The organism is Novibacillus thermophilus (assembly GCF_002005165.1).
GTDB classification, from domain to species: Bacteria; Bacillota; Bacilli; order Thermoactinomycetales; family Novibacillaceae; genus Novibacillus; species Novibacillus thermophilus.
Genome location: NZ_CP019699.1, coordinates 692,058 through 807,400 on the forward strand (window position 1 = coordinate 692,058; position 115,343 = coordinate 807,400).

At 50.5% G+C, this 115,343-nt stretch carries 97 protein-coding genes and 5 pseudogenes (2 of these 102 cut by a window edge); 77 read left to right on the plus strand and 25 right to left on the minus strand.

The annotated features are described in order from the left end of the window. The 3 genes from B0W44_RS03425 to B0W44_RS03435 form a co-directional block, all read left to right on the plus strand. Window positions 1-529: the 3' end of a 6-phospho-beta-glucosidase gene (locus tag B0W44_RS03425; protein ID WP_077718782.1), read on the plus strand. 812 nt of this gene lie to the left of the window's left edge; only the last 529 of its 1,341 coding nucleotides appear in the window; its start codon lies off the left edge, out of view; its stop codon occupies window positions 527-529. A 217-nt stretch (window positions 530-746) separates the two neighbouring features. Further along, window positions 747-1,823, plus strand: a complete 1,077-nt coding sequence (locus tag B0W44_RS03430; RefSeq protein WP_077718783.1) for a site-specific DNA-methyltransferase — start codon at window positions 747-749, stop codon at window positions 1,821-1,823. Then, window positions 1,796-2,707 (plus strand): DNA methyltransferase, encoded by a 912-nt coding sequence (locus B0W44_RS03435; protein WP_228441469.1) that lies wholly within the window; start codon window positions 1,796-1,798, stop codon window positions 2,705-2,707. Before B0W44_RS03430 ends, B0W44_RS03435 begins: the two co-directional genes overlap by 28 nt. A 7-nt stretch (window positions 2,708-2,714) precedes the next feature. Here B0W44_RS03435 and B0W44_RS03440 read toward each other — a convergent pair whose 3' ends face one another. Further along, a complete protein-coding gene (locus B0W44_RS03440; RefSeq protein WP_077718784.1) occupies window positions 2,715-4,052 on the minus strand; it encodes a sodium-dependent transporter in 1,338 nt (445 codons plus the stop codon). A 166-nt stretch (window positions 4,053-4,218) separates the two neighbouring features. Between B0W44_RS03440 and B0W44_RS03445 the strand changes: the two genes are divergently transcribed. Beyond that, window positions 4,219-5,166 (plus strand): dipeptidase, encoded by a 948-nt coding sequence (locus B0W44_RS03445; RefSeq protein WP_077718785.1) that lies wholly within the window; start codon window positions 4,219-4,221, stop codon window positions 5,164-5,166. A 124-nt stretch (window positions 5,167-5,290) separates the two neighbouring features. Here the strand turns inward: B0W44_RS03445 and B0W44_RS03450 are convergent, their stop codons facing one another. Then, window positions 5,291-6,607 carry an MATE family efflux transporter gene (locus tag B0W44_RS03450; protein WP_077718786.1) on the minus strand — a complete coding sequence of 439 codons (1,317 nt, stop codon included), beginning with the start codon at window positions 6,605-6,607 and terminating at the stop codon, window positions 5,291-5,293. A gap of 127 nt (window positions 6,608-6,734) precedes the next feature. Between B0W44_RS03450 and B0W44_RS03455 the strand changes: the two genes are divergently transcribed. The 3 genes from B0W44_RS03455 to B0W44_RS03465 all read left to right on the plus strand — a co-directional run bounded on the left by B0W44_RS03455 (window position 6,735) and on the right by B0W44_RS03465 (window position 12,580). Next, window positions 6,735-7,400: a hypothetical protein gene (locus B0W44_RS03455; protein WP_077718787.1), complete on the plus strand. Its 666-nt coding sequence runs from the start codon at window positions 6,735-6,737 to the stop codon at window positions 7,398-7,400. A gap of 79 nt (window positions 7,401-7,479) precedes the next feature. Continuing rightward, window positions 7,480-9,522, plus strand: a complete 2,043-nt coding sequence (locus tag B0W44_RS03460) for a site-specific DNA-methyltransferase (protein WP_077718788.1) — start codon at window positions 7,480-7,482, stop codon at window positions 9,520-9,522. Between the two features lie 13 nt (window positions 9,523-9,535). Next, complete coding sequence (locus B0W44_RS03465; protein WP_077718789.1) at window positions 9,536-12,580, plus strand: type III restriction-modification system endonuclease; 3,045 nt, start codon at window positions 9,536-9,538, stop codon at window positions 12,578-12,580. Window positions 12,581-12,888: 308 nt separating this feature from the next. On the opposite strand, the gene B0W44_RS03470 is transcribed toward B0W44_RS03465, so the two are convergent. From B0W44_RS03470 to B0W44_RS03480, 3 genes are all read right to left on the minus strand, one after another. Continuing rightward, window positions 12,889-13,614, minus strand: a complete 726-nt coding sequence (locus tag B0W44_RS03470) for an ABC transporter permease (protein WP_077718790.1) — start codon at window positions 13,612-13,614, stop codon at window positions 12,889-12,891. Next, window positions 13,611-14,459: an ABC transporter ATP-binding protein gene (locus B0W44_RS03475; RefSeq protein ID WP_077718791.1), complete on the minus strand. Its 849-nt coding sequence runs from the start codon at window positions 14,457-14,459 to the stop codon at window positions 13,611-13,613. The genes B0W44_RS03470 and B0W44_RS03475 overlap by 4 nt, the downstream gene beginning before the upstream one ends. 133 nt (window positions 14,460-14,592) lie before the next feature. Beyond that, the gene (locus tag B0W44_RS03480) at window positions 14,593-15,654 is read right to left on the minus strand and encodes a LytTR family transcriptional regulator DNA-binding domain-containing protein (RefSeq protein ID WP_077718792.1); all 1,062 of its coding nucleotides are present in this window, start codon (window positions 15,652-15,654) and stop codon (window positions 14,593-14,595) included. A gap of 189 nt (window positions 15,655-15,843) precedes the next feature. Between B0W44_RS03480 and B0W44_RS03485 the strand changes: the two genes are divergently transcribed. The 5 genes from B0W44_RS03485 (at window position 15,844) to B0W44_RS03505 (ending at window position 22,288) form a co-directional block, all read left to right on the plus strand. After that, window positions 15,844-17,337, plus strand: coding sequence for a sensor histidine kinase (locus B0W44_RS03485; RefSeq protein ID WP_077718793.1), 1,494 nt, complete (start codon window positions 15,844-15,846; stop codon window positions 17,335-17,337). Further along, window positions 17,312-18,901, plus strand: a complete 1,590-nt coding sequence (locus B0W44_RS03490) for a response regulator transcription factor (RefSeq protein ID WP_077718794.1) — start codon at window positions 17,312-17,314, stop codon at window positions 18,899-18,901. Before B0W44_RS03485 ends, B0W44_RS03490 begins: the two co-directional genes overlap by 26 nt. Window positions 18,902-19,056: 155 nt before the next feature. Then, window positions 19,057-20,394, plus strand: coding sequence for an ABC transporter substrate-binding protein (locus tag B0W44_RS03495; protein ID WP_077718795.1), 1,338 nt, complete (start codon window positions 19,057-19,059; stop codon window positions 20,392-20,394). 155 nt (window positions 20,395-20,549) lie between these two features. Beyond that, on the plus strand, window positions 20,550-21,467 hold the full coding sequence (locus tag B0W44_RS03500; protein WP_077721236.1) for a carbohydrate ABC transporter permease: 918 nt from the start codon (window positions 20,550-20,552) through the stop codon (window positions 21,465-21,467). After that, window positions 21,464-22,288: a carbohydrate ABC transporter permease gene (locus B0W44_RS03505; protein ID WP_228441471.1), complete on the plus strand. Its 825-nt coding sequence runs from the start codon at window positions 21,464-21,466 to the stop codon at window positions 22,286-22,288. Before B0W44_RS03500 ends, B0W44_RS03505 begins: the two co-directional genes overlap by 4 nt. Before the next feature lie 277 nt (window positions 22,289-22,565). On the opposite strand, the gene yjjX is transcribed toward B0W44_RS03505, so the two are convergent. After that, entirely contained in the window at window positions 22,566-23,102 is a 537-nt protein-coding gene (gene yjjX / locus B0W44_RS03510) for an inosine/xanthosine triphosphatase (RefSeq protein WP_077718796.1), read from the minus strand. 215 nt (window positions 23,103-23,317) lie between these two features. On the opposite strand from yjjX, the gene B0W44_RS03515 reads away from it, so the two are divergent. Continuing rightward, window positions 23,318-24,076 carry a C40 family peptidase gene (locus tag B0W44_RS03515; protein ID WP_149026916.1) on the plus strand — a complete coding sequence of 253 codons (759 nt, stop codon included), beginning with the start codon at window positions 23,318-23,320 and terminating at the stop codon, window positions 24,074-24,076. A 73-nt stretch (window positions 24,077-24,149) separates the two neighbouring features. On the opposite strand, the gene B0W44_RS03520 is transcribed toward B0W44_RS03515, so the two are convergent. The 11 genes and pseudogenes from B0W44_RS03520 to B0W44_RS03570 form a co-directional block, all read right to left on the minus strand. Then, entirely contained in the window at window positions 24,150-24,530 is a 381-nt protein-coding gene (locus tag B0W44_RS03520) for a hypothetical protein (protein WP_228441474.1), read from the minus strand. 78 nt (window positions 24,531-24,608) lie between these two features. After that, window positions 24,609-26,308 (minus strand): annotated as a pseudogene (locus B0W44_RS03525) (sodium:solute symporter family protein). Between the two features lie 33 nt (window positions 26,309-26,341). Further along, window positions 26,342-26,614, minus strand: a complete 273-nt coding sequence (locus B0W44_RS03530) for a DUF4212 domain-containing protein (protein ID WP_228441477.1) — start codon at window positions 26,612-26,614, stop codon at window positions 26,342-26,344. A gap of 181 nt (window positions 26,615-26,795) precedes the next feature. Then, complete coding sequence (locus tag B0W44_RS03535; RefSeq protein WP_077718799.1) at window positions 26,796-28,577, minus strand: LytS/YhcK type 5TM receptor domain-containing protein; 1,782 nt, start codon at window positions 28,575-28,577, stop codon at window positions 26,796-26,798. Window positions 28,578-28,579: 2 nt separating this feature from the next. Continuing rightward, window positions 28,580-30,106, minus strand: coding sequence for a solute symporter family protein (locus B0W44_RS03540; protein ID WP_077718800.1), 1,527 nt, complete (start codon window positions 30,104-30,106; stop codon window positions 28,580-28,582). Further along, the gene (locus B0W44_RS03545) at window positions 30,106-30,384 is read right to left on the minus strand and encodes a DUF485 domain-containing protein (RefSeq protein ID WP_077718801.1); all 279 of its coding nucleotides are present in this window, start codon (window positions 30,382-30,384) and stop codon (window positions 30,106-30,108) included. The genes B0W44_RS03540 and B0W44_RS03545 overlap by 1 nt, the downstream gene beginning before the upstream one ends. Window positions 30,385-30,475: 91 nt before the next feature. Beyond that, complete coding sequence (locus B0W44_RS03550; protein ID WP_077718802.1) at window positions 30,476-30,940, minus strand: GNAT family N-acetyltransferase; 465 nt, start codon at window positions 30,938-30,940, stop codon at window positions 30,476-30,478. Further along, window positions 30,927-32,228 carry a YheC/YheD family endospore coat-associated protein gene (locus B0W44_RS03555; protein ID WP_077718803.1) on the minus strand — a complete coding sequence of 434 codons (1,302 nt, stop codon included), beginning with the start codon at window positions 32,226-32,228 and terminating at the stop codon, window positions 30,927-30,929. The genes B0W44_RS03550 and B0W44_RS03555 overlap by 14 nt, the downstream gene beginning before the upstream one ends. 27 nt (window positions 32,229-32,255) lie before the next feature. Then, window positions 32,256-33,647, minus strand: a complete 1,392-nt coding sequence (locus B0W44_RS03560; RefSeq protein WP_169835400.1) for a YheC/YheD family endospore coat-associated protein — start codon at window positions 33,645-33,647, stop codon at window positions 32,256-32,258. Window positions 33,648-33,853: 206 nt separating this feature from the next. Then, window positions 33,854-34,807, minus strand: a complete 954-nt coding sequence (locus B0W44_RS03565) for a YheC/YheD family protein (RefSeq protein ID WP_169835401.1) — start codon at window positions 34,805-34,807, stop codon at window positions 33,854-33,856. Between the two features lie 219 nt (window positions 34,808-35,026). Then, window positions 35,027-36,427, minus strand: a complete 1,401-nt coding sequence (locus B0W44_RS03570; RefSeq protein WP_077718806.1) for a YheC/YheD family endospore coat-associated protein — start codon at window positions 36,425-36,427, stop codon at window positions 35,027-35,029. A gap of 93 nt (window positions 36,428-36,520) precedes the next feature. On the opposite strand from B0W44_RS03570, the gene B0W44_RS03575 reads away from it, so the two are divergent. From B0W44_RS03575 to B0W44_RS03605, 7 genes are all read left to right on the plus strand, one after another. Then, window positions 36,521-37,519 carry a DUF445 domain-containing protein gene (locus tag B0W44_RS03575; protein ID WP_077718807.1) on the plus strand — a complete coding sequence of 333 codons (999 nt, stop codon included), beginning with the start codon at window positions 36,521-36,523 and terminating at the stop codon, window positions 37,517-37,519. A 49-nt stretch (window positions 37,520-37,568) separates the two neighbouring features. Then, entirely contained in the window at window positions 37,569-38,258 is a 690-nt protein-coding gene (locus B0W44_RS03580) for a metal-dependent hydrolase (RefSeq protein WP_077718808.1), read from the plus strand. Between the two features lie 789 nt (window positions 38,259-39,047). Beyond that, complete coding sequence (locus B0W44_RS03585; RefSeq protein ID WP_077718809.1) at window positions 39,048-39,365, plus strand: hypothetical protein; 318 nt, start codon at window positions 39,048-39,050, stop codon at window positions 39,363-39,365. A 120-nt stretch (window positions 39,366-39,485) separates the two neighbouring features. Beyond that, window positions 39,486-40,793 (plus strand): DRTGG domain-containing protein, encoded by a 1,308-nt coding sequence (locus B0W44_RS03590; RefSeq protein ID WP_077718810.1) that lies wholly within the window; start codon window positions 39,486-39,488, stop codon window positions 40,791-40,793. Between the two features lie 288 nt (window positions 40,794-41,081). After that, window positions 41,082-42,275, plus strand: coding sequence for a quaternary amine ABC transporter ATP-binding protein (locus tag B0W44_RS03595; protein ID WP_077718811.1), 1,194 nt, complete (start codon window positions 41,082-41,084; stop codon window positions 42,273-42,275). Then, window positions 42,268-43,134 (plus strand): ABC transporter permease, encoded by an 867-nt coding sequence (locus B0W44_RS03600; RefSeq protein WP_228441480.1) that lies wholly within the window; start codon window positions 42,268-42,270, stop codon window positions 43,132-43,134. Before B0W44_RS03595 ends, B0W44_RS03600 begins: the two co-directional genes overlap by 8 nt. Window positions 43,135-43,226: 92 nt before the next feature. After that, window positions 43,227-44,129 (plus strand): glycine betaine ABC transporter substrate-binding protein, encoded by a 903-nt coding sequence (locus B0W44_RS03605; RefSeq protein WP_077721240.1) that lies wholly within the window; start codon window positions 43,227-43,229, stop codon window positions 44,127-44,129. A gap of 36 nt (window positions 44,130-44,165) precedes the next feature. On the opposite strand, the pseudogene plsY reads toward B0W44_RS03605, so the two are convergent. The 5 genes and pseudogenes from plsY to B0W44_RS03630 all read right to left on the minus strand — a co-directional run. Further along, window positions 44,166-44,810: pseudogene (gene plsY, locus B0W44_RS03610) on the minus strand (glycerol-3-phosphate 1-O-acyltransferase PlsY); the annotation flags it as partial. Window positions 44,811-45,182: 372 nt separating this feature from the next. Beyond that, a complete protein-coding gene (locus B0W44_RS03615; protein ID WP_077718813.1) occupies window positions 45,183-45,473 on the minus strand; it encodes a YtpI family protein in 291 nt (96 codons plus the stop codon). Window positions 45,474-45,601: 128 nt separating this feature from the next. Continuing rightward, window positions 45,602-45,820, minus strand: coding sequence for a YtzJ family protein (locus tag B0W44_RS03620; RefSeq protein ID WP_228441486.1), 219 nt, complete (start codon window positions 45,818-45,820; stop codon window positions 45,602-45,604). 122 nt (window positions 45,821-45,942) lie between these two features. Then, window positions 45,943-46,458 (minus strand): sporulation membrane protein YtrI, encoded by a 516-nt coding sequence (locus B0W44_RS03625; protein ID WP_472462588.1) that lies wholly within the window; start codon window positions 46,456-46,458, stop codon window positions 45,943-45,945. A gap of 5 nt (window positions 46,459-46,463) precedes the next feature. Then, window positions 46,464-46,796: a YtrH family sporulation protein gene (locus B0W44_RS03630; RefSeq protein WP_077718815.1), complete on the minus strand. Its 333-nt coding sequence runs from the start codon at window positions 46,794-46,796 to the stop codon at window positions 46,464-46,466. Window positions 46,797-46,918: 122 nt separating this feature from the next. On the opposite strand from B0W44_RS03630, the gene B0W44_RS03635 reads away from it, so the two are divergent. From B0W44_RS03635 to B0W44_RS19180, 6 genes are all read left to right on the plus strand, one after another. After that, on the plus strand, window positions 46,919-50,413 hold the full coding sequence (locus B0W44_RS03635) for a DNA polymerase III subunit alpha (RefSeq protein ID WP_228441489.1): 3,495 nt from the start codon (window positions 46,919-46,921) through the stop codon (window positions 50,411-50,413). Window positions 50,414-50,690: 277 nt separating this feature from the next. Further along, window positions 50,691-51,974: an IS110 family RNA-guided transposase gene (locus tag B0W44_RS03640; protein WP_077718817.1), complete on the plus strand. Its 1,284-nt coding sequence runs from the start codon at window positions 50,691-50,693 to the stop codon at window positions 51,972-51,974. Between the two features lie 426 nt (window positions 51,975-52,400). Continuing rightward, entirely contained in the window at window positions 52,401-53,630 is a 1,230-nt protein-coding gene (ystJ, locus tag B0W44_RS03645) for an NADP-dependent malic enzyme (RefSeq protein WP_077721242.1), read from the plus strand. A 125-nt stretch (window positions 53,631-53,755) separates the two neighbouring features. Further along, window positions 53,756-54,799 (plus strand): flagellin N-terminal helical domain-containing protein, encoded by a 1,044-nt coding sequence (locus B0W44_RS03650; protein ID WP_077718818.1) that lies wholly within the window; start codon window positions 53,756-53,758, stop codon window positions 54,797-54,799. 140 nt (window positions 54,800-54,939) lie between these two features. Beyond that, window positions 54,940-55,260, plus strand: a complete 321-nt coding sequence (locus B0W44_RS03655) for a hypothetical protein (RefSeq protein ID WP_169835402.1) — start codon at window positions 54,940-54,942, stop codon at window positions 55,258-55,260. After that, a complete protein-coding gene (locus B0W44_RS19180; RefSeq protein ID WP_077718820.1) occupies window positions 55,241-55,405 on the plus strand; it encodes a hypothetical protein in 165 nt (54 codons plus the stop codon). The genes B0W44_RS03655 and B0W44_RS19180 overlap by 20 nt, the downstream gene beginning before the upstream one ends. A 430-nt stretch (window positions 55,406-55,835) precedes the next feature. Here B0W44_RS19180 and B0W44_RS19185 read toward each other — a convergent pair. Then, window positions 55,836-57,220 (minus strand): annotated as a pseudogene (locus B0W44_RS19185) (ISLre2 family transposase). 227 nt (window positions 57,221-57,447) lie between these two features. Here B0W44_RS19185 and B0W44_RS03675 point away from each other — a divergent pair. From B0W44_RS03675 to B0W44_RS03815, 27 genes and pseudogenes are all read left to right on the plus strand, one after another. After that, window positions 57,448-58,740, plus strand: a complete 1,293-nt coding sequence (locus B0W44_RS03675) for a hypothetical protein (protein ID WP_169835404.1) — start codon at window positions 57,448-57,450, stop codon at window positions 58,738-58,740. Window positions 58,741-59,420: 680 nt separating this feature from the next. Beyond that, window positions 59,421-60,494 carry a glutamate 5-kinase gene (gene proB, locus B0W44_RS03680; protein WP_169835405.1) on the plus strand — a complete coding sequence of 358 codons (1,074 nt, stop codon included), beginning with the start codon at window positions 59,421-59,423 and terminating at the stop codon, window positions 60,492-60,494. Window positions 60,495-60,588: 94 nt separating this feature from the next. Then, window positions 60,589-61,854, plus strand: a complete 1,266-nt coding sequence (locus B0W44_RS03685) for a glutamate-5-semialdehyde dehydrogenase (protein WP_077718825.1) — start codon at window positions 60,589-60,591, stop codon at window positions 61,852-61,854. Next, on the plus strand, window positions 61,848-62,690 hold the full coding sequence (gene proC / locus B0W44_RS03690; protein ID WP_077718826.1) for a pyrroline-5-carboxylate reductase: 843 nt from the start codon (window positions 61,848-61,850) through the stop codon (window positions 62,688-62,690). Before B0W44_RS03685 ends, proC begins: the two co-directional genes overlap by 7 nt. A 347-nt stretch (window positions 62,691-63,037) precedes the next feature. Beyond that, complete coding sequence (lepB, locus tag B0W44_RS03700) at window positions 63,038-63,550, plus strand: signal peptidase I (protein WP_077718828.1); 513 nt, start codon at window positions 63,038-63,040, stop codon at window positions 63,548-63,550. 235 nt (window positions 63,551-63,785) lie between these two features. Further along, a pseudogene (gene codY, locus B0W44_RS03705) lies at window positions 63,786-64,564 on the plus strand (GTP-sensing pleiotropic transcriptional regulator CodY). A 96-nt stretch (window positions 64,565-64,660) separates the two neighbouring features. Further along, complete coding sequence (locus tag B0W44_RS03710; RefSeq protein WP_169835406.1) at window positions 64,661-65,728, plus strand: lactonase family protein; 1,068 nt, start codon at window positions 64,661-64,663, stop codon at window positions 65,726-65,728. Between the two features lie 215 nt (window positions 65,729-65,943). Then, window positions 65,944-66,927 carry an N-acetylglucosamine kinase gene (locus tag B0W44_RS03715; protein ID WP_077718830.1) on the plus strand — a complete coding sequence of 328 codons (984 nt, stop codon included), beginning with the start codon at window positions 65,944-65,946 and terminating at the stop codon, window positions 66,925-66,927. After that, window positions 66,923-68,236 (plus strand): 6-phospho-beta-glucosidase, encoded by a 1,314-nt coding sequence (locus B0W44_RS03720; RefSeq protein ID WP_228441636.1) that lies wholly within the window; start codon window positions 66,923-66,925, stop codon window positions 68,234-68,236. The genes B0W44_RS03715 and B0W44_RS03720 overlap by 5 nt, the downstream gene beginning before the upstream one ends. A 145-nt stretch (window positions 68,237-68,381) precedes the next feature. Next, window positions 68,382-68,849 carry a RidA family protein gene (locus tag B0W44_RS03725; protein ID WP_077718832.1) on the plus strand — a complete coding sequence of 156 codons (468 nt, stop codon included), beginning with the start codon at window positions 68,382-68,384 and terminating at the stop codon, window positions 68,847-68,849. Window positions 68,850-68,883: 34 nt separating this feature from the next. Beyond that, window positions 68,884-69,666, plus strand: coding sequence for an SDR family NAD(P)-dependent oxidoreductase (locus B0W44_RS03730; RefSeq protein WP_077718833.1), 783 nt, complete (start codon window positions 68,884-68,886; stop codon window positions 69,664-69,666). Window positions 69,667-69,682: 16 nt separating this feature from the next. Beyond that, window positions 69,683-70,798, plus strand: a complete 1,116-nt coding sequence (locus B0W44_RS03735; RefSeq protein ID WP_077718834.1) for an aminotransferase class V-fold PLP-dependent enzyme — start codon at window positions 69,683-69,685, stop codon at window positions 70,796-70,798. Beyond that, window positions 70,788-72,383: an N-acyl-D-amino-acid deacylase family protein gene (locus B0W44_RS03740; protein WP_077718835.1), complete on the plus strand. Its 1,596-nt coding sequence runs from the start codon at window positions 70,788-70,790 to the stop codon at window positions 72,381-72,383. The genes B0W44_RS03735 and B0W44_RS03740 overlap by 11 nt, the downstream gene beginning before the upstream one ends. A 17-nt stretch (window positions 72,384-72,400) precedes the next feature. Continuing rightward, complete coding sequence (locus B0W44_RS03745) at window positions 72,401-73,741, plus strand: extracellular solute-binding protein (RefSeq protein ID WP_077718836.1); 1,341 nt, start codon at window positions 72,401-72,403, stop codon at window positions 73,739-73,741. A 68-nt stretch (window positions 73,742-73,809) separates the two neighbouring features. Further along, window positions 73,810-74,685, plus strand: a complete 876-nt coding sequence (locus tag B0W44_RS03750; protein ID WP_077718837.1) for a carbohydrate ABC transporter permease — start codon at window positions 73,810-73,812, stop codon at window positions 74,683-74,685. A gap of 21 nt (window positions 74,686-74,706) precedes the next feature. After that, on the plus strand, window positions 74,707-75,543 hold the full coding sequence (locus B0W44_RS03755) for a carbohydrate ABC transporter permease (protein WP_077718838.1): 837 nt from the start codon (window positions 74,707-74,709) through the stop codon (window positions 75,541-75,543). Window positions 75,544-75,820: 277 nt separating this feature from the next. After that, entirely contained in the window at window positions 75,821-77,056 is a 1,236-nt protein-coding gene (locus B0W44_RS03760) for an ROK family transcriptional regulator (protein WP_077718839.1), read from the plus strand. A gap of 116 nt (window positions 77,057-77,172) precedes the next feature. Continuing rightward, a complete protein-coding gene (locus tag B0W44_RS03765; RefSeq protein ID WP_077718840.1) occupies window positions 77,173-78,123 on the plus strand; it encodes a sugar kinase in 951 nt (316 codons plus the stop codon). 14 nt (window positions 78,124-78,137) lie between these two features. Beyond that, on the plus strand, window positions 78,138-78,767 hold the full coding sequence (locus tag B0W44_RS03770; protein ID WP_077718841.1) for a bifunctional 4-hydroxy-2-oxoglutarate aldolase/2-dehydro-3-deoxy-phosphogluconate aldolase: 630 nt from the start codon (window positions 78,138-78,140) through the stop codon (window positions 78,765-78,767). Window positions 78,768-78,940: 173 nt separating this feature from the next. Further along, window positions 78,941-80,304, plus strand: a pseudogene (locus B0W44_RS18450) (ISLre2 family transposase). 765 nt (window positions 80,305-81,069) lie between these two features. Beyond that, entirely contained in the window at window positions 81,070-81,258 is a 189-nt protein-coding gene (locus B0W44_RS03785; protein ID WP_077718842.1) for a glutamate decarboxylase, read from the plus strand. A 30-nt stretch (window positions 81,259-81,288) separates the two neighbouring features. After that, complete coding sequence (gene accD, locus B0W44_RS03790) at window positions 81,289-82,161, plus strand: acetyl-CoA carboxylase, carboxyltransferase subunit beta (RefSeq protein ID WP_077718843.1); 873 nt, start codon at window positions 81,289-81,291, stop codon at window positions 82,159-82,161. After that, window positions 82,146-83,108, plus strand: a complete 963-nt coding sequence (locus B0W44_RS03795) for an acetyl-CoA carboxylase carboxyltransferase subunit alpha (protein ID WP_077718844.1) — start codon at window positions 82,146-82,148, stop codon at window positions 83,106-83,108. The genes accD and B0W44_RS03795 overlap by 16 nt, the downstream gene beginning before the upstream one ends. A 246-nt stretch (window positions 83,109-83,354) precedes the next feature. Further along, entirely contained in the window at window positions 83,355-84,314 is a 960-nt protein-coding gene (gene pfkA / locus B0W44_RS03800; RefSeq protein WP_077718845.1) for a 6-phosphofructokinase, read from the plus strand. A 102-nt stretch (window positions 84,315-84,416) separates the two neighbouring features. After that, a complete protein-coding gene (gene pyk / locus B0W44_RS03805) occupies window positions 84,417-86,168 on the plus strand; it encodes a pyruvate kinase (RefSeq protein WP_077718846.1) in 1,752 nt (583 codons plus the stop codon). A 238-nt stretch (window positions 86,169-86,406) separates the two neighbouring features. After that, window positions 86,407-86,841, plus strand: a complete 435-nt coding sequence (locus B0W44_RS03810; RefSeq protein ID WP_418304086.1) for an acyl-CoA thioesterase — start codon at window positions 86,407-86,409, stop codon at window positions 86,839-86,841. Window positions 86,842-86,988: 147 nt separating this feature from the next. Continuing rightward, the gene (locus B0W44_RS03815; RefSeq protein ID WP_335582650.1) at window positions 86,989-87,450 is read left to right on the plus strand and encodes an FxsA family protein; all 462 of its coding nucleotides are present in this window, start codon (window positions 86,989-86,991) and stop codon (window positions 87,448-87,450) included. 208 nt (window positions 87,451-87,658) lie between these two features. On the opposite strand, the gene ytvI is transcribed toward B0W44_RS03815, so the two are convergent. Further along, window positions 87,659-88,825 carry a sporulation integral membrane protein YtvI gene (ytvI, locus tag B0W44_RS03820; RefSeq protein WP_169835407.1) on the minus strand — a complete coding sequence of 389 codons (1,167 nt, stop codon included), beginning with the start codon at window positions 88,823-88,825 and terminating at the stop codon, window positions 87,659-87,661. 184 nt (window positions 88,826-89,009) lie between these two features. Here ytvI and citZ point away from each other — a divergent pair, with 184 nt between their 5' ends. The 13 genes from citZ to B0W44_RS03885 all read left to right on the plus strand — a co-directional run bounded on the left by citZ (window position 89,010) and on the right by B0W44_RS03885 (window position 101,947). Then, window positions 89,010-90,116 carry a citrate synthase gene (citZ, locus tag B0W44_RS03825; RefSeq protein ID WP_077718849.1) on the plus strand — a complete coding sequence of 369 codons (1,107 nt, stop codon included), beginning with the start codon at window positions 89,010-89,012 and terminating at the stop codon, window positions 90,114-90,116. 48 nt (window positions 90,117-90,164) lie between these two features. Further along, window positions 90,165-91,412 (plus strand): isocitrate dehydrogenase (NADP(+)), encoded by a 1,248-nt coding sequence (gene icd, locus B0W44_RS03830; protein WP_077718850.1) that lies wholly within the window; start codon window positions 90,165-90,167, stop codon window positions 91,410-91,412. A 14-nt stretch (window positions 91,413-91,426) separates the two neighbouring features. Next, on the plus strand, window positions 91,427-92,365 hold the full coding sequence (gene mdh, locus B0W44_RS03835; protein WP_077718851.1) for a malate dehydrogenase: 939 nt from the start codon (window positions 91,427-91,429) through the stop codon (window positions 92,363-92,365). 262 nt (window positions 92,366-92,627) lie between these two features. Then, a complete protein-coding gene (locus B0W44_RS03840) occupies window positions 92,628-93,341 on the plus strand; it encodes a response regulator transcription factor (RefSeq protein ID WP_077718852.1) in 714 nt (237 codons plus the stop codon). Further along, window positions 93,338-95,119: a two-component system histidine kinase PnpS gene (pnpS, locus tag B0W44_RS03845; protein WP_077718853.1), complete on the plus strand. Its 1,782-nt coding sequence runs from the start codon at window positions 93,338-93,340 to the stop codon at window positions 95,117-95,119. The genes B0W44_RS03840 and pnpS overlap by 4 nt, the downstream gene beginning before the upstream one ends. A 139-nt stretch (window positions 95,120-95,258) precedes the next feature. Further along, a complete protein-coding gene (locus B0W44_RS03850; RefSeq protein WP_077718854.1) occupies window positions 95,259-96,281 on the plus strand; it encodes a PstS family phosphate ABC transporter substrate-binding protein in 1,023 nt (340 codons plus the stop codon). Window positions 96,282-96,376: 95 nt separating this feature from the next. Further along, window positions 96,377-97,300, plus strand: coding sequence for a phosphate ABC transporter permease subunit PstC (gene pstC / locus B0W44_RS03855; protein WP_077718855.1), 924 nt, complete (start codon window positions 96,377-96,379; stop codon window positions 97,298-97,300). Further along, complete coding sequence (gene pstA, locus B0W44_RS03860) at window positions 97,300-98,175, plus strand: phosphate ABC transporter permease PstA (protein ID WP_077718856.1); 876 nt, start codon at window positions 97,300-97,302, stop codon at window positions 98,173-98,175. The genes pstC and pstA overlap by 1 nt, the downstream gene beginning before the upstream one ends. A 24-nt stretch (window positions 98,176-98,199) precedes the next feature. Further along, entirely contained in the window at window positions 98,200-98,964 is a 765-nt protein-coding gene (gene pstB / locus B0W44_RS03865) for a phosphate ABC transporter ATP-binding protein PstB (RefSeq protein WP_077718857.1), read from the plus strand. A gap of 193 nt (window positions 98,965-99,157) precedes the next feature. Then, window positions 99,158-99,826: a phosphate signaling complex protein PhoU gene (gene phoU / locus B0W44_RS03870; RefSeq protein ID WP_077721243.1), complete on the plus strand. Its 669-nt coding sequence runs from the start codon at window positions 99,158-99,160 to the stop codon at window positions 99,824-99,826. 177 nt (window positions 99,827-100,003) lie between these two features. Further along, window positions 100,004-100,447: a disulfide oxidoreductase gene (locus tag B0W44_RS03875; protein WP_179947366.1), complete on the plus strand. Its 444-nt coding sequence runs from the start codon at window positions 100,004-100,006 to the stop codon at window positions 100,445-100,447. A gap of 86 nt (window positions 100,448-100,533) precedes the next feature. Continuing rightward, window positions 100,534-100,719, plus strand: a complete 186-nt coding sequence (locus tag B0W44_RS03880; RefSeq protein ID WP_077718858.1) for a hypothetical protein — start codon at window positions 100,534-100,536, stop codon at window positions 100,717-100,719. A 148-nt stretch (window positions 100,720-100,867) separates the two neighbouring features. Beyond that, window positions 100,868-101,947: a M42 family metallopeptidase gene (locus tag B0W44_RS03885; RefSeq protein WP_077718859.1), complete on the plus strand. Its 1,080-nt coding sequence runs from the start codon at window positions 100,868-100,870 to the stop codon at window positions 101,945-101,947. 77 nt (window positions 101,948-102,024) lie between these two features. On the opposite strand, the gene B0W44_RS03890 is transcribed toward B0W44_RS03885, so the two are convergent. Further along, complete coding sequence (locus tag B0W44_RS03890) at window positions 102,025-103,413, minus strand: sigma-54 interaction domain-containing protein (protein ID WP_077718860.1); 1,389 nt, start codon at window positions 103,411-103,413, stop codon at window positions 102,025-102,027. A 255-nt stretch (window positions 103,414-103,668) separates the two neighbouring features. Here B0W44_RS03890 and B0W44_RS03895 point away from each other — a divergent pair, with 255 nt between their 5' ends. From B0W44_RS03895 to B0W44_RS03940, 11 genes are all read left to right on the plus strand, one after another. Then, complete coding sequence (locus B0W44_RS03895; protein WP_077718861.1) at window positions 103,669-104,586, plus strand: proline dehydrogenase family protein; 918 nt, start codon at window positions 103,669-103,671, stop codon at window positions 104,584-104,586. Window positions 104,587-104,615: 29 nt separating this feature from the next. After that, window positions 104,616-106,163 (plus strand): L-glutamate gamma-semialdehyde dehydrogenase, encoded by a 1,548-nt coding sequence (gene pruA, locus B0W44_RS03900; RefSeq protein WP_077718862.1) that lies wholly within the window; start codon window positions 104,616-104,618, stop codon window positions 106,161-106,163. A gap of 320 nt (window positions 106,164-106,483) precedes the next feature. Beyond that, complete coding sequence (locus B0W44_RS03905; RefSeq protein ID WP_228441495.1) at window positions 106,484-107,596, plus strand: sodium:solute symporter family protein; 1,113 nt, start codon at window positions 106,484-106,486, stop codon at window positions 107,594-107,596. Window positions 107,597-107,706: 110 nt separating this feature from the next. Then, entirely contained in the window at window positions 107,707-108,933 is a 1,227-nt protein-coding gene (locus tag B0W44_RS03910; RefSeq protein WP_077718863.1) for an IS256 family transposase, read from the plus strand. Window positions 108,934-109,014: 81 nt separating this feature from the next. After that, a complete protein-coding gene (locus B0W44_RS17685) occupies window positions 109,015-109,284 on the plus strand; it encodes a hypothetical protein (RefSeq protein WP_169835408.1) in 270 nt (89 codons plus the stop codon). 65 nt (window positions 109,285-109,349) lie between these two features. Then, complete coding sequence (locus B0W44_RS03915; protein ID WP_077718864.1) at window positions 109,350-110,486, plus strand: M24 family metallopeptidase; 1,137 nt, start codon at window positions 109,350-109,352, stop codon at window positions 110,484-110,486. A 42-nt stretch (window positions 110,487-110,528) separates the two neighbouring features. Beyond that, a complete protein-coding gene (locus B0W44_RS03920) occupies window positions 110,529-111,698 on the plus strand; it encodes a metal-dependent hydrolase family protein (RefSeq protein ID WP_077718865.1) in 1,170 nt (389 codons plus the stop codon). A 128-nt stretch (window positions 111,699-111,826) separates the two neighbouring features. Then, a complete protein-coding gene (locus tag B0W44_RS03925; RefSeq protein WP_077718866.1) occupies window positions 111,827-112,150 on the plus strand; it encodes a fluoride efflux transporter FluC in 324 nt (107 codons plus the stop codon). A gap of 206 nt (window positions 112,151-112,356) precedes the next feature. Next, entirely contained in the window at window positions 112,357-113,244 is an 888-nt protein-coding gene (locus tag B0W44_RS03930) for a hypothetical protein (RefSeq protein WP_077718867.1), read from the plus strand. A gap of 140 nt (window positions 113,245-113,384) precedes the next feature. Next, window positions 113,385-113,984 carry a TetR/AcrR family transcriptional regulator gene (locus B0W44_RS03935; RefSeq protein ID WP_228441637.1) on the plus strand — a complete coding sequence of 200 codons (600 nt, stop codon included), beginning with the start codon at window positions 113,385-113,387 and terminating at the stop codon, window positions 113,982-113,984. Window positions 113,985-114,028: 44 nt separating this feature from the next. Next, on the plus strand, window positions 114,029-115,343 hold the beginning of the coding sequence (locus tag B0W44_RS03940; protein ID WP_077718869.1) for an efflux RND transporter permease subunit. Its footprint extends 2,129 nt past the window's final position; only the first 1,315 of its 3,444 coding nucleotides appear in the window; the start codon lies at window positions 114,029-114,031; its stop codon lies beyond the right edge, outside the window.

Here is a 115,343-nt window from a genome sequence, read left to right on the forward strand (position 1 = left end):
AGCAGTAGTGAAAGAACAGGGGACACGGGCAGAAGTCGTCCAGAAGCTCGAAGAAGAACTGTTCGAACTGTACAAAAATCCCGATCTCGACACGAAGCCGCCCCAGCTGGAAAAGCGCGGCGGCGCCTACTACAGTGATGCGGCGTGCAGTCTCATCGATTCCATCTTTAATGACAGGCGGGATATTCAGGCCGTGAATGTGAGAAATAGCGGGGCGATTGCAAGCATCCCAGCCGAATCCGCCGTCGAAGTAAATTGTGTCATCACAAGGGACGGTCCTAAACCGATTGCTGTCGGAGACCTTCCGGTTCCCGTACGCGGTCTCGTGCAGCAAATTAAGTCATTCGAACGCGTTGCAGCAGAAGCGGCTGTCACAGGCGATTACCACACCGCGCTCTTGGCCATGACGATCAATCCCCTCGTTCCGTCTGATGCGATAGCTAAACGTATGCTCGATGAGATGTTGGAGGCGCATCAGGCATACTTGCCGCAGTTTCGTCAATCATCACATTCTGACATTTTAGATTAGGTTTCCTTCTTCAGTTGCTGTCAAACGTCAATTTCGTTTAAACACGCACCGCAACACAGCGGTGCTTTTCTGTTAGAATAAGAAATACACCTATTCGGACTGTCCGACATGCGCGTGATTGTGGGAAAAGCATGTCTCAGTCATAGCCCTTTTTCTGGTTCTTTAATGGGGCGTGGAGGTCAGTCATGGAAGAAGCAGGGACAAAAGGGGGACAGCGATGGACAAGCTCACCTTACAATCCAAGAATCGCACTCAGGAACATGTAGAAAAAATCGCCCAGCTGTTTCCGAACGTGGTCACGGAAGCTGTAGATGAACGCGGTCAACTCAAGCGAGCCATCGACTTTGAGCTTCTGAAACAAGAACTGTCGGACACAGTTGTCGGAGGGGAAAAAGAACGGTATCAATTGACATGGCCAGGAAAGAAAAAAGCGATTCTCCTTGCCAACACGCCGACGGACAAAACGTTAAGACCGGTGAAAGCGGACAGCGTGGACTGGGAACGCACACAAAACGTGTACATCGAAGGCGACAACTTGGAAGCGTTGAAGTTGTTGCAAGAGGCGTACTTGAACAAGGTCAAATGCATCTACATCGATCCCCCGTACAACACGGGCAAAGACTTTATCTATAAAGACGATTTTAAAAATTCATCCGACGAGTACCTGGAACAGTCGGGACAGGTGGATGAAGCGGGGAACAGGCTGTTCCAGAACAGTGAAGTGAGCGGCCGGTTTCACAGTGACTGGTTGAGCATGATGTACGCAAGGCTGAAGTTAGCAAGACTCCTGTTAAGGGAGGACGGAGTCATCTTTATCAGCATTGACGACAATGAAGCGGCCAACTTGAAGAAAATGTGTGACGAGATTTTCGGCGAAAACCACTATGTGGAAACGTTCTACATCCAGGTGAGGTATGCCAACAAATCTCTGACGGAAAAAGACGACTTTCAAAAACTCATCGAGCAAGTACTCGTCTACTCGAAGGGACAATTCAAGCCAAACAAACCTTACGAACCGTATGCGTTAGACAAATTCAAATACAAGGTCGTGGAAAAAGGGGAAGGGACCAAAACGCAAATCGGCGGGAAGAACGTCACGATTTTTAAAAAAGGCGAATACGACATTGTGGAAACCGAGCCGGGGCTCGACGGACTGAAAGAGACGTGGGCGAGCGGGACAGTTTTGACGGGCAATGCGTCCGGGAAGTTTTTTGACCAGTATTTGTCCCCAGAGCGGACATTGACGGACTGGGCACGCTGTACAAGGTGGAGGGGATTGGTGAAGACGGCCTAGGGTACCGGTATTTTACCGGTCCCAAACGGCCAGGCGCCACAAAAGGGAAATTTTACTCTGGCGTTCCCCTGGAGAGGCGCCAAGAGATCGAGGCGGGCAGAGCGAAAAAATACAAGCCGATCATCAATTTTTACGACTACAGTGCAAGTTTTGGCAACATCCGCCATGAAGGCGGCATCGACTTCAGGGGCGGCAAAAAACCGGTCAAAATGTTGAAAGAACTGATTAAGATGTCCACCGGCCGCGACGATATCGTCCTCGATTTTTTTGCCGGATCGTCTTCCACCGCCCATGCGGTCATGGAGGTGAACGCGGAGGATCAGGGAAACAGGAAATTCATCATGGTCCAGCTTCCGGAGCCGGTTGACGAGAATTCCGACTACTACAGGGCTGGTTTCACGACCATTAGCGAAATGGGGAAAGAGCGCATTCGGCGGGCGGCCCGAAAGATAAGGGAAGAGACAGGCGCCGAGATCGACTACGGCTTTAGAGTGTTTAAAGTCGACACTTCGAATATGAAAGACGTCTCCGATTCCCCCGGGGCGTTCAGCCAGGAACAGTTGTCTCTTTTCGCATCCAACATTAAAGAGGACCGCACGAGTGAAGACTTGCTCGTGCAAGCGATTCTAGCGTGCGGCCTGGAACTGTCGCTTCCGATAGAAACGAGAGACGTGGACGGCCGAAAAGTTCACTTTGTCGCAGAGAACGCGCTCGTGGCCTGTTTTGACGAACCCGTGACGGACGCCGTCGTGAGAGCGGTGGCGACCGTCAAACCGTCAAGAGCCGTGTTTCGGGACAGCTCCTTCGCCGACGACGCCGACCGCCTCAACGCCGAAGAGATGTTGAAACGGTTTTCGCCGGGAACCGAAGTGAACGTCATTTAGTTTCTTTTTAAATAAACCCTAACGTGCTTAAAAAGACAATGACGATCGTAAACGGTACGACCCAAGCCATGAGAAACTTCCAACTGGAAAACCAAACGGGCGACAGGGAGCTGCCGAGTGTGAACTCTTCCTTGACGAGTGCCCTATTCATCCGGAACGAAACGAACAGAGCAATAAACAGGCACCCTAGCGGAAGCATGATGTTGCTCACTAAGTAATCGGTCAGATCGAACACCGTTTTTTGGAACAAGGTCACATGTTGCAGTGTGCTGGACGACAAGGCCGCCGGAATGCCCGCCGCGAAAACTACGGCCCCCGCTGTCCACGTCACCGGCTTTCTGGCGGTTCCTTTTTCGGTAAACGCCGAAATCATAATTTCGAACAAGCTGAAGGAAGACGTCAGAGTCGCAAACAGAAACAACAGCAAGAACAAACTTAAAAACAGTCCGCCCAGGGGCATCTGTTCAAAAGCCGAGGGCAAGACGATAAACAGTAACCCCGGTCCTTCCGTCGGTTCCAATCCGTAAGCGAACACGACGGGAAAAATGGCGAGGCCGGCCAAAAACGAGACGAGGATGTTCATGAAGGCGACAGATCCCGCAGAAGACGGGATGCTCACCGTTTTGCCCAAATACGAACTGTACGTAACCATACAGGAAAACCCGACGGCCAGTGAAAAAAACGATTGGCCTAACGCGTACAATACGCCTTCTGCAGTTATGTCGGAAAAATCCGGTGCGAGGAAAAATCGCACGCCTTCCACAGCTCCGTCTAGAGTTACAGCGCGGATGACAAGGATGATGAAGAAGATAAAGAGGAGCGGCATCAAATACTTGTTCGCTTTCTCGATCCCCTTTCGAATGCCTGAGGCGATGACCAACACGTTTAACAGAAGGAATAAGGCAAGACCTGACAACGTAATCAGCGGCGACCCGATAATGTGTTCAAAGAGAGCCGGGTATTGGGCGCTTTCGTCGATGACATTCCCTGTGAGGGACAGAACGCTGTAAATGAGGACCCAGCCCCCGACGACGCTGTAGAACGACAACAACAAAAAACAGCCGACGACTCCCAGACGGCCGATCCACACCCATTGACTGTTGGGGGCCAGCTTTTGATAAGCACTGATGGCCTCCTTTCCCGCGCCTCGCCCGATGACAAATTCAGAGATCAACATCGGCAGGCCGATGAGTACGGTGAAGAAGACAAAGATCAGAAAGAAGGCGCCTCCGCCGTTCATGCCGGTGACGTACGGAAATTTCCAAATCGCCCCCAGCCCGATGGCAGCTCCGGCAGATGCTAAAATGAAACCGAGGTGTGACGACCACTGTTCCCTTTCCCTCATAAAGTTTCCCCCATTCTATTTGTTTCACAGTTAACTTTACACTATGGCGGTGGCGTCCCACAACTGTCAACACACTTTGCAGAAAGAACTCGTTTTGTGTGACGGTCGACGAACTGAAGCCGTTTAAGTCCACAGCGAAATCGGTTAAAAAGGAGAGAGGAAGACGTTGAAAGTAGTGGACACCCATTGTGATGCTTTGTATAAAATGTGGCAGCATGGGAGCGCGATGCGTTTCGAAAACGCGGATGACTTGCAAACGAATCTGACACGTCTCAAGGAAGGTCAAGTGGCGGTGCAGTGTTTTGCCGTGTTTGTCGATCCAGCCATACAAACTTCGCAACAATTTCAAGTCGCTTTAGACCAAATCGACCTGTTTCACACCGAAATCTTGCAGAAGCACCCGATGATCAAACAGATCACGTCGTGGGATGCACTCGATCGTTTACAGCCGGGGGAAATCGGCGCGCTTTTGACGCTGGAGGGAGTCGATGTCATCGGCAACGATCTGGCCAGATTGAGGACGCTGTACCGCCTGGGGATCAGGTCCGTCGGATTGACCTGGAACTTTGCTAATCTTTGCGCCGACGGCTGCTGGGAACAGAGGGGTGCGGGCCTCACCCGCTTAGGTGAGGAAGTGGTAAAACTCAATAACGACTACCGTATCTGGACGGACGTCTCCCATTTGAGTGAGCGGTCATTCTGGGACGTATTGGCACTAGCGGAATATCCGATTGCGAGCCACTCTAATGCGAAAGCAGTGTGTGACCATGCGCGAAACCTCTCCGACGAACAAGCGACGGCATTGTTTGAGAAAGGCGGTTTCATCGGGATTGTGTTTTATCCCCCTTTCGTCAAAAAGGCGGAAACCGTCACGGTGGACGATGTACTGTTTCACATCGAGCATTTTTGTGCCCTGGGCGGTGTGAAACACATAGGGTTTGGTTCAGATTTTGACGGGATTGACACTTTCGTGCACGGCTTAGAAGATGCGTCGAAATACCAGCGGTTCATCGAGACACTGCTAAAGTATTACAAGGAAGAAGACGTGAAAGGGTTTGCGTATGAAAACTTCCTCAACCACCGACCAGGTCGTACACCAAAGGAATCAACATAAGGACAGTGCGCTTCAGGAGGAAGCGCACTTTGTTTTATGCAATGGTGCACCTTTTTCTGACCTTTTGAATGTTGATTTTCTTTTCAAAGCTAGTTAACAGAGAGGCGCAAACCGTGCGCCTCTTTTAAAAATGCCGTCGGTGATACGCGTAAATGGTCGCCAACACGACAATTTCAGACAGCGGGATGGCAAGCCACACTCCGTTAATACCGAACAGCGGCGGGAGGATAAGGAGAAATGCGAGCATCACAACAATTTCCCGGGCTGCGGTGATCCACGTTGCCATCCCGACGTGTCCGATGGATTGATAGTACGTCATCATGACGAAGTTGACGCCCATAAACAGGTACGCAATAAAGAACAGCCGGACGCCCGTGACGGCTAAAGCCATAATGTCCTGGGGAAAGTCGCCAAAGATGGCGACGATCGGCCGGGCTGCCAACAAGCCGACGAGGAAAGACAGGGAACCAGCGGCGACGGCCGTCCAAATGGCGATCTTCATCGTTTGTTGTTCGCGGGCGCGGTTTTGCGCACCGTGGAAATAACTGATGAGAGGCTGGATGGCTGCCCCCAATCCGAGGAAGGCCATCAACATCACGCTGTGAACGTAGTTCAGGACAGAAAAGGCAGCGACTCCATCTGTTCCGGCAATGTATTTCAGTGTCACGTTGTGGGCGAGGGTGAACACCGAGATTCCGACTTCTGAGAGGAAACTCGGGAAACCGATCACGACTGACCGGACAAACAGCCTTTTGTCAAACGTTGACCGGACGAAGCGCAAGTGGTTGGTCTTTGTGAAAAAGTGAAGGCAAAGGACCAAAATTCCGAGCACGGCTGCCAAAATCGTGCTTAACGCCGCACCCGTCACACCCCAATTGAACACGTACAGAAAGACGTAATTGAGGGCGATATTGACGAGCGCTGTCGTCATTAAAGACACCATGGCGAGGTTCGGATTTCCGTCGTTGCGAACAAAGACGCTGAGGGCATTTTCAATTGTGAAAACAAAGCCGAACAGCAATAAAACATGCATATAACGCGACACATACGGATACGTGTCGGCGTTGGCACCGAGTGCATACGCGAGGGGCTCGCGGAAAAAGAGAGCTGTGACCCCGATAATCAGCGTCGAACCAAAAATAAGGAAGAGCGCCTGGGTAAAGATGTGTTGAGCCTGCTCATACAGCTTGGCCCCCATGTGTTGAGAATAAAGAGTGGCCGCTCCGACCCCAATCCAAATGGACATCGCCAGAAATACCGTATAAACCGGTTGCGCAATCCCGACCCCGGCCAGGGCAACCGGGCCGAGGCGGTTTCCGACCATGACACCATCAACGACGAAATTGACCGCCATCAACAGCATTCCGACGAGTGACGGAACGAGATAGCGGACAAACGTGCGCCACACGGATTCAGTTTCCAGTCGGTTCAATTGTGCCATGAGCCTCTTCCTTCTGACTTAAGTTGAAAGGGTTAATTCTTAGTATTATAACGGAATTCCTGATGAGCAGAATAAGAACTGAAAGAAACATTGTCAAGAAGGAATTCTTTGAAAAGGGCTGTTATGTGTGGATACCACTTTCTACTTTCTCTATGCTGTCGGTTATGTATGGCTGCTACTCCGCGGGCTCACATCCCTTCAGAGAGATCAAATTGGGTCCCTCACTTCCATCGCATACCTTATTATAATCGGATTAGCGCTGGACAATGTTGTGGCGGCGTCAGGGCGTTTCATCGGGGAAGGATCGTTGTTGCGACATCTGAACCTCATCTGCTACTGGCTCCACGCTTTTTTGACCCCGACACTCGTCCTGTTTTCGCTAGGTGTTTTAAGGTCCGCCGGCGTCAAAGGGATGCAGTCTAAACCGGCGCTGTACGGCGCCATCCTGCTGACAGGCGCCCTCATCGGTCTTGAAGTGGCGACCGTCACATGGGGGATGGAGCTGAAACCGAAGATGGAGTCTGGCGTTTTGCGCTACGTTCCAGCAGATTCCTCCGGTGGTTCGGGCATCATGGTTATGCTCGTGACGGTTGTGCTAGTGGTCGCCGGCGCCATTCTCTGGAAAAAAACGCAGTGGAGGTGGATGTTTATCGGGGCCGCGGCCATGGCTGTTGGCAGCCTCGTTCCGATCCCAGCTCACCGTTCTACCGTCATGAACGGACTTGAGTTCGTATTGCTGACGACACTGGTGGCGACAAAATGGCACCAAGACTCTCAAATTACAGCAAATTGAACGCCGATTCGTTTGATATAATCTGAACATGGGGCTTAAAAAACACCTGTGAGCTGCTTGAGGAATGGGGAGGACGCGTATGGACAAGCTGACCACGCAATCGGCTGACCTTGTTCAGGATCACGTGGAGAAGATCGGAGAGCTGTTTCCCCACGTCATCACGGAAGTGAGGGATGAAAGCGGACAGCTGAAAAAAGCAGTCGACTTCGAGCTCTTGAAACAGGAATTGTCTGATTCCATTGCAGAAGGCGATCAGGAGCGGTATCAGCTCACGTGGCCGGGGAAAAAAGAAGCGATCCTTCGCGCCAATACGCCGACAGATAAAACGTTTAGACCGGTCCAAGAGGACAGTGTCAACTGGGACCGTACGCAGAACGTGTACATCGAAGGCGACAACCTGGAAGTGTTGAAGTTGTTGCAGGAGGCGTACTTGAACAAAGTCGCGTGCATATACATTGACCCGCCCTATAACACAGGGAAGGATTTCATTTACAGGGATGACTTTAAAGCAGAGACCGGTGCGTACTTGGCAGAATCCGGGCAAGTGGATCAAGAGGGCAATCGTCTTTTTCAAAATAGTGAGTCCAACGGGCGCTTTCACAGTGACTGGTTGACCATGATGTACGCCCGGTTAAAGCTAGCCAGGAATCTGTTGAAAGAAGACGGAGTCATCATCGTCCACATCGATGAGCATGAGACGGCAAACCTCCAGAAAGTGTTAGATGAAATATTCGGGGCCCACAACAACTTGGGCGAAATCGTTTGGGACAAAGGAAACCCGAAGGGAGACGCGACAGGTGTCGCATCCCAACACGAATACATATTGGCGTACGCTAAAAATGCGAAAATTTTTACAGCCAACAACCCGCTGGTGCGGCCGAAAAAAAATGCCCAGAAAATATTAAAAAAAGCCAAGGAGCTGTACGCGGAAATCGGTCGAACAAAACTCCCCCGCGACCTTTCCCGCGTGGTGAAAAAATACGGCTTATCAGAAGAACCGTTTGAGTCTTGGAAATATACCGTGACGTTGGACACGGTGAATCAGGAGTTCGCTCAGTGGGTGAAAAGCCAGGGGTTTTCGGGTGGGGAGGCCGCATACGCCAACATCGATGAAAACGGAGATGTTTACCGGCCTGTGTCGATGGCGTGGCCGAATAAGAAAAAGGCTCCCGACGAATACTTTAGGCCGCTCATTCATCCGGTCACGAAAAAACCGTGTCCCATCCCTTCCCGGGGATGGCGGTACCCGGTGAAAACGATGCAAACCTTGCTCAAAAAAGGCTTAATTTTGTTTGGGAAAGACCACACGGTACAGCCGACGAGGAAGTACTTGCTCAAAGAGAACATGAATGAGAATGTGCCGTCTGTGATCTACTTTGCCGGCAGCGATGATGATTTCTTTAAAGAGATTGGCCTGAATTTTGACAATCCGAAACCGCACGAATTGTGCAAGGAGTTGTTACAATCGTTCGTTCACGACAAGGATGGGCTCGTGTTGGATTTTTTTTCCGGGTCTGCTACTACGGCCCACGCCGTGATGCAACTGAACGCAGAAGACGGGGGCAACCGCAAGTACATCATGGTTCAGCTTCCTGAAGCGACACCTGAGAACTCCCAAGCTTACAGGGCCGGGTACAAAACCATATGCGAAATCGGCAAAGAACGCATCCGGCGGACGGCCAGAAAAATTAAGGAAGAAACCGGCGCTGACATCGATGACGGCTTCAGAGTGTTCCGTGTCGATTCTTCCAACGTGAAGGATGTAGGCGGCTCTCTTGGCAAGCTGGAGCAGCGACAACTGGCCATGTTTGAAACGAACATCAAAGAAGACCGGACCGGAGAGGATTTGCTCATTCAAGTCATGCTGGAGTGTGGACTCGAACTGTCTCTGCCCGTGGAAACTAAAATCGTCGAGGGCGCGACGGTCCACTTCGTCGCAGGGGACACCCTTGTCGCCTGTTTTGACGAGGATGTACCGGAAGGAGTGGTAAAAGCCATCGCCGAGGCACAACCGCGCAAAGTTGTGTTTAGGGACAGCTCCTTTGTCCACGATGCGGCACGGATGAATGCGGAGGAGACGTTTAAACAACTTTCACCGCATACAGAAGTCAACGTGATGTAGGAGGGTGAGCGGATTGAAATTAAAATTTAAGCACCAACCGTTTCAGCTAGATGCGGTGAGCAGTGTAGTGGACTGTTTCACAGGTCAGCCAAACGCCAGAGCCGTGTTTACATTGAATACGGGCAGGAGGAACGAGCCTGAGCAGATCGATGTAGACTCGTATTTACAGCTGACGGCAGAAGGCATCGGTTTTAAAAATAGGCAGATTGAACTGGCGGAGCGAGACGTCTTGGCCAATATCCGGAACGTCCAGCGGCGAAACGGATTGAAACAGTCGGAAAAACTGGAAGGCCGGTACAACCTGACCGTCGAGATGGAAACGGGCACTGGAAAGACGTACACCTACATCAAAACGATGTTCGAACTGTACCGGACGTACGGCTGGAGCAAATTTATCGTCGTCGTGCCTTCCATTGCCATCCGCGAAGGCGTGCTGAAATCCTTCCAAATGACGGAAGATCACTTCATGGAAGACTACGGCACGAAAGCCCGTTACTTTGTGTACAACTCGAAATATTTGCACCACATCGAGACGTTCGCGAGCGACTCCGGCCTCAATGTGATGATCATTAATTCCCAGGCGTTCTCCGCCAGAGGGAAAGACGCACGGCGGATATACATGGAGCTGGACGACTTTCAGTCCCGGAAGCCGATCGACGTCATAGCCGGCACCCGCCCCATACTCGTCATAGACGAACCCCAGTCTGTGGAGGGGAAGAAGACGGCTGAAGCCCTGAAACTGTTCAATCCGCTCTTTACATTGCGCTACTCGGCCACCCACAAGAAAGAGTACAACAAAGTCTACCGCCTGGACGCCTTGGATGCGTACAACAAGAAACTCGTCAAAAAAATCCAGGTAAAAGGCATTTCCGTCAAAGGGTCGGGCGGATCGGACCGTTACCTGTACCTGGAAGGAATTGATTTAAGCCGGAAACGCGCCCCTGTCGCCCGCTTGGAGTTTGAAGTGAAGACGAAAAGCGGCCTGAAGAAGAAAATCCGAAAAGTGAAGTCAAATGACGACCTGCACCAGCTGTCGGGGCATCTCGAACAGTACAGGGGGTACGTCATCTCTGAAATCGACGGCTTGAGAAATGCCGTACACTTCACAAACGGCGTCACGTTGTACGCCGGGGACGTACAAGGCGACGTGGACGAACACCACTTTCGTCGCATCCAGATCCGGGAGACGATCAAATCCCACCTTGAAAAAGAGCGGAAGATGTATCACGAGGGGATTAAAGTGCTGTCCCTTTTCTTTATCGACGAGGTAGCCAAATACCGCCAGTACGATGCCGAAGGAAACGCATTAAACGGCGAATACGCCCGCATGTTCGAAGAAGAGTACGAAGCCGTCGTGAGCGACTATTTGGCAGAGTTTGCAGACGATCCGTACGCCGCCTATTTGCGCAGCATCCATGTGAGGCACACGCACAAAGGGTATTTCTCCATCGATAAAAAGAGCAACAAGCTGGTGAACCCGAAAGTCACAAAGCGGCAGACAGATTCTGACGATGCCTCCGCCTATGACGTGATCATGCGGGATAAGGAGCGGCTGCTGAGTTTTGCCGAGCCGACCCGGTTCATTTTTTCCCACTCTGCGTTGAAAGAAGGGTGGGACAATCCGAACGTGTTCCAGATCTGCACGTTAAAGCACAGCGATTCGACGATTCAAAAGCGGCAAGAAGTGGGCAGAGGGTTGCGTCTGTGTGTCAACCGCGACGGGGAGCGCATCGATGCCACCGTTCCGGGCATAGACGTGCACGACATTAATGTGTTGACTGTCGTGGCCAGCGAATCCTACGAGGATTTTGCCAGAAAGCTCCAGAGCGAAATGGCCGAAATGCTGTCCGGACGCCCGCGCAAAGCTGATGTCCGCTTTTTCCTGCACAAAGTCGTGGAGAACGAACGAGGCGAGGCCCTTTACATCGACGAGCAACTGGCAAACAAGATACACCGGTCCTTCATACACCACGGCTACATTGACGATGAAGATCAGTTGACAGACGCGTACTTTCAAGCGGTCGACAACCAGGACGTGGCACTTCCCGGGGAATTGGCCCGCCACAGAGAGCCTTTTTTGGAACTCGTGAACACGATCTACGCAGAAGGCAAGGTCCGTTTGGTGGAGAACGAGCGGGCCCACCACGTGACCCATTTGGCACCGAACGGCAATTTTGAGCTCGATGCGTTCCAAAAACTGTGGCGTCTCATCAACCGCAAAACGGTGTACACTGTTAATTTTGACTCAGATGAACTCGTCCGAAAGTGTGTCCAGGCCCTCGATCGGCAATTGACCGTTCCAGTTGTGCAGTACACGGTCAAACGCGGGGACATGATGCGCATCGATTCGGTCGAACAGCTGAACCAGGGAGAAGCTTTTCGCATTCAAGGGACCGTTGCGGCACAGACGTATGCGCCGTCTCCGTCCAGGCTCAAGTACGATCTCGTCGGCAAACTGGTAGAGGAAACGAAACTCACTAGAAAGACTGTCGTGAACATTTTGTTAGGTGTGAAGGAGAGCACATTTCACCTGTTCAGACAGAACCCTGAAGAATTCATCATTCGCTCGGCCCGGTTGATCAATGAACAAAAAGCGGCCGTCATCGTCGACGGTATCACCTATGACGTGACAGACCAGACATTTGACGACGAGGTGTTTACCCGGAGCCATGTGAAGGCTCATATCGGGCACAATGCCTACCCTTGTGAAAAGCACGTTTACGATTACGTCGTCACAGATTCCAAAGTTGAGAGGGATTTTGCCGCGGCGTTGGAGGCAAGCGAAGAGGTCCTCGTCTACGCCAAACTGCCAAAAGGCTTTTTCATTCCGACACCTGTCGGCGAGTACAATCCGGACTGGGCCATCGTGTTAAAGGATCGAGACGGTTACCGCTACGTTGTGGCTGAAACGAAGGGTTCTTCGAATGCGATGGAATGGCGGGAAGTGGAAAAGGCGAAAATTGCGTGCGCCCGGAAACACTTCGCGGCCTTAAACGTCAGCCAATTGACGTACGGTGTCGTAAACAGCTACGAGCAGTTGAGGGACATGGTGAAATAGCGGCTTGAATAAGCTGTAAGTCTTTTCCCGCCGACCCGATACTGGAGAAGTATAGACAGATCCTACGGGGGTCAGTTTTCTTGGCAAGTGTTGAGCGAACAAGGCCGATCTTTTAGATCAACGTGGGGAAATTTGACGGTAATGTGCCATGAGCTTTTCGGCCGGGATAAACCCCGTGCCGTACCAGCAGTGGAATCACATTCGTGTGATGGGGTGTCGAGGGGAATGTCTTAAGACACTCCCCTCTCCCGCTACGCACTATGTCAGCGTGGGCGGGTGCTACTAGCCACACGGACAGCATGTTTTGTCTAGTCGAAGCGTTTTTTTCGATACACTAAGAAGCTGACAATGACCGCTCCCACCATCCAGATTCCAATGTTGAGCATATGCGCTTTGACATCGTTGAAGCTCCCTCCCTGGAACAACTGTTCCGAGCCATTCATGAAGTGCTGTGTCGGGAAGATATTGAGGACCGTCGTTAACCAGTCGATGTTGAGCATCGGACTGAAAATCGGTCCCATGAGAAAAAGGAACATGATGGGGAGTCCCGTAATGGACGTATCTTGCAGCGATTTGGAAATGAGGCCGATGACCGTTCCCAGTGCCACAAACACGATCACACTCAGGATGCTCATGGTGATAAACAGCAGCGGCGCTCCGATGGTTTGACCGGATACGGCGACACATCCGCCAATGGTCAAGAGAGTCAGCGCGAAAGATAGAACACTTTTTCCAAGCAGAACTTCAAAGCTTGTGGCGGGAGAAAGCATCAGAACCCTGAGCGTGTTTTTCTCTTTTTCCTCAGCGATCATCATCGCCTGAACGAACGCTCCCGTCATCGTCAGCGCCATTAAAACCGGCATGACAAGAAAGATGTAGGCTTCCCCCTCTTCGCCAGCATCGACTGGAATTTTACTGAACACAAAAGCAAAAATGACCGGCATCAACACCATAACTAACACTTGTGCATTTCGGAGAAAGTCTTTCCACTCTTTTTGCATAATCGCGCTCAGCCGTTTCCACGACAGCGTCATAACAGTTCCCTCCCTGTCAACGTTACAAATATGTCTCCTAACGTCGGTTCGTTTGAGTGAATTGCGCGCAGCCGTTCACTTACCATGCTGTCATACACCACTTGCGCTCCTTCTCTATTTTGGGGAACGGTCCTCGTTTCGCCATTGTCAAGATAAAGCGTCAAGGTGCGATCCGCATATTGCAGACGTAAGTTTTGCGGCGTATCGAGCGCCGAGATCGTTCCCTCGTTCAGGAAGGAGACGCGGTCGCACAAGTCTTCCGCTTCTTGCATGTTGTGGGTCGTCAGAAAGATCGTCGTGCCTGAATCGTTCAGACGCCGCAGCACCTTGTGAACGTGCTGGATGGTGACGGGGTCGAGAGAGGCAGTCGGTTCGTCTAAAAATAACAGCTCTGGCTGATGCAAGATGGCACGGGCCAAGGTGACACGTTGTTTCATGCCTTTAGACAGTTTTTTTACCGTTTTTCTCTTTTCTCCCAGAAGACCGACGTCTCGCAGGACACGTTCGATTTGGCCGTCGTCCACACCGTACAACTGGGCGAAAAGTTTTAAGTTGTCGTAAACCGTCAGCCGCTCGTACAAGCCGCTATTATCGGTGAGAATGCCGATTTTTCTGGCAAATGTTTGAGGATCGAGGGACTGTACATCTTGACCAAAAACAGAAACAGTGCCAGATGTGTGCCACAGTTGCGATGTCAAAATCTTAATCGTCGTTGTTTTACCTGACCCGCTCGGGCCGAGGAAACCAAAAATTTCGCCTTTTTTAACACGAAAGCTGATGCCTTTGAGTGCCGTTTTGTCCCCAAAGGACTTGACGAGATTGTCCACTTCAATGACGTGTTCCATCGTTTCACCTCTTTAGATGTTCTGTCTAGTACGCATTCATCGTACCCGAGACAGACACCCCTTGCATTACATTTGCGGTGAAAGGTGTTAAAAAGGAGCTAGATGGTGCACATATTGAAGTGAAATGACCAGGTTAGAAGCCTAACGTTTTTTTGAGTTCACTTAAGTTGCTTTTCGAGAGGGGAATGGAGCTTTTCTTTTGGTCGTCTAAAATGAGGCTGTAACTGCTGCGCGTCCACTTTACCACTTCGCGTACGCGTTGCAGATTGACGACGTAGGAGCGGTGACAGCGGTAAAACCCGTATCCATTCAGCCTAAATTCCAAATCGGACAGCGTCAGCGCACAGGGGAAACTTTCTCCCTTTACGTGAAGGTGAGACACCCCTTCTACACTTTCAACGAAGTCGATTTCGACCGGATCGAATAAAATGATTTTATCGCCCCATTTTGCCGGAACTTTTTCAAGGCGAACAGGTTGAATCATATCGGTGTCATGTCCACTGTCTAAGGTCGGTTCGTCTTTTTCTTTTACATCGTTCAGGCTGTCATCGTCTGCGTCGGACGTTTCGATTTTTTTCAATCCTTGTTCGTTTAGACGGTATACATCGCCCGTTATGGAAATAGCATCCTCCAAAAAAGGCGTGGTCAGCAGTACGGCTGTTCCACTGTCCGTCAAGTACTCGATGGTGCGGCGTATGATCGCGCGTGATTCCATGTCGACATTGTGTTCGGGGTCCTCCAAGAGGACAAGAGCGGGCCGGTGAATGATGCACCTGGCGAGGTGCAGGCGCCTTTTTTCCGAGAAGGTCAGGCGTGAACAACGCGTCCCTTCTTTGTCACGCAACCCCACCTGTTGAATCACATCGTCGAGGGGCGTGTTCACTCCGTATAAACGCTTGAAGAATGAGAGGTATTCCTTCACTTTCAGCCGCCCGTATGAACGGTCATCCAAAAACAACACGCCGACTTGCTTCATCAAATTTTTACTGTTTTCGGAAAGCAAGTGCCCTTGCAACACGATACGACCCTCAGATGGAGGAGCCCATCCTGCCAACAGGTGAAGTAATGCTTTTCCGATCTCGTGCCTGCACCAGATCGCGACACATTGCCGTTCGTGGATTTGTAAATCTACTGGAGGAAGCAGTGTGGAATTGCCTTCGGTTTTTGTTAATTGTTGAATGTCTAAAACAGCCATTGTCTACTCCAAACGGAAAAAAATTTATAAGAACAGCCATATTATAACAACTTACCGGACGGTTTGTATACGGTGTTTATTTTTTGACCCGGTGCGTCGCGTTCACACCATGGCAGGAATCCAGCCGGTCCATAGCGAAGTTCGATTGGAGAAGACGACGAGGATGTATGCGTAGAGAGGGGAAGAGGCGTGACGAAAATTCAGAACAAGTTAATGCTGTACATGGTGTTTTTAATCGTCTTAATGAGTGCGGTTTCATTTTGGATTTACGTGAGCAGCCAGAAGTCCATCCAACAGTACGACGATATTTTGCAGCGCTTTTTGGTGCTCAATGAAATTTCTCAACGAACGCGCGTATTAAACGACTCTCTGGGCCAGTATACGCTGCATCCGTCCGACGATTACGTGACCGTGTACGAACAGAATAAAACGTTGTTGTTGGATCAGCGGGAACGGTTGCTGGAAGTCATCCACAATCCGGAAAACCGCTACTTGTTAAAAAATTACTACCACATGATTGCCTACATGACGCGCAACATGGACAAAGCGTTCGATTTGCTGTCAAAAGGAGATTTTCAGCAGTATGCGTACCAGCGCAGTGAAATCGAACAAATGTCCGCGTGGGTGACAGATACGACGTTGGAACTCATTCACATGGAATTGACGAACTACCGTGAATTTTTCAGCGATGTCATCGCCCGCAACCGCTATTACCATACGATGGGGGCCGGAGCATCCGCGTTGTTCCTCGTGTTGAGCATCGTGTTTACGTACTTTTTTTCCAACGGCATCACACGGCCCATTCGCAGGCTTGCCTTGCAGTCGAGGCAGATCTCCCAGGGCCACTTTAACAGTCCCCCCGTGCCGGTGACGACGAGGGACGAGATCGGCCTTTTAACGGAGACGTTTAATACGATGAAAAACAGCATTCAAGCTTTCGTGGAAGAGATGAAGGAAAAAGCAGTGCTTGAGCGCAAACTGCAGGAGCAGACGATCAAAGGGTTAAAAATGGACCGCCTGTTAAAGGAAATGGAATTGAAAACGCTGCAAAACCAGATCAATCCTCACTTTTTGTTTAACACGTTAAACACGCTTTCCAAAATGGCCTACATGGAAGGAGCAGACAAAACAGGAGATTTGACCGTGACGGTTTCCAAGTTGTTTCGTTACAATTTAAAACAGACGGACACAGCGGTCACGCTGGCAGACGAACTGGACCACGTCCGGGATTACGTCCAGATCCAAAAGGCACGCTTCGGCGATCGGTTCTCGTTTGAACTCCACGTCGAGGATGGCTGCATCCGACAAAAGATACCGTGTTTGACGATTCAACCCATCATCGAAAATGCCTTCCATCATGGAATTGATTCCCTTACCCGGGAAGCGGTGATTCGGTTAAATGTCTACACAAAGGGAGAGTACGTCGTCATTGAAGTGACGGACAACGGAGTGGGGATGGACGAGGGGACGCTGTCGAATCTCCGCCAAGGGACGAACCCCTCTTCTCGAGACACGACGGGAATCGGCGTAAGCAATGTCGTGCAGCGGTTACGCCTTTACTACGGATGTGAGCATGTGATGGACATCCAGTCCCGCAAAGGGGAAGGCACGACCGTTCGACTGTGGCTTCCGGCAGGAAAAGGAAAGGAGGGGCAACATGTACAAACTGTTAATAGCCGATGACGAGCAGATCGAGCGAAGCGGCCTCAGAATGATGGTAGAGCGGTCGCACCCTGCCGTCGAAGTCGTGGGGGAAGCCGCCAATGGGCGGGAAGCCGTGGAGGCAGTGGAGCGGCACCATCCGGACATCGTCACCATGGATATTAAAATGCCCGGCATCGACGGCTTGCAGGCGTCCCGTGAAATTTTAAAGCGGCACCCGTCGACGAAAATCGTCATTTTATCGGCTTACGATACGTTTGCTTACGCCCAAGAGGCGATACAGCTGGGGATTAAAGATTATGTGTTAAAACCGTACAAGAAGGAAGAGATCGCCAAAGTTTTGAACCGAATCGTGCACATCATCGAAAAAGAAAGGACTGAACAAGCGGAGAAGTTGGCGCTTACTGAACGTTACCACACCATCCTCCCCCTGGCCGAAACCGAGTGGATGGCGACGGTTATTTTTGGGCACGTGCACGAAGTCTCAGAACGAGAGCTGAGCCGTCTGCTCAATATTCACGAAACAGGCGGAGGGTACATCCTGTTGCTCCGCGTCTGGCGAAAAGATCACGCCCCCGTTTGCGCTGAACATCGAGAGAAAATGTACACGATGGTGAAAAAGCAGTTGAAACAACTGGCAGTCTGCCTCGTCGGGCCGCTGATCGGCCAACAAATACCGATTGCCGTGTTTGAAAGTGAAAAGAAGACAGAGGGCTTGTCCCACCGGAGCAAAGCGATGCAGTTGTTCCGGACATTTTCCCGCCGCCTACAGACGCAAAGGATCGACTCGAACCTTTGTTACGCTGGAGGGGTTGGACGTTTCGTCGAAAATGTGCAATCGATGCGTTACTCTTACCAGGAGGCGCTGTTAGCGCTGCGCCGTATCCACCGGCACCAACAACTGTGTTTTTACGAAGATGTCGAGCGGTCAAAACCGGGCACGGGCCAATGGCTGTTGCACAAAGAAAAACAGCTGCTGGAAGCTGTACGGCAAGGTGACACAGAAACGGGAGTGCGCCTGTTTGACGAGTTTTTCGACCGCGTTGTGGAGTTCACCGGACACAGCGTTGAAGACATCCGCCGTTACCTGTCGGAACTGTTCGTCGTGTTGTTGCGCGTAAGCGGCGATGTCGGTACTCCCGACGGTACGTACACGCGATTCGATGCGTTCTCCGCTGTGGAAGAGATGCGGGAGACGGCCATCCTCCGCCTGCGACAAATCGTGCACACGGTGAAGGACCGGTTGGAACAGCAGCATCAAAGTTATTTTGACAAAGCGAAAGCGTATTTGGACGACCACTTTCAAGGCAACGTGACGTTGGAAGCGGTTGCCGGACACGTCGGACTGAGTACGTATTACTTCAGTAAACTGTTCAAAGAGCGAGCCGGTGTCACGTTTATCGACTATCTCACGCAACTTCGCGTCGAAAAAGCGAAACACCTATTATTAACGTCTGATCAAAGCTTAAAAGAGATCTGTTTTGAAGTCGGGTACCGGGACCCGAACTACTTCAGCCGCGTTTTCAAAAAAACGACTGGCGTAACACCCTCCGCTTTTCGGCGCCAGGGGCACAAAAAAGTATAGAACATCGCAACAAAATGCTAGACTTTTCTGCAAGGTAACAAGATCAGACAGAAAAAGACAATAAAGTGAAGGCATTAAGAACACTCATGATGGCCAGTCTTTTGTAAGGTTGTAATGAAAGCCTATACACTCAGAAAAAGGGAGGGACTACTGCCATGAAGCGTCACAAGGGGATGACGTGGCTGGCCCTGTTTTTTGCGTTTGCACTTGTGCTCGCCGCCTGTAGCTCCGGTGAAACGGGAGGTGAGGAAGGTGGCGGCACCGAAGAAAGTAATGGGCAAGAGACAGAAGGAAGCGAAAGCACTGAATCAAGTGGGTCTGTCGAAATTTTCAGCTGGTGGACGGGAGCCGGTGAAGAGGCCGGATTGCTGGCGTTGATCGATTTGTTCCAGGAGCAGCATCCAGAGATCGAGGTCGTCAACGCCGCGGTGGCCGGAGGAGCCGGAACAAATGCGAAGGCTGTTCTGGCCAGCCGCATGCAGGCCGACGACCCGCCGGGGACGTTCCAAGTTCACGGTGGTTCCGAATTGAATGACGGCTGGGTTGCCGCCGACAAAATGGAGCCACTTAACGACCTTTTCGAAGCAGAAGGGTGGATGGACAAATTTCCGCAAGACTTGATTGACCTCGTCAGCAAAGACGGCAACATTTACTCGGTTCCTGTCAACATTCACCGCGGCAATGTAATTTTTTACAACACAAAAGTGTTTGAAGAAAACGGGTTGGAACCTCCGACGACGTTTGACGAATTTTTTGCCGTGGCGGAAGAGTTGAAGAAAGCCGGTGTGACTCCCCTTTCCCTCGGGGATAAAGAACCGTGGACCGCGACGCAAATTCTTGAAAATGTCGCACTGGGGGTTCTCGGCCCGGACAAATACAACCAACTGTGGTCAGGCGAACTGAAATTTGACAGCCCGGAATTTCGGGAAGCGGTGGACATTTTCAACAAGATGTTGACGTACATCAATGAAGACCACGCAGCCCGAAATTGGCAGGACGCGGCACAGCTCGTCGCCGACGGGGAAGCGGGAATGAACATAATGGGCGACTGGGCGAAAGGGTACTTCACGACTGATCTAGAACTGACGGCGAACGAAGACTTCGGCTGGATCGAAACGCCGGAAACGGACGGGGAGTTCATGGTCATCACGGACACGTTCGGATTGCCGAAAAACGTCGAAAATCCCGATGCCGTCAAACAATTTTTGTCGTTCCTCGGATCGGTCGAAGCGCAAGACACGTTCAATCCGCTGAAAGGGTCGATTCCAGCTAGAATCGACGCAGATCCTTCCAAATACGACGAGTACGGACAGGAGACGATGGAGGACTTTAAAGACAGTGTCTTGACGCCGAGCCTAGCCCACGGTTCGGCTGCACCTGAAGGATTTTTGACGCAGGCGAACCAGGCGGTCAACGTGTTCGTCACGCAAGGGGATGTGGATCAGCTGATACAGTCGCTGGAAGATGCAGCAAGCGCCCACAATATGCGCTAAATACGGAAACGCGGCAGGAACGCTGCTGCGTTTTCGTCCTAGATCGCGCCGGGTTTGAACACAATTTGTTACCGTTTCCGCAAGGACTCCTCTCTACTTTTGGACCGATTTGCGGTTTACGGCGAGAAACGGAAGAGGTGGTGACAGGCCAACAGATGAAATCGTCGTCAGAGAAGTATCTGCCGCTTTTGTTTTTGGCGCCTTCCGTTCTGGCTGTTGCGGTTTTTGTTTACGGGTTTATCAGTTGGACCGGTTACGTGTCCCTCAGCAACTGGAGGTCCCTCGTGCCGGATGTTTCCTTCGCCGGATTTCACAATTACGTGACCCTTTTTCAGGACTTCCGGTTTCAATCGGACTTGCGCAATACGTTGGTCTTTACCGTCTTGTTCATTTTGGGCACCCTTGGGTTAGGTTTTCTGCTGGCGGTCCTCATTGATCAAAAACTGCGGTTCGAGTCTTTTTTTCGGAACGTGTTTTTGTTTCCAATGGCGCTGTCATTCGTCGTGACGGGGGTCGTGTGGCAGTGGGTATTGAACCCGAGCAGCGGGGTCAATCTGTTGCTGCAAAAGATGGGTGTTGACAACGTGCCCAAATGGTATACAGATACGACCATCGCCTTCGGTATTCCCCTAGGAGAGATCGAGTTCGGGATACCGCTGGCTATCATCGCCGTCATTTTGGCCGCAGTATGGCAAATGACGGGATTTTCGCTGGCGATGTATCTGGCCGGCTTGCGGGCCATTCCCGAAGAACTGCGCGAAGCCGCCCGCGTGGACGGGGCGTCAGAATCCCAGATATACCGCAAAATCGTGTTTCCGATGCTCATGCCTATCACGATAAGTATTTCGATCATGATGGCGCACATTTCGCTCAAAATTTTCGATCTCATCTACGCTATGACCGGGCCAGGCAGCAACTTTGTCACGGATGTCCCGGGAGTGTACATGTTTGAGACGACCTTTCGGGCGAATAACTACGCCAACGGCGCCGCAATCGCCATGATCATGCTCTTCATGGTGGCCCTGTTTATGGTGCCGTACTTGATCTCCAACCGGAAGGGGGATGCCCGGTGAGGCTTGCACGCGGATTGAAGCGGGGGGCGGTGTACGCTGTTCTCACCGTTTTCGCTGTCGCCTTCTTGACCCCCGTCTATGTGATGGTGGTGACGAGCTTTAAACCGCCGTCTGCAGCGTCCCTGGACGCCATGTGGCAACTGCCTGACACGCTGTCGTGGGAAGGGTACCGCATCGCCCTGGAAAAGCTATTGCCCAGCTTCCTCAACAGTGTGTACCTGGCGGTGCCGGCCACGCTTCTCTCGGCTCTACTCGGATCTCTGAACGGATACGTTCTCTCGAAGTGGAAATTTAAGGGATCGGAATGGCTGTTTACGGCCATGTTGTTCGGGATGTTCATTCCGTACCAGAGTATTTTAATTCCGCTCTTGCAGTTTTTGCAGAGTATCGGGCTGTACAACACCATTCCGGGCTTGATCCTCGTCCACGTCGTCTACGGCATTCCGATCACGACACTCATATTCCGCAATTTTTATGCGCAAATTCCGGATGAACTGTTGGAAGCGGGGAAAATAGACGGTACCGGTTTTATAGGGATCTACCGTTCTATCGTGTTACCACTCTCTGTCCCCGGGTTTGTCGTCGTCTGCATCTGGCAGTTTACAAACATTTGGAACGAGTTTCTGTTTGCGGTGACCATTACGAGCGTCGGGTCTCAACCGGTTATGGTCGCCTTGCAAAACTTGTCCGGCAGCCAAATCGTTCAGTGGAACGTCCAAATGGCGGCAGCCCTCCTGGCCGCCTTGCCCACGCTCATCGTGTACATCTTACTGGGCAAGTATTTCATCCGCGGGTTGCTGGCCGGTTCGGTGAAAGGGTGAGGGACGTTTGACGATTGGCTCGTTTGGTTACATCGGAATGGATGTGACGAGAATGTAGCCACCTACGGAATCGTATCCCTGGCCGACAACTTCCTGAAATTGGCAGGTATCCGTCGGCTGCTGTAAGAGGGGGATTCGTTAGATGCAAGTCAGGCGAAGGAAATGGTTCATTTTCCTGCGCCTGATTCAATTTAGGGGCTTTTGAGGCAACTCCCTTTCGCCACGTCGTATGCTTTTCACCGCTTTGGCTCGATAGCGGTTATGCCGCTTGAGCGACTTACGTTCCGACGTAAAACTGCGGATTTGAAAACCGGGCGAAGGCACAAATGACCACATCGCGAAACATGGTAACGCGCGTAATGCGATGATTGGTCAACACACCGATTGCCCCCTCCCTCTTTTTGATGTCGTGCCCGCCGGCCCATCGGTCCATAACCGGACCGAGTTCTCTCCCCTCCCGTAACTCCTGGGCGATGGTATCCGGGAGTTGAACTCTGTGTCCGCCGCCGATGCCGACGACCCCGTCTTTGCTCACGACAGCCCCCCAATTGCACACGAATAGGCCGTATGGGGTCTCCACCACCCCTCCTTCCAGACCGATACCAAAGTCGACCACTTCCCCGTCCTGGGCGTTCAAACTGTTTTCTGCCCGGTGGATGGCGCCTTCAATCGTCTCTTCATCTGTAAACGGTTGTGCGGAGACGCCAGTCTCCACGTCCACCCCGGTTATGTTCGCTTCCAGCCCCATTTTTTCGAACGCAGTATGTACCGCTTCGATTTTGGCCGGATTGTGGGACCCGACTACTACACGCATACACCATTCCTCCTGCTCGTGTGGGCGACAATCGCGTCGTGAATGTACCACAATTCATTGACAACGATAGTTTTACTGGAAAAGTTACCGAAAAATGACTGGAAATTATCTGGTAACATTTACATCGCCCACGGCTCTTGTCTTCATGTTACCATGTACAATGTCTCGGTGCAGGTTCAACCGAAGCAACATTGAGAGGAGAAGGAGGAAGAGACATGTTTCGCAAAAAAAGATACAAAAAGGTGATGCTCCTATCGCTTGCCTTCGCACTTGCCATAAGTTCATTCTCTCTGTTAAGTGGACAAGCTGAGGCTGCAAGTGCGATGGACCTATTCAAACGTGTGTACAAGCAAGCGACAGGGGCCGAATTTAACGGCTTTCACTCGGGGTCAAAAACGAAGCAACCGGTGCAACCTCAACCCGTCGAGGTGAGCCAACCGGATCCGGTGGAAACGCCTCAGCCAGAACTGCCGGAAACTGGATCTGACGAATTGCCGCCATCTGAGCCTGTACAGCCGGAACCGGTGCAACCGGTAAACCCTCAACCTGTCGAGTCTCAACCTGATCCTGAACAGGAAACGGAAGCCGGCCATTCGAGTGTCGCGGACAAGATCATCAAAACAGGGGAAAAATATTTGGGAACACCGTACAAGTACGGAGCCCCTTATGGGCAGACGAACACGTTTGATTGTTCGTCCTTCACGAAAACCGTGTTTGCTGAAAATGGGATCACGTTGCCGCGCAGTTCTCGACAGCAAGCACAGGTTGGAACGCCTGTTTCCAAAAACAATTTGCAAAAGGGCGATCTGATCTTTACCAGTACGAGCTACTCCAGCAACATCTCCCATGTGGCTATCTACGCTGGAAACGGAAAAGTGTTACACACGTACGGTCCAGGCGGCGTGCGTTACGACACCTTTAAGGGCAGCTGGTTGGACCGGGCGTTCATTACCGCACGCCGGGTCATTGACTGATGTGACGCAAGACTTGTGCAAGTGTGTTCACCCCTTCAGCAGGAAAGGATTTCTGCTGAAGGGGTGTTTCTCTTTACGACTCTATGTGCGCCCGCTTGATGTGACTGGAGCCGAACCAGGCGGCAAAGGCAAAGATGAGGTAAATCGCCTGAGTCGCTTGCGGACCTTGCAACAAAACCTGTATGCCGATCCCCAAGCCTAAAGCCGGGATGACCAACAAAGCCGTGCGCAACACGCGTTCGATGCCTGTTTGCGGAGAAATGGGCCACACCTTTGCAAACAGTATTCCGAGCGCGACACCCAACCCTGATACAGTGAAGAGGTGCAAAATGACGGTCGGCGTTGGAAACGGCCAACCTGCGGCATAGTGACCCGTGAGGTAGAACAACTCCAAAAATAAGGTAATGCCCAACACTTTGCGGAAAGCCCGTACATCCAGTCGGGGGTGGATCAAGTACAGACCTAAAGTGAGGCCAGCATAGACGAATGCTCCTGTCAGTGGAACCCCTCCTCTCTCAGCCAGCCGTTCCCTTTATGACTTGGAACTTGCCACCTCGTCCAAAACCTCGACCTCAGGTGCCCGCACGTGTTCGACCAGTTGCTGGATTTCTGCCGGCGGTGCTGCCGTGTTTCGGGACACGACCAAAGAGACGACAAAATTTAACACTGCGCCGACGACGCCGACCCCTTGTGCGTTGATGCCGAAGAAACTGTCTAAAATCGGCGCTTCCGTCCCGAGGATAGCGTCAGACCGTATCAGCACGATCATGGTCAACGTAAAGACGAGCCCGGTCAGAATACCTGACACGGCCCCTTCTTTGTTCATTCGCTTGTCAAAGATACCGAGGAGAATCGCTGGAAATAAGCTGGCCGCTGCCAAACCGAAGGCGAGGGCGACGACCTCCCCTGCGAACCCAGGGGGTCTGATGCCGACGTACGCTGCGATCAAGAGGGCGACAAACATCGCAATCCGCCCCATGCGCAACCTCTGCCGTTCGGTGGCGTCTTTTTGAAGATGCGGTAGTAAATGTCGTGGGACGCGGCGCTGGACATCGTGATCAAGAGCCCCGAAGCCGTTGACAGAGCTGCCGCCATACCGCCGGCGGCTACGAGCGCGATCACAAAGGGAGCCAAATTGGCCACTTCCGGTGTGGACAGGACAATGATGTCTTGATCGATGACCACTTCATTGCTGTCATCGCCAGTGAAGTTGACGATCCCGTCCCCGTTTTTGTCGTCGAACTGGAGTAAACCGGTCGTCTCCCACTTGTCGACCCATTCAATCTGGCGCACTTCTTCCAACGGTTTGTCGGCAATGTGGTCAATGAGATTGTACTTGGCGAATACGCCAACAGCAGGTGCCGTCGTGTAAAGGAGGGCGATGAAGATAATGGCCCACAGAGCGGACCACCGCGCCGCGCTCACGCTTTTCACCGTGTAGAAGCGGACGATGACGTGGGGCAGACCGGCTGTCCCGACCATCAAAGCGAGCGTCACGGCGAAGACGTTCAACATGGACAGTTCCGTAAACGGCGCCATGTACTCAGACATCCCCAGCTCGACCTGTATGTGTCCCAGGCGCTCTGCGAGGTCGCTGCCGACAAGGGCCAGTTGTGGAACCGGATTGTCCGTCAGCTGAAAGGCGATGGCGCACGCCGGGATAATAAAGGCGATTATCAACACGAAATACTGTACCGCCTGGGTCCACGTAACGCCTTTCATCCCCCCTAAAATGGCGAAAAATCCGACAATCACCATTCCGATGATGACGCCGGCGACGATGTCCACCTGTAAGTACCGGCTGAACACAATGCCGACGCCGCGCATTTGACCTGAAATGTAGGTCAACGAAATAAAGATGGTGGCGACAGCCGCTACTGCCCGCGCTGCGCTGGAATAGTAGCGGTCGCCGATAAAGTCCGGCACGGTGAACTTTCCGAATTTTCGCAAATAGGGAGCGAGCAAAAGGGCCAGAAGCACATAGCCTCCCGTCCACCCCATGAGGTAAATCGTTCCGTCGAAACCTAAAAACGCCACAAGGCCGGCCATGGAGATAAACGACGCCGCCGACATCCAATCGGCGGCAATGGCCGCGCCGTTGGCCACCGTCGGCACTTCTTTGCCTGCCACGTAAAAGTTGGACGTATCCCGCACCCGTGTCCACCAGCCGATGCCGGTATACACGGCGAACGTCACGAGGACCAACATGATCGTCAGTGCTTCAGTACTCACTTTAACCCCTCTCTTCTCTCCAGTTTCAAAAGTTTATCTGTCTTCCATCACGTCCCGGATGTACGCTTGATCCAGCTGTTCCATGCGGATGGCGTAGAAGAGGATCAAGAGAATAAAGACGATGATGGCCCCCTGTTGGGCGATCCAGAACGAAAGGGACACGCCAAAAAACTTCACACGACTGAGTGGCTCAGCGAACAAAATGCCGCCGCCGATAGAGATGAGGGCCCAAATGGTCAACAGATTACGGATGAGGGATAAGTTTTTTTTCCAGTAGCTCGTTTGTTTTTCGTCGAGAGTTTGCACCGGTGACACCTCCTCCTCCCTTTTGAATATAAAAGCGCTTGCAATTCTAGTATTCATAGTAATAGATTGTTTCCGAAAGTTACAAAAATTCGTCCAAACGGTCGTTTTTCAGACATCAACTGCACGATTTTCGGTTTGAATGGACATTAACCGCGTCTCAATGGAAAAGCGGCATACGCGTTCAGCCGGGGGAGGATGAACTGGAAGTTGCATCGCGATGTTCGTGCCGGATCGGAATGCTAAACGAAACGGAACACCCGCCGGAGGGGAGATTGTGAAAGTGCAACTGTGCCGATTCGCCGAACATTCCCACTAATCGTTGATTCACGTTGTACAGGCCGATGCCGTTTCCTTTTTGGCTCGGTAAAGGGATCTTCCCCAGCCTGTCCAAGAGGTGTTCGGGGAAACCGTCGCCACTGTCCCGAATCTCAAAGTAAATGCGTTCTCCTTCCTTTTTCACACGTATGCTGAGTTTGCCACTTTTGGCCCGTTTCAGACCGTGTTGCAAGCTGTTTTCTGCAAGGGGCTGTAACGTAAACGGAGGGATGTCAGCGTCGCTGATTCTGTCGTCCACGTCGTACTCGATCGCAATGCGATGGGAGAAGCGGACTTTCACAATTTCCAAGTACGCGAAAAAGTGTTCGAGTTCTTGCTCCAACTGAATGAGGAGGCGAGACGTCGATTTCAAATTGGCGCGAATGAAGCGCCCTAACTGGACCGTGATGTGGCGGGCCAGTGACGTGTCGACTCGAATTAACACCTGAATGAGATGGAGGGTGTTAAACAAGAAATGTGGGTTGATCTGCGCTTGCAAGTTTCGCATTTCCGCCTCCCTGAGGAGCGATTTCATTTCCTCTGCTGCTACGACATCCAATTGATGGGAGAAGAGTTTTGCCAGTCCTTCGGCGCGCACGATGTCTACCTTGCGTATTTGTTGCGGGCGGCGGTAGTACAATTTGATCAGTCCGATGATTTCTCCGGACTGGCTAATGGGCAGAATGATGCCCGCTTGCAGCGGGCACCCGTTGTGCTGGCATTGAATGTGTTCCGGCGTGTAGGCGATTTGCATCTCTTTTTCTTTCAGCGCCTTTTGCGAGAGACGGGTTTTTAACGATTCGCCCGGACGGTGATGGTCATTGCCGAGGCCGATGTGCGCCAGTACGTGCTCCGTATTCGAAATGGAGACGGCCGCGGCCGCCGTCTTTAATTCATCGTACAGGAGACGGGCGATTTTGGTGGCGGTGTCCCGGTGAAGGCCTTGCCGCAAGTGGGGGAGGGCTTGTTCCGTAATGTGGAGGGCCCGCTCTGTTTCCAGTGCCGTTTCCTTCTCCTGTTCGTGTAGCGCGACGCGGATCATAGTGGTGAATATAGCGATGGCGACACTGTTGGTAATCACCAGTGGAATACCAACTGTATTCACGAGGGCGACCGTCTGGTCAGGCGACTCAGTGAACGCGAGCAGCAAACAGACGTGAAAGATCGGGGCGAACATGCCGATGAACAGCGCTTTCGCCGGTGCGATGACGCGCTCGTTAGAAAAAAAGCGTGCCGTTAACCCGGCGAACAAACCTGTCAAGACCGAAGCGAGCATATCAGCGATAACCGTGTCACTGCTCAAAAAGTAGAAGTACACGGCCGTCACACATCCTGCTCCCAAGCCGACGTAAGACCCGCCCAACAGACCGGCGATGACGATGGCCACCAGATGTGATCCGATTAACGTTTCTCCTCGTTCCAACGTCGTCACCCAAAACCGGGACGCGATTTCCCCGTCGTGGAACACGATGCCGGCCTGAGCGCCGACAATGCCAAATGCACCGAAGATCGCGGCGTGATAGATGACTGTTTTCAAACCGAGTTCTCTGTCAAGCAGGTGACGAAAAGTCGGGATGCGGGTCAACATAAAGGCTACGACGAGGAGAAGGCCGGTGCGTTCAAACAGAACGAGCGTGATGGAGACCATGGTCACCTTCCTCCCTTGTCATTCGCCTTTTTTGAAAGCGACTTGCCGGTTTGCGATAAGAACCAGAATCGCTGAAAATGCCGGTCGTCAGTGGTTTTCCCGGCGATGAGCGTTCCGACGGCCGCACCGAGAAAACCGGAGGGGATAGCGATAATACCGGGATTGGAGAGGGGAATGACGTTGAGCACGTACGGCCCTGTCACGACGAGGAGTAAGGAAGTGGCTAAACCTGCAACTGTCCCGCTCACAACCCCAATCGAGTTAAAGCGTTTCCAATAAAACGTCAGCAGTAAAATCGGCAAGTTGGTGGAAGCGGAGACGACAAACACCAACGAGACGAGAATAGCGACATTAAAACCTTCCAGCTTCAAAGAAAGGAGGATAGACGTAAACCCGACGGTGGCAGCCGTCATTTTGGCCACTCGCAGTTGTTCGCGCTCCGTCGCCCGCCCCTTGCGGAGGATATGGTTGTAGACGTCGTGGCTGAAGGATGACGTGGCAGCAATGAGTAGTCCCGTGACGACAGACAGGATGGTACTGAAGGCCACCGCCGTGATGAAAGCCGTGAGGAAATCGCCTCCCAGCTCGCGAGCGAGGAGCAAGGCGGCGATATTGCCTGCAGTGTCCACGGTGTACAGCTCGTCCCATCCGACAAGTGCCACGGCACTAAATCCGAGAACTAGGGTAATGACGTAAAAGAGGCCGATGATCCATGTGGCGGTGACGACCGAACGGCGGACGGCTGGTGTGTCTTGAACGGTAAAAAAACGTATGAGAATGTGAGGGAGCCCTGCGGTTCCGAGAACGAGCGTCAAACTGAGGGAGAAGGCTTCCACCGGATCGGCGAACAAGTGCCCCGGATAAAAAAACTGCTCCTTAAACGGTGAGGCCGCACTCACCTCGTGCAACAGACGTGAAATGCTCCAGTTAAAGCGGGATAACGCAATGACCATGAGCAAAAACGTTCCGGACATGAGTAAGACGGTCTTGACGATTTGTACCCACGATGTGGCGATCATCCCGCCGAAAACGACGTAGATCGTCATCAGGCTGCCGATGATGATGACCGACGCCGTGTAGTCGACTCCGAGGAGCAAGTGGATTAACAGACCGGATGCGACCAGTTGGGGAATAATGTACAAAATCGTGATGATCAGCGTACAAAGGGAGACGGTCAAGCGCATGTGTTTTCCGGGGAAGCGCGTTTCAATGACGTCCCCCAGTGTAAACATCCCGAGGCGGCGCACCGGTTCAGCGATGGCGAGCAAGAGGGGAATGTATGAAACGAGAAAGCCGATGGAGTATATGAATCCGTCAAACCCTTGCAAGGCGATGGCACCCGTCGTCCCCAGAAAAGACGCGGCGCTAATGTAGTCGCCAGCTATCGCCATCCCGTTCTGAAAGCCGGTTAAATTGCCGGCGGCGGAGTAGTACTGGTGTGTCGTCGTCCCTCTTTTGGCCGCCCAATGGGTGATGATGAGTGTGCCAGTCAAGATGGCTAGAAAAAAAATAAAGTACGTCGCATTCATCAAGTGTGCTCTCCGTCAAACTCGTGCTCGATTTCGTCGTCGAACCGCTTCCCTTTGTACAAGTAGAAAGAACAGACGCCCCACGTTATTGCAAATTGGGCAAATGACAGTATCCAGCCCAAGTGAAAGTGGTGGTAGATGGAGATGTGCACCGCCTGTGGGAAAAAAGCGATCGTAAGCGGCAGACACAAGTAACAGCCGATACTGCACAAGACGACGGACGTCGTAAACCGCATTTTTTTAGCGATGGCGCGCTTGACTCGTTCAGTCTTGTCCACAGTGATCACCCAGCCCAATTATACTATGTTTTTGCACAAATGCGAATTGAAAAAACCTTAGTTTGAGACAGTCAAACGAAGGTTGCAGTCGTTACGACCAAGATTTCACTTCTTCCCTGTCCCACTTTCCGATGCCGAGCCACAGCGTCGGTTTACCCGTGACGCCTGTAAACAGGTCAAACGCTACCATCCCGATGGAGAAGCACAGTTTTAAACTCGGGATGTTGTCCATGGCGACACGGGCGTACAGGCGGTCTAAATGCTCTAGTGCGTAGTGGACTAACTGTCGCCCTACTCCGGATTGCCGGTAGTTCGGCTTTACGGCGATGATGGACTCTTCCTTTCCGTACTGTCCGATGGCAATGACGCCGACCAGTCGCCTTCCGTCGAGGGCGACAGCGATGACTGTTCCTTCCTCGTACGGTTGAGGCGGCAGCGTGCTCAGCCAGCGGAGCGCTTTGTGGGTGAGGCGTTTGTCGCCGTACAGACGGAGGAAGTGCAACAGTCGGCGGCGAACTTTGTTCAGCTGACTGTACGGCACTTCACGAATGTGCACTTCTCTCCCTCCCTTCCGCTAAATAGACAGCGTATTGGATGATGCGTTCCAGTGAACGTTTGCGGATGAGCGGTTCATCGAACTTCATCGGTTTGGCGTTAGCTTCAAACAGCCAAAAACGGTGGTTTCGATCGATCCCGAGGTCAAGGGAAAGTTCCCCCAACGCGTGCCCCGACTGGCGTTCGATCGCGCGGGCCGCGGCGACGGCGAGTTCCAACGCACGGCTGTACAACTGTTTCGCCTCTGAGCCGAACACGCGGGGGAAGATATTTTCTGGCTTTCCGATGCTGCCACCCCGTGGCACGTGTGTCGTCACGCCCTGTTTTCCGGCGAGGCGAATGCCTAATCCGGTCACATCCCACTCTCCTTCACTGTCTTTCTGGACGAGGGTGCGCAAGTCGAACGGGTGGCCGTTGTACTGTACGAGGCTCACCCCTTGTTGGATAAGGTACCGTTCGCCATTTGTGAGTCGGTTGACTTTTTCATACAAGATGCGGGAAAAACGCGTGCGGAACCGTTTCAGTTCACGGCCCCTCCCCGTGACGAATGTCAGAAGATAACTGTTGGCCTCTTGCTTGATCTGCATAATGCCTTTGCCTGCTTTTCCGCTGACCGGTTTGAGGTACAACGGGTTGAACCGGTCTAAAAAGTGGGTCAACGTCGCCTGGTCTCCCCATATTTCCGTCACTGGCTGAAGGTATTTCAGCGTATCGTCATTGGCTGTCCAGTGCCAGAGTTCCTCTTTGTTAAAAAATCTCGGGTTGAATAGCCGGGTGTCTTCGCTCTCGAGGAACATGCGCAGCGTCGTTTGTTCAGCAGGTTGTCGTTCCGCCTTGCGATCCGGGATGCGATTGTAGACGACATGGGGTTTGGGAAACGAAAGGCGCACCCAGCCTTTGACGGCCGGATGTCGCGTAAACCCGACGATTTCGGAGGCGCTGTCCCTGACGCCGTTTGGCGTGAACACAAATACGAGAACTCCCATGCGCCGCCCGGTCTCCACAATGTCCCGGAAATTGGCCTTGTTGCCGCGGAAACCTGGAATGCTCGGGTGTTCAGAGGTCAGGATGCCGATTAAAGGGGGAAGATGCCACCGACCCTTTCCGGCTGCACGACATTGAACGGGAAAGCCGAGTTCACCCGGTCGAAAAGGATAAGCGGTGACAGGAATGTTCAGCCTGTTCGATCCGAAAGATACGTGTTTTGACGCGAAGGTGTTGCCTGTCTTTGGCAGGAAGAAGCGCCAAGCACGTCCTTTGTTCCATACGAGCCAACCGTGTTTTCTCATCGAGTTTCACACTTCCCTGTTCAAATGTTAAATAAAGTCGGCCAGTTTCAAGCTGTATTCGGTAATGTAACGAGCAGATTCCCTTCCTGCAGCACGAAGGTAGGGGTGGTAGAAGATGTGACGCCCCGGTTTGGCGTTCACTTCGAATAACCAGACGTGGTGATTCGTGTCCAATCCCATATCCATTCCCAGCTCTCCGAGAATGCCGTCTGTCGTCTCCTCCAGTGCGACGGCGATTTCCTTTGCCGACTGCTCCAGTTGTTTCCGCATGTGAGCCCCTTTTTCCCCGTATTTCATTTGGAACAGCGTGTCGGCAGGAATGACCGATCCTCCGGTTCGGACGTGGGTCGTGACACTGCCGCTCCCGGCCACTTTGGCTGCCATGCCGACCACTTTCCACTCGTTTTTCCCGTTTTTGTGCATGTGCAGTCGAAAGTCGACCGGCCGGTCTTCATGGCGAATAAGGCGAATCCCTTGCTGGGCAATGTACCGGTCAATCAGTCCCGTCTGGTTTGGAAAAAGGTGCTGCACGAGGCGGTCCAGGGACTTAAAGCGCTTCAGAACATTGCGCCCGGTTTGCAGGGCGTGGTACCGGCAGTAATAACCGTATGTCGGGTCGTACGTAATCCGGATAATGCCCAGCCCGAGGCTGCCGCCGCTCGGTTTCAAGTAAATCATCCTGTGGTGGTTTAACATTTCCTTTAGCTTAAACACATTCGGTGACCGCACGGTTTCCGGGATGTAATACGATGCGAGCGGATGATTGTACAGCTGCTCATGGACGTTCCACTTATTAAAAAAACCTTGGTTAAACCAGTGGATGCGGTGCCGGTGCTTCAATAGACGCCCTTTGCACTGGACCACACAAGGTTCGAGTTCCTTTTTCCGGTTTGGCACCCGGTCGTACACTACGTCGGGGAACGGCGCACGATCCGCCTTCCAAATGTACTGTTTGAGGGTAGGATGATAGTGGATGAACCAACCGGCTATCGTTTCGTCCTGCCAATTGACCATGGAAGGGGTGAACACAAAAAAAACAGGACCTTCCTCTTTACCAGCTGCGAGAAACTGCTTAAATAAGGACGTCCTTGCGCCGAACGGCTTTAGGGACGACCCGGTAAAACCAGTCGTCAAGATGCCGATGACAGGCCCCATCCGCAACGTTTTGTTTTGAAAGGTAACGCGTGTCGTCGACGTCGACGGCAGCGCGAGGGCGTGGGCGATGTTGGCGGGAATGTACATCGCGTCGCCGGGCCTGTTAACCGAAGCGATGCGGGTAATCACTTGCTTGTTCCCGCAAGAGACCCGGACGGACGTTCCGTGTGTGCATCTGAGCTTTTGTATCAGTGATGTTGTCATGATGACGGCTTTCGTCGGTGCCGACTTCAGTCGGTGGATACGACAAACGTACGAATTCATTCCGAATCCTCCTACCTTAACTGTCATTTCAACAACGTCGAGACAACATCAGAGCTGAAATGACATCAGCTGTGCTGGCGAGAAGCGAGACTGCGACCGAAGGGAGCAAGCGAGACTAGCGCCAGTGCTACCTTAACTGTCATTTCAACAACGTCGAGACAACATCAGAGCTGAAATGACATCAGCTGTGCTGGCGAGAAGCGAGACTAACTTCCGACACGGCGGGCGCCGGTAGTAGGGGGTGCAGCAAAAGCGCGGCGCTTTAACAAGGCGTTGGCGTACAAAACGGGACGCCTGATCGCCGCAAGGTACATCTCGCGTTCGCCTGCTTGCCTGAACACCTGACGTCCAGGTTTGGAATTCACCTCCAGCAGCCAGACCCGCCCTTCTACGTCAATCCCGACGTCGATGCCCAATTCACACAGACGCCCGTGTTTCCGCTCAATCAGCGGTGGTAGCTGCTCTTTTATCACCCGAATATCTTGTTCGATCCGTTTCAAAACGTGTGGTTCAAATGGGAGCTGCAGTAAAAACGGCCTAAATTTGACGGCTCTCCCACCTCCGTGTAAATTGGACGTCAGAGAATGGAGCCGCCCGGTTCGCACAGCGATGCCAGTCGTCTGCCACGCGTGTCGTTCGTCTTTTTGCATTAGAATGCGTATGTCGAATGGGAGGTGGTTCGGTGTACGCAACTTTAAATAAGGCTGGAGGAGGTAACGGTTTGGACCGATAAACCGATGTAACCACGCCAGCGTTTGGTCGAGGGTGTCACACGTCTGGGACAGGGGGGTGTTTTCCTTTGTACGCCCGAAGATGAGATAGCGTCCGCTAGCTTTGTGGTGCATTACGGCAACGATTCCCCTGCCGTGGCTCCCGGCGCTCGGTTTGGCGACGAGGGCTCGGTAACGTTGGATAAAAGCCCGTGCACTCCCCGGGTTGACATATCGTTCTGTATGCGGAAAGTACCGGGACAGTTGCTCGGAGTGTCTGATGAGTTGTGCGAGCTGCCACTTCCCTTTAGCGGTACGCCTAACAGTTCCGTTTGCGGGTCCCGGCGCAGCTTCTGGACAAATGGGCGATAACGTTCGTAATGAGCTGAACTGACATAAAAACAGCGATCGTATATGACGGATGGCAAGGCCGTGGTGTGGGCGTACCACTGCTTCAACGCCGGGCTGTATACGTAACCGTGCACCTGCCGCGTTCTCCAGTCGATTCGTCGCGGACTGAAGACGACGATGGCCACTCCCAGTGATTTCCCGACTTTCGTTAACTGCTCGTAGTAAGCTCGTTCAGCAAACGGTGGGTGGTGATTCGTCGAGCAAGCTAAAATTCCGAGGACACGATGTTTGTCTGTCAGGTTTGTCATCAGATCACCTTCATTTTTTTCTCGCCTTTTGCGGAAACCCGGTAATACAACACGTGTAGTCCATCGTCTTCCCGACAGATGGCCGAATGTCATTGGACGGATTCGTGACAGAGTCATCCGTCTTCGACGGTTTTGAATTAATCTCTAACAGCCAGATTTTACCGCTTTTGTCCGCGGCGAGGTCGATGCCCAGCTCGGCAAAGTGACCGTGGATCTGTCGCTCAAAAGCGTGGGCGATGGCTAAGGCGTGTTGACGTAATTGTGGGATGGTCGGTTTTGGCTGTCCGGGATCCACCTGCTTTAATATGTGGGAGACTGTGCCGATCGTGCCTCCCCGGGCCAAGTTGGACACGATGTTCGTATTACTTGCAATGCGTCCAGCGATCGATGTAATCGACCACTTGCCTTGGCCGTTTTTCTGGACGAGGACGCGGAAGTCGATACTCCGCCCCAAAGAAGTAATGAGAGGGAGTCCTTGTTGGATTAAGTATTGATAGTGCCGTTTGCGCCACGCCATATGACGGGCAATTTCTTGAAAGGACACGTTCGATCGGGTTATCGTGCCGTTTAACGTGGTATACTGCATGTGACAACGTGTACCGGTGAGCGTGAGGCGCATGACACCTTGGCCTAGACTGCCGCCGGCCGGTTTGATGTAAACGACCGGATAGCGTCTCAACAGGCTTTTTAATTGGGTCCACTTTGCGTACAGATGGGTTTCCGGCAACATGAACCGAACGCTCGGGTCGTTTTTCAAAGCGGTATGGACTTGCCATTTATCTAAAAATTGTTCGTTAAACAGCTGTACGCGGTGGAGCCTTTTCAAAATTTCCAGTTTCTGTTGCAAACTGCGTTGAGCCTCGATGCGGCGTGACGTAATGCGGTTGTAAATCACGTCTGGCAACGGGTGGGGGACTTGTTTCCACTGTCCTCTAAGATACGTCCACCCATTAATTTGTTTTTTTTGGACGTTTAAATCTTCCGGTGAAAAGACAAACATTCGGATGCCGTGCGCGTCTGCTGAGAGATGGCACTCGGTGTAGAAGCGGGTCATTCCACCGAAACGCTGCTCGTGGGACGTTCGCTTTTCGATCCCGTCGGTCAAAATGCCGAGCAGAGGACCGAACTGCAAGAGGCGGCGTTGCGGTGTATAGCGGATATTCATTCGACACTCACTGTAGATGCCCAATACGTGTGCGACCGTTTGGCGCAAGCGTACGGTGAGTTTTGGACTGTTGTTACGGCTGTACAGAATGCGGGCGTCCATCGCAGATGAGCCGCATGAAAGCGTAACGGGACCATGCAAAGCGATGCGCCACTTTTTTACGATGGCCTGGGGGAGGATGACGTCGGCATGTCCGGGAAAGGTGTCGTCAGAATCGATGAAAAGATGTAATTTCATCTGAGGCATGTGGATCCCCCTCCGTTAAGACTACTTCATAGTATGTAGGCGGTTAATCCGCAGTGAAAAAAAGGGGCGCCGTAGAAGAAAGGAAGTCGTCGCGTGCTGAATCATGTTTTATACATCATAGGCAGTATCCTGATCGGGGGGATCATTGGCGGAGGGACGAACAGGCTGGCGATCGCGATGTTGTTTCGACCCTATCGCACGAAGTACATCGGGTCGTGGGCACTCCCTTTCACCCCGGGGTTAATTCCGAAACGCCGCCATGAACTGGCGTTGCAGCTGGGGCGGACGGTGCGTGAATACCTCGTGAACGGTGAAGCTCTCAACCGGACGGTCCGCAGTCCAAGGGTGCAAAAGCTGGTGGCGGAATGGGTGAAGGACAAGTGGAGGAAGACGTCGTTTGATTCACTCCGCACGTGGATCGAGCGAGAAGAACGGCGGTTGCAGTTGTCCCGCGATATGCGTGTGGGGGACTGGTTCCACGATGAAGCGAAGCGTGAAATTGAGCAGCGCGTGATGGATTGGGCGCCGAAAGTGAACAAGCTCTTCACGCGCTACTTGACAAGTGACAAGGGGACTGACATACTGCGCAAGATTTACGCGGACTGGACACGCAAGCAGGGGTGGTTCTTGAAGCTGACCGGGACGCTGATTGACGATGACAAGGTGGTGGAAAAGAGTCAGGAATGGCTCGTACAGGCGTTGGCGGCCCCACGGGGAATCGACATGACGCGCACCTTGCTCAGGCAAGTGAGTGAAGCCGTATTCGACTGGCGCGTCCAGGACGTCCTCGAGTGGGCAGAGCAAAACAGCTTCCGGTCCCATCCGCTGCTGCAGGAGACTGTGGAGGGATGGATCGAGTGGGCCATTCCGTACGGATTGGAGCGATTGGCCGCCCACGCGGAAGAATGGCTGGACTTATTACACCTCGAAACCCTCGTCACTGAACAAATTGAAACATTTTCTCTGGAAAAATTGGAGGAAATGATTGTGCGCGTGGCGAAAAAAGAATTAAAGCTGATCACGTGGATCGGCGTTTTGATCGGAGGTATCATCGGCTTTTGCCAAGGATTGATGGCCGTGATACTCTGGTAGCAGCCCGCCATCACAACGATCACGACGGATGAAGGAGGAGGATTTGACGATGAAAATCACGTGGCACGGGCAGAGTTGTTTTGAAATCGAACACGAGGGCAGACGGCTCATCATCGACCCGTTTTTGTCCGGTAACCCGTTGGCGAAAAAATCACCGGAAGACGTAGAAGTGGACTACATTTTGCTCACACACGGACATAACGACCACGTCGGAGACGCCCTTCCCATCGCGAAACGCACGGGTGCGACTGTGATCGCGCCGAACGAACTGGCGGTGTACATGGGGTGGCAGGGAGCCAAGAACCACCCGATGCACATCGGCGGCAGCCACCAGTTCGACTTCGGGCGGGTCAAGTTGACCCAAGCGTTCCACGGTTCGGGATACCAGCCTGATGGCAAAGAAGAGTTCCTGTACATGGGAATGCCGGCGGGCCTGTTGCTCACTTTGGGAGGAACCACGCTGTACCACGCGGGTGACACGAGTCTGTTCGGCGACATGAAGCTCATCGGTGAACTGGAAGATGTGGAGCTGGCGATGCTTCCCATCGGAGATAACTTCACGATGGGGCCCGATGACGCCCTTTTAGCAGCCCAGTGGGTCGGGGCTAAACAAGTGATCCCGATGCATTACAACACCTTCCCACTCATCGAACAGGACGCCCACGCCTTTGTGGAAAAGCTGGAGGAAAAGGGCATTCAAGGCCATGTGCTGGAAAGTGGGGAATCGCTCATTCTCTAGAGCCACCGCCGTTTCTGTAGAAGGCATTGTGCGTCGCGGCAGAGATCCCTCTTCAAACGCACACGTCTGACATAGGGTGGATGCCGCAATACAGCATGGGGTCTATCATCAAACTGTAAAGCGTCTGTAACCTGTGTGTAACATTGGGGCGTTACACTAAAGACACGATGAAAAACCCCCTTAATCAGCGATGTGGGTCGGACACCACATCTTTTTTTTGTCTAAAAACAGGGATCAGTGGTATCGAAACATCCATCCATGCGACATCGCCTACAATTTTCAGCTGTGCCCCACAGCTTGACCCCTTTTAAGCCGTGCAAGCGTTGACCGAACTCTTTTTGTCAGATCGCGCGGTAAATGAATAAAGTAGAGAAGATCGGAAGCCACTAAAGCAGAAACAGACGTTATCAGAGCGATCGTGATTCCGAGTCCACCGAACCCTGCTATTCTCGCTAATGGGTACTCTGGAGGCGAAGAACGGTTCTAAGGTGGCCCTAGAAGCGTATACGTGATATTTGGAATGTCCGATTGAAGCGAGGATCAGGTCGATTGCCGATCTTCCCAACGCATGCTGTACGCTATGGTTGCCGACTGTAATTTTCGACTTGATGCCTTCTGAAAAAAGGCTAAAGCAGTATGTAATCGGCGTTAAGCTTCCACATTCTCTAAGGGTATACCGTGTGACCGGCACGAACCGCCCTTTTTAGGGTGTTTCACACGAATAGGGAGGGGAGCTTGACCATATAATGTACTGTCCTGGCGTGACAGACTTACAAAAGGGGTGGTACGGTGCAGCTTTTGCGTCACAAACGACTGACGACGTTTATATTGAGCTTAGCGGTCCTCATGTTCGCCTTGCCGCGGCTGCCGCTGCAACTGGAGATGTCCTTGTCCAGCTGGTTTGCCTTTACATGGCTCGCTTTTGCCATCCTCGTCATCGCGGCTAACTGGCGCTCCGCCCTCGGAGTCGACCGGGAAGAGCAACAACAGTTAGAGCGGATCAAGAACTTGAAGACGTGGCAATGGGAAGAGCGGGTCCGTGGCGGTAAGCGAGACTATCCGAGAGCAGACCGTCAAAGGCTTTACCGCCGCAATGTACAGATGTAATGGATGACGGGTGTTTGCGGGACGGCGGGTAGTACTATTCATGTAGTATTCACGATTTTACATAAGCTATAATAATGGTAGCATCTAAACTAGTATTGACTGAATGAGAGGAACTTGCCGTTGTCAACGAAGCACGAAAAAATATTGCAATACATCCGGGATCTGGAAGTCGGATCGAAAATTTCAGTGCGCGGGATCGCCCAACAAATGAACGTCAGTGAAGGGACGGCGTACCGGGCGATTAAAGCAGCGGAAAACGAAGGGTACGTCAGCACGATTGAACGTGTGGGAACGGTCCGCATCCAGCGGAAGGAGAGCGGAAAACTCGAGCATTTGACTTTTGCGGAAGTGGTCGGAATCGTCGACGGACACGTTCTTGGGGGACGCGACGGACTGTACAAGACGCTGAACAAATTCGTGATCGGAGCCATGAAATTGGAGGCAATGGTCAAGTACATCGAACCGGACAGTCTTCTCATCGTCGGGAACCGGGACAATGCTCACCGCCTTTCACTGGAACACGGCGCGGCCGTGCTCATCACCGGCGGATTCGATGCGTCGGACGAAGTGAAACGGCTGGCAGACCAGCTGAAACTCCCTATCATTTCCAGTAAGTACGATACGTACACCGTCGCTTCCCTCATTAACCGGGCACTGTACGACCGGCTGATCAAAAAGGACATCATACTCATTGCCGATCTTTTGGATTCGGAGAAGACGTCGTACACGTTAAGCGTAACGGATACGATTCAGCGCTGGCACGAACTTGCATCTGAAACAGGCCACACCCGCTACCCGGTCGTCGACGAAGCGGGCAGAGTGCAAGGGATTGTGACTGCGAAAGACGTCGTCGGCCGTGAACCGGACGACAACGTTACGCAGGTGATGACGAAAAACCCGATTACGGTACAACCGTCAACACCTATCGCTTCAGCTGCCCACAAGATGGTGTGGGAAGGAATAGAGCTCGTGCCCGTCGTCGGGGACGACCGGCAGCTGCTCGGGGTGATCAGCCGCCACGACGTCATTAAGGCGTTGCACTGGGTGAACCGCATGCCGCAGGGCGGCGACACGATCGAGGACGAGATCGTGAAAAACATGGTCGAAGTGGATAACGGGGAGACGGCAAAACAATACCGGGTTCGCGTCACACCGCAAATGACAAACCAATTTGGAATGCTCAGTTCAGGCGTCATGATCACGCTCATGACGGAAGCGGCGGAACGGTGCGTGAAAGAATACTGCAACAGCGACGTGTTGCCTGACAACATGTCGGTATACTTCTTGCAAACGATCCAGTTGGACGAGGTTATGACGCTGACACCGTCTGTGATCGAATTAAGTCGTAAATTTGCGAAAGTGGAAGTGAGTGCGTGGAAAGAGCAGCAATTGGTCGGCAAGGTGTTTTTTACCCTGCAGATGATGTGAGAAAGACGAGGATACACTAGCAAAAGGCAGGATTTCTCTGAATATCGGAAGTGAGTTTCTGTGAAGAGGGACACATATGGCTCATACATGTGTGCCCTTTTTTTTACTGTTTGTGTTCTGATTTTAGTAAGCCTACACTAAAGAAAGGTTTCAAGCAGGGATCAGACATTTTCATGCGGTTCAGATTCGATCATTGCGCGCACTCATCCGGTCAAGCAGGGGAAGAAAGTGTAACGAGAACGTACAGGTGATGTGTAGTGACACCGGCGAACGTCATGGAGGTGTTGTATGGATAAAATTGTGGTCAAGGACGCCACGAAAATATTCGGCCACTCGCCTGACAGAGGTTTAAGGCTGCTGGAAGATGGGAAGACCAAAGAAGAGATTTTAGCGGAGACTGGTTTGACTGTAGGGGTCTACAAAGCCAATTTCTCTGTCAAAGCGGGTGAGATTTTTGTCATTATGGGTTTGTCAGGCAGCGGGAAATCCACGCTGGTCCGGATGCTCAACCGCTTGATCGAGCCGACAGCGGGAGAAATATTGCTTGACGGCGAAGACGTGACCGGCATGAATGCCGAAGCGCTGAGGAACATGCGGCGGACGAAGATGAGCATGGTGTTTCAGCGCTTTGCTCTATTCCCACACCGCACCGTTCAGCAAAATGTCGGGTACGGACTGGAGATCCAGGGAATGGACAAGAACGAACGTGCCGACAAAGTGCAAAAATCGCTGGAGCTTGTCGGATTGGGCGATTACGCTGACAGCTACCCCGATCAGCTGAGCGGCGGGATGCAACAACGTGTCGGTCTCGCCCGGGCGCTGGCCAACGACCCGGATATTTTGCTCATGGATGAAGCGTTTAGCGCCCTCGATCCGCTCATCCGCAAAGACATGCAAGACGAACTGGTCGAATTGCAGTCGGAGATGCAGAAGACGATTGTATTTATTACGCACGATCTGGATGAAGCGCTGCGCATTGGCGATCGAATTGCATTGATGAAGGACGGGGTCATCGTGCAAGTGGGAACGCCGGAAGACATTTTGACCAATCCGGCGAACGACTACGTGGAGCGGTTTGTAGAAGACGTGGACTGGGCGAAAGTGTTCAGCGCCGCCAACGTGATGAAGCGGGCGGAGAAGGTCACGCTGGACAAAGACGGCCCGCGGGTCGCCCTCAACCGTATGCGCGACAAGGGTTTATCTTCCTTGTTTGCCGTCGATCGAAAAAACCGCCTACACGGACTGCTCACCGCAGACGGGGCGAAATTGGCAATCGAGGAAGGGAAATCACTAGTTGACGTCATCGAACGCGACATTGTGCGTGTCAAAGGCGACACACTGTTAAGCGATATTGTCCTTCAAATGGCGGAAACTCCTTACCCTGTTGCGGTCGTGACCGATGACGACCGCCTCCGCGGAGTGATCGTGCGCGGTTCAGTCATCGGGGCGCTGGCCGGAAAAGAGGTGGGGGAACGTGTCTAGCGGACTGCTGCCGAAGCTGCCTCTGGCAGAGTGGGTCGAAGCGGTTGTCGACTGGTTGACGACACATGTGGAGTGGCTGTTTAACTTTGTCACCAGCGTCATCGAGCCGACAGTTTCGTTTTTTACAGATGTCCTCATGTTTTTCCCACCACTTGTAACCATTGTGATCATCGCCCTTCTGGCCTGGTGGTTAAGTAACTGGCGCATCGCCACCTTTACCCTCGTCGGACTGCTTTTGATCGAGAATTTGGGGTATTGGGAACCGAGCATGGAGACGACAGCCCTCGTGTTGGCAGCCACCGTCATTTCCGTCATCGTCGGAGTGCCCATCGGGATTTTGTGTGGAAAAAGTGACGGGGCGCGCAATATCGTGACGCCGGTACTCGACTTTATGCAGACGATGCCGTCTTTCGTCTACTTGATTCCTGCTGTCATATTCTTTAGTTTGGGGACCGTACCAGGTGTGATCGCATCGGTCGTGTTCTCCATGCCGCCGACGATTCGTCTGACGAGCCTGGGGATTCGTCAGGTGCCGAAAGAGCTCGTCGAAGCGTCGGACGCCTTCGGCTCGACCTCGGCACAAAAGCTGTTCAAACTTCAGCTTCCGTTGGCTAAAACGACGATCATGGCCGGGATCAACCAGACCATCATGCTCGCCCTCTCTATGGTGGTGATTGCATCCATGATCGGTGCCAAGGGGCTGGGACAGGATGTTCTGACGGCGGTGCAGCGCATACAGGTCGGCCAAGGGTTCGAAGCCGGGCTCGCCATCGTCATTATTGCGATCGTGCTTGACCGCGTGACCCAAAGCGTCGGTCAGCGGAGCAAAAACGGAAAAACCAAAAACGGAAAAAAATAGAGAACCTCGGTGGCCAAGGGACCGAAAAAAATGAAAGGGAGTTGTTAGGCTTGCGTCAAACAGCTATATGGAGTTTAGTGCTGCTGTTGGCGATGGGGATGTTCCTCGCAGCCTGCAGCGGAGCAGCGGAAAACGGAGAAGGTACGGGGACAGAAGAAAACGGAACGGCCGAAAGCAGTGAAGGCGACGCAACTGATGAAGGAGCTGCCGATGACGAAGCAGGCGGAAACATTACGCTGGCCTACGTGAATTGGGACTCAGAGATTGCGAGTCACCACGTCCTGCAAAAAGTGCTGGAAGACGAAGGATTTGAAGTAGAACTGTTGGCGGTGGACAACGCCCCCATGTGGCAAGGTGTGGCGGACGGAAGCGCTGATGCCACCGCGGCGGCCTGGCTCCCTGCTACTCATGCCGCCCAGTATGACGAGTTCGGCGATCAGGTCGTTGATTTGGGACCGAACTTGGAAGGGGCCAAAATCGGGATGGTCGTCCCGACGTACGTGGACATCGATTCCATTGAAGAAGTAAACGACAATGCCGACAAGTTCAACGGCCAAATTATCGGGATCGAGCCGGGTGCCGGCGTCATGCTTGCCACGGAAGACGCCATTGAGGCGTACGGCATGAGCGACATGGAGCTCGTCTCCAGCTCCAGCGCGGGCATGGCCGCCGAGCTGCAAAAAGCGTACAACAACGAGGAGTGGATTGCCGTCACAGGCTGGACGCCGCACTGGAAATTCTCCAAATTTGACTTGAAGTATTTGGAGGATCCAAAAGGGTCTTACGGTGAAGCGGAAGCCATCCACACGATTGTCCGAGAAGGTTTAGAAGAAGACATGCCACGGGCGTACGAAATATTGGATAACTTCTACTGGGAGCCCGTTGACATGGAAGAAGTGATGCTGAAGATCCAGGAGGGCATGGACCCAGAGGATGCGGCTGCTGAATGGGTCGAAGCCAACCCGGACAAAGTGCAGGAGTGGGTCGGCGAATAAATGCCGTCAGTGAAAGGGGCGGTTGACCGATGAAGGTCAACCGCCCTGTGTACGTTTGGGCCCCGGCTTGTGAAAGGCCGGGGGTCTTTTTTTCAGGGGAGTTAGGCGGTCGCGCTTTAAGCGTTTGTCTGTCACCTTCATTTCTGTTCCGTTGAGGAAGTTTCGAATGTTAGACCGGTGCAAATAGATGAGAAGTAGAAATAACATACCAGTGAGGACCATGTACACGCCATCACCTGCAAGACAGGCGTATACAAACAGGGCCAGTCCACCGAGCATCGTGCCTAACGCCACGTACTTAAAGACAGCAATGCTCAAAGTGAACGTGAGGAATCCCGTGAGAAACAGCGGGAGGTTCGCCACCACTAACACGCCTGCCGTCGTGGCGGCTGCTTTCCCTCCCCTGAATCCGGCAAACAAGGGGAAACAGTGTCCGACGATGGCGAGGGATCCCACGAGTAAAGGATCGAGGTCTAGCCCGAACCAATGGGGCAAGAAAGCGGCGAGGCTCCCTTTGCCGACGTCCCCGGCCGCGACACTGAGCCCCGCTTTCACCCCGAGGACTCTCGCCACATTCGTCGCCCCGAGATTGCCGCTGCCGTACTTGCGTACATCCACCCCGTAAAACGCTTTTCCGATGATGAGAGCAAAAGGGATGGAGCCGAGCACGTAACTGAGTACAAAAACGAAAAATTCCGTGACAACCGCCTCCCTTGTTTCGTGACCCGACCCGGTACTGTAGCCGTAGAATGTGTAGTGGTTTTTCCCCTATCGAACATGTTGTCTAATAGCCCTCAAATGCTTTGTTAAACGGCACCAGCGTAAGGAGTGAAAAAACTCGAGACGTGGTACGGAAAGGGGATGTCTGAAGACAATTTTAGAAAAGGTGACCGTTCGAGCTCACTGTCTCCGCGTGCTCACGCTTCACTCTGCTCATTTGATGCGGCTCATCGCTGATTCGAGGAGGCTGTCTTCCATTGTCTTCAGACACCCCTCCCCTTTCTGTGCACCGCACAACGTGTGCTGATACTGTCAGCGTGACAACACACATTTTCAGGACAAGTGCCGCCGGAAGTGCTGGTAGTTGCGGTAACCGGCAAACAAGTTGAACACGCCTAACAGGGCGATCAAAAACGTGACGACGAACTGAAACGTCGACCCGTTAAAGCTGGTGAGCTGCAGCCCGGCGATGCATAAGAACATGACGCCCATGTGCATGTTCATCTTTCCCCGGATGGCTTCGCGGGCGCCCTTTGGGGCCCGGCGAGAACGGGTGCTGTTCGTAAACGTGCCGAAAGCTGTGAACAAAATCACGACAGTGAGGACGACCGATATCATTTCCATACGTTACGTGCTCCTTCATGACATTCACTCGAAGTTCCGCTTTTTCATTGTAACGGGTTTGGACGCGGAATAAAAGCTAAAAATAAAAAAACGCCCGTCACAGGCGCTTAGATTAGAACGGAGGAAAACTAACGGGACGGACAAGCCTCTTCAGGGCTTCCTTCAGACCCTTCAGGAATATACCAGCATCCGACAGGCGTCCGGTCGATGTGGACGGTCAGTGGCAATTTCGTCAATTGGGCTTCGATCAAGCGGGCGACTTCTTTCGTTTCCGCATACGTGCCGTACCCCTTCTTCAGCTGTTCCAACTTCGTTTCAGCCAGTCGTCGTCGGGATATAGCCAACATGGCGATGACCTCCTATGCGCGAAGATGGTATTTCCTTACTTTTTCTGTTTATTATTATACAGTAGTGAAGGGAGGACAGGAGGCGTCACAGGACAAGATTCACGAGATTGACACATCACCGTTCACCATATGGCCACATCGTCGACCACTTCCTGGACGTAAAACCAGATGCGAATCCGGCTGCCGATGGACACGGCTTCGAATCGCAACTGGTATTCCTTCTGATCCAACTTGACGGTGTGGTGGTTGATCGTCTCGCGGAAAAACTGGGGCAGCTCTTCGTAGCGGCTCACGGGTTCGCCGATGATGTTCATCTGCTTCAACCATTGATACACTTCGGCGTTAATCATTTCTCGTGTCACTTTATTCAGATTTTGATCCCGACGTTCCAGCAAATTTAGGTCGATGCCTTGAATCGCTTCCTCTTTCTGTTCGACGGACAGCTCTTCCTGCAAGCTTTCCAACTCGTCTTGCAGCTGCTGCAGTTCGTTGTTGCGCTTGTGGAGTTCGGCGTACAATTGATCGACTTGATCGCCCAGGAGGACGAGCATGACGGCTCCACCTGCTGACGCGCCGAGGAGGAAACAGGCCGCGAGCTTCGTCGCGGAGCGCCACCAGCGCGTCCCCCGCACATCCACCCGTTTCAAGGGAGGTCGCCCCGTATGAGCCAAATGATAAGCAAGTAGCCGGCGTGGGCCCCTACGAACGCGCTCAACAACATGCACACTTGCTGGGCGACGAGACCGAGATGCCCTTCGAGTATATTCGTTTCAACGGAACGGAGCATGTCGACCGTACCGCCAAGTGCGGCGACAATGCCCCATATTTTGAGCTGGCCGACGAGTTCTTCCATCGTCGCCATCGGTGTCAAGTGGTAATGTCCGATGAGGGCCCCGATCCCGCCCATGATCGACCCGCCGACGACGACGCCGAACGCCACGAAGAAGTCGAAAATAATTGCAGACCAAAATGACATAACGCGCCAACCCCATTCTGACCGGTGGGTTTGTCCTCTCTACACTGTATGAGCCCGACCGATAAAATATGAAAGGGAAAGGAGGCAAACCGACGAGACCAAACACGTGTTCGCAAAACGTTGTGCAACCTGTTATAATAGAAGAAAACTACTCGGGATACGGATTGGAATCGAGAGTCGATGGGGGTGAGGGGTTGTCTTCCTTTGTTCATTTGCACGTCCACACGCCGTACAGTTTGTTAGACGGCGCGGCGGACATTCCCCGTCTCGTCGTCCAGGCGAAAAAACTGGGCATGGACCATCTGGCGATAACGGATCACGGTGTGCTGCACGGCGTCGTCCCGTTTTACCGACTCTGTCGCAAAGTCGGCATCCATCCCGTCATCGGGTGTGAAGTGTACGTTGCCCGGGGGAGTATGCGGGACCGGGTTCCCCCGAAAGACGACAAAATCCACCACCTCGTCCTGCTGGCGGAAAACGAAACCGGCTACCGCAACTTGCTGAAGCTGTCCACGGAAGCCCATCTGCACGGGTATTACTACAAGCCGCGGGTGGACAAAGACGTGCTCCGACGCTACAGCGAAGGGCTCATCGCCTTGAGCGGCTGCCTCGCCGGAGAAGTGAACGCTGCGCTGCTCCACCGGGAGACGGAGCGGGCTTATGAGTTGGCGGAAACGTACCGCGACATATTCGGGCCGGATCACTTTTTCCTCGAGCTGCAGGACCACGGTTTGACCGAGCAAAAACAAGTCAACCGGTTGTTAATCGAAATGAGTGAAAAGACGGGCATCCCCCTCGTCGCCACCAACGACGTCCACTACGTCACACGGGACGACGCTGAGATGCACGACTGTCTGCTCTGCATCGGCACGGGGGCGAAACTGAGCGACCGGGACCGCCTGCGCTTTGGGAGCGACCAGTTTTACTTGAAGGCAGGGGACGAGATGGAGGCCCTGTTTCGCCCCGTGCCGCAAGCGATTGAGAACACACGTCACATCGCCGAACGCTGTCAGGTGGAACTCGCATTCGGACGGCCTATACTCCCCTCGTTCCCCTTGCCAGAGGGAAAAAAGGCAGGGGACGTCCTGCGGACACTGGCTTACAAAGGGGCCGAAAAGCGGTACACTCAGGTAACGAGAGACGTGCGGAAGCGCCTGGATGACGAACTTGCGGTCATCGATCAAATGGGTTTTAACGACTACTTCCTCATCGTGTGGGACTTCGTCCGCTACGCCCACAAGCAGGGGATCGCCACCGGTCCGGGACGGGGCTCGGCGGCTGGCAGCCTCGTTTCCTACTGCCTCGGCATCACGGACATCGATCCGTTGAAGTACAATCTGCTGTTCGAGCGATTTCTGAATTCCGGCCGGCGGTCCCTGCCGGACATCGACATTGACTTCAACTACGAGCGGCGGGACGAAGTAATTCGGTACGTCGTGGAGAAGTACGGCGCCGACCGCGTCGCCCAGATTGCCACGTTCGGGACGCTGGCGCCGCGGGCAGCCGTGCGAGATGTGGGGCGCGTCATGGGTCTTTCGTACCAGAAGGTGGACCGTACCGCCAAGGGCATCCCGAATGCGCCGGGGATGACGATGGACAAGGCCTTTGAGCGCAACCCTGAACTGGCGCAGTGGGTGGAGAGGGACGACGAGATCGCTCGTTTGGTGGACCAGGCGCGCAAGTTGGAAGGCTTTCCGCGCCACGTCTCGACCCACGCGGCCGGGGTCGTCATCACCCCCGACCCGCTCACGAACTACGTCCCCCTCATGCAAGGGAACGAGGCCCAGACTGCCCTCACCCAGTATCCGATGGAAGACTTGGAGGCCATCGGCCTGTTGAAGATGGATTTTCTCGGATTACGCAACTTGACCGTCATCGAGCGGACGATCGACTTGATCCGGGAGCAGACGGGCAAAGCGGTGTCGTTCGCCGACATCGGCGACGACGACCCGGAGACGTACGCCATGCTCAGCCGCGGTGAGACGACGGGGGTGTTCCAGCTGGAGTCGGCCGGCATGCGCCGGGTATTGCGAGAACTGAAGCCGACCCGCTTCGAGGACATCATTGCCGTCCTCGCCCTGTACCGACCCGGCCCGATGGAGAACATCCCGTCGTACATCGCCGCCAAACACGGCAAGCGCCAAGTGACGTACCCCCATCCCGATTTGGAGCCGATCTTGCGCGACACGTTTGGCATTATCGTCTACCAGGAGCAGATTATTGAGATCGCGGCGAAGATGGCCGGATTTTCCCTGGAGGAAGCAGACCTGTTGCGGCGAGCGGTAGGGAAGAAGAAGCGGGACGTTTTAGACGAACAGCGCCAGCGCTTCGTCGAAGGGTGTGTGCGCCAAGGGTACGATGAGGCCCTCGGGCACGAGCTGTACGACTTGATCGTCCGCTTTGCCGACTACGGATTTAACCGGGCTCACGCCGCGGCGTACGCTGTGCTGGCGTATCAGACCGCGTACTTGAAAGCTCACTACCCCCTCCCGTTCATGGCGGCGCTCCTCACGACAGTCATGGGCAGTCAGCACAAACTGGCCGAGTACATTGAGGACTGCCGCCAGCTGGGCATCACAGTACTGCCTCCAGACGTCAACTACAGCGTCGCCGGGTTTTCCGTGGAAGGGGATGCGATCCGTTTCGGGCTGTCCGCCATCAAGAACGTCGGCGTCCACGCCATCGAGAGCATCGTCCGGAACCGGAAGCACAAAGGCTATTACCGCGACTTGTTCCACTTTTGTGCCAGCGTCGACCCGCGGGCGTGCAACAAGCGCCTCATCGAATCCCTCATTTTGTCCGGGGCCACGGCGACGCTACCTGGCCATCGGGCACAGCAGCTGGCGCTACTGGACGAGGCGGTGGAGTACGGCGTGCGCGTCCGGCGCGAACGGGACGACAACCAGCTGAGCCTGTTCAGCGCCGACTCCCAATCCCGCGGGGAGCATGTCAAGCTCCCCGACGTTCGGCCGTATCCCCGCGAGAAGGAACTGGTAATGGAGCGGGAGCTCCTCGGCCTGTATTTGACCGGCCACCCGTTGGAGCCGTACCGCGCCCACTTGCGCCAATCGCACGTCGTTCCGGTTCGTAACTTGCAGGAGAAACCGGACGGTACCGACGTGCGCGTCGCCGGCCGCCTCGTGCAGTTGAAGCCGATCACGACGAAAAAGGGAGAGCCGATGGCTTTCGCCACACTGGAAGACTTATCCCGGCAAGTGGAGATCGTCGTCTTCCCGCGGCTGTACCAGCAGGAACGTGCCCTGTGGAAAGAAGACGAACTGGTGCTGGTGGAGGGAAAAGTCAACCACCGGGACGACGACGTGACAGTCATTGCTGAAGACGTGCGCCCCTTGACGTCCGACTCAGCCGATATGCCGCCGGCCGTTTACGTGCGCATCCCAGCAGAGGAGCAGGGGCGCCGGCTGCAACAGTTGAAAGGGATCATCGCCCGCCACCGGGGGACGTCTCCGGTCTACCTGTATTACGTCTCCTCCGGGAAAGTGCGGGCGCTGCCGCCGGAGAAGTACGGCCTGAACTGGACGGAGTCGTGCCGCCAAGCCATCGAAGCTGTGTTCGGCAAAGGGTGTGTCAAAGTGAAGGAGCGGTCGACTTTATAAATCATCAGTGCCTAGAGATCAAGCGTGCTTGAAGGAAGGCGTCATTTTCCGTCACGCTTATGTATGGATTTCGGCCTAATCACTTTTTGGGCTTTCTCCATTTTCAGAAATGACGGGTTGCCCATCTTCTGGTATAATAGAAAAAATTTTGCCAACAGGATAAAGGAGCATTCCTGTAATGAAGAAAATTGAGGTTTAACAAAAAAGAGCCTCCTTGGTATAGTACGGGATGTCGATGACATCGACTCCTAAATTCAAAACCCAAGGAGGACTCGAAGTGAATTATAACCGGAATAAGAAATTGAAGCAAATCACACCGGAGACATTAGTTGTAGGGATTGACATTGCGAAAGAAAAGCACGTCGCCCGAGCAGTCGATGACCGAGGGTATGAGTTTGGTAAGCGATTGGTTTTTGAAAACAACATAACGGGCTTTGAGCGATTATTAGCTTGGGTGTCCGAGAAGCAACAGGCATATGAAAAAACACATGTGATCCTCGGTTGTGAACCGACCGGACACTATTGGTTCAATCTCGCCTATTTCGCCAAGGCGAAAGAAATCCCGTTTGTCGTCGTCAATCCGATGCATGTGAAAAAAGCGAAGGAGCTCGATGACAATTCGCCATCTAAAACAGATACAAAAGACGCCCACGTCATCGCCCAATTGATCAAAGACGGCCGATACGCCGTACCGAACCTGCAAGAGGGTGTATATGCCGAACTGCGGGAAGGCCTTAAAATTCGCGATCAGCTGTCGAAAGATTTGCAGATCATCACCGGTCGGATTGACAACTGGCTCGATCGTTATTTTCCGGAATTCCGGAGAGTGTTTAAAGATTGGGATGGCAAAGCCGCTTGGTATACCCTGAGCCATTTCCCATTGCCGGCAGAGGTCACTGCCATATCGGCAGAAGACCTGGTGAGGGAGTGGAAACAGGTCGCCCAGCGAGGCATCGGAATCAAACGGGCCCATACACTGCGGCAAGCAGCTGAGCGTTCCATCGGATTAACCGTCGGAACGCGGATGGCCAAACGTGCCCTGCAAAGTTTGCTCAAACAATACGAGCATCTTCAAGAAAGCATCGCAAGCATCGATGAAGAGATGGAGCAGCTGGTCAAAGTGATTCCAGGAACTGAAGAGATGATCGCCATGAAGGGCGTTAACGTTTTGACCGTGGCCACCTTTTTCGGCGAGGTTGGAGACATCGCCCACTATGAACATCCACGCCAGATCCAACGCCTTGCCGGGCTGAGCTTAACCGTACACCAATCGGGGAAATGCAAAGGTCAGACCCACATCACCAAGCGTGGACGCAGGCGACTGCGCAAAGCCTTATATCTCGTGGTTCGTCCGCTCGTTGTGCATAATGCGGCCTTTAAAGCCTTGCACGAATACTATACAACGCGGCAAGAACACCCGCTTAAGAAACAAGAATCGCTCATTGCCCTGAGTTGTAAACTCATCCGCGTGTTTTTTGCAATGGCCAAGAAACGATACCGGTTTGACGGCGAGAAAATGCTGCGAGACATGCCTCAGTTTTCCATACAGGAAGCAGCTTAAAAGAAAAAGTTAGGGAGTAGGCAACCTTTCGTTTGACACTCAAGGACGGTGGGAACACAATCGAAGCGCAGAGCCGAACCATATTTTCACCATCAGGGCCCAGACCCCGTAAAGGAGCAAAGTCGGCCTCCACCTCATGGATATGCCGGACGAAGGAATGTGAGGAGAAAATCCCGTGAGCCATGGGAGGGTAAGCGACCATGAGCTGAGTGGAGAAGAGATGCGCGATCATAAATAATTTTGAAAATTCCATTACAGGAGTTTTAGGGCATTACTCTTCACTCTATCGGAATATTCCGAAAAGAGGACTTTCTGGTAAAAGCCATGAAAAAGCTTCGAAATAAGTTCCTATGAAAATTTGAGAATGAACGAGCATGTTAAAGAAAATTATTTATTTCAAGAGGGAGAGTGGGCCTTTTGGCATCGATGCGTGAAGCTGCGTTACATATGCACAAAGAAAAGCAGGGGAAATTGACCGTTCACTCTAAAGTACCGGTTCGCAACGCCGACGACCTCAGCCTCGCCTACTCGCCCGGTGTCGCCGAACCGTGCAAAGAGATCCACCGGGACAAGAGCCAGGTCTACGACTACACGATGAAAGGGAATCTCGTGGCGGTCATCTCGGACGGATCGGCCGTTCTCGGTTTGGGCGATATCGGGCCGGAAGCGGCACTACCCGTCATGGAGGGGAAAGCAGTCCTCTTCAAGTCGTTTGCCGGCGTCGACGCCTTCCCCCTGTGTTTGGCCACGAACGACGTGGACGAAATTGTGGAGACAGTAAAACGGCTGGAGCCGACCTTCGGCGGCGTCAACTTGGAAGACATCGCCGCCCCCAACTGCTTTCTCATTGAAGAGCGGCTGAAGGAGGAGACGGACATCCCGGTCTTTCACGACGACCAGCACGGCACGGCCATCGTCACCCTGGCCGGGTTGATTAACGCGCTCAAAGTTGTGGGCAAAGAGATGGGGAGCATCCGGGTCGTCGCCAACGGGGCGGGAGCCGCCGGTGTGGCGATTATCAAGCTGCTGATCAGCATGGGTGTCGAGGACATCGTCATGTGCGACAGTAAAGGCGCCATTTACGACGGGCGGATGATTGGCATGAACGGGGTGAAGGAAGAACTAGCCAAAATCACGAACAAACGGCGGGTGAGCGGCAGCCTGGCCGAGGCCATCGAAGGGGCCGACGTCTTCATCGGCGTCTCCGTGGAAGGCGCGGTGACGAAAGAGATGGTGCAGTCCATGAACCGCGATCCCATCATCTTTGCCATGGCCAATCCCGTTCCGGAAATTATGCCGGAAGACGCTCACGAGGCGGGAGCTGCCGTCGTCGGGACAGGACGGTCCGACTTCCCCAATCAGGTGAACAACGTCCTCGCTTTTCCCGGCATCTTCCGCGGCGCCCTGGACGTACGCGCCACCCACATCACGGAGTCGATGAAGATCGCCGCCGCCCACGCCATCGCCGGTCTCATTACCGAAGATGAACTGTCGGCGGAATACGTCATCCCCGCCCCGTTCGACCCCCGCGTCGTCCCTCACGTAGCGGCAGAAGTAGCCCGTGCCGCCATGGAAGAAGGCGTCGCCAGCCTCCACGTCGACCCGGAAGAGATACGCAAGCGCACAGAACAGCTGGTGCAGGACCACAACGGCTGAAAAAATGGAAAAATTTGTAATAAAAAGTGTTAAAACAACATCCGCTCCCTCTGATATACATAGTAGATTCGGGGTACGCACAGGAAGCGGCTCCGAAACAAAAACACTATTGGAGGGATTTCCAAATGATCATCAACCACAACATTATGGCGTTGAACACCCACCGACAGCTGGCGTTCAACAACACGAACACCCAGAAGTCCATGGAGAAACTGTCGTCCGGACTTCGCATCAACCGTGCCGGCGACGACGCGGCAGGCCTCGCCATCTCCGAGAAAATGAGGGCGCAAATCCGCGGTCTCAACATGGCCACGAAAAACGCCCAGGACGGCATCTCCCTCATTCAAACAGCAGAAGGTGCACTGAATGAGTCCCATGCCATCCTGCAACGGATGCGTGAGTTGGCCGTTCAAGCAGCAAACGATACGAATACGGATGCGGACCGTGCCGAACTGCAAAAAGAAGTGGATCAATTGGCACAAGAATTGACCCGTATTGCCGAAACAACTGAGTTCAACACACAAAAGCTGCTGGATGGTACCTTCACTGGCACATTCCACATTGGAGCCAACGAAGGGCAAAACATTAGCTTGAGTATTTCAAATATGGACGCGAAAGCATTGAATGTAGGTAAAATTTTAACAGCTGCTACTGAAGAGGGCACCACTTTAACGGGTGCTAATATATTACAAGACGAAGAAGGAAATACAGTTGCTGTCTTTATGAATGATGGATATTATGCGGTTTCTGATTTGGCAGAACAAGTAGATGAAGATTCGGAGGTTACGAGTGTTGTTGTGAGAGAAGGGGCATCTCCAAGAGTAGCATTAGAAAGTGCTTTAGATGATGGTGAAGAGGTTGCGGTAGGAATTGATATTTCTTCGCAGCAAACCGCCGACACTGCAATTACAATAATTAACAACGCCATAGAAAAAGTATCCGCCCAACGGGCTAACCTCGGTGCTGTGCAAAACCGCCTGGAGCATACGATCAACAACCTCGGCACCTCGTCTGAAAACTTGACCGCGGCCGAATCCCGCATCCGCGACGTGGACATGGCGAAAGAAATGATGGAGTTCACGAAGAACAACATCTTGGCGCAAGCAGCAAACGCCATGCTCGCGCAAGCGAATCAACAGCCTCAGCAAGTATTACAATTGCTTCGTTAATAATCGTTTTAGACGGCTGGCAGATGAGCTGGCCGTCTTTACTTTTTGGATAAGTAACCTCATAACCTCAAAAAACAATAGATTCAATGTACAAGGTATGTTATAATGAGAATATATGTTCCCATAAAGAGGTTATGGATGTGAGCATTTATAAAAGAAATAGCTTGATTATTGGAAAATTACTGGGTGATGGAAGTTTAAGTAAAAAACGATCAGCACGCTTAATTTTCACTCATGCATTTCGTGATAAAGCCTATGCCGATCATTGTTACCGCTTGCTGTCTACGTACTTCCCCTTTGGTAAGAGGCAGCCTTATGAGAAACAGTATCTTGACTCACGGACAGGCAGGGTATACAGAAGAATACAATACCAATCGAAGGTATCACCGTTCTTGACCGAGATGTATGGTCTTTGGTATGTAAAAAAACAAAAAACGGACAGTGAAATTAATTCCTCATGATTTTGTCGGTACATACTTCAACCGCGACAGTCTTGCTTTATGGTACCAAGATGATGGCGCTCTCAAAGGCAATCGTATCATTTTATCTTGTGAGTGCTTTAGCCACATGGATAAACGGTTTCTACAACAAGATAAGCCAAATTGATTGTCAAGGAAGAATTGATATTTCCAAAAGAACAGAGATTCGAAAATTTATTTTTCTTATCCATGACTGTATTCATTCGAGTATGAGAAGAAAAGACAATACATCCGAACTGTTCAGGATTAAAAATTCAATTAAAGAAAAACTCAATAACAAGAAGAGATCTTCAGAAAGTAAAGTGAGAACAACTGTCTATTTACGAGTGAGTCAAGTTTTTACGGGAGGTTCCCTCAACCTTTAACTTTGGCAAGTAAAACGAAACAGCTTAACACATGCAACGGGTGTAACCACGTTCAACCACGACTTGACATGGAGCCTCTGCGGGCACGGTTTCGAGCGAAAGAGCGAACCAACCCTGTTTCGCCTGGCCACCCAGCCTACCATGCCCGCTTCTCCATGTAAAGTCTTACGCCGGACAACTCATGTCACGTCTTTATAGCTCAGACAAACCCGTCAAACCACGCAGGGCTAACGCAAAAGGTTTCGTCTGGTCTCTCCCTTCTAGCGCCGGTAGACGACCCGATCGCGCACCGATTGATTCCTGTGTCTTTTGTTTAAGAAAGTGAGCCATAGAGGGCATTCCCTTCGGTGTCTCTTCCTCCGATACCCGATCCGTGGCAAATGGCCGCAACACATCCACAAGAGTGCCTTCAAAGAGGTGAATCATGGCATTCACCATAGCGCCAAGACCAGATCGTGACCAACTGTACCCATTTTTCTTCAACCGTTTGGACATCAGGTTCATGTTCGATTCCGCCGAGCCCATCGGACGCATCCCGGATGTGTCAACACCCTTTTCTTTTAACCGTTCACGGTAGTCACGGAACGCTTCTTGGTTCTCCAGGATAAACTCGCGTAAACCAGCGATCTCTGCTTGTTTTTCCACGTCGGTTTCCGCCTTCTCCGCTTCCGCAATCGCCGCCAGCATGGCGGAAGGATCGTGGGCATCCGCTGCTTCGTACACACGTTGGCGTTCTTGTTTGGAACGGTTGCTCAACGCTTGCTTGATCCATGTTTTCAGGTGATAGCGGTCGTAGGTATAAAGGGCGTTCTGGAAGTAGTCCACACCTGCTCGAATCCAAGGGCGCCATCTCCGTTAATTACCACATGGGTATGATCCGTGATGGTGTACTGCTCGTCAAGTTGACGGCTTAGCGTTTCCCAAAAGGTGTTGCCGTCTCCCAGTGTATAAGCATACGACTTGTTGATCAGTTCATAGTCCTTGCTTTTCGGATGGCGCTTTTCCCACCCTTCATGCACCACACCCATTTTGACTTCTTGACTGCCTTTATCCGACTGTTGCAGGGACGCTTTCAGCCCGTCCGCTTCGATAAATAAGACATCCGCTTCTTTTGGCGAGGTGTCTCTCGAGCACGCTTCGGCTTGGATTTGCAACACTTTTTGGCGGATTTGCTCATGACTCATGGCTTGATACCCACATAACTGCTGCAAGCGATCTCTAGCATCACGGTAGGAAGGACCTCTCACCGCCCATTCGACCGCTTGTTGCGCCAAAAAGGGACTCATGGACTCATTGCCTTCGAACTGAAGATAGCGGTCTAATAAGGCGACACGCTCGTTTGTCTCTCGATCCACATACTTTCGCCTTTTGATCGTAATGGATCCGAACATCGTATCCATGGTGCTCGCTTGTCTTTCCTTGTAGGCAAAACGCTTGTGATCCCTGTTTTCCATGAGCCAAACGTCGATGTCCTCCAAAACCTTAAGCATAACGGTTTGAAAATAGTTTTGCAGCTGACGAAAAAGTTCTTCCTCAATCTCTTTTAAAGTCGGCATATTATTGGTATCCTGTAACATAAGGACTCCACCTTTCCTGGGTTTTCTTGCCAAAGTTCATTCTAGCAAAGGTGAGAGTCCTTTTGTTAGTCAATCTATATTTCTAAATATTCTAATTAATGGCCTCCCGTAAACATTTTACTCATACCAAAAACTATTCTGCCCCGGGCAGAGTCGTGCTACACTAAAAGTGTTAGTGAACATTGAGGGTGTATGTGGTGAGAGCAGCAATCGTTATGGTATTATGCGTGAGTTTATTCTGCACCGGTTGTTCGTTTTTCCACGCGGGACAAAATGACGTGTGGCAAACGACGGAAGCTGATTTTGAACAGATAGACGTGCGGCACTTCGCACAAAACCGGTTAACATTTGAAGGGATACGGAATGGGGAGTCGTCTGTTTATACATACGATATGCATGAAAAAACGTTAACCCGCAATCAAGGATCTGTTGGCTGGGCAAATAGTAACGATTCCTTTCATTACTTAGGAGCTTACGGGAAAGTCACTTTACAAAAAAGTGAAGCTGCAAGCAGCCTCATCTTGAAAGATCAAGACGGGAATGAAAAAGAGCTCGTGCAAGTGTCGGCAGAACAGTCACTCGGGCTGTCCGTTTCGCCGAATCGTAAAAGTTTGTTGTATTGGGCGGGAAACGGAAGCGAAAGTGACGTTTATTTGTATGATTTAGAGCGGGATGAACACGCATTTGTAAATAATTTTTCCGGACTGTTGCAGGAGGAAGACGTGTCCTGGTCGGGAAACAGCAAGTACGTCATGCTTGAAGAGCGTCAAATCTACCGTGTTGCAGACGGGGCAGAAGTGATGGAGATTGAAGATGCTGCCCAAACGAGTTGGTCACCTGTAAGTGATGAATTGCTCGTGTTGGAAAGAGATGCTGACGGAATGAAGCTTCCGGGAAGTGTGGAAAAAAACTACGCACATCGCATCGTGAAATACGATGTGTTCAATAAAGAGAAGGAGCAATTATTCCCTAGGAGCGAAGGTCCGCTGCCACTTATTTTAGATGAAATCGTGTGGGGGGAACAAGGACGGTTCTTTGCATTTGTTACCGGTAGTGTGAACGGGGAGCAAGTTTACTACAGACAGGTGCATGTGATGGATCCGCAGGGCGGGTTTCACCATGTCGAGAACGAACAAAACGCTCGACCTTTTGCTATCGAGGACATTACGTTCAGCCCGAACGGTGATTTTCTATCCTATACGGCGAACGGTTTGCTCAAGGTGCTGTATATTCCGACACAAAAGAGTAAAGTTTTTGACGTTTACACACAGAATCAGGCCGCCGACAATCGTTATCTCGTCTATAACAGGGACGAAGCTTGGGTAATGGCGGGCCATGAAGTGAGACGCTTGATGAGCGGTTTGGAAGAAAAGTCGGTATACCGTTCGGACGAGGAGCTGTTACGATTTTTTGTTGCAAATGACGGAGAGAGCTTGCTCGTCATCGAACGGAAAAGTGACCAATATGCGTTGAAACTGGTTTCTTTGCTCGAGCAGGAGACGGAAGCGGAAGCCAATTAAACACAAGCCGAAACGTTAAAGTTGAGAGTGATTTAGTATTTGTAGTGAGGAGAACGAGTGATGCCATCGCAACATAACAATTACGCAGTACCGGACGATACACAGAGAGCAGCAATTCAACAAAAGTTGGTCCACTGGTTCAACGCCAACTGGTAGCAGAACTGGAGCAGCGGTTTTATCAGAAAGGAGCTAAAAGACTCTTGATCATGGTTGACGAAGGTACAGAGAAACTCATGGATTTCTACCGCCATCTCGGATTTACCCAAATGTGCTCAAGTACCATGTCGAGAGAAGTGTACAGCCAACTTAATACCGATATCTCTTCCCTTTCTGTTCAAAGTTCTTGACATAGTTCAGTCGCTCATGCATAATGATGGAAACAATCATCAGATGACGATAGCAATGAAGGGGCCAGTAGGAGGTTTGACCTGTCAGAGAGCCAACTTCACCGGCTGAGAGAGTTGGCCAGAAGTGAACCTTTGAACCCACCCCGGATGCAAGCAGTGATTGAAACTGACTCAGGCACCGACCTGTTATCAACGGTCACCGTACTAATTTGTCGGTGAATGAGTGAACAGCTTAAGCTGTTTAATAAGGTGGTACCGCGGAAGCAACCCTTTCGTCCTTTAAGGATCGAAAGGGTTTTTGTTGTGATCGCGAAAAAAGAGGTGTTGATATACGTGAGTAACCAAACCATTATCATTAAAATCGGCAGCTCTTCGCTCACAAAACAATCAGGGGAAGTGTCTGTCGACAAACTGCGGCAAGTGGTAAAACACGTCAGTTTTCTCAAGCGAATGGGACATAAACCCGTCATTGTGTCGTCAGGTGCTATCGCCTGCGGTTTCCGCCTACTTAAGCTTAGCGGTCGCCCGCAGTCTATTCGCGAAAAACAGGCGGCCGCTGCCGTCGGGCAAGGCATTCTCATTCAACATTACCGCGAACTGTTTCAAGAAAGCGGATTGGAAATGGCACAAGTCCTGCTCAACCGCAGCGATTTTTCACATCGCAAGCGTTATATGAACGCTTTAAATACACTTGAATTGTTGTTGGAACGTGATTTTATTCCTGTCATCAATGAGAATGATTCGATCGCTGTAGAAGAAATACGCTGGGGTGACAACGATTTTCTTGCGGCTCAGGTCGCAGGGCTTTTACAGGCGGAATGGCTGGTGCTCGTGACATCAGCGGATGGGGTGTATACCCGCGATCCCGCACTTCACCCTGAAGCAGAAGCCATCCCTTATTTCAGCGCTGTTTCAGAAGAGTTGCTTTCACGAATGGACTTGACACACAGTAAGTTCGGAACAGGGGGAATGCGATCGAAGCTCGAAGCGGCCAGTCACGCCACCGGGTTCGGGACGAACGTCTATGTCGGAAAGGCGAAACCCGATGAAGCTTGGTTGCAAACTGTGTTGGACGGTGAAGGAACCGGAACTTACATTGGTACGAAAGAACTTCCGCCAAGCCGCAAACGCCAGTGGATCGGCTATCATTCCCAAATTAGCGGATATGTGACCATCGATGAAGGAGCAGAGCGAGCGTTAGAACGTGAGCATCGCAGCTTATTGCCGTGTGGTGTCCTCTCAGTTGACGGTGAATTTGTAGCGGGGGATGTCGTCGAGGTTGTCAATACGAACGGTACTGTGTTGGGCAGGGGAGTTGTCAATTACTCCTCGCACCTGCTGGATCAGGCCAAAGGGTTGCAAACACAAGACATCCAGGCCAAATGGGTGGGTTGTCTGCAGAGGTGATCCATCGGGATAACTGGGTTCCCGCTGTACATTTCTGCGTCTGATTCAATACCTTTTTTTGAAACGTTATTCCATTTAAACGGGAGGAGATTAGATGAGTGACGTACGTGCAAAAGCAGAGTTGGCCAAGAAAAGTACCGGGGAATTAGCCGTTTTGACGACAGAGCAAAAGAATGAAGCTTTGTTCAACATTGCCCGATCGATTGAACAGCAGACGGAACGCATTTTACAGGAGAACGAGCGTGATATTGAAAACGGAGTGGACAACGGGCTGTCGGGTGCCTTGCTTGATCGGCTGCGGCTGACCGAAACGAGGCTGAAGGACATTGTAAGCGGGTTGGAATCACTGCTTGAACTACCTGATCCAGTCGGCGAGGTGCTGGAATCGTGGCGTCGGGATGATGGCCTCAGCATCGAGAAGGTGCGTGTCCCGTTAGGTGTGATCGGAATGATTTACGAGGCGCGTCCGAATGTAACCGTTGATGCGACAGGACTGGGATTGAAAACGGGGAATGCGATGCTTTTGCGCGGTAGTTCATCAGCGCTCAATTCCAACCGTGTGTTGGTGGACGTGATACGTCAGGGGCTTGAACAATCCGATGTACCTTCGGATGCCGTCCAGTTAGTAGAGACGACGGATCGCGGAACTGTGCAGGACATGTTAAAGTTGAACGGCCTTATCGACGTCATTATTCCACGTGGCGGAGCCGCTTTAATTCAACGCGTTGTGAGTGAATCGAGCGTACCGGTACTAGAAACGGGTGCCGGGATTTGCCACATTTACATCGACCGGGATGCGCGTTCGGAGATGGCTCACAGTATTGTCATCAATGCGAAAACAGACCGCCCGGGTGTGTGTAATGCCGTAGAAACAGTGCTTGTACACGAAGCATGGGCGGAGAAGGAATTACAACCACTCGTCGAGGCACTGGAACAATGCGGTGTGGAAGTGCGCGGATGCTCCCGTACGCAGTCTTTTGCCCCGTCCGTGAAGCAGGCGAATGCGGACGACTGGGATACGGAGTATTTGGACACCATCCTTTCCATTAAAGTAGTGGACAGTTTAAACGAGGCTGTAGCACACATCCACCGGCACGGAACCCGTCATTCCGAATGCATTGTGACCGACAATGAACAAACGGCGAACGCTTTTCTGCAACAAGTCGATGCTGCCTGTGTCTACCACAACGCTTCTACACGCTTTACAGACGGCTTTCAATTCGGGTTCGGTGCCGAGATCGGTATCAGTACACAAAAATTGCACGCGCGGGGACCGATAGGGTTGCCACAGCTGACGTCCTATAAGTATGTTTTGCGCGGAGACGGTCACATACGCGGAGGAGGTCCAACATCATGTTAAGTCAAACCATTTGCTTCATCGGCGCCAGTTCTATGGCGGAAGCGATCATCACCGGACTGCTGAAGAAGCAATTGACGACGAAAGACAACATCAGCGTCATCAATAAAGCTAACCGAAGCCGCTTAACCGGTCTTAAGCGGCGGTTTGGCGTGCGCTCTCCGGAAAGGAAAGAAACAGCTGTCATGAATGCCGACATTGTGCTCCTGGCGGTTAAGCCTAAGGACGTTCACGAGGCAATGGAGGAGTGGGGACAGTATTTAAAACCCGGTAAACACGTGTTAGTGTCAGTTGTGGCCGGTGTTTCGACCTCCCACCTGGAAACGTATGTCGAAGACGGAGTCCCGGTCGTTCGCACGATGCCGAACACATCGTGTACGATCGGACAGTCCGCAACCGGCATTGCAGCGGGACGTTGGGCAGGACATAAGCACGTGCAATTGACGGAAAGACTGTTTAGCGCTGTCGGTACGGTCGTCACGTTGGAAGAGGAACTGCTCGACACTGTGACCGGGTTGTCCGGAAGCGGTCCTGCCTTTGTGTACTACCTCGTCGAAGCGTTGGAACAAGCGGGAATCGATGCCGGACTTCGTCCGGAAATCGCTCGCAAGCTGACCGTGCAAACCTTGTTCGGTGCAGCCGAGATGCTCGTCAAAACAGCGGAAGAACCGGCATTACTGCGGGAAAAAGTCACCTCGCCTGGCGGTACGACCTTCGCCGGAATAGAAGTGCTCAAGTCTCACGATTTTGCCCGAGCTGTGCAGGAAGCTGTGTTCTCCGCCCGCGACCGCGCCAAACAGTTGGGCGAAGAACTGACAACCCTCCCTGTAAAACATTAAACTCCGTTCGCTGAATGTTTACCAGTGTTCGCAATGTGTCACTCATTTAAAAACCCGTATCACTTTAAAAAAGTGGTACGGGTTTTAAACATTTAAAATTGCCTAACTTTATGGGAAAGTGCGGAAAGTATGTTTAAAACAAAGCCGAAAGTGGCTATAAAAAGAGATGTAAAGAACTTATACCTTGTAACCTGGCCTTATTATTCCTTTATCCTATTTGACACCAGCAGTGCTGGCGGGGCACGAGTTGGCAAGACTAACGCCAGTGCGCCGGTTTTTCAAGCCGTTCCTTTTTTAAAAACATATGAGTACGGTAATCAAGTGAAGTGAAACAGGTGAAGAAAGGTATGAAGTTTTTTCGCTGGGGGATCGCACTTGCCCTCGTCATTGTCCTCCTCATTGCTGTCGACCAGCTTGGAGTCGCTTTTTCCGTCGTAAACGGGACATCGATGGAGCCGACCTTGCAAGACGGTGATCGGCTGTTGATCAACAAATTTTACTTCATGGTCAACACTCCTCACCGCAAAGACGTGGTCACCTTTGAAGACCCACAACAAGAAGGGCGTTATCTGGTGAAGCGCGTCGTCGGCGTCCCGGGAGACACCGTCGAAATTCGAGAATCGGAATTGTACGTCAACGGTAAAAAAGTAACGGAACAGTATATCGACACGGATATCGAAGACGGCAATTACGGACCTGTGAAAGTCAAACCGGGAACTGTGTTCGTGATGGGGGATAACCGCCATAAATACGCAAGTCGTGACAGTCGCTACAAGAGCGTCGGCCTTGTTCCATTTGAACTGTTGGAAGGGAAGATTGAGTTTATCATTTGGCGCCCCTCACTCATGGCACATTTGTAAAAAAATTTTTCAAGATATCAGGACATACTTGGTTGATTGTGGTAGAATACACTCTTGGGTGCACCGTTGGACAAACCTCGCTTATTACAATTTTCCGATTATAATGTATAAAAGGAAAAGAATGTGTGAATAAATTTGATAAATGTTCAAAAATTAGGTCTAACGATTGGCCGAAGATTACGATAATATGAATGGTAGACATTTTGTCGAAATTTGTAGGAGGTAAAGAATAATTATGAATTTACTGGAAAAAACGCGACGCATTAATAAGCTATTGCAAAAAAAATGTTGGCTATCACGTCAACTTTGATGATGTTGCGGACGTCTTAAAAGATGCGATCGGGGCGAATGTGTACGTCGTCGATCCGGATGGGAAATTGCTCGGCATTGCCATCAACCACGAAATTGCGAGCGAACGCATGCAGCAATACATGCGCGACCGCCAATTCCCGGAGGAGTACAGCAACCGCCTCATGGAAGTGGAAAAAACATCATCCAACATTAGCGTAGATGACCCTCGCACCGCTTATCCAGTGGAAATGGCCGATATGTTTAAAGAAGGGTACACCACAATCGTCCCGATTATCGGTGGCGGAGACCACCTGGGGAACGTTAGTCTTGTCACGCTTGCAAAATGAGTTTGTCGACGACGACCTCATTCTGGCGGAATACGGTGCAACCGTCGTCGGCCTGGAAATTTTGCGCGAACGCGCCGGCAAAATCGAAGAAGAGGCGCGGAGCAAAGCCGTCGTCCAAATGGCGATTAATTCGCTCTCCTTTAGCGAATCGGAAGCTGTGGAACACATCTTCGATGAATTGGACGGGCTCGAAGGCTTGCTCGTCGCCAGCAAAATTGCCGACCGCGTCGGCATCACCCGCTCCGTCATCGTCAACGCCCTGCGCAAACTCGAAAGCGCCGGAGTTATCGAATCCCGCTCACTCGGGATGAAGGGGACATATATTAAGATTCTCAATCCGAACCTCGTGCCCGCATTGCGGAAGGCGCGGAGTTAGTACAGGATTACATGAAAACTCAGTATCATGGAAACCCTGCATCCAAACGGATGTGGGGTTTTTGCAGCTCAAAATCTAGAAAGGACGTCCAATCACATGATAGAAAAAAAGCGATATCACGTGTATATCGGTACTTATACTGATCAGTCGTTACCAGGAATTTGGCAGTGTTCATATGATAGCAGGCTCGGTACTTTAAAGTCTGTTGATCGTGTATCCGGGATATTAAATCCTTCATATTTGACAGTAGATGAAAAGCACAATCGGTTGTATGCGGTAAGTGAAAGTGCCGAAGGACGTGTTGTTGCCTTTGATATTGAGGGTGGAACAGGTAAATTGTCGTATAGGAATACACAGTCCACTTTGGGAGGAGCGCCCTGCCACTTAACGGTGGATCATGAAGGAAAGTATCTCTTTGTTGTCAACTATATGGGAGGAAACGTTTGTCTCTTTCCGATATTATCCGAGGGGAATATCGGTAATATGAGTGATAATGTGAGACATTATAGCAATGTTGAACAACAAGGTCGCCAGGAAGCGCATCCTCATTCCGCTATTGTCGATCCGACTAATCAATTTGTTGTCGTATCGGATCTCGGCTTGGACAAAATTATAATCTATAAGTTGAATCGGGAAGAGCATAAATTAACTTTTAATGATGAAGTGATGGAAAGGTCGGGTTCAGGACCGAGGCATTTTGTTTTTCATCCGTTTCGCAAGTATGCTTACGTGATGAATGAGCTTACTTCGACCATTACGGCATTCACCTACAATGCTGAACAAGGATCCCTTGGCAAGATTCAAACGGTCTCTGCTCTCCCAGACAGCTTTACTGGTGAAAGTTACGGCGCGGATATACACGTGGCTCCCAACGGCAAATTTTTATACGCTTCTAATCGGGGGCACGACAGTATTGCTGTATTTAAAATAGACGAAGAAAGTGGTGTGCTAACGAACGTTGAATATACACCCACAAATGGCCGAACACCTCGAAACTTTGCCATTGCACCAGATGGTAACTTCCTACTGGTAGCTAACCAGGATTCAGATTCGATCGTATCGTTTAAAATTGATCAACATACAGGGAGGTTAAAGCAGACAGATAACGTCATTCAGATTACCAAACCAGTATGTATTAAATTTGGTAGTGTAATACGTGAATAACGAGAAAAATACGATTCCGGGAAACTAGAAGTGTCAGTAATAAGGAATTTAACACTGATTTTTTGGCTTTTAAGACGGTCGTATCATCTTATTCAAGGTTGACAACATCATTGTAGGAACTGTATATTTAAAATAAGTTTATTCGACGAATAAATAAATAGAATCACCTCTACATAGTTACATGTATGCTTTAACGATGAAAAGGAGTAGACACAATGAGATATATCATGGGAGTGGATGGTGGAGGAAGTAAGACTTATACTGTTATAACTGACGAAAACGGAAACAAAATCGGTGAAGGAATTTCTGGTTGTGGAAATTACCAAATGATTGGGCTAGAACAAGCACTAGCCCACATTAAAAGTTCGATAGATTTAGCATTAGAAGGTACAGGTTTAACTTATAAAGAAATCGAATTCGTTCAGTATGGTCTTGCAGGAGCTGATAGAAAAAAAGATTATTCCATTCTTCGATCAGGTTTAAAAACGTTGCCGTTACAAAATTGGGATTTGCTAGGAGATGCATTAGTTGGGTTAAGACTCGGCAGTCATGATAATGTGGGAGTTGTCCTTGTTTGTGGAAGTGGGACAAATGCTGTCGGAAAAAGCAAGGACGGCGCTGTGGTACAAACTGGTGGATTTGGGTATTTGTATGGTGATGCGGCAGGTGGCAATTATATGGCAGTCGAAACTTTTCGGTTAGCGGTAAGATCTTGGGATTCTCGAGAAATACCATCAATACTAACAAAAAAAGTCCCCCGTTTTTTTGGCTTTGATTCAATGGATGAATTGATAAATCATTTTTTGGACAGACAAGTAAAAAATGTTCCGGGTGAATTAACAATTTTATTACATGAAGCTGCCGATGAAGGTGATCAGTTAGCTATACAATTATTGTCCAAGGTTGGATGTGAACTAGGTATCGCTGCAAACTCAGTTATTAAACGTATTGGTAATTTTGGAATCGATACAATACCTGTCGTACTAATTGGAAGCATATTCCAAAGGGCTAAAAATTCTTTTTTATTCGAAGCTCTAGAAAAAACGATTAAACGAAAAAACCGAAAAATTAGACTGATTATCCCTGAAATGGAACCTGTTTATGGAGCTGTACTTCTCGGGATGGATCGCTTACGGATTAAGGTTACCCCTGATGTTTATGCAAAGTTTAATTTGTACAGGAGGGCTTTAGTTGATTAAGGATAGTCTCAAAATAGCAGTAATCGGCGGAGGATCTTCCTATACCCCGGAATTAATTGAAGGATTAATTGAGCATTATCATGAATTTCCAGTTAAGGATTTATATCTTGTGGATGTAGAACAAGGAAAAGAGAAATTAGAAATTATTGGTTCTCTTTCGAGAAGGATGGTTGAAAGAGCGGGTGTCCCGATCCGAATTCACACCACTTTGGATCGAAAGAAAGCGATAAAAAATGCGAATTTCGTAACAACCCAAATTCGGGTAGGACAGCTCGAGGCGCGGTCGCGCGATGAAAGGATCCCACTTCGTTATGGTTGTATAGGACAAGAAACAACGGGTGCAGGTGGATTTGCAAAAGGGTTAAGAACGATTCCTGTTATTTTGGACATTTGTAGGGATATCGAACAATTAGCTCCACAAGCGTTTTTAATCAACTTCACGAATCCTGCTGGTATGGTTACAGAAGCAGTACTTAAGTATTCCGATGTACGGTCAATAGGACTTTGTAACTTACCGATTGGGACTAAGATGCAAGTTGCCAAAATAATGGATGTTGACGTTTCAAAAGTTAATATTGAAATAGTGGGTATCAACCATCTGAATTGGGCTTATAACATACAAGTCAATGGAATCGACGTGACGTGGGAAGTAATAGAAAAGTTTTCAAAATCTCGTGGATTAACGGTAAAAAATGTTCCGGACCTCGGATGGGAACCTGGCTTTTTAGAATCTTTAGGTATGCTGCCGTGCAGTTATCTTCGGTATTACTATTTAAAAGATAAGATGCTAGAAGAACAATTACAAACATTGAAGACAAAAGGAACGCGAGCGGATACTGTAAAAAAGGTCGAATCTGAATTATTTGAGTTATACAAGGATCCTGATTTGGACATAAAGCCCCCGCAATTAGAACAGAGGGGTGGAGCGTATTACTCAGAGGCGGCTATCAATTTAATGACGTCAATTTATAACAATAAGCGCGACATTCAAGCGGTTAATGTTAAAAATAATGGTATTATCCCATGTCTTCCGCATGATGCCTCAATTGAAGTCAATTGTGTTATTGGATCCGACGGCGCGTCACCGGTACAACTAACTCAGTCCGTCAGTCCAAAAGTTAAAGGTCTTTTGCAAGTGGTGAAAGCTTATGAAGAATTATCTGTTGAAGCTGCGGTGAAGGGTGACTACGATTGTGCACTACACGCTTTGACAATTCATCCGTTAGTAGGATCATCGTCTGTTGCAAAAAAAATACTTGATGACATATTAGAGGAAAACAAAGAATATTTACCGCAGTTCTACAGTTGACATCGGTTGACATTGTATTTAGAAAAACAAATATTATTCTTTAATTTATTCGATGAAAAAACCAATCTTAAGAAGGTGGTGGTCTATGATTGAATTTTAGTTGATGGCTAGATCTAGTAAAAATATTTTGAAAGGAGAATCACACATGGGATTAGCTGAAGAAAGGATAAAAGAGTTGGGAATACAACTACCTAAAAAAAATAGGCATGGGCAGGCATTGGTAGCGATCAAAAAAGTTGGAAATTTGTTGTATACATCAGGACACGGTCCAGAAGCTGAAGACGGTACGCCTATTTGGACTGGCAGGGTGGGTAGCGACCTTACATTAGAGGAAGGTTACCAGGCTGCTAGAGAGTGTGGGATTATACTTCTGGGTGAGTTAAAAGACTATTTAGGGGATTTGGAACGAGTTGACACTATAGTAAAAGCATTTGGGTTGGTATCAAGCGCAGCAGATTTTTATCAACAACCACAAGTGATGAACGGATTTTCCGACCTAATGGTGGATGTTTTTGGAGAGAGGGGTAAGCATGCCCGTTCCGCCATGGGTACGTATGTGTTGCCTAAAAACATTCCTGTAGAGATCGAAATGATCGTCAGAATTAAGGATTGAAGCGTCTGTAAAGGTAGTATTAAGGAGGATACTCATGCAACTCCTATACAATAAAGTTGCGATTATTACAGGGGGAGCGTCAGGTATTGGTAAAGCTACTTGTCAGTTATTTGCTGAGCAAGGAGCAAAAGTAATTATTGCTGACGTTAATGAAGAAGCGGGACATGTCATAGAGCAGCAGATTGTTGATGATGGCCGAGAGGCAACATTTGTAAAAACAGACGTTTCTTCATCTGAACAAGTGGAAAACCTGTTTAGTGAAGTCCAAAAGCGCTACGGAAAGCTTGATATTTTATGTAACAATGCTGGGATCGGTATGGAGAAACTGTTTCATAACGTCGATGAAGAAGACTGGGAACGTATACACAATGTCAACCTTAAAAGTGTTTACCTGTGCTCTAGGTTAGCTATACCGATTATGTTAGAAAATGGAGGAGGATCCATTGTAAATGTTTCTTCTGTTAATGCAGAATCGCCTCGAAAATTTTATAGCATTTATGCCTCATCTAAAGGGGGAGTTTCTGCATTAACGAAAGGTATGGCGATAGATTATGCTGAAGAAAACATTCGTGTAAATGCAGTTTTACCCGGTTGTATATACACTGAGCAAACAAAAAAGTCAATAGAGAACTCTCCTAATCCGCAGCAAACAAAGGATCTTATTTACAACATGCAGCCTCTAAAACGGCCAGGTAAACCAGAGGAAGTGGCAAAACTTATTATTTTCCTAGCTTCAGATCATGCTTCATTTATTACTGGAAGTTGCATACCGGTAGACGGGGGGATGCTGGCACGATCCGTTATTTCGCAAGATTAGTCAGCGGGGTGTCGAAATGGATATCTATAAAAAATTGGGAGTTCAAACACTGATTAATGCTGTGGACACTTACACAATAATCGGTGGCTCCACTATGCCGGATGAGGTCATAAACGCAATGGTTGACGCAAGTAAGCATTTCGTTAATATAGATCAACTTCAAAGAAAAGCTGGTGAGCGTATAGCATCACTTACAAAAAATGAAGGTGCTTACATCACGAGCGGTGCTTCTGCCGGTTTAGCGATTTCTACTGCAGCATGTATAACGGGAACTGACCCAGCTAAGGTTGAGCAACTGCCTGATACGTCACACTTAAAAAATGAAGTTATCATTCATAGATGTCAACGTAACGGATACGATCATGCAATTAGGCAAGTTGGCGTAAAGTTAGTGGAAATTGGAAACGTAGATATAACTCATACATGGCAGTTGGAAAATGCTATTACTGATAAAACAGCTTGTATCGTATATTTTATGGCTTCCACTTTCTCAAAAGGCGCGCTTCCTCTAAATGAAGTTATAAAAATTGGAAAGAAATACAGTATTCCGATCATTGTGGATGCCGCTGCACAGTTACCGCCTGTAGAAAATCTATGGAAATATACGCATATGGGTGCAGATATGGTTGTGTTTTCAGGAGGCAAAACTTTAAGAGGCCCCCAAGCTTCAGGAGTTGTACTTGGGAAACAGGAATTAATCGAAGCTTGCAAAGTTAATGGCAGTCCTAATCATTCATTAGGTAGATCAATGAAGGTTGGAAAAGAGGAAATAGTTGGTCTGTTAGCCGCCATTGAAAGATATGTAAATCTTGATCACCGGAAAATAATGAATCAGTTAGAAGCGATGGTAAGTTACATTCAGAAGAAGTTGAGTTTCCCTGGTATTACCGTTACACGTCTGTTTCCAGGGCCGGTGGGACAGACTTACCCACGTGCCTTAGTTCATTTTAGTCGAGAAAGCAAACATTCGGCTATAAATGTTAAAGAAAAGTTAGAAGATGGTGACCCATGTATTATTGTTGGCCTAACAGAAGATAAAAGTGGGATTATTATTAATCCATTGAATCTTCAAGATAATGAAGTTGATATCATCCTAAACCGTATCACACAAATACTAAATAATGACGAATAATAAGGGGGAGTCTATTTTGGATTTAGTTATAAAAAACGGCTTGATCATTGACGGAAATGAAAGGCCTCGATATAAAGCGGATATCGGTGTTAAGGATGGAAAAATAGTTGAAATAAAAAACAACATAGAGGTTTACGATGTTGCAGAAGTTATAGACGCAGAAGGCAAGATGGTAGCTCCGGGGTTTATCGACACACATACACACTCGGACGTCATGCTCCTTTGGGATCGTCAACACGCTTCCGGTTTGTATCAAGGAATCACAACTGAGATCCTTGGTCAAGATGGGTTATCTTACGCTCCCTTAAGTAAGCGTAACCTGGAAATGTATTCGAAATATTTAGCGGGGTTAAACGGAAGGCCTGATATCCCTTGGGACTGGTCAAGTGTAAAGGAGTATCGAGAAAAATTTGACAAGACCGTAGCCATTAATACAGCGTATCAAGTTCCGCATGGTGCCTTAAGATTGGAAACGGTAGGTATGGCAGACGTTCCCCTAAATGGTGTTGATATGGAGAAAGCAAAAGCCTTACTGTCACAGGGGTTGGAGGAAGGAGCGGTGGCCTTCTCGACAGGGTTAAGTTACTTTCCTGGTTCGTATTCGGATACAGATGAACTGGTTGAATTGTGTCAAGTTGTTGCTGAACACGATAGTGTTTATGTGACACACACCCGATCGGTTTTTCGGGGAGAGCCGTTTGATCCGAACATGGAAGCTATTGAAATAGCGGAGCGATCAGGAGCAAAGCTTCACTTCTCGCACTTTAGGACAACTCCTGAAACAGCAGGTAAAGTTGATGAGCTCATGCAGGATATTGATGATGCTTACCAACGGGGAATTGATTTGACATTAGAGTTATACCCTTACCCAGCTGGAAGCGGTTATGCTGTCATATTTCTTCCTCCGTGGGCTGTTGAACATGGATATGAGGCCACTTTAGAGAGGCTGGCGGACAGATCATTAAGAAAGCGTATAATTGAGGGGATTCAGGACAACTTAATTAAATGCGATGGGCATTTCACCCATCTAACGAAGAATCGGCAATATATCGGAAAAAACTTTGTTGAGGTTGCAAATGAACGAGGACAGTCTGTTCCTGATATGATTTGCGACATCTTACTGGAGGAAAATTTAGAAGTAGGTTTCTATACAACACCTCCTGACCCAGAGACCTGGGAAACAATGAATCGTGACTTTCTGGAACTGCTGTCAAGACCGTATTACATGGTGGGTTCGGATGGAATTCCATTGGGCGAAAACCCTCATCCGCGGGCTTTTGGTACGTTTCCTCGCTTGCTGAGATTCTGCAGGGAATATGATTTCAGTTTAGAAAAAATGATTAACCGTATGACAAAAGTGCCTGCTTTAAGGTTTGGACTAAAGGATCGAGGAACAATAGGAAAAGGAAAAGCTGCGGACATCGTCATTTTTGATTTTGACAATGTGACTGACACTGCAACTTATGAGCTATCGAGAAGTGCCCCGAGAGGTATTGAGTATGTAATAGTTAATGGAAGGGTAGCCGTTCGCAATGAGAAAGTGACAGGAATATTTGCAGGTGAAGCATTATCTAGAGCTCTTTGAGAAAAGGAGAGATTAGATTGAAAAAATTTGTATCTATTTTGTTGACATGCAGCCTGTTGTTTGTTGGGGTTTTAAGTGGTTGTAGTTCAACAAATGATACACAGTCCAACGATGATACAAATGGCGAAGGAAATGAATCAGACAGTAAAACACTTACAATGTCGATTTTTAGTGGTGGCCATGGAGAGGAAATATGGCAAAAAACAATTGATATGTTTGAGGAACAACATCCGGACGTGAAGGTTGAAGCTGAGTTTAGCCCGCAAAATCACGAGACGTTAAGATTGAATTTTATAGAAGGAAACCCTCCGGATCTGTATTTCGCAAATGCATCTATGTTCGATAATTACCAGCTTATTAATGATGGTTTGTTAACACCACTCGATTCACTGTTGGATTCTGAAGCCCCGAAAGGGGATGGGAAATTTAAAGACATGTTTATTACTTCGATATTGGAAGGTTTAGAAGTTGACGACAGTTTGTATCTGATGCCTTTTGACGTTTTAGTTTTCGGTCAATTTTATAATAAGGCTTTATATGAAGAAAATGGCTGGGAGATCCCAAGTAATTTTGAAGAATATTTAGCAACCGCTGAGAAGATGAAAAGTAAAGGTATTGATCCGTTTACCTACCCAGGTGTTTATCCGGTATATCTTTCCTGGGCGTTAGTTCCAACAATTGGTTCGATAGGCGGTGACGAAGTATTAAGTAAGATAGAAAATATAGAAGAAGGTGCCTGGAAGGATCCTGCTGTCATAGAAGCATTAGAACGTTTAGTGACGTTAAGGGATAATGGTTATATTCAAGACGGTGTACTGGCTTTCGATCATACTCAAGCGCAAATGGAATTTGCCAATAACCGTGCTGCTAACGTGGTAACAGGAACATGGCTTGAAAATGAGATGGAAGGCAATTGGCCGGAAGGATTTGAGTTAACATTTTTAGGAAATCCTTGGAACAAGTCTGATGAAGAAGAATACGTTGCGATTGCTACATCAGTATTGGGAGTACCTAAAGATGCTCAAAATCCGGAACTGGCCATGGAATTTATGAAACTTATGTATTCTGATGAAAACATGAAGGCATGGGCTGAAGAAGTAGGCGTTGTCCGTCCTATTATTGAAACAGATGCCTATAGTGAGTTTTTACCAGCTTCAGTTTTACAAGCAGTAGAATCGTTAAATGACCCTAATATCTCGACTCATGTTCAGCTATTCACTGACAAATACCCCGAGTTAACAAATGAAATGGGTGATCACTTAAACGCTCTGATTGCAGGTAATATATCAATAGATGAGTTTACGGATAAAATGGAGGAAGCAACTAAAAAAGCTCGGGATGCGGAACAGAATGGTTAATTGGTAAGGGGGGATTCCCCCCTTTAATCCACTTGTACTGCTAGATAATAGCGATAAGGACTGATTGTATGAAAAAGAAGGAGAAATTATTCATCTTAACATTCTTGGTTCCTCCTTTGCTTATTTATTTAGTTTTTTTTGTTTTCCCGTTTCTAGATTCTTTTCGCAAAAGTTTTTATAAATGGTCAGGATACTCTTCAAGCATGGAATTTATCGGTCTAGATAATTTTATAAATGCTTTAAAAGACCCTATTGTTTTACAAGCATTGTACAACAATTTATATTTTATTGTACTCTCTTCTATTATAATTTTATTTCTTGCAATGTTTTTTGCTGTTATTTTTACACGAAAAAACTATCCTGAAATCCCATTTTATCGAGTGTTATTCTTTTTCCCGAACATGTTATCGATTGTTATTGTGGGGATTATATGGGTGTTTATTTTTAACCCGTCTTTTGGCTTAGTTAACGCTTTTCTGAAGTTGATAGGTTTTTCTGATGCAAATGTCGTGTTGCTCGGTTCAGAGAATACTGTTAAAGCTGCATTACTTGCCCCACAAGTATGGATGCAACTTGGTTTTTACATGGTACTCTTTATTGCTGCTATCAATACAGTGCCTAAATCATTATATGAGGCAGCGGAGATAGATGGTGCCGGTGAGATAAGAAAATTTATAAGTGTGACAATACCTAACATATGGTATACCTTACAAATATCTTTTGTTTTCTTCTTGATCAATTCCGTTAATAACACTTTTGCCTTAATCTCTGTTTCTACTCAAGGAGGGCCTAACAGAGCGTCAGAGGTTATAACCACTTATTTTTATGAACAAGCCTTTATCAACAGTAACTTTGGGTATGGTTCCGCTATTGCGACGGGGCTGTTTGTCCTATTGTTTATTATATCGTTACTCATCATGCGGTTTACACAAAGAGCTGAATAACTCCATCAAGGAGGGTATTGAATGTTGAAGAGAAATAGTTCTATGGATATCGTAATAAGAGTCATCCTGTTTATATATGGACTACTGGTTTTGTTACCGATGATCTGGGTTTTTTACACTTCATTCAAAACTAGCCGAGAGTTTTATAATAATCCTTGGGCTTTACCCGAGTCTATTTCACTAGATAATTATATTAGTGCTTGGAATACAGCTAATATAGGAAGCTATTTTTTTAATAGTGTTATCGTAACAGTCGGGATGGTTGTATTAACCTTAATACTTGCTTCGATGATGTCGTACATTCTAGCTAGATTTTCGTTTTCAGGTCGGAATTTGTTAACATCACTGATTATGGCCGGTCTATTGGTTCCTAGTGTTTTGGGTACAATTCCGGTTTTTAATTTGCTTAAGACTTTAAATCTGCTTAATACTCATCTTGGATTGATTTTAGTCTATACTGCTTATGCGATGCCCTTTTCCGTATTTGTTTTAATCGGTTTCTTTAAAACAATACCTAAAGAGATGGAAGAGGCCGCCATGATTGATGGAGCATCACACTATACGACTTTTTTTAAAGTCATTTTGCCACTGGCAAAACCGGGTCTAATTACGGTGTCGATCTTCAACTTCTTGTGGTATTGGAATGAGTATGCCTTTGCCTTAACAGTACTTACCGAGGAAGCGAAACGAACATTGCCTATAGGTTTGGAGTATCTAATGGCAGTACAACGTTACAAAACAGAATGGGGAGATCTGTTCGCCGGGGTAATTATTGTGATGATTCCAGTTATCATTGTTTATATTTTGTTTCAACGTAAGTTAATAAGCGGTTTGAATACCGGTGCTGTAAAAGAGTAAATGATTTACACAATGAAAGATTATAGTTTCGTTAGTTTATTTTGTACGTGGGATTTTGCTGCCAATCAGCCATTTAGATACCTATCGTTTTGGGAAATATCAATGATTTAATAATTTGGAGAAGAAAGGACTTATTATTATTAAAGTGGAAGAATATATTCAAATAGATAAAGATATAAGAAATTAAAACAAGAACTTGGCGAGGCATATCACAATAAAGTCCGATGGTGGTCAAGATGATCTTCTTTCAAGGGAACACCGTCAACAAGGAGGAATTATGAAGTCTTTCTTAAAGGTTGGAGACCAAAAGTTTTTACAAGAATTAAATAGAACGTTGGTTATTAATACGATCTACCACTATGAATCGATATCGAGAATTGAGATCTCCAAAATTACTAAACTTAGTCAAAGCACCGTATCTAATGTCGTTGAAACATTGCGAAACGAAGGGTATGTGAAAGAAACAGGAATCGGGAGCTCTACAAAATCAGGCGGTCGAAAACCAACGTTAATTTCTATTAATAATCAAGGTGCTTATATTGTATCAGTTGCGATTGTGACGGAAGCGTTTCACATTACCCTCCAGCTTGGCCTATTTGATTTAGGGTTTAATCTTATTAAGGAACATGAGGTGGAATTGAATGTAAAAGGTGTTAAACTCGTTGACTCAATAAAGTCAATTGTGAAAGGTTTTATCGCAGAAAACGCTGATAAAAATATATTAGGGATCGGTGTTTCTGTACCGACCGTTTTAAATAATGAAGGAGTTATTTACCGTGGTCATTTACTTGAATTGGATCATTACCCACTGGAAAAGGAACTAAAAAAAGAATTCGCAAGACTGCCAGTCCTGGTCGAACAAGAACAACATGCCGCGATGTTGGGTGAAAGGGCACTAGGAACCGGGAAAAATATTGCGAACATTATTTATATCACTGTGGGTAGAGGCATTGGCTCTTCTGTCATGGTAAATAACCAATTGATAAAAGGGGCAGATGGGGCTGCCGGCGAAATCGGGCATATGTCTATCAATAAATACGGTGAACGTTGCTTTTGTGGCAAAGAAGGCTGCTTGAGACTTTATGCGACGGAACTTGCTTTTATTAATAAAATTAAGGAAGCTATTAACAATGAAATGGATTTGCCCCATAAGATATATAACCCTGCTGTAAATCAAATCTTTGTAAAAGAGGTCTATAAGGAAGCAGTTAATGGAGATCCATTTAGTAGGAGTTTGTTAACTGACTTGTTAGAAAACCTTTGCCTTGGTCTGAGTAACCTGATTCATATTATTAACCCTGAACGAATCATAGTTGGAGGCAACTTACTAAATGCAAAAGAGATCGTCATTCCGTATCTAAATGAAAAACTCAAGGAAATTGTAGAGTCTCCTGCAGACGAAGTTGAGGTAGTCGAAGCCAATTTAGGAACTAAATCATCTTTATTCGGAGCTGCATCGATTATTTTTGATAAACATTTTTTACGGAGAGATTTGTTAATCAATAATCGTTAGTCTTATAAACGGTTATATTTGTACAATGGTTCTAAAAAATAGCTTTAACCTTCAATTTTTAAGCATTTTGAAAGCCTAACTGATTATTTTTTACCATGAAATGAGGTTAGCGTTAGATGGACGTAGTCACACTGGGAGAAAGCATGGTATTACTGACACCTACACGAACAGGCCCTCTCCGTTATGCCCACACCTTTAACCGCCAACTGGGCGGTGCTGAGAGCAATGTCGCAATCGGCTTGGCCCGTTTAGGGAAGGAGGTTGGTTGGATCAGTAAGGTCGGTGCTGATGAGTTTGGCGAATATGTCATTTCCACGGTTCGAGGAGAAGGGGTCGATACGACATCGGTGAAGCGAGATTCACAAGCACCCACAGGCCTGTATATAAAAGAACTGCGTACAACTGATCGGTTCCGAGTGTTTTATTACCGCCACGATTCTGCGGCCAGCCGGCTGACACCAAGTGATTTAGATGAGTCGTATATCAGTCAAGCGAAAGTATTACATCTAACAGGTATTACGCCGGCCTTAAGCGAATCCTGTAAAGAGACGGTTGAACACGCTTTTGAGATTGCCCGACGGCATAATCAAATCGTTTCCTTCGATCCAAATATTCGCTTGAAGTTATGGACTGTTGATGAGGCTAGTTCGGTTTTACGTCATTTTATTTCAAAATCTGATATTGTCCTACCCGGACTGGATGAAGGGGAACTGTTATACAATGAGGCTGATCCGGAACGGTTGGCAGAGAAGATACTTGACACAGGTCCAGGTGTATGTGTGGTGAAGCTCGGGGCAAAAGGGGCTTATTTTGCAACGAAAGACGGTGAGAAAGGATTTGTTCCCGGCCTTAAGTTTAAGCAAATTGTCGATCCAGTCGGAGCGGGGGACGGATTTGCTGCAGGATTCCTGTGTGGTTACCTGGAAGGTCAATCGTGGTATGACGCGGTAAAGATGGGGAATAAAGTTGGCGGCATTGTGACTCAATTTGCGGGAGATATGGAAGGACTGCCGACACAAGAAGATTTGGAAGCAATAGAAACAGAGCAAGAAGATGTCACACGGTAGGGAGGAAAGCGTCAATGAAGAAACTGTTGTTAAACAGATTGATCGACGAACGGATCGTCGCCATTATCCGGGGTGTTACCGGGGAAGGGTTTGACGGTCTTATTGGTACATTGGTAGAGAACGATATTCACATCATGGAGGTGACGGTCGATACTCCCGGTGTGTACGAAAAGATTGAGCGAATTAAGACACAGTACAGTGATCAGGTAGCCATTGGAGCAGGAACGGTATTGGACAGTGAGACGGCTCGCCTGGCGATTAGTGCGGGAGCTGAATTTCTGGTTTCCCCGTCCCTCCATTTAGATGTGATCAAAACCGCTAAACGTTACGGAAAAACGGTCTTACCCGGCTGTATGACACCGACGGAGATTGTGCAGGCTTACGAAGCCGGGGCTGATGCGATTAAGGTGTTTCCTGCGAGCGTGGTTGGGCCGAAATATTTCCGTGAACTGTCCGGACCGTTAGGCCATATCCCATTGCTCCCAACCGGTGGGGTTAATCTGGACAATGCCCGGGATTATTTAGATGCGGGAGCTGTAGCAATCGGTCTCGGAAGTGCGCTTGTCGGGCGTGGTGGCCAAGTGATGGATCTTGCCGATGTGAAAGAAAAGGCAAAAGCTTTTCGTGAGGTGGTAAAGGGCTAAGTTTTTAGTAAAAAATAAATGGAACGTATGAGTAAAATGTTTACGGGAGGCCATTAATTAGAATATTTAGAAATATAGATTGACTAACAAAAGGACTCTCACCTTTGCTAGAATGAACTTTGGCAAGAAAACCCAGGAAAGGTGGAGTCCTTATGTTACAGGATACCAATAATATGCCGACTTTAAAAGAGATTGAGGAAGAACTTTTTCGTCAGCTGCAAAACTATTTTCAAACCGTTATGCTTAAGGTTTTGGAGGACATCGACGTTTGGCTCATGGAAAACAGGGATCACAAGCGTTTTGCCTACAAGGAAAGACAAGCGAGCACCATGGATACGATGTTCGGATCCATTACGATCAAAAGGCGAAAGTATGTGGATCGAGAGACAAACGAGCGTGTCGCCTTATTAGACCGCTATCTTCAGTTCGAAGGCAATGAGTCCATGAGTCCCTTTTTGGCGCAACAAGCGGTCGAATGGGCGGTGAGAGGTCCTTCCTACCGTGATGCTAGAGATCGCTTGCAGCAGTTATGTGGGTATCAAGCCATGAGTCATGAGCAAATCCGCCAAAAAGTGTTGCAAATCCAAGCCGAAGCGTGCTCGAGAGACACCTCGCCAAAAGAAGCGGATGTCTTATTTATCGAAGCGGACGGGCTGAAAGCGTCCCTGCAACAGTCGGATAAAGGCAGTCAAGAAGTCAAAATGGGTGTGGTGCATGAAGGGTGGGAAAAGCGCCATCCGAAAAGCAAGGACTATGAACTGATCAACAAGTCGTATGCTTATACACTGGGAGACGGCAACACCTTTTGGGAAACGCTAAGCCGTCAACTTGACGAGCAGTACACCATCACGGATCATACCCATGTGGTAATTAACGGAGATGGCGCCCTTGGATTCGAGCAGGTGTGGACTACTTCCAGAACGCCCTTTATACCTACGACCGCTATCACCTGAAAACATGGATCAAGCAAGCGTTGAGCAACCGTTCCAAACAAGAACGCCAACGTGTGTACGAAGCAGCGGATGCCCACGATCCTTCCGCCATGCTGGCGGCGATTGCGGAAGCGGAGAAGGCGGAAACCGACGTGGAAAAACAAGCAGAGATCGCTGGTTTACGCGAGTTTATCCTGGAGAACCAAGAAGCGTTCCGTGACTACCGTGAACGGTTAAAAGAAAAGGGTGTTGACACATCCGGGATGCGTCCGATGGGCTCGGCGGAATCGAACATGAACCTGATGTCCAAACGGTTGAAGAAAAATGGGTACAGTTGGTCACGATCTGGTCTTGGCGCTATGGTGAATGCCATGATTCACCTCTTTGAAGGCACTCTTGTGGATGTGTTGCGGCCATTTGCCACGGATCGGGTATCGGAGGAAGAGACACCGAAGGGAATGCCCTCTATGGCTCACTTTCTTAAACAAAAGACACAGGAATCAATCGGTGCGCGATCGGGTCGTCTACCGGCGCTAGAAGGGAGAGACCAGACGAAACCTTTTGCGTTAGCCCTGCGTGGTTTGACGGGTTTGTCTGAGCTATAAAGACGTGACATGAGTTGTCCGGCGTAAGACTTTACATGGAGAAGCGGGCATGGTAGGCTGGGTGGCCAGGCGAAACAGGGTTGGTTCGCTCTTTCGCTCGAAACCGTGCCCGCAGAGGCTCCATGTCAAGTCGTGGTTGAACGTGGTTACACCCGTTGCATGTGTTAAGCTGTTTCGTTTTACTTGCCAAAGTTAAAGGTTGAGGGAACCTCCCGTAAAAACTTGACTCACTCCTATTTACCCAACGATTTAGTATCTCGGCTTCGAGGCACCTCTTACTCTCGGCGGATCAATCAATCTTTTACGAAATGGATTAGAAGTAGTGGTATAATTTGCGAAATGGACAGTTTCCGAATGTACCGATGGATTGTGCAACATGACGTCGTGTTCGATGAAAGAGTACCCTTAACGATTACAATCGATAAACACGTAAACGAGTGCCTTAACCTGTTGTCGTTATTGACTGGATTGGAAAAATCGGTTCTTGTCTATCACGGTGTGATGAGTGATAACTAATAGGTCCATTTTTGTTGCAATCATTGTGGGGCTTTCAACATACGGCTCCGCTTTCATTTTTCTGCCTTCTGTTATTTTGCCAATCTGCTAACTAAAATCATGTATAATAGAATTAAAAATAAGCTCGCATCGGCTGGGGGTCAATATTGGCCGCGCATGTCTGTTGCAGGGGCTTATGCGATTTGATATGATGATGCCAGCTTATACCGTGCGGAGGAGTCGGGGGACGTAAAGGAGGGGCGAGGATGTATGTGGACCGTCATCTACATTGCGTCTAACGAGGAGCAAGCAGAACGGATCCAAGAGCGATTGTCCGCGGAAGGGTTTATGGTGGACGTTCGCCAGGCGAAGGCGGCGCGGAAACAGTACGAAATCCTCGTGCCGGAATCGGAAGTGGAGGAAGTGCAGGAAGTTTTGAGCTCGATTCTCCATTCGTGATTGCGACGTTCGAGAGAGGTGCTGACACGATTGCTGAAAAACATATTCTACAAAAAAAAGAAGTACGCGACGATTCCTTCTGAGCAGTCCAAGCGGGACATCCCGGAAGGCATCGTGTCCAAGTGCAAAAAGTGTGGGACGATTACATACGCCAAAGAGCTGGAGAAAAACGACAAAGTGTGTCCCAAGTGCGGTTACCACTTTCCTCTGACGGCTGATGAACGGATTAACATGTTGGTAGACGGCGGCACGTTTTTTGAATACGATACGGACCTCAGGACGGAAGATCCCCTCGGCTTTCCCGATTACGGGCAAAAAATTAGAAAAGATATGGAAAAAACGGGTTTGACCGAAGCGGTGGTGACGGGAGAAGGGACTATCGGCGGGTACCCCGTCACGATTGGCGTGATGGACTCTCGCTTTCGCATGGGGAGTATGGGTTCGGTCGTCGGAGAGAAGATTACGCGGGCGATCGAACGGGCGACGGAGAAGGGCTATCCCCTCCTCTTGTTTTCGGCATCGGGTGGAGCGCGGATGCAAGAGGGCATTTTGTCGTTGATGCAAATGGCGAAGACGAGTGCCGCCTTGGAACGGTTGCACCGGGAGAAGGGGTTGTTTATCTCAGTGCTGACGGACCCGACGACGGGCGGGGTGTCTGCCAGTTTTGCCTCCCTCGGCGACATTAACATGGCCGAGCCCGGGGCGCTGATCGGCTTCACCGGTCCCCGGGTCATAGAACAGACGATCCGCCAGAAACTGCCGGACGACTTTCAAACCGCTGAGTTTTTGCTGGAACACGGACAGTTGGATTTGGTCGTGCACCGGCACCAATTGCGCGAGACACTGACACAATTACTCGATCTTCACCACTGCAAGGGGGCTGAGGAATGGCCGGCCCGCTAAAGTTTGAAATGCCGCTGATCGAGCTGCGGCAAAAAATTGACGAACTGAAATCTTTTACCACAGGGAACACAATGGACTTCAGCGAGGAAATCGAGCGGCTGGAGGAACGTTACCGCACGCTGGAACGGGAAATTTACGACAATCTCACCCCGTGGCAGCGCGTGCAGATCGTGCGGCACGCCGAGCGCCCGACGACGTTGGACTACATTTCATACATTTTTACCGATTTTATCGAGTTGCACGGCGACCGCGTGTACGGTGACGATCCAGCCATCGTAGGGGGGCTCGGCAAGCTCAACGGGTTGCCGGTGACGGTTGTCGGCCACCAGAAAGGGAGAGACACGAAAGACAACATCCGCCGCAACTTCGGCATGCCTCATCCGGAAGGCTACCGCAAAGCGCTGCGTCTGATGCAGCAGGCGAACAAATTTGGCCGCCCCATTATAACGTTTATTGACACGCCTGGCGCTTACCCGGGGAAAGGGGCTGAAGAGCGCGGACAGAGTGAGGCCATCGCCCGCAACATTCGGGAAATGGCGGGTCTGGACGTCCCGGTCGTCAGTGTCGTGACCGGGGAAGGGTCCAGCGGCGGGGCCCTCGGCATCGGTGTCGGCAACGTGATCATGCTGACGGAGCACGCGTATTACTCCGTCATCGCTCCCGAATCGGCCGCTTCGATTTTGTGGAAAGACGTGTCCAAAGCCGAACAGGCAGCGGAATCGCTGAAGATTACAGCCGAACACGTCGTCGCCCTCGGCGTCGGGGACAGGATCATCCCTGAACCGCGGGGTGGCGCGCACAAAAACCCGAAACAACAGGCGGCCGAGATCAAAAAGGCTTTGCTGGACGTGTTGCCGCCCCTGCTGCAGAAAGATGCTGAAACACTAAAGGCCGAGCGGTATGAAAAGTACAAAAAAATGGGAAAAATGGCGACTGTCACAGAGTAGGTAAACCCGGATACCGGGTTCCCTTTTTTGTCCCGCATGGACAAATTTTGTCCCTGTCGGCTCTTGTAGGTGAGGGCTTGACCTGAACGAACCTTATGTTGTTCTAATACACTTCTTCCTTCGTCGCGGGTTACGTCATGCTGTGTTTGACTTGATCTTTGTGATGCCCAAATGAAGGCCAAGAGAGGAGCAAAAAGGTGACATCTTTCCGAATGACGAAACATTTTTTACGGGGAGGCGCATGAGATGAATCGGTTAGCAGTGTTGACGAGCGGAGGCGATGCCCCTGGAATGAACGCTGTCATTCGCGCCGTCGTGCGCAAGGCCGTGTACCACGAATGTGAAGTGTGGGGTGTGTACCGCGGTTACAGCGGCCTGATCAATGACGACATGGTGCAGATGGATTTAGGTTCCGTCGGCGATATCATTCATCGGGGCGGCACGATACTGTACAGCGCCCGTTCGGAAGAGTTTATGACAGACGCAGGACAGGATAAAGCGTGTGACAATTTAAAGCGCCGCGGCATTGAGGGCGTGATCGTCATCGGCGGCGACGGGACCTTCCGCGGGTCGGAAAAGCTGGCCGAACGGGGCATCCGCACGATCGGCGTGCCCGGAACGATCGACAACGACATTCCCGGGACAGATTTTACCATTGGATTTGATACGGCGGTGAATACGGTCATTCACGCCATTGACAAAATTCGGGATACGGCGACGTCCCACGAACGGACATACATCATTGAAGTGATGGGTCGAGATGCAGGGGATATTGCCTTGTGGGCCGGCCTCGCAGGAGGAGCCGAATCGATCCTCATCCCGGAGGCGTCGTTTGAAATAGAGGAACTGGTGGAACGCCTAGAACGCGGCCGCAAGCGGGGCAAAAAACACAGCATCATCATCGTGGCCGAAGGCATTGCCAGCGGAGTCACCATCGGGGAAAAAATAAAGGAGCGGACGGGGTTGGAAACGCGCGTCACTGTCCTCGGACACCTTCAGCGGGGCGGATCGCCTTCGGCGCTGGACCGCGTGTTGGCCAGCCAGATGGGGGCCATGGCGGTGGATTTGTTGCTCGCGGGCGAAACCCGTAAAATGGTCGGCATTCGTTCCAACCGCCTCGTTGGGATTAACATGTCGGAAGCCTTGAGCCAGAACAGCGAACTGGACATGGACATGTATCACTTGGCTGGTATTTTAGCGATTTAAAGTAAGGGCCAGTGTTCTTGCATTGAACGGTCAAGGTCACACGGCCAGCTTCTCGGGGTAATCCGCTGTTCGAGGATGAAATGCACATAGGGAGTGAGCAGAGTGAGAAAGACGAAAATTGTGTGTACCATTGGTCCAGCCAGTGAAGATTTGGAAACGCTCAAAAAGATCATTGAAGCGGGTTGCAACGTGTGCCGCTTAAATTTTTCACACGGGGACTATGAAGAACACGGGAGGCGGATAGAGCGCATAAGACAAGCCGCCCAGGAAACGGGGCGCACGGTGGCGATTTTGCTGGACACGAAAGGGCCGGAAATTCGGACCGGTGACTTAAAAGAGTCAGAGGTGGAACTGGTCACCGGGGAACAGATCGTGTTGACGGCAGAAGAGATTTTGGGCGACGCCAAGCGGATCAGTATTTCATATAAAGATTTGGCCAGAGACGTGACGGTCGGCTCGACGGTGTTGATTGACGACGGCCTCATCGGACTGGAAGTGCGGGAGATTCACGGCGCGGACATCACGTGTCAAATCGTAAACGGCGGCATCTTGAAGAGCCGAAAAGGGGTGAACGTCCCTGGCGTGAGTGTGAATCTGCCCGGCATTACGGAAAAGGACGCCGATGACATACGCTTCGGCATTGAGCAGGGCGTCGATTTTATTGCCGCTTCGTTCGTTCGCAAAGCGAGCGACGTGCTGGAAATTCGAGAGCTGCTGGAAGAACACGGCGCCGACATCCACATCATTTCCAAAATAGAGAATCACGAAGGCGTTGCCAATTTAGAGGACATTTTGGAGGTGTCCGACGGCTTGATGGTGGCGAGGGGTGACCTCGGCGTGGAAATCCCGGCGGAGGAGGTTCCCCTCGTCCAGAAGGAAATGATCGCCATGTGCAATCGGGTGAACAAGCCGGTGATCACGGCGACCCAAATGCTCGACTCCATGCAGCGCAATCCCCGACCGACCCGGGCTGAGGCGAGTGACGTCGCCAATGCCATTTTTGACGGGACGGACGCGATCATGCTCTCCGGAGAAACGGCTGCGGGCAAATACCCGGTGGAGGCGGTGGAGACGATGGCCCGCATCGCCGTCCGCACAGAGGATGATTTAAACTACCGCGAGGTGCTGTCCCACCAGAGCCGACAGCAACAAATGACCATCACCGATGCCATCAGCCAGGCCGTCGCCAATACGGCCCTCGATCTGGAGTGCCCGGCCATCATCACGCCGACACAGAGCGGGTACACAGCGCGAATGGTGTCCAAGTACCGCCCGAAGGCGGACATCATTGCCGTCACCCCTGACTTGCGCGTGATGCGAAAATTAACCCTCGTCTGGGGTGTGACCCCGGTCCTCGGGGAAGAAGTGGAGACGACAGATGACATGTTGACGAGTGCCATTGAAACGTCGGTGAGAAACGGTTACGTCGCCCACGGTGATCTGGTTGTCATTACGGCAGGTGTCCCCGTTGGGCAGACCGGCACGACGAACTTGATCAAAGTCCACGTCGTCGGCGACATTTTGTTAAAGGGACAAGGTGTCGGGCAGAAAGCCGTTTCTGGACGTGTCGTCGTCGCCAATTCAGTAGAAGACTACCGCCGTAAAATGACAGAAGGTGCCATCCTCGTCACGAAAGGGACGGACCGGGATATGATGGAGTGGTTCCAACAGGCGGCGGCAGTCATCACGGAAGAGGGCGGCTTGACGTCGCACGCTGCTGTCGTCGGGCTCAATCTCGGCATTCCGGTGGTAGTCGGCGTGGAAGGGGCGACCGAGGAGCTGCAGGACGGGATGGTTGTCACGGTCGATACCGCCCGCGGCCACATATACGCCGGCAAAGCGAAAGTGTTATAAGGACTGAGAAAAAAGCAACCTGAAACGGTTGCTTTCGTCTTGTCTGGCGATAAATGGGAGATCATATCGGAAGATCATATCAAATAACGCGTAGTTTTGGGAACACCCACCAGCGCAACTTTCTGCGCATTTGCTTGCGTTTGCGCCGCTTCATGGGAATTCTCCTTTCATCGTTGAATGATGATCCAGTGTTCTTTAACATTATGTGTAGCACAAATGGAGAATATGTACAATGGGAGTGTCAAGGTTGGCAGACGTCTTTCATACAACCGTGCGTGTGCGCTATCAGGAAACGGACCAAATGGGGGTCGTGTACCACAGCAACTACTTCGTCTGGTTTGAAGTGGGGCGTACTTCCCTGATACGAAAACTGGGTGTGTCGTACCGGGATCTGGAAGCGAAAGGGATTATCCTGCCGGTCATTGAGGCAAATTGTACATATCAGTCCCCGGCTCGTTATGAAGACGTCGTGCGGATTGAGACGACAGTGGCCGAACTCACTCCGGCCAAGATCCGGTTTCAGTACCGGGCGGTCCGGGATACGGATGGAGAAGTGCTCGCCAACGGGTATACGTTGCACATGTGGGTCAACCGCGAGATGAAACCGGTCAACTTGAGGCGGAAATGGCCGGACATTTATCAATTGTTGCAGGCGCCTATTTCTACACAGTGAACCAGGGGGACCGGCAAAAAGTAGCTTTCACGGCGTGGAATGATTCTGAAGATAACCGGTTTGCGGTTTCCAGAGGGGCAACAGGATGTCGTGTTGTTCGCCACACTGCGTCGGACTTTGCGCGCCTGCTGAAGGTTTTGATCCCTTATGGCAGGCCCATGTAAGATCATGCTTCGCCGCCGGGAGCGGGGGATGTCAGCCTGTTCGCTGTCAGTGTGCGTCGAACGAGAGTGGATGAAAGAATTGGTCCGCTTCAAGGGAGGTGACGTGTTGCTCTTACGCGTGTTAATCTTCATCCTGATTGTGGTCCCTATCATCGAAATTTGGGCCCTGTTGCAAGTAGGGGAATGGATCGGGGCGTGGCCGACCGTTCTCGCCGTCATCGCCACCGGGATTGTGGGGGGTTATTTGGCCAGGTGGCAAGGGCTGCAAACTTATCGCCTCGCGCAGTTACAGATGCAGAGGGGAGAGCTCCCGGGAGATGCGCTGTTAGACGGCATCTGTATCCTAACGGGAGGACTTTTACTCTTGACGCCGGGCTTTTTCACTGACAGCGTCGGCTTTGTTCTCCTCCTTCCCTTGACGCGGGGGTTGTCAAGCTGTGGCTGAAGCGATGGTTCAACCGCCTCATTCGTGACGGGACGATCATCACCATTCGCCGGTGGCACTGAAAACATAAGGAGTGTCACAAGGTTGGCTTCCTGACGGTTGGTCAGCGAGATTTCTCCACCCTGCGTTGCGTTCTCGATGCACTCAGGCGACGCTAGTCGGAGACGTCACTCGTGATGCGTGGAGAGGCGGGTAGTTCCTTGCAAGGTTAAGCCCGGTTAGCTGACCGTCCGGCGATGTAGTCTAACGTGTCGTGAAAGACGCGGGCGCGGTAAAGCGCCATCAGGATGACCATCAAGGTTGGGCCGACGATCAAGCCGATAAAACCGAACAACTGCAGTCCGACGAACAAAGCGATGAGGGTCAGCAAAGGGTCGAGGCCGATATTGGACGCATACACTTTCGGCTCCACGAACTGTCGGACGACAATCGTGATGATGTACAAGACGGTCAAGCCGATGGCCAGTTTGTAATTTCCGGCAATGAATAAATAGACGATCCAGGGCACCATCACCGCCCCTACGCCGAGATACGGAAGCAGATCGACCAGACCGATGACGAGAGCTAGTGTGAGAGCGTAATTCACCCGTAAAATCATGAGGCCGACTAGTATAATGATGGCGGTCAAGGTGATGAGTGTCAACTGGGCCCGGACAAACCCGACGAGTGCTTTTTTCAGATCCGTGAGCACCATATCGCCGCTGTCCCGCACGACCCTCGGCAACAAGTTGCGGACGTTTCGATGCAGGCGGCGCCAGTTCTTGCTGATAAAGAAACTTCCCAGAACGATGACGACGAGTACCGTGAGGATAAACGGCATGTTGCCGAGGAATTTGCCGAGACCGGCGATAAATCCAGTAATGAAACCGGTAATCAGTTCGGCGAGGGACTGTAAACTGTTTTGCAAGCTTTCCGTCAATTCACCCGATTGGACCGTCCCAGTGAACCTTTCCAACTGTTCCAGGGACGTCTGAATCGTTGTTTCCAGATGGGTGAATACGGTTCCTTGGCTTACGAACCAGTCGGCCACACGTTCACTGATTTTGTCAATGTTGTTTTGGATAAATTCCACAAGGCGAGTCAGTTCATTGATAATGCGCACAATAATGAGCGTGAGCAAGGCCGAAAGAGTCCCCAGTACGAGGAGCAGGGACAGTGTCGTCCCTCCCCAGCGGGGTATGCGCCACTTCGTCTCGAGAAAGCGGACGAGGGGCTCGATCATGAAAGCGATAAGCCAGGCGAAAATAAACGGGTAAATTAAGGGAATAGTATACCGTAGCACGACAAAAGCCGCAACCACGACAAACAGAACAAGTGCCGCTCGCCAGATGATGCCGAGAATGTGAAACAGACGTTCTTGCCGCTCGCGATCCATGGTAACGGACGACTCCTTTCGTGCAACGGGGTGCGAATGCGTACCGTTACATTCAATTTTACTGCTTTGTTTCATTACATACAAACGGTGGTCGCAAGGGCCAAGCATTCACAAATGTCAGGAAAAAGCTTATAATATGAGTCGGGATTTTATACGCCAATCGCCAAGTAAAAGGAGAGATTATATGACAAAGGGACTAGAAGGTGTTGTGGCCGTTACGTCTGAAATCAGTTCCATCATCGACGGTGTCCTTACATATCGCGGGATTAACATCGACGATCTCGCCGACAACGCCTCCTTTGAAGAAGTGCTGTACCTGCTGTGGCACGGCGATCTGCCTAACCGCACACAACTGAATCAATTACGAGATCAATTAAACCGCTACAGTGACATTCCGGAAGAGATTGTCAGTCAGATGAAGTCGTACCCGAAGACGGCGAATACGATGGCTGTCCTGAGAAGCGTGGTCTCGGCATTGTCGTTGTATGACGAACAAGCTGACGATATCTCCCGGGATGCCAATATGGAAAAAGCGATAAAGCTCACCGCACAGCTCCCCGTGTTGATTACGGCCTATAACCACTATCGCCACGGCCGAGAGCGGGTAAAGCCGAACCCGGACTATTCGTTTGCCCAAAATTTCTTGTACATGTTGAACGGGGAAGAGCCGACCGACGTCGCTGTACAAGCTTTTAACAAGGCATTAGTGCTGCACGCCGACCACGAGTTAAACGCTTCGACGTTTTCCGCACGGGTGACGACGGCGACCCTGTCGGACATGTACTCTGCTGTCACGTCTGCCATCGGCACGTTAAAGGGTCCGCTCCACGGCGGCGCCAACGAGCAAGTGATGGCGATGTTGGAAGAGATCGGCACAGTGGACAACGCCGAAACGTACATTAAGCGGAAACTCGACGCGAAAGAGAAGATTATGGGCTTCGGCCACCGCGTGTACAAGGACGGCGACCCCCGGGCCAGACATTTGCAGCAGATGTCGCGGCAGTTGGCTGAGCAAAAAGGGGATACGAAGTGGTACGACTTGTCGGTGAAAATCGAGCAGATTGTGGAGAGGGAAAAGGGACTCAAGCCGAACGTCGACTTTTACTCCGCCTCTGTTTATACTTACTTGGGGCTTCCGCGGGACTTGTTCACCCCGATTTTCGCCATGAGCCGCATCTCCGGGTGGACGGCCCACATTCTCGAACAGTACGACAACAACCGCCTGATTCGTCCCCGGGCAGAGTACACGGGACACGGAAACCGACCGTACGTTCCGTTGGAAGAACGCTAGCACTGTTTTTAGATCACGATACATAAACGCTTAAGAAGGAGGAGACGTATGGCACCGAATTTTGAAAAATACGATTTGCCGACGGAAGGACAAGCGATTACGATTGAAAACGGGAAACTGAACGTCCCGGACAACCCCATCATCCCGTTTATTGAAGGGGACGGAACGGGCCCCGACATTTGGGCAGCTGCTTCACGCGTCCTCGATGCAGCTGTGGAAAAGGCGTACAACGGCAAAAAGAAAATCGCTTGGTACGAAATTTACGCCGGAGAAAAAGCTCACAACAAGTTTGGAGAGTGGTTGCCAAAAGACACGCTGGAAGCAATCCGTACATACATCGTCGCCATCAAAGGGCCGCTCACGACCCCTGTTGGCGGCGGATTTCGCAGTTTGAACGTGACTCTCCGCCAGGAGTTGGACCTGTACGCCTGCGTTCGTCCAGTCCGCTGGTTCCAGGACGTGCCGTCCCCACTGAAGCGGCCGCAAGACGTGGATATGGTCATCTTCCGGGAAAACACGGAGGACGTCTACTCTGGCGTCGAATGGGCAGCCGGCTCAGAAGAGGCGAACAAACTCATTGACTTCATGAAAAACGAGTTGGGGGCGAACGTCCGCGAGCAGTCCGGCATCGGAGTCAAGCCGATCAGTGAATACGGCAGCAAGCGCCTCGTCGCCAAAGCGATTGAATACGCCATCGAGAACAACCGCAAGAGCGTCACCCTTGTCCACAAGGGCAACATTATGAAGTACACGGAAGGAGCTTTCAAAAACTGGGGCTACGAAGTGGCAAAGGAACGGTTCGGCGATGTCACCATTACAGAAGACGAACTGTGGAACGAATACGGCGGCAAACAGCCAGAAGGTAAAATCGTGATTAAAGACCGAATCGCCGACATCATGTTCCAGCTGGCTCTGTTGCGTCCGAAAGAGTTCGACGTTCTAGCGACGATGAACTTGAACGGCGATTACTTGTCTGACGCCCTGGCAGCACAAGTAGGCGGTATCGGAATTGCCCCGGGAGCGAACATCGCCGATCACCTGGCCCTGTTTGAAGCGACGCACGGCACGGCTCCCAAGTACGCGGGACAAGACAAGGTCAACCCAGGTTCAGTGTTGCTTTCCGGAGTCCTCATGCTGGAGTACCTCGGATGGAACGAAGCGGCCAAATTGATTTACGATTCGATGGACAAGACGATCAGCCAGCGAACGGTCACGTACGATTTTGCCCGACAAATGGAAGGGGCAACGGAAGTCAAGTGTTCGGAGTTTGCAGACAAGCTCATCGAAAACTTGTAAGGAGGAGCTAGCCATTGGCTTTTAAACGACGAAAAATTTCAGTCATCGGTGCCGGATTTACAGGAGCGACGACCGCCCTCATGCTGGCTCAAAAAGAACTGGGGGACATCGTTCTCGTCGACATTCCGAAACTGGAAGACCCGACGAAAGGAAAGGCGCTGGACATGCTGGAAGCGAGCCCGGTTCAAGGGTTTGACGCCAACATTGTCGGGACGAGCGATTACGAGGAAACGGCCCATTCCGACCTCGTCATCATGACGGCCGGGATTGCCCGCAAGCCGGGGATGAGCCGCGATGACCTCGTCAATACGAATGCTGGGATTATGACCTCGGTGACGGAGTCCGTCGTCAAGTACTCGCCCGAGACGTACATCCTCGTGTTGACGAACCCGGTAGACGCCATGACGTACGCCGTGTACAAGGCGTCCGGTTTTCCGAAGAACCGCGTCTTCGGGCAGTCCGGTGTCCTCGATACGGCGCGCTTTCGCACATTTGTCGCCCAAGCGCTGAACGTTTCAGTAGAAGATGTCACCGGTTTTGTGCTCGGGGGACACGGAGACGACATGGTACCGATGCTCCGTTACTCTTACGCCGGCGGAATTCCGCTGGAAAAGTTGTTGCCGAAGGAGCAATTGGAGCAGATTGTGGAACGGACGCGCAAAGGCGGCGGCGAGATCGTCAATCTGCTCGGAAACGGCAGTGCTTATTACGCGCCGGCCGCTTCCCTCGTGCAGATGGCTGAAGCGGTTCTCAAAGACAAAAAGCGGATTTTGCCCGCCATCGCGTACTTGGAAGGTGAGTACGGCTATCGGGACATGTACCTCGGTGTCCCGACGATCATCGGCGGCAACGGGTTGGAAAAAGTGATCGAACTGGACTTGACAGACGAGGAGAAGAAACTGCTGGACAAATCCGCCGAATCCGTAAAAAAAGTGCTGGCGTTAGTCAAATAAAGGATGTGCGGTTGAACTCTTAAGGGTGAGGTCTGAAGGCCTCACCCTTATGTGTTTTTTCCTGGGACGACGGGGTACCACATGGCAACGACACTGCTTATCATTGTCAAAACACTCTTTTTGCGTTAAAACTAAGGTGACGCAATCTTGACATTCCTCATAAGAGGGAAAGGTATGGTTTAAGACAACCTTCCTCCTGTCACGAGACGTGCAAAACGCGAATGTGAAAGCATTTGACAACCGAACGGAGAGGGGCGTACGGATGGCCAAACGCATACTCGTCGTCGATGACGAACCGTCTATTACGAAATTAGTGTCGTTTAACTTGGAGAAAGCGGGCTATGACGTCGACACGGCAGCCGACGGTCAGGCAGCGCTGAAAAAAGTCCAGGATATCCAGCCTGATCTGATCGTACTCGATCTCATGTTGCCTAAGGTCGACGGGCTTGAAGTATGTAAACGGCTGAGGCAGGAAAACAATCACATTCCGGTCATCATGCTGACGGCCAAAGACGAAGAACTGGACCGGGTGTTGGGGCTCGAGTTGGGAGCGGACGACTATGTGACGAAACCGTTCAGCCCCCGAGAGCTCGTGGCCCGGGTCAAGGCGGTATTGCGCCGCTCGGCAATCAAGGATGCCCTGGAGCAGGCCGACGCAAAACAGAAACCCCTTGTCATCGGGGATTTAGTCATCGACGTGGAAGGGTATGAAAGTTATGTTCAAGGAAAACGGCTGGAGTTAACGCCGAAGGAGTTTGAACTGCTCGTGTACATGGCGACACACCGCGGCACAGTCCTGTCCCGGGACCAGCTGTTGAATGCTGTGTGGAACTACGACTTCGTCGGCGATTCGCGCATCGTCGACGTTCACGTCAGCCACTTGCGCGATAAAATCGAACCCGATACGCGCCGTCCCCTTTACATCAAAACTGTGAGGGGGATTGGATACAAATTTGAAGGGCCAAAGGAGACATGAGAAAATTTCGCAACCGCCTCACCCTCGTGTTCGTCCTGTTGATCGGGTTGTCTGTCGGGGTCCTCGGTGTGTTCGTCAGCCACCTCATTGAACAGTCGTACGTCGATTGGCTGTCGGAGCGGCTGACGAAAGAGACCCGTCTCTTGGCGGACACGGTGGAATGGCGGGAAGACGTGGCAACGATGGACCGCTTGGCGGAAACGTACAGTGCGTCCCTCGACGTCCGCATCACGTTCATCGCAGCAGACGGAACAGTCGTTGGCGATTCGGAGTCCGATCCGACGACGATGGAAAACCACGCAGACCGGCCGGAAGTGGGGCAGGCGTTGGACGCTTCGGTGGACGTGGGAGAATCGGTCCGCTACAGTGCCACTGTCGAGGAAGAACTGATGTACATTGCCCTGCCGGTCGTCCGGGACGGGGAGACGGTCGGCGTGGTGCGGGCGGCCATGTCGCTGGAGGCGATTAACGATTCTATCCGAAGTATCTGGATGTCCCTCTTCGTGGGACTGTTGCTCCTGCTTCTCGCGGCAGCGTTTGTCAGTTCCAGCCTGGCCCGGGGGATTACGCGCCCCATCGAGGACATGACGCGCTTTGCCCGCGGCATCACGCGGGGCGATTTTGCCCGTGACCCAGTCCGTGTTAAAAGCCGGGATGAGCTGGGGCAGTTGGCCCGGGCCCTCCACCACATGTCGATCAGTTTAGAGCGCCAGCTGGACGCGATCCGCGAAAGTGAGCAGCGGTTGAAGAGTGTCATCGAGACGATGCCGAGCGGTCTGTTGCTCATCGACCCCGAAGGGACGATTGTGCTCGTCAACCCGGCGATTGAGGAGATGCTCGGGTTCAAATCGGCGGAGCTTACAGGGAAACCGTACGCCCATTTTGCCCACGTGTACGATTTGGAGCAGTTGATCAAAAGGTGTACACAGTCTCGGTCCAACGTGCGCGAGGAACTCCACCTCTATTTCCCGAAGGAGCGCATACTGGAAGCGAGTCTGTCGCCGGTCGTGGATGATGCAGAGCGCATTGTGGGGATCGTCGTCGTCCTCCACGACATGACGGCAATCCGCCGCCTGGAGAAAATGCGCAGTGAATTTGTGGCCAACGTCTCCCACGAAATCAAGACGCCCGTTACAGCGATCATTGGATTTACCGAGACGCTGTTGGACGGGGCGTTGGAAGACAGGGCGACGAGCCGCTCTTTTTTGGAAATTATTCAAGAGGAGAGCCGTCGATTACACCGCTTAATCGGCGACATCCTCGATTTGTCCAACATCGAATCGCGGGAACTGTCACTCAACATTGAGACTGTGGACATCAGTCACCTCGTGCGCACGACAGCGGAAACGTTGATGTCGCAAGTGGATGAGAAGGACCTGTCCCTCCACCTGCACCTCCCGGCAGAACTGAAAGCGGACGGGGACAAAGATCGCCTTCGGCAGATTGTGGTCAATTTGCTGTCGAATGCCATCGCCTACACACCGCGAGGCGGGAGTATTGACGTCACAGTGGCGGCAGAAGGCGAGCGGTGGAGGCTGGAAGTCGAGGACACTGGCATCGGCATTCCTGAAGACGACTTGCCACGCATTTTTGAGCGGTTTTACCGCGTCGACAGAGCGCGTTCCCGCGAATCGGGAGGGACCGGGCTCGGGTTGGCCATTGTCAAGCATTTGGTGGACGTCCTCGGCGGCTCCATTGACGTCGAGAGCAAAGTCGGTGCAGGGTCCACGTTTACGATTACGTTCCCCTACAAGAAGGAACCCACTGGTGATCGTTAAGACACCGAGTGGGTTCTTCTCTTTATACAACTTTACAATCTCTTAACATTTCATTAATCCTCAGACAACACTCCCTCACTATAGTGAAAGCTGTGGAAGGCAGAACACAACTCTATTTGGAGTAGGGAGGACGAATCGGTTGAACAGACAGAAAGTATTGGTCGTGTTGGGAATTTTCGTCTTAAGTCTCAGCCTTCTAGCTGCTTGCAGTCAGAGTAGCGGCACGGAAGACGGCGGTGCGTCCGAAGAAAACAGTGAACCGTCCGAAGAAAGCAGTGGAGCTGCTGGAGAAGAAGGTGAAGAGCTAACGGGGACCGTCGTCATTAACGGGTCTAGTACGGTTTACCCGGTCGGCATGATTGCGGCCGAACAGTTTATGGCGGAACATCCGGGGGTCAACGTGACAGTTGGCGATGCCGGGTCGGGTGCCGGGTTTGAAATGTATGCCGCCGGCGAGATAGACTTCTCAGAAGCGTCCCGTCCGATCAAGCCGGAAGAAAAAGAAGCGATTAAGGAAGCGGGTATGACACCCGTCGAGTACACGCTCGGCTATGACGGCATCACGGTCGTCGTCAACGCAGAGAACGACTTCGTCGATCATTTGACAGTGGAAGAGTTGAAGAAGATATGGAGCGCCGACAGTGACGTTCAGACGTGGGCCGATGTGCGTGACGGTTGGCCTGAAGAGGAGATCGTCCTCTACGGTCCGGGAACGGAATCCGGTACGTACGACTTCTTCATCGAAGCGATCATCGGGGAAGAAGAAGGGGCGGCTTTGCGCTCTGACTACACGGCGAATGCCGACGACAATATTTTGGTTCAAGGTGTTGCCGGTGACCCGTACAGTCTCGGGTTTTTCGGATACGCCTACTACGCAGAGAATCAGGACCAGTTAAAAGCGGTCCCCATCGATAACGGTGACGGACCGGTGGAACCGTCCATCGAGACCATTTCTGACGAAAGTTACACCCCCCTGTCCCGTCCGCTGTTCATTTACCCGAACAGTGAGAAAATGAAGGAAAATCCTGCCCTGAAACCTTTTGTACAGTTTTACCTGGAAAATGCCAAACAGTTTGTGGAAGAAGCGGGCTACGCGCCGCTAGACGATGCCCATTACGAAGAGCTTTTGCAAAAGTTTGAAGAAGCGCACGTAGATGTGTAATCCCGTTTCCCGTGCAAGCATTTTAAGAAATTTTCAGGGAAATGTGGCGTTCGAACAGAAAAACGCCACATTTTGCCGTGACAAGGAGAGGGGTTATGGCTCACTACGAGATAGAACGAACGCATCCATCGTTTATCAAAGGCTCTCACAAAGGGCGCAAGTGGGATAAGATTGTACCGGCCTTTTTGTTTGTTTGTACAATGATTTCTGTCCTGACAACTGTTGGGATCGTCCTGACGTTAGTGCTGGAATCCCTGCCATTTTTTGCTGATGTTTCGGTTTTACAGTTTTTAACCACTTTAAGATGGTCGCCGCCTGCCGGCGATTTCGGAATTTTGCCCCTCGTCAGTGGTACGTTGCTCGTGACAGTGCTGGCGATGCTCGTGGCGCTTCCCATCGGAATGATGAGCGCCATCTACTTGAGCGAATACGCTCCAGATCGCGTTCGGCGGATCGTGAAGCCGGTATTAGAAATTTTGGCTGGCATTCCGACCATCGTCTACGGTTTTTTTGCGTTGACGTTCGTGACCCCGCTGTTGCGGGAGATGATACCGGACATGGGGCTGTTTAACGCGCTCGGCGCCGGCGTCGTCATGGGGATCATGATTATCCCGCTGGTGTCGTCCCTCAGTGAGGACGCCATGTCGGCTGTCCCCCGGCATTTGCGGGAAGCGGCGTTCGCCCTCGGGGCGACCCGCTTTGAAGTCGCGTGGAAAGTTGTCGTTCCCGCGGCCTTGTCGGGCATCATCTCGTCGTTCGTCCTGGCGCTGTCCCGGGCCGTCGGGGAAACAATGATTGTCGCCATCGCAGCCGGTGCGACGCCAAAACTGACGTTCAGCCCTTTGGAAAGCATTCAGACGATGACTGGCTACATCGTACAAGTGAGCGGCGGCGACATATCCTACGGCAGTGTGGACTACAAGTCGATATTTGCCGTCGGGATCACGTTGTTTGGGATGACGTTGCTTTTAAATTTGCTCGCACAGTTTATTGCCCGGCGCTTTAAGGAGGACTACTGATGGTGAACCAAGATCCGGTGCTCGTCAAACGCGCTAAAACCCGGCGGATGAAGAACCGCTTCTACCAGTCGTTGTTCTTTGCGGCGACGTGTGTCGGAGTCGTCGTCCTCGTCGTGTTGATCGTGGACATCCTCCGCAAGGGGATCGGGGTTCTCAACTGGGACTTTCTTACGTCATTTAACTCTTACCGACCTGAAAATGCCGGCTTGCGCGGCGCTATTGTCGGATCGATCTGGATCATCGCCATGACCGCCCCCTTAACGTTCGTGATCGGGGTGTGTTCGGCCATTTATCTGGAGGAGTACGCGAAGAAAAACCGGTGGACCCGCCTCATCCAGTTAAACATTTCTAACCTGGCCGGCGTTCCTTCGATTGTGTACGGATTGCTCGGTCTGGCTTTGTTCGCCAGGGGTTTCGGGTTGGGACGCAGTATTTTGGCGGCAGCCCTCACGCTGACACTGCTCGTGTTGCCCATCATCATTGTAGCCTCACGTGAGGCGCTGGCCAGTGTGCCTGATTCGTTGCGCCACGCTTCCTACGCGTTGGGGGCGACGCGGTGGCAGACCATTTACCGCGTCGTGCTCCCCCGCGCGTTCCCCGGAATCATGACCGGGACGATTTTGGCGTTGTCCCGTGCCATTGGGGAGACGGCGCCGCTCCTCGTCGTCGGGGCGATGGCGTACGTTGCCTTTAGTCCGCGTGACGTGTTTGACATTTTTACAACGATCCCCATTCAAATATACAACTGGACGTCGTTACCACAGGAAGAATTTAAACAATTGGCTTCGGCCGGCATTATCGTCCTGCTGGTTCTGTTGCTTACGTTGAACGCCTTTGCGATCCTGATGCGCAACAAGTATCAAAAACGGTCATAACGAGGTAGGAAGAGAGGTCACGGTATGGATCAGCGTAACACGATGGTACGAGTCCGTCATCTCAATTTGTACTACGGGAACACACAGGCCCTGTCGGATATTGTGCTCGATGTGCCGGAACGTTCGGTGACGGCTTTGATCGGGCCGTCTGGGTGCGGAAAGTCGACATTTTTGCGGACGTTGAACCGCATGAACGATTTAATCGACGGCGTCACAATTGAGGGAGAGGTCCGCATCGGCGGCGTCGACATTTACAAAGATGACGTCGATGTCGACATGCTGCGCAAGAGCGTCGGTATGGTGTTCCAGGCACCGAACCCGTTTCCGAAAAGCATTTTTGGCAACATTGCCTACGGCCCGCGCATCCACGGTATCCGCCAAAAGCGGGAGTTGGAACACATTGTGGAAAAATCGCTGCGTGACGTCGGTTTGTGGGAGGAAGTGAAAGATCGCCTGGATGACAGTGCAACCGGCCTTTCCGGCGGGCAGCAGCAGCGCCTCTGCATCGCCCGTTCCCTTGCCGTCAACCCCGATGTGTTGCTCATGGACGAACCGACATCTGCCTTGGACCCCATTTCCACGGCGAAAATTGAAGAGCTGGTTCAGCAGTTAAAGGAACAGTACACGATCATCATCGTCACGCACAACATGCAACAGGCGGCGCGCATTTCGGACCGGACGGCATTTTTCTTAAACGGTGAATTGATCGAATACAACGATACGGCCACACTGTTTTCGAACCCTGACAATCCCCGGACGGAAGACTACATTTCCGGGCGGTTTGGTTAACCGTCTGCCTTATGCTCTTGGGAGAACTTGACCGATAATGGATCGGGCAGACATTGTGCTGGGAAACCGTTCTGTTCGCCGGTGAGAATGCATATCGCTTCTGGTTATCGCCACCGCTTTTGTTGGTGCCGCCCCAGGAGAGGTGGGTCACAGAGGCAAAACGGTTTTAACGGCTCTATTTTTAAATGGAAGGATGAGGAACGTGCAGCGTCAGTCGTTTCACGCAGAGTTACAGGCCTTGCAGCAGCTGTTGCTCGATTTGGGGGAACGTGTGGAAATTGCCATCAGTCAGTCAATTCTCTCCCTCAAAAATCTGAATCGCAAGCAAGCCGAAGGCGTCATCGCTAAAGACGTGGAGATTGATAAAATGGAAGAGCGGATTGACAATGGGGTGATCAAGCTAATCGCCACCCAGCAGCCGGTGGCAAAAGATTTGCGCCGCATTGTCACAGCGATGACGATTGCTTCCGATATGGAGCGCATGGCCGATCTAGCCCAGAACATTGCCGAAATTACCGTGGTGTTTGTCGAGAAAAACCTGGAACTGTTTAAACCGTTGGAAGACCTTCCTCGCATGGCAAGGCTCAGCCAGGAGATGGTGCACGACGGGATTAATAGCTTTATCGACGGAAATGTCGGATTGGCGAAAAAAATGGCGCAACGAGACGATGAGGTCGACCGGCTTTACCATCAGATTGTCCGCGAACTCACGGAGTACATGATCGACCGCCGCGAGTGGATTGAACCGGCCACCCAGCTCGCGTTCGTCGCCCGCCACCTGGAGCGCATCGCCGACCACGCGACGAACATTGCGGAGAGCGTCGTTTTCATCGAAACGGGAAAGCGGGCAGATTTAAATTAAGGCCTGGATCTGGGACGTACGGCGTCGACACGCGAGCTTAGTGTCGGAGTGTTGATCTAACAGAAGACTCCTGTCGACGATTATTTTTTAAATGTGGCAGGCTTCCGACCCGTAACGGTATGGTAAAATGTAATCGTGTAACTGTTAGTTCGACGCGGAAGCAAGGGGTTAGGAACCATGTCACAAAACAGGTTGATCACGGCCTTGCGAGAACGGAACCTGTTCTTGGCGTGGGTCGTGGCGTCCACTGCTCTGGTGGGGAGTCTCTACTTTAGTGAAATTGCCGGGTTTGTCCCGTGTGAACTCTGCTGGTACCAGCGCGTTTTAATGTACCCGCTCTTTTTGTTGCTAGGGATTGCGAACTTCAGACGCGATCGTTCGGTCACGTACTATGCACTGCCGTTTACGATTGTGGGCGGAGCGCTCTCCCTATTCCATTACGCGATGCAAAAAACAGGTTGGTTTTCCAGTTTTTCCCCTTGTGCCGAAGGTGTACCGTGCAGCGGGGAGTACATTAACTGGCTCGGGTTTATCACGATCCCCTTTTTGGCGTTAGTCGCTTTCATCTTGATAGGATGGTTGTTATGGATCGGCCGGAAAGTAGAGGATTCTTTCCGTTAAATGGGCAGTTTGAGCAGAGGAGAGGCAGCCCCTCTCCTCTGCCTCTCCTCCAGCTGTTCGCATGGGGGAGGGGGGAGTTCGTTGCCGTGAGATTGGCTGCCTTTGGCGGACTCCTCATTTTTGCGAAGCTGGATGTTCTTCCGGACTGTTATCGCAAAGCGAACGATGGAACGATCTCCTCCGAACGATGCGCAACTCCCGCTGTCGCTTCTTCAGGACAGCCATCTACCGGCTGTTTTTTTATTTTCTTGCAGCATGTGTTTCCGTTTTAGCACCTTTTTCCACGGCAAACGCTTTCCACGGGTGTCCGTCTAAGCTTTCACTGCCATTTGTATTGGTTGGAGCAGTGAGAAGCGTTCAGCTCTACGTGGAATAGCTTAGTAAACATGGTGCAAACTAGTCGAAAAGGAGTGCACCAGAATGGACCAGGAGTTGACAATCCTTAAAGAATTGACAGAAGCCGACGGCGCCCCCGGGTTTGAAGGGGAAGTGCGCGATGTGATGAAACGCCACATAGAGAGCGTGACGACAGAAATTTACACTGACCATCTGGGAGGGATTGTCGGGAAATTAGGGGAGTCCGGACCGAAAGTGCTCTTGGCCGGACACTTGGATGAAGTCGCCTTCATGGTGTCGAAAATGATGGATAACGGGTTTTTGCGCTTGCAACCCCTTGGCGGATGGTGGGGTCACGTCATGTTGTCACAGCGGGTGAAAATTAAAGGGCGCGACCGGGACGTCATCGGGGTAATCGGTTCGAAACCGCCCCACGTTTTGCCCCCCGATGCAAGGAGCCAAGTTGTCAAGACCGAACACATGTTTATCGACATCGGGGTTGGAAGCCGGGAGGAGGCCGAAAACGCCGGTGTACAAGTGGGCGATCCGGTCATCCCCATTTGTCCGTTTGAGGAAATGGCCAACCCGAAGTATTTACTCGGGAAAGCGATGGACAACCGCACCGGCTGTTATATGGCCCTTCAACTCCTCAAGCAATTGAAGGACCAGCCGACGCCGAATCAAATTTATGCCGGTGCCACTGTGCAGGAGGAGGTCGGACTGCGGGGAGCGACGACTCTGGTGCGGACCGTCCAGCCAGATATAGCCATTGCCCTCGACGTTGGCATCGCGGAAGATACACCGGGCATGGAATCCGAGTCCAAAATTGCGTTGGGAAAGGGTCCGCTCATCACCTTTTATGACGCTACCATCATCCCGCACCGCACACTCCGCGACCGGATTGTCCAAATTGCGCGCGAGCAGCACATCCCGTACCAAGTGGAACTGATGGGCGGCGGCGGGACAGACGCCGGGAAATTCCACCTTTACGGCGAAGGGGTCCCGTCCATCGTCATCGGCGTCCCTTCCCGTTACATCCACAGCCACGTCTCCGTCGTGCACCGCGACGATTTGGAAAACGGGATTAAGTTAGTGAAAGCTTTCTTGCAACAACTGGATGAAGAAATGCTCAAAGAGATTGTACACGGTATATCTTCAGAGTGAATCTGACGACGACGCAAGATCCTTGGGCAACTAAGGTCGTGCTCCTGTTGTGGCACGGACGATTCACGTTCGTCGCACTACGGTTTTTCCACTGCAATCCCGTACTTTTTTATCTTTTGGTACAGTGTTGCCCGGGAAATACCGAGCATTTTGGCGGCGGCACTTTTGTTCCCGTACGTTTTTTTCAGTGCCGCTTCGATGCGTTCTTTTTCCAGCATCGTCTTTTCCTCGGCCAGTGACGCTTCCCCTTTGGATTTTTTCACCGCCATCCTTTTAGGGAAAAAGTGACGCAATTCGCTCGGTTTGATCTCACCGCCCTCTGCCAAAATCATCACCCGTTCCACAATATTGCGCAATTCCCGAATGTTTCCCGGCCAGTCGTATTCCAGGAAGACGTGCATCGCGTCTGCTGAGATTGAAGGCATCGGTTTTTGGTATTTAATGGAGAGCTCGTGCAAAAAAAAGCGAACGAGTTCGGGAATATCTTCGATGCGTTCCCGTAGAGAAGGAATCGGGAGAGACACGACGTTTAAGCGGTAAAATAAATCTGATCGGAAAGATCCTTCCTCCACCATTTTCTCCAAGTTGCGGTTCGTCGCGGCAATCACGCGCACGTTGACCCGTTTAGGAGTTGTCCCGCCGATGCGGTACACTTCGTTTTCCTGTAACACCCGTAACAGCTTCACTTGCATCTCGAGGGGGAGTTCACCAATCTCGTCCAAAAACAACGTCCCCCCGTCTGCCAGTTCAATTTTTCCTGGCTTTCCTTCTTTCGCCGCCCCTGTGTACGCACCCCGTTCATATCCGAACAACTCGCTTTCAAACAGCGCGTGAGGGATGGCGCCGCAGTTAATGGGAATGAACGGTTTCTCGTTACGCAAACTCGTCTCGTGGATCGCCTGGGCGAACAGCTCTTTGCCCACGCCGCTCTCTCCGAAGATGAGGACTGTCGCGTCCGTTTTGGCCGCTTTCATCGCCAACTGTACCGTCTGCTGAATGGCGGCGCTTTTGCCTTTAATTTTGGAAAAGGGGCTATCCAACTGTTTGCGGTAAACTTGGTGTTTGAGCTGATGCAGTTCCGACGACGCCACAGACAGCTCTTCATTCAACTTGACGGTGTGGGTAATGTCCTGTTCGATGGAAAGGGCACCGATGAGGCGGCCCTCTGCATCGTAGACCGGTGACGAATTAATCATGACGTGTTTGTCCGGACGGGGGCGGTGGTACACATCGCGCACGGGCTGCTCCGTCTCGAGCATCTGCAGCACTTTTAAGTCTTCTTCGCGGAAAAAATGCTTAATTTTTTTGCCGACGATCTCATCGTGGCGAATGTTGTAGGTCCGTTCGGCCCCCTTGTTCCAAAAAAGGACCTCCCCTTCCCGGTTGATGACGGCAATGGCGTCACGGCTCGTCTCAAGCAAGGCTTTTAAATAATAAACAGTTCGTTCACCGAGGTGTAATGTCACGATGCATCACCTTGACACGTAAAATGGAAAAAAGTGACCGATGACGTTTCCTTTGATCATATGTAAAATCGTCATACAAAAGATATACAAAAGTGTAAATAAATTATACACTTCGCTGAAAAAATGTAAACCCTTTCTTTCGTTATCTGCAGAAATTTGTTATTTTCCACACCACATGTTACTTGGCACGCTTATTGCTAAATTGTTGTGTGACGGGAGATAAATAAGGAAAAAGACAGAAGGAAGCAGGACAGCATGGAAAAAGTTTTGAGAAATTTCTTCTTATACTTGGCGAATCATCAAAGGTTAAACCAGTTGGCCAAAAAGCACGGCCTTCGTTTTGGAGGGAGGCGATTTGTGGCCGGTGAGACACTCGCAGAGGGCATCGACGTGATTAAAGCGTTAAACAGACAAGGAATGATGGCCACCCTCGACCACCTCGGCGAGTTTGTGGACAGTGAGGAAGAAGCGAACGCCATGGCCGAGCACTGTATAGAGGCCATCGAATCCATCGCAAAGGAAAAGGTGGATGCGAACCTGTCGCTAAAGCTTACCTCAATGGGCTTGGACATTGCATACGACCTGTGTTTGCACAACATGGAGCGCATCCTGGAAGTCGCCCGGAAATACCGTCTCTTCGTGCGCATCGATATGGAAGACTACGCCCATTTGGAGAATACGTTTGCGATTTTTCACGACTTGCGGGAACGGTACGACAACTTCGGGTTGGTCATCCAGGCGTATTTGTACCGCAGTGTGGACGATGTGAAGGCGTTAGCCGAATGGAAGACGAATCTGCGCTTAGTGAAAGGCGCTTACAAAGAATCGCCGGAGGTGGCCTTTCCAGACAAAAAAGATGTGGACGAGAACTACAAGAAGATCATTCAACTGCAGTTGGAAAGCGGTAACTACGCCGCCGTCGCCACCCATGACGAGAACATGATCGCTTTTACGAAACGACTGGTCAAAGAACGGGACATTCCGTTGGACCGATTTGAATTTCAAATGTTGTACGGCATCCGGCCTGAACTGCAAAAACAGCTGGTGCGAGAAGGGTATCGCGTCCGCATTTACGTCCCTTACGGGAATGACTGGTTTGGCTACAACATGCGGCGCTTAGCCGAGCGACCGGCCAATGTCGCGTTTGTCTTGAAAGGCATCGTCAAACGTTAACGAGAAACACCTTAAAAGGAGGATATCACATGGTCACACCTTACCGTCATGAACCGTTTACCGACTTTACAGTGGAAGAGAACCGTGCGGCGTTCCAAGCCGCCCTGAACCAAGTGGAAGCCGAACTGGGCCAACATCATGATCTCCTCGTCGGCGGGGAACGCATCAAAACCGACGAGACCATCGTCTCCATCAACCCCGCGAACAAAGAACAAGTCATCGGCACCGTCTCCAAAGCGAACCGGGACATCGCCGAAAAAGCGATCAACGCCGCCGACGAAGCGTTTGAACAGTGGCGCGAGTGGGACCCGGAAGCCCGGGCCGGCCTCTTGTTCCGCGCCGCGGCCATCGTCCGCCGCCGGCGGCACGAATTTGCTGCGTACCTCGTCAAAGAAGCGGGCAAACCGTGGAAAGAAGCCGACGCTGACGTAGCTGAAGGGATCGACTTCATGGAGTACTACGGCCGGCAAATGATCGAACTGAAAGACGGCAAATCCGTGAACAGCCGCCCCATCGAACACAACCGCTACTTTTACCAGCCGATGGGCGTGACGATTACCATCTCGCCGTGGAACTTCGCCTTCGCCATCATGTGCGGCACCACCGTCGCTCCCCTCGTCACCGGGAACACCGTCCTGCTGAAACCGGCGAGCGCCACCCCTGTTGTCGCCGCCAAATTCGTCGAAGTGCTGCAAGAAGCAGGCGTGCCGGACGGCGTCATCAACTATATCCCGGGAAGCGGATCTGAAGTGGGCGACTTCCTCGTCGACCATCCGAAAACGAAACTGATCACCTTCACCGGGTCGCGGGACGTCGGGATACGCATCTGGGAGCGGGCGGCGAAAGTCCACCCGGGGCAGACCCACCTAAAGCGCGTCATCGCCGAAATGGGGGGCAAAGACACCGTCGTCGTCGACCGAGACGCCGACCTCGACCTGGCGGCGAGAGAGATCATCGTCTCCGCCTTCGGCTTCTCCGGACAGAAGTGTTCCGCCGGTTCCCGGGCCGTCGTGCATCAAGACGTGTACGACGACGTGTTGGAGAAAGTCGTGCACCTGACGAACGACCTCACCGTCGGCGATCCGGCCTCCCCGGACACCTACATGGGACCCGTCATCGACCAGGCCGCCTTTGACAAAATCATGGGCTACATCGAGATCGGCAAAACAGAAGGGAAACTGATGGCCGGGGGGATTGGAGACGACACGAAAGGGTACTTCATCCGGCCGACCGTCATTGCCGATGTGGACCCGGAAGCGCGCATCATGCAAGAAGAAATCTTCGGCCCCGTTGTCGCCTTCGGCAAAGCGCGGGACTTCGACCACGCCTTAGAGATCGCCAACAACACCGAATACGGATTGACGGGAGCCCTCATCACGAACAACCGGGCCCACATGGAGCGGGCAAGACACGACTTCCACGTCGGCAACTTGTACTTCAACCGCAACTGCACCGGCGCCATCGTCGGGTACCAGCCGTTCGGCGGGTTTAAAATGTCGGGGACCGATTCTAAGGCGGGCGGACCGGATTACCTGCTCCTGCACATGCAGGCGAAGACAGTGTCGGAGATGTTTTAGTTAAAAATGCGGTATTATGTATGACGGAGGGGGTGACAATAAATAGATCTAGAAATGCCTCAGTTTCGTTTAGGAAGCTGTTTAAAAAACGACATTAAGAAAAGGTTCGATACACCTCAGTACGAGGAACACAATTGGTGGAGGGGAACAACATTGACACGATCAGGGCATAGGTCTGTAAACGTATTCTCATTGACACACCTGACGAAGGAATGTAAGCAAACCCTCGAGACGTGTGTGGATAAGAGAAGGTTATCTATTGGAAGGTAAATATAGTCGTATGCGACAAGGCATGAAATTTGAGAAAGGGGTAGAAGGGTTTGGGAAATACTATTCATATTGTCGTCATCGTGATTTATTTAGCGTTAATGATTCTATTAGGTATTTACTTTTCTAAACGTGAGGTTAAAACAACCGAAGATTTCATGGTAGCAGGGAGACGATTACCATTAATAGTTCTTATCAGTACATTATTGGCAACTTGGGTTGGTTCAGGAACTGTTGTGGGAGGCGCAAGCTTTATTTATCAGTATGGTCCATTTGCGGGCATTTTTAACTTAATAGGTGGGCCGATTGGTGTAATTGTTCTTTACTTTATTGCAGATAAAGCTAGACTTTTGAAGAAATACACAGTTCCTGAGATGCTAGAAATTCGCTATGGAAGCAGCACTCGATTAGTCGCTTCAATTTTTATTTTATTAGCATACGTAGGAATTACCGCTTATCAATTTACGGGGGGAGCGTATGTTTTAAATATAACGACCGGTTTACCAGTAGAAATTGGAACAATCGTGATAGGTGTACTTGTCATTTTTTTAGCAACGACTGGTGGACTGTTTTCGGTTGCTTACACTGACTTTATAAGTTCTTTATTAATCGTTTTTGGCTTTTTTCTCGGGTTACCGTTTGTCCTGTCAGCTGTAGGAGGTTTTTCAGGAATGTCTGCTGAATTACCTGCTCATACCTTAACAATGACTGGGGGATTAACGGTACCACAATTAATCGGTTATTTTTTACCTCTGTTTTTACTAATACTGGGTGACCAAAATATGTATCAAAGATTTTCAGCTGCTAAAAATGCTAATACCGCCAAGAAGTCAGCTGTTGGTTTTTTTCTTGGTAATCTTTTGGTTGTCTCATTAACCATTATTTTAGCTACAGCAGCGATCGTCCTTTATCCGACCATTAATCCTGATACTGCTATTCTCCAAATTGGAGCAAGCGGTGTACCAATTCCAGTTGGTGGGATAATTTTATCTGCAGCTGTTGCTTTTATAATTACAACAGGTAATTCCTATTTGTTATCAGCTTCCAGTAACCTTGTTTATGACCTGTATGCTCGCTACAGTGAAAAGAAATTGTCAGATGTTAAATTATTGAAATTTAATCGCTTTGTAGTGGTAATTCTTGGGGTATTGGCATACGTTAGTTAAGTCCTTAAAATTGTGTAAAATGGATTCCTTAAAAATAAAGGAGCCAATTTCAAAATCCTCGGTTAGAATGGAGTTGTCGGAAATACCATTCTGGAGAGGAGAATTTTGAAATGGCTCAATACCAGATTACCGTAGATCAAGAACTTTTGCAGCAACTTTTTTTAGGACATTCAAAAGACGCTGGTGTAGCGAAATTACTGGAATCGGTATTAAACCAAATTCTCCAAGCGCAGGTGACCGAACAGCTGGCAGCTGAACGCTATGAACGCACGGATTCCCGTCAAGGCTATCGCAATGGATCCTATCCTCATCAATTAACCACTCGGGTGGGGACCATTACGTTACGTGTTCCACGGATTCGAAACGGTCAGTTCTCCACTGAACTGTTTGCCCGTTACCAACGGAGCGAGCAAGCTTTGGTGTTGGCTTTGATGGAAATGGTCGTAAATGGGGTTTCCACACGTAAAGTGACTCAGATTACCGAAGAGCTTTGCGGCACTCATTTTTCCAAGTCCACCGTTTCAGACCTGTGCAAAAGGCTTGATCCTATTGTGGAGGCTTGGAATTATCGTCCGCTTTCAGACCGCCGGTTCCCGTTTGTGCTGGTGGATGCCTTGTCCCTCAAAGTCCGTGAGGATGGCCGGGTACGGTCCAGAGGAGTGATGATAGGAATCGGTGTCAACACAGACGGTTACCGGGAAGTCTTGGGGATCATGACCGGTGACACGGAATCGGAAGCCAGCTGGAGCGAATTTTTCAGTTGGTTAAAACAACGTGGTCTTGGTGGTGTCGATTTGATCACCTCTGATGACCATGGCGGTTTAGTCCGTGCCATTCGTCACCATTTCCAAGGGGTCACCTGGCAACGCTGTCAAACCCATTTGATGCGTAATATTCTGGATGCCACACCAAAAGCGCTGAGAGACGAAGTTCATCGCCATGTCCGTGGCATCCTGGATGCAGCGGATATCGAAACAGCCAGAATGCTTTTGAACGAAACGCTGAAAGTCTTTGAAGAGAAAGCGCCTAAAGCCATGCGTATTTTGGAAAACGGGTTTGATGATGCCACCGCCGTTTTGGCTTTCCCTGAGAAGTACCGTAAGCGACTGCGTACCACCAACAGCGTCGAGCGGTTGAACGAAGAAATCCGCAGACGGGAACGTGTGATTCGCATTTTTCCCAACCGCCAATCGGTGATTCGTCTGTTGGGGGCCTTACTCATGGAACAGGATGAGAAGTGGGCCAGTGGTCGGAAATACCTCGATATGGAAGATTACTTCACCTGGCGCAAAAGCCATTCAGCAAAAACACATAGTAAGGTGACACGCATCATGTAGGCAGCTTATCTAACCGAGGAGCTTTTTACACACAATTTTGGACTTGATCCATACGTTCTTGGATCTTTCTTTCCCACCGTATTGGAAATACAAATGTACTCTTATACAATGTACGGTGCCGCCATCACACCAGCAATATTAGCTAGTTTCTTATGGAAACGTGCTACTGGTGTTGGAGCAATGGCCTCCATTATAACAGGGGGAGCAGCAACCTTAATCTGGGAATTGGTTTTAAATAAACCTTTAGGATGGAATAGTGTATTATTTGCCTTACCTTTATCTATATTAGCTCTCGTTATTTTTAGTCTTGTATCAAAAAAGGAGCAGCCAGTTGACAGACAAAGTGTTTAGTTACGATTCATTACCTGGTATATGGATTATCCAGTTGAATTTTAAAAAATTAGGGGTGTGAAAATATGCATATTGAACAGCGTATAACTTCACTCAGGGAAATCATGGAACATAAAGGAATCAGTGTTTCTGTAATATTTAACCCGGATCACCAGTTTTATTTGAGTGGGTTTAAAGCACTATTATATTCACGGCCTATAGTCATGTTAGTCGATGAGGAAAAAACGAGATTGATTGTACCTGGACTTGAGGAAATTCATGCGCGAGAGGATGCAATCGTTGACGAAGTCCAGGTATATTATGAACATCCTGAAATGGCTGAGAAAGGAACAAATTATAAAGAGATAATTAAAAACATTTTGTCAAAATATCCTGATGGTTCTAAAATAGGTATTGATACTTCATTCACTCCTACAGATGTAACGGTTTACTTTAAGGATTTAGGGTATAAGATTGTTGACATTGGTAGAAATATTGTTGAAATGCGATATGTTAAAGATCAAGAAGAGATTAGATTGATGGAGGAAGCAGGGCGATTAGTAAATTTGGCTGTTAGTGAAACATTACAATCATGCCGTCCAGGAATGACCGAAATAGAGATTGACTCTCGTGGCAACGCTGCACTATTTTCTGAAACAGCGAAGAATCATCCTAATGCAACACTTGATTTAGTCGTTATGTCTCCCTCTGGAATCGAACGAAGTGTTATGCCACATGTTTTTTCAAATACGCGCACCTTGCAAAGAGGGGACGTTGTTATCCATAGTAGACAGGTTGGACTTAATGGTTACCGTGCCGAACTAGAAAGAACATTTTTTATAGGAGAACCTAGTGAAAAACAAAAGAAAGCATTTGAAGCTGCACGGCTAGCTCAAGAAGTAGCACTCGATTTTATCAAGCCTGGCGTGACTGCTGCTGAAGTGGATAACGTTGCACGACAAGTTATTGAAAAGGAAGGTTACTCAGAATATTTTATTCATAGGGTAGGGCATGGTATTGGTGTTTCTGCGCATGAGGAACCGTACTTACGATTTGACAATAATCTGGTTCTTGAAGAAGGAATGGCCTTTTCAATAGAACCGGGAATATATATCCCAGGGGTAGGAGGTTTTCGTCACTCCGACACTGTCGTACTGACTTCAAATGGTCACAAGTGTATAACAGATTATCCGCGAGATTTGAATTCATTAATATTTGAATAAGGATCCCTTCTTTGGTTGAAAACATTGAAGGAGAGGAGTTAATTGCAAAAAATTGTAACGAATGTCAATGTCCTTTACGGAGATGAGCTAGAAGTTAAGCAGGATTACGCTGTATGGATTAAAGACAATAAATTTTATAAAGTACTGCCGATGGACCAAATACCAAATAGTCTTCCAGTTGTTGATGCTGGCGGGAGCTATTTAATCCCTGGTTTGATCGATCTTCATGTCCACATTATGTGGGATGGATCTATGGACCCTGTAGCAACTACGGAAAAAGAAAGCTATGAACAAATGATCATTCGAGCGGTGGCAACCTGTCAAAATTACATCCAAAAAGGGATAACTACTGTTCGAGATGTTGGCTCCATAAATGATATTGCATTACATGTTGCAAAAAGTATAGAGCAAAGACTTATTAAAGGACCAAGATTGATTGCAAGCGGTAAAACGTTGACTATGACTGGTGGACATGATCCTTTTTGGGCAAGGTTTTGTGATGGTCCGATAGAAGTTTTGAAGGCAACACGTGAGCAAATCTATAAAAATGCTCAAGTCATAAAAGTAAGCGCCACCGGGGGTGTTTATGGGAGAACAGAAGGCGAATCAGTTGGGAGTGTTGAGCTAAATTATGATGAACTAAAAGTCATATGTGATGAAGCTCACAAATTTGGTCTTAAAGTTGCAGCTCATGCCATTGGAAGAGAAGGGATATTAAATGCTTTAAGAGCCGGAATTGATACGATCGAACACGGGCATTTTCTGGACGAAGAACTGGTAAAAATGATGGAGAAAAGAGGGACCGCTTGGGTACCGACACTATATGTATATCAACAAATCGCGACTATTAATGGCATACCAAGTTATGCGAGACAGAAAGCGAAAGAGATTGTAAAAATTCATCAAACAGCATTCAAATCTTTTTTTTATCGAAGTGTGTTGATTGGTGCGGGGTCTGATGCTGGTTCTCCTGCAACACCCCATCCCTCATTAATTAAAGAGCTTTTGACAATGAATAAACTTGTGTCTAATCCGAAAGATGTTTTAAAAACAGCTACTATTAATGCAGGCAAAATCATTGGGAAAAAAGTTGGAAAAGTACAGGAAGGTTATTTGGCAGATTTTGTTTTGGTGGAAGGGAACCCATTACAAAATTTAAAATCCCTTTATAATGTTAACCGAGTATTTTTAGGCGGGAATGAGGTAAGTTAGTAAAGGATGATAATGGCTAGAAAATCATCATGCATAACTAATCTGTGATAAAGCTCATCTTTCACTCAGCTGATGGCTCCTGCTTCCCCTTTTACCCGGGGCGGTAGGAGTTTTTTCATGAAGGGAGACTGGTCAAAAACTATGTCGTATGTGGCAGTTGCGATAGGCGGTGCCGTCGGTATTGCACTTCGGTGTTAGTTCACCTATGCTATCAGTGGGTGGACTGCTACCAAGTGGACAGGAGCTTTTCCATGGGCACGTGGCTTGTCAATGTGACTGGTTCCTTGTTGCTCGGATGTCTCCTGCCGTTTGCAACATTGACCGACAGTGCTTTCATATCGCCCGTGACGACAGGGATGCTCGGTGACTATACGACGTTTTTGACATTCAACGTGGGGGCCGTACAGCTGTGGAAGCGTTATTTTCTAGGTGTAAAGCTTATCTCTGCTTAACGCTCAGCCTGCTGACTAGAATAGGCTGCTGCATGTTTAGGAACGTGGCAAGGAACGGTCCCGTTACCATCTATTTAGGTGAAACCCATAGGTAACAATTTCCGTTTATTCACTTATGGATGAGAGTCGGTCTTGGATAGGGACAGACTTCTTTGTTTCGCTGGTGCATACATAGGGAAAACTTTGACACTTTGGGGGCAGAGATGATGAATGCCGTGCACGCGAATGACCGATTATTTCAACAACTCATTGGAAAAAAATTGCGGAAAGTGTTAAAAGAACTCGGATTTCCAGAAGTGTCGCCAGACGTATTCGATTCGGAAACGATTCTCATTTTTCAACAGCATATGGCGAAAATGCCCACGTCCCACCAAATGGCGGTCCAACAGCTCGTGCGCTCATTACATAAAGGAAGAGTGACAGCTATTCAAACCCTGGAAGACGGACAGACCCAATTGACAGTGGACTTCGTCCATTTAGGTTACCTGTGTTCAGTCCAGTTGGTGCATTGGCACGAAAACTGGGACATGAAAGGTCCACCGACCATGGTGAAAGCCCCGAAGCGAACAGCCCCTGTGTTAGCGACGACGGCAGTGTTCGCTGTTCTCTTGCTGGGGAGTGCCTGGATGTGGAGTTCCGGCGGATTCGGTGCGAGATCGAACGCGATGAGCGTGAAGGACGCGATACAGTACATAGAAGCCGAAGGATACATTGTGATGACACCGGAAGAAAAGAACGAAATGGTGACCGCTGCCGAGGAGAACGGATACGAGAAAGCGCGGCAAAAACTGGCTAAACAAGAGGAAACAGATGAGAGTGGTGAAGACAGTCATACAGAAGGGGACAAGGGACAAGACAGCAGCGCTGATGACGAGAAAGAGAAAAAGAAAGAGTGGACCTTTACGATGAAAGAAGGCATGACGTCTAAAGACGTGGTGTCCGCCTTGAAAGAATATGGGTTGATCGAGGACGAGCTGGCATTTGCCCAAAAACTGGAAGATGCCGGCATCGCGACCAAGGTACGACCAGGCAAATACACGTTTACGAGTGACATGAGCGAAAAAGAGATTATGCAAGCCTTAGAGCCGAAGTAGGAAAAGGAAGCCGATCTCTCCAAACCGCGAGGGAAGCGGCTTTTTTGTTGTGACAATTGTGTGAACTGGACTGAAAATGACTTGAAAGTCAGTAGCCAGTCATTCATGATGGGGTAAGAGCGAGGGGAAGTGGTCATGTGATGCGTCGTTCTGACAAAAAAGCACGAATTTTAACGGCGGCGTATGACGTTTTTGGCGAAAAGGGCTATTACGCAGCCAAAATGGATGATATAGCAGAATTGGCAGATGTCGCTAAAGGGACGCTTTACTTGTACTATGCAAATAAGGAGGAATTGTTTCACGCAGTTATTGAAAAACTTTTACAAGATTACGTATGTACATATGAAAACATTTTAAACGAGCCTGTTCCGTTTACGGAAAAGCTGACATCCCTACTCCGGTATCAGATGCTGTTTGTTCGGGACAGGTACGATTTTGCGGTCATGAATCTCAGGGAAGGCCCGTTTAATGAGGCGTTTCGTCAGAAAGTAGCGGAAGCGATCGAAAAGACAGGTCACCAATTCAGCCGGCTTCTCCAGGAAACGCACCCTAAAACGGTTGATAAGAAAAAGGCATACTTCAGTTACTTGTGCTTCAGCCGTATGGGGGACGGGATGCTTGGAGACATCCTTTCGTCTGGGTGCCGTTTGTCAGACGACATGTTGGAGGAGCGTGCCCAGTTCGCGGCTAATTTGTTTGTGAACGGGTTAAAACAAGTGTTAACCGACGATGCACTGTAGAGGATTGACGTCATTCTTGCAAAAATAGGATCGGGGGAATCGCAATGTGGCTTGCCAAGACGGCGATTCGCCGTCCCGTGCTCACGGTTGTGTTTATGATCATCGTCCTCGCGCTGGGGGCGGTGTCGCTCACCGAATTAAATATGGACCTCATCCCGGACATCCACCCGCCGGTCGGCGCGGTTGTCGCGTCTTATCCTGGGGCGGGACCGGACGAAGTGTTGGAAAAGGTGACGAAGCCGCTGGAACAAAGGCTGGGGACGCTGGCCGGATTAAAGACGATCCAGTCCCAGACACAGGAAGGTCTTGTACTGATTCTGTTGGAATTTGAGTGGTCTGAAGACATCAACGACAAACAAAACGACGTGATTTCCCGCATTAATCAGGTGGATCTTCCGTCGGATGTGGATACGCCGACGTTTCTCAAGTTTGACCCCTCGTCTATACCGATTATGCAGTTGTCGGTGATGAACGGGGATGAGACGGACGAACTGCGGGAAGAAGTCGATGACATTGTGCAATCGCTGACGAATTTGTCCGGTGTGGCAAGCGCTGACGAAAGCGGTCTGCTGGATCGACAGATCAAAGTTGAGCTCGATCCTGAAGAGATGGACCGCCTCGGCTTATCCCATGCCGACATTCAAGATGTCCTTGAGGCAAATCATTTGTCACTGCCTGGCGGAGTGGTGCAAGACGGCGATGACGAGCTGACGACCCGCGTGATCGGCGAGTTGCCCGATGTAGATGCCCTAAAGGATGTCCTGGTGACAGTTGATCCGGCAACCGGAGAGGACGTGACTCTGTCGGATATCGCGTCGGTAGACGTCTCGACGGAAGACCGCACGCTCATTACCCGGACAAATGAAGAACCGAGTGTAAATATTAACGTCTACAAACAGTCCGGGGAAAACACGGCTGCCGTCGCCGCCGCTGTCCACGATGAGATTGAAGAATTGCAAGACGAGTTGGACGTGGAGATTGTAACCATTTTCGACCAGGGGGAATACGTGGAACGGGCAGTGGGCAATGTCTCCTCCGCCATGATCAGCGGCGGGATCCTCGCGATGCTGGTGCTGTTTTTGATTTTGCGTTCCTTTAAAAGTCCCCTCATGATCGGGGTAGCGATCCCGTTTTCAGTCATTGTCACGTTCGTCTTGATGTACTTTGCCGACTTTACTTTGAACATTATGACACTTGGCGGCCTGGCCCTCGGGATAGGGATGCTGGTCGATAACTCGATTGTTGTCATCGAAAACACGTATCGCCATTTACACATGGGAAAACCGCCCAAGCAGGCGGCCGCGGAAGGGGCTGGAGAAGTAGCGGCTGCCATTACGGCGTCAACCTTGACGACACTCG

What these genes read in the sequence shown, in the direction of transcription:
- B0W44_RS03490 (WP_077718794.1), top strand. Translation starts at nt 17,312, where the DNA reads ATGTACAAACTGTTAATAGCCGATGACGAGCAGATCGAGCGAAGCGGC.
- B0W44_RS03440 (WP_077718784.1), bottom strand. Translation starts at nt 4,052, where the DNA reads ATGAGGGAAAGGGAACAGTGGTCGTCACACCTCGGTTTCATTTTAGCA.
- B0W44_RS03765 (WP_077718840.1), top strand. Translation starts at nt 77,173, where the DNA reads ATGGACGTAGTCACACTGGGAGAAAGCATGGTATTACTGACACCTACA.
- B0W44_RS03605 (WP_077721240.1), top strand. Translation starts at nt 43,227, where the DNA reads ATGGGGATGTTCCTCGCAGCCTGCAGCGGAGCAGCGGAAAACGGAGAA.
- B0W44_RS03710 (WP_169835406.1), top strand. Translation starts at nt 64,661, where the DNA reads ATGATAGAAAAAAAGCGATATCACGTGTATATCGGTACTTATACTGAT.
- B0W44_RS03840 (WP_077718852.1), top strand. Translation starts at nt 92,628, where the DNA reads ATGGCCAAACGCATACTCGTCGTCGATGACGAACCGTCTATTACGAAA.
- B0W44_RS03755 (WP_077718838.1), top strand. Translation starts at nt 74,707, where the DNA reads ATGTTGAAGAGAAATAGTTCTATGGATATCGTAATAAGAGTCATCCTG.
- B0W44_RS03450 (WP_077718786.1), bottom strand. Translation starts at nt 6,607, where the DNA reads ATGGCACAATTGAACCGACTGGAAACTGAATCCGTGTGGCGCACGTTT.
- B0W44_RS03560 (WP_169835400.1), bottom strand. Translation starts at nt 33,647, where the DNA reads ATGAATTCGTACGTTTGTCGTATCCACCGACTGAAGTCGGCACCGACG.
- B0W44_RS03715 (WP_077718830.1), top strand. Translation starts at nt 65,944, where the DNA reads ATGAGATATATCATGGGAGTGGATGGTGGAGGAAGTAAGACTTATACT.
- B0W44_RS03570 (WP_077718806.1), bottom strand. Translation starts at nt 36,427, where the DNA reads ATGCCTCAGATGAAATTACATCTTTTCATCGATTCTGACGACACCTTT.
- B0W44_RS03650 (WP_077718818.1), top strand. Translation starts at nt 53,756, where the DNA reads ATGATCATCAACCACAACATTATGGCGTTGAACACCCACCGACAGCTG.
- ytvI (WP_169835407.1), bottom strand. Translation starts at nt 88,825, where the DNA reads ATGGATCGCGAGCGGCAAGAACGTCTGTTTCACATTCTCGGCATCATC.
- ystJ (WP_077721242.1), top strand. Translation starts at nt 52,401, where the DNA reads ATGCGTGAAGCTGCGTTACATATGCACAAAGAAAAGCAGGGGAAATTG.
- B0W44_RS03895 (WP_077718861.1), top strand. Translation starts at nt 103,669, where the DNA reads ATGGAAAAAGTTTTGAGAAATTTCTTCTTATACTTGGCGAATCATCAA.
- B0W44_RS03475 (WP_077718791.1), bottom strand. Translation starts at nt 14,459, where the DNA reads ATGGAACACGTCATTGAAGTGGACAATCTCGTCAAGTCCTTTGGGGAC.
- pruA (WP_077718862.1), top strand. Translation starts at nt 104,616, where the DNA reads ATGGTCACACCTTACCGTCATGAACCGTTTACCGACTTTACAGTGGAA.
- B0W44_RS03795 (WP_077718844.1), top strand. Translation starts at nt 82,146, where the DNA reads ATGGCCGGCCCGCTAAAGTTTGAAATGCCGCTGATCGAGCTGCGGCAA.
- B0W44_RS03630 (WP_077718815.1), bottom strand. Translation starts at nt 46,796, where the DNA reads ATGTCATTTTGGTCTGCAATTATTTTCGACTTCTTCGTGGCGTTCGGC.
- B0W44_RS03915 (WP_077718864.1), top strand. Translation starts at nt 109,350, where the DNA reads ATGCATATTGAACAGCGTATAACTTCACTCAGGGAAATCATGGAACAT.
- B0W44_RS03725 (WP_077718832.1), top strand. Translation starts at nt 68,382, where the DNA reads ATGGGATTAGCTGAAGAAAGGATAAAAGAGTTGGGAATACAACTACCT.
- lepB (WP_077718828.1), top strand. Translation starts at nt 63,038, where the DNA reads ATGAAGTTTTTTCGCTGGGGGATCGCACTTGCCCTCGTCATTGTCCTC.
- B0W44_RS03580 (WP_077718808.1), top strand. Translation starts at nt 37,569, where the DNA reads ATGAAAATCACGTGGCACGGGCAGAGTTGTTTTGAAATCGAACACGAG.
- B0W44_RS03620 (WP_228441486.1), bottom strand. Translation starts at nt 45,820, where the DNA reads ATGTTGGCTATATCCCGACGACGACTGGCTGAAACGAAGTTGGAACAG.
- B0W44_RS03540 (WP_077718800.1), bottom strand. Translation starts at nt 30,106, where the DNA reads ATGAATGCGACGTACTTTATTTTTTTTCTAGCCATCTTGACTGGCACA.
- B0W44_RS03535 (WP_077718799.1), bottom strand. Translation starts at nt 28,577, where the DNA reads ATGGTCTCCATCACGCTCGTTCTGTTTGAACGCACCGGCCTTCTCCTC.
- B0W44_RS03500 (WP_077721236.1), top strand. Translation starts at nt 20,550, where the DNA reads ATGAAATCGTCGTCAGAGAAGTATCTGCCGCTTTTGTTTTTGGCGCCT.
- icd (WP_077718850.1), top strand. Translation starts at nt 90,165, where the DNA reads ATGGCACCGAATTTTGAAAAATACGATTTGCCGACGGAAGGACAAGCG.
- B0W44_RS03615 (WP_077718813.1), bottom strand. Translation starts at nt 45,473, where the DNA reads ATGGAAATGATATCGGTCGTCCTCACTGTCGTGATTTTGTTCACAGCT.
- B0W44_RS03930 (WP_077718867.1), top strand. Translation starts at nt 112,357, where the DNA reads ATGAATGCCGTGCACGCGAATGACCGATTATTTCAACAACTCATTGGA.
- B0W44_RS03815 (WP_335582650.1), top strand. Translation starts at nt 86,989, where the DNA reads ATGGCAGGCCCATGTAAGATCATGCTTCGCCGCCGGGAGCGGGGGATG.
- pstC (WP_077718855.1), top strand. Translation starts at nt 96,377, where the DNA reads ATGGCTCACTACGAGATAGAACGAACGCATCCATCGTTTATCAAAGGC.
- B0W44_RS03885 (WP_077718859.1), top strand. Translation starts at nt 100,868, where the DNA reads ATGGACCAGGAGTTGACAATCCTTAAAGAATTGACAGAAGCCGACGGC.
- phoU (WP_077721243.1), top strand. Translation starts at nt 99,158, where the DNA reads ATGAGGAACGTGCAGCGTCAGTCGTTTCACGCAGAGTTACAGGCCTTG.
- proC (WP_077718826.1), top strand. Translation starts at nt 61,848, where the DNA reads ATGTTAAGTCAAACCATTTGCTTCATCGGCGCCAGTTCTATGGCGGAA.
- B0W44_RS03760 (WP_077718839.1), top strand. Translation starts at nt 75,821, where the DNA reads ATGAAGTCTTTCTTAAAGGTTGGAGACCAAAAGTTTTTACAAGAATTA.
- citZ (WP_077718849.1), top strand. Translation starts at nt 89,010, where the DNA reads ATGACAAAGGGACTAGAAGGTGTTGTGGCCGTTACGTCTGAAATCAGT.
- pstB (WP_077718857.1), top strand. Translation starts at nt 98,200, where the DNA reads ATGGATCAGCGTAACACGATGGTACGAGTCCGTCATCTCAATTTGTAC.
- pstA (WP_077718856.1), top strand. Translation starts at nt 97,300, where the DNA reads ATGGTGAACCAAGATCCGGTGCTCGTCAAACGCGCTAAAACCCGGCGG.
- B0W44_RS03770 (WP_077718841.1), top strand. Translation starts at nt 78,138, where the DNA reads ATGAAGAAACTGTTGTTAAACAGATTGATCGACGAACGGATCGTCGCC.
- B0W44_RS03470 (WP_077718790.1), bottom strand. Translation starts at nt 13,614, where the DNA reads ATGACGCTGTCGTGGAAACGGCTGAGCGCGATTATGCAAAAAGAGTGG.
- B0W44_RS03910 (WP_077718863.1), top strand. Translation starts at nt 107,707, where the DNA reads ATGGCTCAATACCAGATTACCGTAGATCAAGAACTTTTGCAGCAACTT.
- B0W44_RS03735 (WP_077718834.1), top strand. Translation starts at nt 69,683, where the DNA reads ATGGATATCTATAAAAAATTGGGAGTTCAAACACTGATTAATGCTGTG.
- B0W44_RS03730 (WP_077718833.1), top strand. Translation starts at nt 68,884, where the DNA reads ATGCAACTCCTATACAATAAAGTTGCGATTATTACAGGGGGAGCGTCA.
- B0W44_RS03785 (WP_077718842.1), top strand. Translation starts at nt 81,070, where the DNA reads ATGTGGACCGTCATCTACATTGCGTCTAACGAGGAGCAAGCAGAACGG.
- yjjX (WP_077718796.1), bottom strand. Translation starts at nt 23,102, where the DNA reads ATGCGTGTAGTAGTCGGGTCCCACAATCCGGCCAAAATCGAAGCGGTA.
- B0W44_RS03595 (WP_077718811.1), top strand. Translation starts at nt 41,082, where the DNA reads ATGGATAAAATTGTGGTCAAGGACGCCACGAAAATATTCGGCCACTCG.
- B0W44_RS03515 (WP_149026916.1), top strand. Translation starts at nt 23,318, where the DNA reads ATGTTTCGCAAAAAAAGATACAAAAAGGTGATGCTCCTATCGCTTGCC.
- pfkA (WP_077718845.1), top strand. Translation starts at nt 83,355, where the DNA reads ATGAATCGGTTAGCAGTGTTGACGAGCGGAGGCGATGCCCCTGGAATG.
- B0W44_RS03495 (WP_077718795.1), top strand. Translation starts at nt 19,057, where the DNA reads ATGAAGCGTCACAAGGGGATGACGTGGCTGGCCCTGTTTTTTGCGTTT.
- B0W44_RS03460 (WP_077718788.1), top strand. Translation starts at nt 7,480, where the DNA reads ATGGACAAGCTGACCACGCAATCGGCTGACCTTGTTCAGGATCACGTG.
- pnpS (WP_077718853.1), top strand. Translation starts at nt 93,338, where the DNA reads ATGAGAAAATTTCGCAACCGCCTCACCCTCGTGTTCGTCCTGTTGATC.
- B0W44_RS03555 (WP_077718803.1), bottom strand. Translation starts at nt 32,228, where the DNA reads ATGAGAAAACACGGTTGGCTCGTATGGAACAAAGGACGTGCTTGGCGC.
- B0W44_RS03750 (WP_077718837.1), top strand. Translation starts at nt 73,810, where the DNA reads ATGAAAAAGAAGGAGAAATTATTCATCTTAACATTCTTGGTTCCTCCT.
- B0W44_RS03875 (WP_179947366.1), top strand. Translation starts at nt 100,004, where the DNA reads ATGTCACAAAACAGGTTGATCACGGCCTTGCGAGAACGGAACCTGTTC.
- B0W44_RS03430 (WP_077718783.1), top strand. Translation starts at nt 747, where the DNA reads ATGGACAAGCTCACCTTACAATCCAAGAATCGCACTCAGGAACATGTA.
- B0W44_RS03740 (WP_077718835.1), top strand. Translation starts at nt 70,788, where the DNA reads ATGACGAATAATAAGGGGGAGTCTATTTTGGATTTAGTTATAAAAAAC.
- B0W44_RS03480 (WP_077718792.1), bottom strand. Translation starts at nt 15,654, where the DNA reads ATGGCTGTTTTAGACATTCAACAATTAACAAAAACCGAAGGCAATTCC.
- B0W44_RS03685 (WP_077718825.1), top strand. Translation starts at nt 60,589, where the DNA reads ATGAGTGACGTACGTGCAAAAGCAGAGTTGGCCAAGAAAAGTACCGGG.
- B0W44_RS03935 (WP_228441637.1), top strand. Translation starts at nt 113,385, where the DNA reads ATGCGTCGTTCTGACAAAAAAGCACGAATTTTAACGGCGGCGTATGAC.